This is a genomic window from Blattabacterium cuenoti (assembly GCF_014252435.1).
GTDB lineage: Bacteria > Bacteroidota > Bacteroidia > Flavobacteriales > Blattabacteriaceae > Blattabacterium > Blattabacterium cuenoti_X.
The window spans coordinates 403,700-519,042 of record NZ_CP059220.1; the positions used below are offsets into that span (position 1 = coordinate 403,700).

A 115,343-nucleotide genomic window follows, 5' to 3' on the forward strand; every position below is an offset into this window, starting at 1 on the left:
AAAAAAAAAAATAGTATTTTCGGACAATTTAAATCCAAATAAAGTAGCTTATATATCTTCTGTTTGTAAAAATCAAATTACTCCTTATTTTGGGATCGGAACTAATTTCACTAATGATGTAGGTCCTCCTTCTATGAACATAGTTATAAAAATGACTCAAGCTAATCCAGAAAAAAAATGGATATCAGTAGTTAAACTTTCTAATACAAATAATAAATCCACTGGAGAAAAAGGAACCATTCTTTTTGCAAAAAAACAACTACAATTATAGTTTATATTTCGTCATATTAAAAGACATTAATTATTTTTAATTATGAAAAATGATAAAAAACATTTAGCTAACGTTAAAAAAACTTTTTATATAAAAAATTTCGGATGTCAAATGAATACATCTGATAGTGAAATAGTAACATCAATATTATTAAATAATAATTTTGATTTATCTCCAAAAATAGAAAAAGCAAATATCATTTTATTAAATTCTTGTTCTATACGAGAAAAAGCAGAAATAACCTTAAAAAATAAAATTAAAGAATTAAAAAATTTTAGAAAAAAAAACAATATAATAGGTGTTATAGGATGTATTTCTAAAATAATGTTAAAAAATTTGATAAAAAACCATCAAATTGATTTTTTCTCTAATCCAACTTATTATAAAGAATTACCTCATATTATTCAATCCTCAATCAAAGGTTATAAAATTTATTCTTTTCCAAAAAAAAAAGAAACATATGAGGATGTTATTCCATTTAAAAAACCATTACCACATAAAAAAAAAGTAACGACTATTATGAGTATTACTAGAGGTTGTAATAATATGTGTACATTTTGTATAGTTCCTTTTACACGAGGAAGAGAAATTAGTCGAAATCCATTTTCTATTATTAATGAATGTAAAAATTTGTTTAAAAATGGATATAAAGAAATCACTTTGTTAGGACAAAATGTAGATTCATATTTATGGAATTCAAGTCATATTGATAAATCAAAATATATAAATTTTTCAAAACTTTTAAATATTTTAGCAACAGAAATTCCACATATGAGAATAAGATTTACAACATCTAATCCTCATGATATGTCTGATGATGTTTTAAAAACAATTTCTCAACATGAAAATATATGTAAACATATTCATTTACCAGTTCAATCAGGAAGTAATAAAATATTAAAATTAATGAACAGAAAATATTCTCGTGAAGAATATTTATCTTTAATAAAACGAATAAGAAATATTATTCCAGATTGTTCCATATCTCATGATATCATGACAGGTTTTTGTAATGAAGAAGAATATGATCATTTAGAAACGATTAACCTTATGAAAAAGGTAAAATATAATTATGGTTATATGTTTGCTTATTCTCCAAGACCCGGAACATACGCATATAAAACACTTGAAGATAATGTTCCATATTCTATTAAAAAAAAAAGATTATCCGAAATCATATCCCTCCAAAGAAAGCATTCATTTTTTAGAATGAAAGAATATATAGGAAAAATACAACAAGTATTAATAGAAGGTGAATCTAAAAAAAGCCCTAAATATTGGTATGGAAGAAATACACAAAATATTGTAGTTGTTTTTTTAAAAAACAAGTTTAAAATAGGAGACATTATTAATGTGAAAATTATAGATATTACATCATCTACTTTAATAGGAGAAGATTGTCTATAAAATACATATAAATATAATATCAAAATGAAATCTATTCAAAATATAAAACAAAAATTTGGAATAATTGGATATGATTATACTCTTCAAAGATCTTTAGAGAAAGCAATACAAGTAGCTCCTACCGATATATCGGTATTAGTTTTAGGTGAAAGTGGTGTTGGTAAAGAATTTATTCCAAAAATAATACATCAATTTTCTTGTAGAAAACATTATTCTTATATTGCTGTAAATTGTGGTGCTATACCAGAAGGTACTATTGATAGTGAACTTTTTGGTCATGAAAAAGGATCATTTACTGGAGCTACTAATATGCGAAAAGGATATTTTGAAGTAGCGAATAAAGGAACTATATTTTTGGATGAAGTGGGAGAATTACCATTAACAACACAAGTTCGTTTATTAAGAATATTAGAATCTGGTGATTTTATTAAAGTTGGATCTTCAAAAACTCAAAAAACTGATATACGAATCGTTGCAGCTACAAATTTAAATATTACAGAATCTATTCAAAAAGAAAAATTTAGAGAAGATTTATATTATCGTCTTAATACGGTACAAATTACTATTCCTCCTTTACGTTCTCGTAAAAATGATATTAAATTTTTATTTAAAAAATTTTCTAATGATTTTGCCGAAAAATATCATATGCCTCCAATTATTTTAAATAAACATTCTTTAAAATATTTAGAAAATTATTCTTGGCCTGGTAATATTAGACAATTAAAAAATTTAATTGAACAAATATCAGTAGTAGAAACTAAAAGAGAAATAACTATTGAAAAATTACAAGAATATATTCCAGATAATATTCCATCATTATCTGTTTCTAGAATTCATAATTGCAATCGATCCGATAAGGAGTACTTTTTTCACGATTTTTCTAAAGAAAGAGATTTTATTTATCAAATATTATTTGATATAAAAAAAAAATTCGATGATTTAAAAAATATTACTTATCGATTGATTAAAAATAATACCAATAATAAGTTTATTATCAAAAATCAAGAATTAATATATAAGGTATTTGGAAAACAAATAATTTATCCTTATAATGAAAAAAATAATTCTATTTTTCAAATAAGAAATTCAATAAAATCCTCTATAAAAAAAAAATTTGAATTCAAAGAAATAGAAATAAATTCATCCCAAAAAAATCATATTTCTTGTTTTTCTTTAGAAAAACAAGAAATTGATTTTATACAAAAAGCTTTAAAAAAAAATAATGGAAAAAGAAAAAAAACAGCTAAAGATTTAGGAATTTCAGAAAGAACATTATATAGAAAAATTAAACAATATGGATTATAAATTCTCATTGTTTATCAATCATAATTCCTACACAAAAAAATATATAAATGAAAAAAAAAATATAAATTTAATCCAATGTCAGAAACAACTTATATAACTATACTTGGATTTTTCATTGCAATAACATGTATTTTATTAATACTAATCATTTTAGTTCAAAATCCTAAAAAAGGAAGTATTAATCAATCTTTTATGGATAAAAATTTTAGATTTTTTGGAATTAAAAGAACAAATACATTTTTAGAAAATATTACATGGATTTTATCTATTATGATATTTTTTTTAACTTTAATTTTTAATTTTTTTTTAAAACTAACCAAATAAATCTGTCATTATGACATTTTACATTACCTCCAATAAATAAATTTTATATTTTTTTTATTTGGCATGTTTTTGGCTTAGAATCAATATTGTTATAAATTTTAAATTTATTGAAATATGGTAGAAGTAAAGATCAAACCTTTAGCAGATCGTGTACTTGTAAAACCTGATCCTGCTGAAACAAAAACATCTTCAGGAATAATTATTCCTGATACTGCCAAGGAAAAACCACAAAAAGGGACTGTAATAGCAGTAGGTAAAGGTAAAAAAAACGAACCTATGATCCTAAAGGAAGGAGATAAAGTCTTATATGGAAAATATTCTGGGACAGAATTGAAATGGGAAGGAGATGAGTATCTGATAATGAGAGAATCAGATGTAATTGCTATTGTATAACGGTAAATATCATTCTATTACTGTCATTTTTGTTGTTTATATTATGACTAAAAAATTTATTAAAATTAAAAAATTATGGCAAAAGATATTAAATTTGATATTGAAGCAAGAGATAAACTAAAAAAAGGAGTTGATGCATTAGCTAATGCAGTTAAAGTAACTTTAGGACCAAAAGGAAGAAATGTTGTTTTACAAAAGTCTTTTGGAGGACCTCAAGTTACTAAAGATGGAGTGACTGTTGCTAAAGAAATTGAACTAGAAGATTCCATAGAAAATTTAGGAGCTCAAATGGTAAAAGAAGTAGCTTCAAAAACGAATGATGTAGCAGGGGACGGAACTACTACAGCTACTGTTTTAGCTCAAGCAATTGTTAGAGAAGGATTAAAAAATGTAGCTGCTGGAGCAAATCCTATGGATTTAAAAAGAGGAATAGACAAAGCTTTAGAAGTGGTCATTTTTGATTTAAAAAAACAATCTAGAGAAGTAGGAGGAAATACAGATAAAATTAAACAAGTAGCCTCAATTTCAGCTAATAATGATGAAAAAACCGGTGCTTTAATAGCAGATGCCTTTGAAAGAGTAGGAAGAGAAGGAGTTATTACTGTAGAAGAAGCTAAAGGTACTGATACATCAGTAGATGTTGTAGAAGGAATGCAATTTGATAGAGGATATCAATCACCTTATTTTGTTACAAATACAGAAAAAATGATAACAGAATTTGATCAACCGCAAATTCTATTATCCGATAAAAAAATAGCAGCAATGAAAGATTTGTTGCCTATATTAGAACCCGTAGCTCAATCAGGTAAACCTTTACTTATTATATCTGAAGAAGTAGAAGGAGAAGCATTAGCAACATTAGTTGTTAATAAAATACGAGGAACTATTAAAGTAGCAGCAATTAAAGCTCCGGGATTTGGAGATAGAAGGAAATCTATGTTAGAAGATATTGCTATTTTAACTGGAGGAACCGTGATTTCTGAAGAAACAGGTAGTAAATTAGAAGACGTAAAATTAGATATGTTAGGAAAAGCGGAAAGAGTTATTATAGATAAAGATAATACTACCATTGTAAATGGAGGAGGAAGTAAAAAAGATATTAGAGCTAGAGTAGATCAAATAAAAGCACAAATTGAAACTACAACATCAGATTATGATAAAGAAAAATTACAAGAACGTCTTGCTAAATTAGCTGGAGGAGTAGCAGTGCTTTATGTAGGAGCAGCATCTGAAGTAGAAATGAAAGAAAAAAAAGATCGTGTAGATGATGCATTAAATGCAACAAGAGCAGCCGTAGAAGAAGGAATAGTAGCTGGAGGAGGAGTAGCATTAGTTCGTGCTATTAATTCATTAATGAACATAAATGGAGATAATTCGGATCAAGATACAGGAATACAAATAGTAAGGAGATCATTAGAAGAACCTTTAAGACAAATTGTTGCAAATGCTGGAGGAGAAGGATCTGTAGTTGTAGCAAAAGTAGCGGAAGGAAAAGGTGATTTTGGATATGATGCTAAAATTGGAGAATATAAAAATATGATAGTAGAAGGAATTATTGATCCTACAAAAGTAGCTAGAGTAGCATTAGAAAATGCGGCTTCAGTATCTGGAATGTTATTAACAACTGAATGTGTTGTTACTGAAATAAAAAAAGAAGATAATTCAATAGCACCACCAATGCCTGGAGCTGGAGCTGGTGGTATGGGTGGAGGAATGATGTAAATGTAAGCCAAAAAAAAAATAGTGTCTTTTATTTATTAAAAGACACTATTTTTTTTTTAAAACCAATTATTTTGTATTTTCAATGTTTTTTCGATCACGTCTCTTACACATCCTTTTCCTCCTTTTTTAGGAGAAATATATATAGATACATCTTTTACTTCTTGAACTGCATTGATTGGACAACATGGAAATGCAACAGACTTCATTATTTCAATATCAGGTATATCATCACCCATATAAAGTACTTTTTTCTTAGAAATATTTAAAATCTTACAATAATGATCTAAACATCTCTTTTTATTAAAAACTTTGTGATAAATATAACGTATATTTAATTCTCTTAAACGACGAAATACCATTAAATCATTTCCTCTTGTAATAACACATAAATTATATCCTTTTTTTCTTGTTAATTCTAATGCATATCCATCTTTAACAGACATACGACGAATTAAACTTCCATCTGGAAATAAATTTAAAGTACAATCGGTTAATACTCCATCAACATCAAATATAAAAGTATCAATATTACTCATTATATTCATGTAACTATCCATAAACGAAAATTCATTTTTTTAAAAAACATTATACATTTTTAACAAAAATTAACATTTTTCAATTTTGATGATTTTTTTTAATATCTTTCATCTCTTGATTATAAGATAAATGATTTTTAAAATCTTTTTGATGTCGTTCTGAAATCACTTCTACACCTTTTTCATTTATAATAAATCGAATCATATCATCAAGTATACTCTGAAATTTAGAAAAATCTTCTTTATATAAATAAATCTTATGTTTCTTATAAGAAATGTCTCCCGTTTCGGTAAACTGTTTCTTACTTTCAGTTATAGTCAAATAATAATCACCTGCTCTTGTTTCTCGCGCATCAAAAAAATAAGTACGACTTCCTGTTTTTAAAGTACGTGAACAAATTTCATTTCTTTCTTTAATTTTTTCTTTTTCGTCCATTTCAAAGTATATTATATAAATTTTAACATTAATAAGACAAATCTAAATAAAAAAAATGGTCTATACTATTTTCAATAAAATAAAAAATGTTTTAATTCATTTAATTTTGATATTTTTTTTACTTTGTTTTATAATAAATAATTAAAAATCATATATATAAAAGAATATTACGATCAACAATTATAAAATAATTTTATTATTAATATTTTTGAATTGGTGATTCAAAAATTCATTAAATTTTTATTTTATTGATAATATTAAATTTAATATAGATTTCACTCAAACAAGTATAAAAACAATTTTTCGAAAACAAATAAAATATAATTCATATTTAGATGAAAAAAAATCTCTATTTTATCAAAAAATAAAATATTATAATTTTATCAATATTTGTTATTTCAACTAATTGTCATTTCAAATTAAAAAATAATTTTTTCTATATTTTTAAGCAAAAACATAATAATGTCAATAAGACGACATTTTCGAATAAGAAGTTTACAATATTTATATTCTTTACATTTATCAAAAATGGATTCAAAACAAGTAGAAAAATTTCTACTTCAAAATATTGAAGAATTAAACAAATTATATATACTTCTACTTTGTATGATTTTAAAAATGAAAGAAAAAGCTGTAAAATTATATCAAAAAATTTCTAGTTTAAATAAAAATAGTCAAATAAATTATACGATAAAAAATCTTGCTTATAATTCTATTATAGAAATATTATCTAATAATAAATATTTATTACAAAATTCTTATTTTCAAAATATTTTATGGAAAAAAAATGATCAACATGTTTTTCTTCTTTTTAAAAAAATTATAAATTTCATTCCTATTCAACAAAGTATTGATCAAGAACAACATTGTGCTTCTTTCAAAGAAGAGAAAAAATTTTTAATGAATTACTATAAAATTTATTTCATTCAAAATAAAAAATTAATGAAATATATAGATGATGTATATATAAATGGAAAAGAAGATTTGTTAATAGCTCATAGGATGGTATATAAAACATTACATTTTATCAACGATACTACTCCATCTAATTTCAGACTATATAATATATATTTTAATGAAAATAAAAAATTTATTATCAATCTATATAGAAATACTATTTCTCATAAAAAAGAATTTAATAATTTGATCAATAAAGTATCTAATAATTGGGATATAAAAAGAATAGGAATGGTTGATTTAATTATATTACAAATGGCTATTTGTGAATTTTTATATTTTCCAAATATTCCACCAAAAGCTACTATAAACGAATATATAGAAATTTCAAAAATATTTTGTATGGACAAAAGTAAAATTTTTGTTAATGGAATATTAGATCGAATATTAAAAATTTTATATAAAGAAAATAAAATTTATTAAATCAATAAAAATATATTATAAACTCATGAATCTAAAAAATAATAATAATTTTTATTTATCTTATTTTTTTTAAACATGAAAATATATGATTTATCCATTATTACAAATAAATTCCATCTCGAATAATCTTTGGATGTTTGCAATTATTTTTATTATATTCTATTTTTTTATGATTCGACCTCAAGTTCGAAAACAAAAAAATGAAAAAATATTTCAGGATAATTTACAAAAAGGTCGTTATATTGTAACAAATTCAGGAATACATGGAAAAATACTAGATATAACAAACAATATTTGTATATTAGAAACTATATCAGGAAAAATAAAATTTGAAAAAAATGTTATATCTAAAGAATTAACACAAATTCGATATGGAAGTAATAATTTTTATTTGGAAAAAAAAGATAAAAAAAAACAAAAATGATAATAGGTATAACAGGAAATATGGGATCAGGAAAAAGTCTTTTTTCTTCATTTTTAAAAAAAAAAGGAATTCCCATTTATTCATCAGATGAAAGATGTAAAATATTAATGAATCAAATACAAATTATAAAAATTAATATTTTAAAAATTTTTGGAAATAATTCTTATCAAAACGAAAAAATCAACAAAAATTATTTATCCAATATCATATTTCAAAATGATAAAGCATATAAATTAATAAGCAATATTGTTCATCCATGGATAAAAATAGATTTTAGAAAATGGATGTTTTTACAAACAAAAAATTCTTATCTTGTAAAAGAATCTTCACTTTTATTTGAACGTGGAAATTATAAAGAATGTCATATCATAATTAACATATCTTCTTCTCTACAAAATAGTTTAGAAAGAGTTATGAATAGGGATTATTTAAATGAAATTCAAATTTTCAATCGATTAAAATATCAAATTCCTAATAAAATAAAAAATCAAAAATCTAATATTATTATTGATAATAACTCTTCAATTGATTCATTAAAACAACAATCATACAAAATACATAATAAAATAATACAAAAAATAAAAAAATATGGGTAAAGGCGATCAAAAAACTAGACGTGGAAAAATAATAAATAAATCTTATGGTAAAAAACGTCCTAGTCCTAGGACTATTAGAAAAAAGAAAAAAATGAAATGAAATTAATCATCTCTTCCATATTCATTAGTATCTAATGTATTTTTGAAAATAGAAATGAAATACATTAATTGAGATAAATAACCTATTGTAGATATAACATAAGTTAAAGAAGCCCATCTTAATCCACATTCTATTTTAGAAATATCATTGTATTTTACAATATGATTATTTTTTTTTACCCAATCTAATGCCCTCTTACTAGCATCAAATTCTACAGGTAAAGTAATTAAAGAGAAAAGAAACATTAAAAAAAAACCAAAAATACCTAATTGAAGAACAATTGTACTTCTTCCTCCAGAAATATAAAACAAAGTAATTCCTAACATAATCAATATATTAGTCCATTTAGAACTGAAATTTAAAATAGGAACCATGTTATTTCTCAATTTTAACAAATTATATCCATACTGGTGTTGTATAGCATGAGCACTTTCATGTGTTGCAATTGAAACAGATGTTATATTTGTTTGATAAAAAACTTCTTCACTTAAATGTATAGTTCTATTTATAGGATCATAATAATTATTGCAAGGATCACCTTTTGTCGTTATAATATTAAGGTTATAGATACCATGATCTTCTAACATTTTTTTAGCAATTTCCTCTCCATTTATATTTAATTTTAATTTTACTTTTGAATATTTTCTCAATTTTTTTTTCAATATCATATTTATAACAATACTGATTAAGAAAATTACACCTACAATTAAATAGTAATTCATAAAAAAACATATTTTCAGACAAAAATATTAATTTATCATTAAAAATAAAAATATATATAAATTAGACTGGGTATCAAATTTTTGAATATGAATATTCTCACAATAAAAAAGTTAAAAAGAATTGTTATTATTGGAGCAGGTTTTGCAGGATTGCAAGTAGCAAAAAAATTAAGAAGAGATAAATTTCAAGTAGTACTTATAGATAAAAATAATTACCATACTTTTCAACCTTTATTATATCAAGTAGCTACAGCTGGTTTAGAACCAGATTCTATTGCTCATTCTATTAGAAATATTGTAAAGAAAAAAAAAAATTTTTTTTTCAGACTAGCATCTGTACATTATATAAATACAAATAAAAAAGAAATTATTACAAATATTGGAAATTTATCTTACGATTATTTAATAGTGGCTACAGGTTCTGTTACAAATTATTTTGGAAATAAAAATATTGAATCACATGCTTTACCTATGAAATCTATTCCCGAAGCTTTGAACTTAAGAAGTTTAATTTTACAAAATTTTGAACAAGCCATTCTGACAAAGGATACACAAAAAAAAAAAAAATTAATGACTTTTGTTATCGTAGGAGGTGGACCTACTGGAGTAGAACTTGCTGGAGCTTTGGCTGAAATGAAAAATTATGTTTTACCACATGATTATCCAAATTTAGATATTCAAAACATGGAAATTCATTTATTACAAGCATCTACACGATTACTTGATGGTATGTCAGAACAATCGGCAAAACAAGCTTATAAAAATTTAGAAAATCTAGGTGTGATTATATGGTTAAATTGTTTAGTAAAAGATTATAATGGAGATGTTGTTTTTATAAAAGAGAATAAAAAAATACAAACAGAAAATGTTATATGGACTGCAGGAGTAAAGGGTGCAATTATTAAAGGGTTCTTAAAAGAAGATATAGAGGGAAATAGAATTTTAGTTAATCAATATCTTCAAACTATAAGATATAAACATATTTTTGCTATAGGAGATGTAGCCTTAATGAAAATAAATCGGTATTATCCTAATGGACATCCTATGACTGCTCAACCAGCAATACAACAAGGTAATTATTTAGCAAATAAATTTAATATTAATTGTTTTTTCGATAATAACCAAGCAATTAAACCATTTATTTATAAAAATTCAGGATCAATGGCTACTATTGGTCGAAATAAAGCTGTTTGTGATTTTTCATTCTTTAAATTAAAAGGATTTTTAGCTTGGATTATATGGATGTTTGTTCACTTAGTAAGTTTAGTTGGATTTCGAAATCGAGTCATAGCATTGATGAACTGGATTATTCAATATTTTCAATATAACAAGAGCGTTCGTTTAATTATACGTCCTTTTCATAAGAAAAAGAAAGTCATATAAAAATTAATTTAGAAAGGATACTTGTTATTTTTTTTTCTGTTTCTAAATATTCATCATAAGAATGACTATGAATTGTTATTCCACTTCCTGCATATAATATTATTTGTTTATTTTGAATTTTTGCACATCTTAAATTAAGATATAATTCAACGTTAGATTTATGTACAAATCCAATAATTCCTGTATAAAAATCTCTTTGATATCCTTCATTTTTTTTAATAAAATCTAAAGATTTTATTTTAGGATATCCACAAATAGAAGGAGTAGGATATAATCGATTTAATATTTCATAAAAATTATAATGTTCTTTTATAAAAGAAAAATGAATTGTAGTTTTTAAATGTTTTATAAAACCCAATTTAATTATTTTCATTTTTTCTAAAAAAAAAGTACCATAATAATATTTCTTTAATAAATGAACAATATATTTTACAACAATTTGATGTTCGATTATTTCTTTTTTTGTCCATACAGAATATGGATTCCACATAGTTCCAGCTAACGCATCTATTCTTAATTTTTTATGATTATATTTCATTAATAATTCTGGAGTAGATCCAATCCAAAATCCATGATACAAATCATACCAAATGCTAATAAAAGTATTGGGATAAGAATATATCAATCTTTGAAAAGATTCTTTTAAAAAGAATCTTTTCAAAGATATTTTTATCTGTCTAGACACAACTACTTTTTTAAAAAATCCTTTTTTAATATTTTGAATCGCTTTGTCAAGCAAATTTTTATATTTAATAGATTCATTTAAAAAAACATTTTGATGAATTATATTTTTAGAAAGAAAATTATATTGTTTTTTTTTAATTTCTATGAAAAAAATTTTTTTTGGTTTGATTTTAATAGTGTAATTCTGATAAAAATCCTGAATTAGAAAAAATTTTTTTTCTCCATAATTATTATCCTCATTATGAGAGTAAAAATATATTTTTTGCTCATATGGTCTTTTGAAAATAACAAATCGGTTTTTACTAAAATAATTTTCTAAAATTTTTTTATATAAAGAAAAAACACTTATTTTTATTGACATATTTTTTTTAATATATTAGTCATTTTACAAAAACTAATTAAACTTTTTGTTTCATTAAAAATATTGACTCGAATAAAATGAATAGTATTTCCCTTATGAAATATTTTTGCTTTAGCAATTAAAACACCTTTTGTTACATATTTTAAATGATTTACAGATAATTCAATATTAAAAATATTGTAATTATTTTTTCTATATTTTTTTAAATTTAAAAAGGATAATGAACTACCAACACTTTCCGCTAAAGTTATAGTCGCCCCTCCATGAAGAAAACCAAAAGGTTGAAGCATATTTTGATTTATTTGCATTTTTGCAACTAACAAATCTATTTTTGGAGATAAAAAAATAAATTTTATCTTCATTTTTTCTAAAAAAGAATTTTTAATCAAATTATTCAATTTGATTAAAATATTACGATTTGTATTTTCCATTGTTGATTAGAAAAATTCTAATAATTTATGTAGATATTTGTTGTTAAAATTACGTTATAATTTTATCTATTGAAATATTTTTTATAAATAATTTTTTTTTAGAAAAAAATGAATAAAATTGATAAAAAACAAAAAATTAATAACGATCTCATTCCTCTTATAGGAAAAAAAAAAGAAATTATAGGATTTGAAGAAAAAAATACGATTCATGAAAAAGGAATATTGCATAGTGCAGTTTCAGTATTCATTTTTAATATGAAAAATGATTTAATGATACAAAAAAGATCTTTTAATAAATATCATTCTTCTTTACTATGGACAAATACATGTTGTAGTCATCCTAAAAAACATGAATCTCTTTTAGATGCAGCTCATCGTTGTTTAATAAATGAAATGGGATTTGATTGTTTTTTAAAGAAAAAATTTTGTTTTATTTATAATGAACTATTAAATAATGGATTAATTGAAAATGAATTAGATCATGTATTTGTAGGATATTATGAAAAAAATCCAAATATTAATTATAAAGAAGTCAATAATTGGGATTGGATTTCCGTAAAAAAATTAATTCAAAATATTCAAGTTAATCCAAAATCATATACTATATGGTTAAAAATTATTATTAATAAATATATCAATAAGTTACTCAAAAAATAAAATATATGAAAGCGACTATAAATAAAGTAGGATATTTTAGTGCAGCACATAGACTTTTTAATAATTGTTGGAATGATAAAAAAAACGAAAAAATTTTTGGTAAATGTGCACATAAAAATTATCACGGACATAATTATAAATATATTGTAAGTATTACAGGTGAAATTAATACGGAAACAGGTTTTATTTATAGTTTACAAAAATTGAAAAATCTTCTTTCAAATGAGATAGATAAATATTTTGATCACAAAAATATTAATTTAGATTTAAAAGAATTTTTTTCTATTAATCCAACAATAGAAAATATTTCTGTTTTTATATGGAATCGAATTAGAAAAAAATTATCATATGAATTAGATTTGAAAATCATTTTATACGAAACAAAAAATAATTTTGTTGAATACGATGGCAAAGAATAATATAAAAAAAACAATTTTATACGAACATCATATCAAACTAGGAGCAAAAATGTGTATTTTTTCCGGATTTTATATGCCATTATTATATCAATCTTCTTTAAAAGAACATATGCATGTAAGAAATTATTCTGGAATTTTTGATGTAAGTCATATGGGAAAATTTATTGTAAAAGGAATGCATTCTAAATCTTTAATTCAATATTTAACAACAAATAATATATATATATTGAAAAATGGACAAGCTCAATATACTTGTTTAATTAATGATAAAGGGGGAATTATAGATGATTTAGTTATTTATCAAATTTCAGAATATAAATTTTTATTAATAGTCAATGCCATTAATATTGAAAAAAATAAAAAATGGATTAAAAAATATATAAAAAAATGGGGGTATGCTATAGAACTATTAGATATGTCTCAAGAATATTCTTTACTTTCAATACAAGGACCTTCTACTCTATCAAACATACAAAAATTTACAAATATATCTTTATTAAATATTCCTTTTTATCACTTTGTTATTGGAGATTTTTTAAATATAAAAAATGTGTTAATATCTCGTACAGGATATACTGGTTCAAAAGGTATAGAGATTTATGTATCTAATGAACATACAGAAAAAATATGGAATAGTATTTTAGAAATAAAAAATCATGAAATAATACCTTGTGGTATTTCCAGTAGAGATTCTCTTAGATTAGAAATGGGGTATAGATTATATGGAAAAGATATAAATGAAAATATTACTCCTATAGAATCTGGTTTGTCTTGGATTGTAAAATTTGATAAAAAATTTATATCGAAAAAAATATTAGAAAATCAAAAAAAAACAAAAAATCATAAAATATTTTTTCCTTTTTATGTGGAAAAAACAAGTTTTTGCATTCCTAGAAGTGGAACAATTTTAATAGATAAAAATGAAACCCAAGTTGGATATGTTACTTCTGGAACATTTTCTCCATTATTGAAAAAAGGAATAGGATTAGGATATTTATATAAAAAAAATATATTGACTCATCCTATTTATTTATCAATAAGAAATCATAAAGTTTTAGTTACAAAAACTAATATTCCTTTTATTAAGAATAAATAAAAAAATCATTAATAAAATTGAGTGATAAAATTAATTTATCAATTGAATCAAATAAATTAATAATAAAATATTATTTACAACATTTTAAAAAAAATTTTTCATTAGCTTTTCCCGTTATTTTCACTCAATTAGGTGTAATATCTATTGGCTTGTTTGATAATATAATGGTCGGATCTTTAGGAAAAAAATCATTAGCTTCTATTTCATTGTCTAATTCAATTTTTTTTATACTCATTATTTTTGGATTAGGAATATCAAATGCTATTTCTTCTTTAATATCATCTTTAGATCCTCAAAAGGAGTATCATAAAGGAATGATGATTTTTTTCCATGGATTAATATTAAATTTTATTTTTTCTTTATTAATGTATGGAATAATTCAAATTTTTTTTTATATTTTTCCATATTTAGGACAACCTATCGAAATTTTAATAGACACTATCTCTTTTTTAAAAATTACGGCCATATCTTTGATACCTTGGATGATTTTTGAAGTTTTTAGAAAATTTTCAGAAGGATTATCTATCATTTATCCAAGTCTTATTGTTACTTGGATATCATCTATCACTAATATTTTTTTTAATTACATATTTATTAATGGATATTTAGGATTTTCAAAATTAGGCCTAATCGGAATCGCTTATTCTACTTTAATATCCCGTATTATTATGCTATTAGGAATTATCCTACTTTTACATAAATGTAAAAAAATACACAAGTATTACAAATATTGTAAACATTTTTTTTTCAAAAAAAAATATATTCAAGATATTCTTCGAATAGGAATTCCATCTGGATTACATATGTTATTTGAAATGAGTGCCTTCTCTATATCTTCTTTTATATCTGGAAAATATGGTGTAAAAGTATTAGCAGCACATCAAATTATTATTAGTCTAGTATCTTCTACATTTTTATTAAATGCAGCTTTTTCTGTTACTTCTACAATTAGATTTGGAAATCAAATGGCCTTAAAAAGATATTGTGAATTAAAGAAAATTGGAAAATCTATTTTTATTATGGGGTTAATTTTCATGTCTATATGTAGTTTTCTATTTTTATTTTTTATAGATTATATTCCTTTTATATATATAAATAATGATAAAGAAGTAATTTCTCTTACAAAAAATATGATCATCGTTGCTAGTATTTTTCAAATACCTGATGGATTCCAAAGTATCATTCTCGGAGCATTAAGAGGAATGCAAGATGTAAAAATTCCTATGTATATTAGTTTTTTTTCTTATTGGATTGTAGCTTTACCTGTATCTTGGTATTTATCAATCAAAATAAAAGGATTAGGAGTTTGGATTGGATTAGGATTTGGAATTATAATATCAGCAATATTGTTATATATAAGATATAATTTATTAATTAATCATTTAATAAAAAATAAAAAATAATCATTTCTATTAATATGAAAAATTAAATATAATTTTATATTTAATTTTACGGTTAAATATCTATATATTATATTTGTATTAAACATTCTCCATTTTTAATAGATTATTCTCATCACTTTTTTTATGAAAAAATTTAAAGATTATCATTTTTTTAGCAAAAATATTCTCAAAGCTATAGAACATGTAGGATTTAAAAATCCCACACCTATTCAAGAAAAAGTGATCCCTTTTTTATTTCATTCTAAACAAGATCTAATAGCCTTAGCTCATACAGGAACTGGAAAAACGGCTGCTTTTGGTCTACCAATTATTCAAAATATTAATATAAAAATCGAATATCCGCAAGCTTTAATTTTATGTCCAACAAGAGAGCTTTCATTACAAATCACAAATGATTTACAAATTTTTTCAAAATTCATCAAGTTTATAAAAATTATTTCTCTATATGGAGGTACTAATATTATTAATCAATTAAAACATTTAAAAACTCGACATCATATTATAGTAGGAACTCCTGGAAGGATTTGGGATTTAATAAAAAGAAAAAAAATATTTCTTTCTCAAATTAGATATTTTGTACTTGATGAAGCAGATGAAATGATGAGTATGGGTTTTAAAGATATATTGGATTGTATTATCAAAAAATTACCAGATAAAAAACAAAATTTGTTATTTTCCGCAACAATGTCTAAATATATTCATTTAATAACAAATAATTATCTAAAAAATCCCAAAAAAATAATCACTACAACACATAATAATATTTCTTTCAATAAAACGAAACATATATATTATGTTGTTAATAATGTAAAAAAAAAATATTTAGTTTTAAAAAGAATTTTAGATGTAAATCCTAATATATATGGAATTATATTTTGCAGTACCAAAAAAGAAACCAAAAAAGTAGCAGAATTACTGATAAAAGATTCATATAATGCTGATTTTTTATCTGGAGATTTACCTCAAACACAAAGAGAAAACGTTTTGAATAAATTTAGAAATAAAAATTTGCAATGTTTAGTTGCAACAGATATAGCATCTCGTGGTTTAGATATCAATAACGTAACTCATGTCATACACTATGACTTACCTAAAATCAGTGAAATATATATCCATAGAAGTGGACGAACTGGCAGAGCTGGAAATGGTGGAACATCTATTTGTATTATCCATCATAATGAAAAAAAAGTTTTAAAAAAAATTGAAAAAAAAATCGGAACAAATTTCAATTATATTTTAATTCCTATAAAAAAAGAAATTGTACACAAACAAATTCTTTATTTTATCAAAAAAATAAAAAACATGATAATAGATGAGAAAAGTATGATAGATTTTATGCCTGAACTGCAAAAAAAATTATCTTTTCTTGATAAAAATGAATTAATAAAACGTTTTTCATGGATTGAATTTCATCGTTTAATTAACTTTTATAAAAATTCTAAAGATCTAAATCATAAGTTTACTTTTAATCAATCAAAACGAAAAAAAAAAAAAAATTTTTATCCTAAATACAAAACATAAATCCAATTAAAAATTCAATAACAAAGAATATAATTAATTCAATTATTATATAATGACAATATTAATATGAGTTGAATTTTTTTTCATCAACCAATTATTACTATTAAACTTAAAACATTTTACTATTATGGGAGGTAATATTTTTGGAAGCCTTTTTAGGGTAAGTACTTTTGGAGAAAGTCATGGATGCGCTATGGGTGGTGTAATCGATGGATGTCCATCAAAAATAACATTAGATATCAAAGAAATTCAATATGAATTAAATAGGAGAAAGCCAGGTCAGTCATCTATTGTAACTCAACGTAAAGAACCTGACCAAGTAATTTTTTTATCTGGAATTATAAACAATCAAACAACAGGTACTCCTATTGGTTTTATTATTTATAATAAGGATCATAATACTAAAGACTATAAACATATTAAAAATGTTTATCGTCCTTCTCATTCTGATTTTACTTATGAAAAAAAATATGGAATCAGAGATTATAGAGGAGGAGGTCGTTCATCAGCACGAGAAACAATATGTAGAGTAGTAGCTGGAGCTATAGCTAAACAATTCCTAAAAAAAGTTCAAATAACATCTTATGTTTCAAGTGTTGGTCCTATATCTACAAAAAAATCGTATCAAAAATTAGATTTATCTAGAGAATCCATAGAAAAAAGTACGATAAGATGTCCTGAATATAAAACTTCTGAAAAAATGATATCTTTTATTCATAAAATTAAAAAAGAAGGAGACACAATCGGTGGAATTATTACCTGTGTAATCAAAAATTTACCCATTGGTATAGGAGAACCAATTTTTAATAAATTACATGCCGAATTGGGGAAAGCAATGCTTTCAATCAACGCAGTAAAAGGATTTGAATATGGAAGTGGATTTGATGGAACCAAATTAAAAGGATCTCAACATAATGATTTATTTTATTCAAATGGAAAAACCAAAACAAATCATTCCGGTGGTATACAAGGGGGCATATCCAATGGAATGGATATTTATTTTAAAGTAGCTTTTAAACCAGTAGCAACAATAATGAAAGAACAAAAAACTATAGATGAAAATGGAAATTATGTTTTTATAGATGGAAAAGGTAGACATGATCCTTGTGTTTTACCTAGAGCTGTTCCTATAGTAGAAGCAATGACTGCTTTAGTTTTAATGGAATACCATATGTATGCAAAATTATCTAATTCTTCATCAATTTTCAATTGAAAAAAAAAATCATCTTATTTATATTAGGACCTACATGTGTTGGAAAAACCAATTTATCTATTTATTTAGCTAAAAAATTCAAAACAGAAATTTTATCTATTGATTCTAGACAATTCTATAAAGAATTGAAAATAGGGACATCGATGCCAGATGAAAAAGCATTAAATACAGTACCTCATCATTTTATAGGACATTTACATTTTTATCAAAATTATAATGCAAAATTATTTGAAACAGATTTTTTAAAAAAAACGTCTAAACTATTTCATAAATATTCTATCTTAATAGCAGTAGGAGGATCAAGTTTATATGAAAAATCTATAACAGAAGGACTATGTCATATCCCAGACATTGATCCAAAAATTCATAATGAATTAATTGTTCATTATAAAAAAAAAGGAATTCAATATTTACAAAAAGAATTTTTAAATATTAAAAATCAAAACGATGTAATGGATATACATAATCCTAGACGTTTAATACGATATATAGAAATATTTAAATCAACAGGAAAAACTCCTTTATTTTTTTGGAAAAAAAATAAAAAAAAAAGAAATTTTATAACTTTAAAAGTTGGTCTTTTTTTACCAAAAAATGAAATTTTTAATCGTATACACATTCGTGTAAATTCTATGATCAAAAAAGGACTCCTTCATGAAGCAAAAAAATTTTATCCTTATAAAAATTTGAATAGTTTACAAACAATAGGGTACAAAGAAATATATTCTTTTTTGGAAAAAAAAGAAAAAATTTGTATAAAAAACGTTATAAAAAACATAGAAATAAATACTAGAAAATATGTGAAAAAACAGATAACTTGGTATAAAAAATATCAAGATATCACATGGTTTGATCCAAAAAATCAAGTAGATATATTGAATTTTATATCAAGAAAATGGGCGATACTGGATTTGAACCAGTGACCTTCTGTTTGTAAAACAGATGCTCTGAACCATACTGAGCTAATCACCCTATAATTTTTACGGAAATGAATTATTTTCAAATGTAAGAAAAAAAATTGACTACAATTAATTCAATACTTCAGATACGACAAATGTACTTCCGCTTATAATAATTAAATCATTTTGATCTGACTTTTTTTTTGCATAAGAAAAAGCTTCTTTTACAGAATGAAAAAATTTGATATTTTTATGGTTTTGAAAACAATTTTTCACTATATTTTTTAAATCATTGATTGGATATTTTCTATCTATATTAGGTTGACAAAAATAATACAAGGATTGTTTAGGAAAATATTTTAATAAATTTTTCACTTTTTTTTCTTTGACAAATCCTAAAACTAAATGTAGTTTTTCATACAATTCTTTTTTTATCTGAGAATTAACCATATATATACCATTTTCATTATGTGCTATATCACAAATAATTTTTGGTTTTTCTTGCTGAATAATATGCCAACGTCCTTGAAAATTTGTGTTTTCTATTACATTTTTTAATCCTCTTTTTATCGACCTTTCGGATATAAATATATTTTTTCTCTTATTTAAAATTTCAATAGTTTTTAACACTGTACACTTATTAAAGTGTTGATAATCTGCTTGAAGTGGAGATATATATTTATAACTTTCTTTTTTTCTACCAGAAAAGTAAATTGGTGCATTCTTTTTTAATGCTTCTTTAAAAAAAAATAATCGTATATTTTTTGATGTTTTTCTTCCTATTACTATAGGTATTTGTTCTTTGATAATTCCTGCTTTTTCAAAAGCAATATTCAAAATACTTTTTCCAAAAACATTCGTATGATCTTTACTTATATTAGTAATTACAGATATCTCCGGATTAATTATATTGGTTGAATCTAATCGACCACCCATTCCTACTTCAATAATAGCTATATTTACTTTTTTTTCTTTAAAATATTGAAAAGCTAAAGCTGTATTCATTTCAAAAAATGAAATATTTTCCTTTTCTATAAAATATCTATTTTTCTGAATAAAGTCTACAATAAATTCTTTTTCAATTAATGATCCATTATAAGTAATTCTTTCCCTAAAATCTTTGATATGAGGAGATATAAATAACCCTATTTTATATTTTTCTTCTTGTAAAATAGAAGATAACATATGAACAGTAGAACCTTTTCCATTTGTCCCTCCAACATGAATACTCTTAAAAAAATTTTGTGGATTACCTAAATGAAAACAAAAATTATTGATTCTTTTTAATCCTGATTTATATGATTTTAATCCTTCCTTTTGATACAATGGAAGACGATTGAATATCCATTGAATAATTTCTGAATATGAATCTTTCAAATTTTTATTTTTTTTAAAAAAAAATATTTTATAAATTAAAAATTTTAACTTATATTATATTTGAACTTAAAATAAATTATAGAATAAAATCTAATTTACATTTTATTGAAAAGATTATAGAAGAAGATATAAAAAATGGACTTCCAATAGAAAAAATAAAATTTCGATTTCCTCCAGAACCAAATGGTTATTTACATATTGGACATGTAAAATCTATATATCTGAATTTTCAACTTGGAATAAAATATCAGGCTCCAGTTATTTTGCGATTTGATGACACAAATCCCATAGGAGAAAATGAACAATTTATAGAATCTATCAAACAAGATATTACATTTTTAGGATTTAAATGGAATAAAGTAAGCTATGCTTCAGATTATTTTCAAACACTTTATGAATGGGCTATAAAATTAATACAAAATAATCAAGCTTATGTAGATAACCAATCTAAAAAAAATATCAAAATTCAAAGAAAAAATTCTTATACAATTGGAATTAATAGTAAACATAGAAATAGATCGATTCTTGAAAATATAAATCTTTTTCAAAAGATGAAAAATGGATTTTTTCAAGAAGGATCTTGTGTTTTAAGAGCAAAAATAAATATGGAATCTCCTAATATGAACATGAGAGATCCTATCATGTATAGAATTTTATATAAAAAACATCATCGAACTGGAAATAAGTGGTGTATATATCCTACTTACGATTGGACTCATGGACAATGTGATTATATTGAAGAAATATCTCATTCTTTATGTTCATTAGAATTTGAAAATAAAAAACCATTATATAATTGGTTTTTAAATAAAATATTTGATAAAAAAAAAATCATACCTAAACAAATAGAATTTTCAAGATTACATGTTAGTCATTCAATAACTAGTAAAAGAAAAATTAATTTTTTAATACAAAAAAATATCATTCGTTCTTGGAGTGATCCACGAATATTAACAATATCTGGTCTACGTAATAAAGGATATACTTCATCATCATTGAAAAATTTTATTCAAAAAATTGGAATTACAAAAAGAAATAATAATATTGATATATCTTTTTTAGAATTTTGTATTAGAAATCATTTAAATAAAATAGCTCCTAGAGTGATGGTTGTTTTATCTCCATTAAAATTAATTATCGATAATTATATAGAAAATAAAACAGAATGGATAAATACTCAAAATAACCCAGAAGATCTATCTTTTGGAAAAAGAAAAATTCCTTTTTCTAGATATCTTTATATTGAAAAAAACGATTTTTCAGAAAAAAACAAAAAAAATTTTTTTCGATTACAAATCGGAAAAAAAATTAGATTAAAAAGTGCTTATATCATTCAAGCAAATTTTTTTACCAAAAAAAAAAATGGAGACATTGATGAAATTCATTGTACTTATGATCCAGAAAGTCAATATAACAAAAAAAACAGAACTCATCATAAAAATACAATGAAAACATTACATTGGGTTTCTATCAAGCATTCTATTCCAATAAAAATAAATTTATATCAAACTTTGTTTTTAAAAAAAAAACCAGAAGAAGATGAAGACTTTTATAATTATATCAATCCAAAATCAAAAAATGAAATTATAGGTCAAGCAGAACCATCTTTGAAACAATCTCAAATAGGAACTCATTTTCAATTTCAAAGAATTGGATATTTTTATATTGTAAAAAATAATCATAATAATGATATTACTGCAAACAAAATAGTATCTATTAAAAATCAATGGAAAAAAAAAATTTTATAAAATTTCTGTATCTACATCATCATATTCCTTTAAACCTGTACCTGCTGGTATTTTGTGTCCTACAATTACGTTTTCTTTTAATCCATATAAATAATCTGTTTTTCCACTTATAGCTGCTTCACTTAATACTTTCGTTGTTTCTTGAAATGAAGCCGCTGATATGAAAGATTTAGTTTGTAATGCAGATCTAGTTATTCCTTGTAATATAGGTCTACCCGTAGCTGGAATTGCATTCCTTACTTTCATCAATTGTTTCTTTTGGTATTTTAATACTGTATTCTCATTTCTAAAATCTCTATAACTAATCAGACTTCCTTTATCAAAAATTTTTGAATCTCCGGAACATTCAACTACTTTCATTTGAGAAATTTTATCATTTTCTTCTATAAAATCATCTTTATACTCAATACTTCCTTCTAAAAACTTAGAATCTCCTATATTTAAAACCTCAATTTTCCTCATCATTTGTAAAACAATTATTTCAAAATGTTTATCATTAATCTTTACACCTTGTAAACGATATACTTCTTGTATCTCTTCAATCAGATATTCTTGTACAGCTCGCGGACCTTTAATATTCAAAATATCATTAGGAGTCACTGCTCCATCTGAAATAGGCATTCCTGCTTTTATATAATCATTTTCTTGAACCAGAATCTGATTTGATAATTTGATTAAATATTTTTTCACTTCTCCATTTTTAGATTCTACAATAATCTCTCTATTTCCCCTTTTAATTTTACCATGACTCACTATTCCATCCATTTCTGAAACAACTGCTGGATTGGATGGATTTCTTGCTTCAAATAATTCAGATAATCTAGGTAATCCTCCTGTAATATCTCCAGATTTAGCTGATTTTCTAGGAACTTTGACTAAGATTTTTCCCTGTTTTATTTGTTCTCCATCTTTTACCATTAAATGGCCTCCTAATGGTAAATTATATATTTTTAATTCTTCATTTTTTTCATTCACAATTTTTAATGTCGGAATTAAACTTCTATTTCTTCCTTCTGTTACTACTTTTTCTTGAAATCCAGTTTGTTCATCTACTTCTAATTGAAATGTTACCCCCTGCTCTAAATGTTGATATAATACAGTTCCTGAATATTCTGAAATCATTACAGCATTATATAAATCCCATTTACAAATTAAATCTCCTTCTTTAAGAAAATCCCCATTTTGAACAAATAGAGAAGATCCATAAGGAATATTATTGGTCATTAAAATAGATGATTTCTTTGTATTAAATAATTTCATTTCTGATGTTCTAGATACCACTATTCCTAGTTCCTCATTTTTTTCATTCGTTTTTACCAATTTTAAATCTTCAAATTCTATATATCCATTATATTTCGCTATTATTTGTGAAGATTCAGTTATAGTACCAGCAGTTCCACCAACATGAAAAGTTCTTAATGTTAATTGAGTTCCAGGTTCTCCAATAGATTGTGCTGCAATAACTCCTACAGCTTCTCCTTTTTGAACTATTTTCCCTGTAGATAAATTTCTTCCATAACATTTTGCACAAATCCCCATTTTTGCTTCACATGTTAATGGAGATCTTACTTCTACTACTTCAATTCCATATTCTTCTATCATCCTAGCTATTTTTTCATCAATCATAGATCCAGAATGAATAATAACTATTGGATCATCATTATTTCTATTATAAACAACATCATTTAAAGATATTCTACCTAAAATTCTATCAAATAATGTTTCAACTATTTCTTCATTTTTTTTTAATGCATGCATTTCTAACCCACGTAAAGTATTACAATCTTCCATTTTTATTATAACATCTTGAGCTGCATCTACTAATCTTCTTGTAAGATAACCAGCATCTGCTGTTTTTAAAGCAGTATCAGCTAAACCTTTACGTGCTCCATGAGTAGAAATAAAATATTCTAAAATAGATAATCCTTCTTTAAAATTAGATAAAATAGGATTTTCAATAATTTCTCCTCCAGAAGATCCGGTTTTTTGAGGTTTTGCCATTAAACCTCTCATTCCAGAAAGTTGACGAATTTGTTCTTTAGAACCTCTCGCTCCAGAATCTAACATCATATACACAGGATTAAATCCTTTTTTATCTTCTCGCATATGTTTCATTACTTTTTCGGTAAGCATCGAATTAGTATTAGTCCATATATCAATTGTTTGATTATAACGTTCATTATTAGTAACCAATCCCATGTTATAATTCATTTTGACGTGGTCTACTTTTTTTATAGCATCATTTACCATATTTCCTTTATCATTAGGAACAAGAATGTCCCCTAAACCAAATGAAAGACCTCCTTTAAATGCATTATAGAAACCTAAATTCTTAATATCATCTAAAAATTTAGACGTAGTTGGTACATTTGTATAAAATAGTATCTTTCCTATTATTTCCCTTAATGATTTTTTAGTTAACGATTTATTAATATATCCAACATTTTTAGGTATTACTTGATTAAATAATACTCTTCCTACAGTTGTTTCTATAATCTTTTTCAAAAAATTATTATTATTATCACGAATCGTCACTTTTACTTTAATTAAAGCATGTAAATCCACAGCTTTTTGATTATATGCAATCTGCACTTCTTCTGAAGAATAAAATATATTTCCTTCTCCTTTTACTATTGAATTCGTATCAGATAATCGTATTTTCGTCATATAATAAAGACCTAAAACCATATCTTGTGATGGAACTGTAATTGGAATTCCATTTGCAGGATTTAAAATATTTTGAGAAGCTAACATTAATAACTGAGCTTCTAATATTGCTGCATTAGAAAGAGGAAGATGAACAGCCATTTGATCTCCATCAAAATCTGCATTAAAAGCTGAACAAACTAATGGATGTAATTGAATAGCTTTACCTTCAATTAATTTCGGTTGAAATGCTTGTATTCCTAACCTGTGTAAAGTAGGAGCTCTATTTAATAAAATAGGATGACCCCTTAAAACATTTTCTAAAATGTCCCATATCATAGATGTTCTTTTATCAATAATTCGTTTTGCAGATTTAACGGTTTTGACAATACCTCTTTCAATTAATTTTCTTATAATAAACGGTTTATATAATTCTGCCGCCATTTCTTTTGGTAAGCCACATTCATGTAATTTTAAATGAGGTCCAACCACAATGACTGATCTAGCTGAATAATCTACTCTTTTGCCAAGAAGATTCTGTCTAAAACGACCCTGTTTTCCTTTTAAAGAATCAGATAATGATTTTAAAGGACGATTTGCTTCTGATTTTACAGCAGATACTTTTCTAGAATTATCAAATAAAGAATCTACTGACTCTTGTAACATTCTTTTTTCATTTCGAAGAATCACTTCAGGAGCTTTAATTTCTATCAACCTTTTCAATCGATTATTTCTAATTAAAACACGACGATAAAGATCGGTCATGTCTGATGAAGCATATCTACCTCCATCTAAAGGAACTAAAGGACGTAATTCTGGTGGAATAACCGATAACACTCGTATTATCATCCATGATGGATTCCCTCCATTTTTTTTTCCTTCTCTAAATGATTCTACAACTTGTAAACGTTTTAATGCTTCTGTTCTTCTTTGTTTCGAAGTTTCATTGCAAACTTGATTTCTTAAATTAATATATAAAGAATCTAAATCAATACGATTTAACAAATCTTCTATACATTCAGCTCCCATTTTTGCTATAAACTTATCTGAATCAGAATCATCTAAATTTTGATTTCCTTTTGGAAGTTGATTTAAAATATGTAAATATTCCTCTTCTGTTAAAAATTCTCCTTTTCGAATTTTATTCTTTTTATCTAAAAAAGAAGCCACCCCACTTTGAACAACTACATATCGTTCATAATATATAATCATATCTAGTTTTTTCGATGGTAATCCTAATAAATACCCAATTTTATTAGGAGATGTACGAAAACACCAAATATGAACTACGGGAACAATAAGACTAATATGACCCATTCGTTCTCTTCTCACTCTTTTTTCAGTGACTTCCACTCCACATCTATCACATACTATTCCTTTATAACGAATTCTTTTGTATTTTCCACAAGCACATTCATAATCTTTTATAGGACCAAAAATACGTTCACAAAAAAGTCCGTCTCTTTCCGGTTTATGAGTTCGATAATTAATTGTCTCTGGTTTTAAAACTTCACCATAAGATTCTTTTAAAATTACTTCTGGTGAAGATAATCTAATAATAATTTTACTAAATTTTGTATTTCTTTTTTTATACATTTTTTATTATAAAGCTAATTTCATTCTTCTAAACTTATATTTAACCCTAATCCTTTCAATTCATAACGAAGAACGTTAAAAGATTCAGGATTATTAGGTTCTGGCATTTCTATTCCTTTTACTATCGATTCATATGTTTTAGCTCTTCCTACCACATCATCCGATTTTACTGTTAAAATCTCACGTAAAATGTTAGATGCACCAAAAGCTTCTAAAGCCCAAACTTCCATTTCGCCAAAACGTTGTCCTCCAAATTGAGCTTTTCCACCCAATGGTTGTTGAGTAATTAAAGAATAGGGACCTATTGAACGAGAATGCATTTTATCATCAACCATATGACCTAATTTCAACATATATATCACACCAACTGTTGCTCGTTGATCAAATCTTTCACCAGTTTCACCATCAAATAAATAAGTAGTTCCAAATTTTGGAATTCCAGATTTAGAAGTATATTCAGTTATTTGTTCAATAGTAGCTCCATCAAATATAGGTGTTGAAAATTTTACATTCAAATTTTGACCAGCCCAACCTAATACTGTTTCGTATATTTGTCCAATATTCATTCTAGAAGGAACTCCTAGTGGATTTAAAACAATATCTACAGTGCTCCCATCTTCTAAAAACGGCATATCTTCTTCTCGAAGAATACGAGCTACTACTCCTTTATTGCCATGTCGACCTGCCATTTTATCGCCAACTTTTAATTTCCTTTTTTTTGCAATATAGACTTTTGCCATTTTTACAATTCCAGATGGAAGTTCATCTCCAATTGTAATTGAAAATTTTTTATGTTTAAAATTACTTATTAAATCATTGACTGACATTTTATAATTATGTATTATTTCTGATGACAATTCGTCGTTTTCATCATTATTAGTCCAATTATCAATTCGAATTTTGATATAATCTGAAATATTCATCAATAATTTTTCATCAAAAATAGTACCTTCCGATACAACTTGATTTCCATTTTCATCTATTATTCCATTCACACATACTTTACCAGATAATACATGTACTAATTTTTTCAAAAGAGAATTTCGAATATTCAATAAGTTTTTTTTGTGTTCTTTTTCTAATTTTTCAATTTCAATCTTATCACGAATTCTAGTATTTTTATCTTTTATACTTTTACTAAATAATTTTGTATCAATGACAACACCAAATAAAGAAGGATCAGCTCTTAACGATGCATCTTTGACATTTCCTGCTTTTTCTCCAAAAATAGCTCTCAACAATTTTTCTTCTGGAGTTGGATCTGATTCTCCTTTTGGAGTTATTTTTCCAATCAAAATATCACCTGGTCTTACTTCAGCACCTACACGAATGATTCCATTTTCATCTAAATCTTTAGTTGCATCTTCACTAACATTTGGAATATCATTTGTTAATTCTTCCATTCCCAATTTTGTATCACGTACTTCTAAAGAATATTCGTCTATGTGAATAGATGTAAACCAATCTTCTCGCACTACTCTTTCTGAAATTAAAACCGCATCTTCAAAATTATATCCATTACAAGGAATAAATGCTGCTTTTAAATTCCTTCCTAAAGATAATTCTCCATTTTCTGTAGCATATCCTTCACATAACATTTGTCCTTTTTTAATACTCATTCCTTTTTTAACGATAGGTCTTAAATTAATACATGTATTTTGATTTGTTTTTCTAAATTTAATTAAATTATAAACTTTTATGTCAGATTCAAAACTAACTAAAGATTCCTGATCATTTCTATAATAACGAATTTTGATTTGATTTGCATCTACATATTCTATCAATCCTTCATATTCTGCATGAATTAAGATTCTAGAATCTATTGCTATTTGTTTCTCCATACCAGTACCTACTATAGGTGATTCTGGTTTTAATAAAGGAACAGCTTGACGCATCATATTTGATCCCATAAGAGCTCTATTTGCATCATCATGTTCTAAAAATGGAATGAGAGATGCAGATATAGATGAAATTTGATTTGGCGCAATATCAATATAATCTACTTGACTAGGTGTTACAACTGGAAAATCTCCATCTTCACGAGCTATAATTCGATTAGAATGAAAAGATCCATTGTTATTAATAGCATTTGATTGTACAATTACCTTCCCTTCTTCTTCTTCTGCACTTAAATATTTTATATCCATATTCATATATACTACTCCATTATGAACTGTTCTATAAGGAGTTTCAATAAAACCCATTTTATTTATTTTAGCAAAAACAGAAAGAGAAGATATTAATCCTATATTAGGACCTTCAGGCGTTTCTATTGGACATAATCTACCATAATGAGAATAATTAACATCTCTTACTTCAAAACCAGCTCTCTCTCTCGATAAACCACCAGGACCTAATGCAGACATCCTTCTTTTATGTGTAATTTCAGAAAGAGGATTAGTTTGATCCATAAATTGAGACAATTGGTTGGTACCAAAAAAAGTATTGATAACGGAAGAAAGAGTTTTCGCATTAATCAAATCTGAAGGAGTAAAAACTTCATTATCTCGAACATTCATTCGTTCTTTTATTGTTCTAGCCATTCTAGATAAACCAATACTAAACTGAGTATATAATTGTTCTCCTACTGTTCTGACTCTTCTATTGGATAAATGATCGATATCATCTACTTCTCTTTTAGAATTAAACAGAGCATTTAAATGTTCAATTATAGCAATAATATCTTGTTTTGTTAAAACTAAATGATTTGAATGGATTTTTAATCCCAAACGTTTATTTAAACGATACCTACCTACTGGTCCTAAACTATATCTTGCATCTGAGAAAAAAAGTTTATCTATAATACCTCTAGCAGTTTCTTCATCTGGTGGTTCCGTATTTCTTATTTGTTTATAAATATATTCCACTGCTTCTTTTTCAGAATTCGTAGGATCCTTTTGAAGAGTATTATATATAATAGAATAATCATTTTTTCTACCATATGCTTTATGTAATAAAATTGTTTTTATTTCATGATCATTGATAATATTTATATGCTCTTCTTTTAAAAGAATATCTCTATCAATAAGCACTTCATTTCTTTCTATAGAAACTACTTCTCCTGTATCTTCATCTACAAAATCTTCATGCCATATTTTTAAAACTCTTGCAGCTAATGTCCTTCCTAAAATTTTATCTTTTGAATCATCTTGTACTTTTACTTCTTCAGATAAATCAAATATATTCAATATATCCTTATCTCTTTCATATCCTATAGCACGAAGTAAAGTCGTCATTGGTAGTTTTTTCTTTCGATCAATGTAAGCATACATAATATTATTAATATCCGTAGCAAATTCTATCCATGAACCCTTAAATGGAATAATTCGAGCAGAATAAAGTTTAGTACCATTAGCATGATGAGATTGTCCGAAGAACACTCCAGGAGATCGATGTAATTGCGATACAATAACCCTTTCCGAACCATTGAAAATAAAAGAACCAGAAGGAGTCATATATGGACATGTTCCTAAATAAACATCTTGAATTACAGTTTCAAAATCTTCATGTTCAGGATCCGTACAATACAATTTTAATTTCGCTTTTAAAGGAACACTATAAGTTAATCCTCTTTCTATACATTCTTCTATTGAATATCTAGGTGAATCAATAGAATAACCTTTGAATTCCAAAACAAAAGAATTTCTTGCATCAGAAATTGGAAAATTTTCCATAAAGGCCTTAAAAAGACCTTCATTTTTTATATTATTTCGTTTTGTATCTAATTGAAAAAATTCTTTAAATGATTTAATTTGAATTTCTAAAAAATCCGGATATTTCTCCGGTTGTTTGGATGAAGAGAATGTAATCCTTTCTGTTATATTATCTGTCTTCACTAATTTTATATAATTAATGGATGATATAAAAAAATATATTTATGTTTATTTTAGTTCTACTTTAGCTCCTAATTCTTCAAATCTATTTTTCATATTATTTGCTTCTTTTTTATTTACAGATTCTTTAATAATACTAGGAACATTATCAGCTAAATCTTTAGATTCTTTTAGCCCTTTCCCCGTTATTTCTTTAATTAATTTTACTATTGATAATTTAGAACTTCCAACGGAAGTTAAAGTTATGTTAAAAACACTTTTTGTCACTTCTTTGGAAGATTCATTTAATTTATCAGAATGATTATCCAGTTTTTCTACATTTTTCGGGTTTATTCCATATTTTTCTTTTAAAATAATAATTAATTCACTCACTTCTTTTACTGTTAAACTCACTAATTGTTCCGCTAATTTTTCTATCATGTTATTTTTATTTTTTATTTTCTACTTTTTTTTCACTTTCATTATATGAAAAAAATTTTAAAATCTGATATATTTGATCTATTGATGATCGATGTAAATCTAAAATAAGTTCTCTTATTGAAAATTGAAGAATATATAAAACATCTATAATCAGATCTTCTTTAGATTTAATATTAATAAGAATATCTAAATTTTCATTTCCAAAATAAAAAGATTTTTGTACATAAGCGGATTTTAAATAAGGTTTTTGAATATGTTCCTTAATATGAAATTTTTTAATAATATTTGGTATTATATTTTCTACATTTTTATTTGAATATAATATCGTTGTATTTCCATTTAAAACAGGAAAAAAAGGATTGAGCTCTTGATCTTTACTATTTTCAATAGTTTTTTTCAAAAGAGTATTCTTCACTATTTTCATTCGAATTCCAAAATCATTAAAATTTTTCCTTAAAAAAGTTATTTGATTAGAATTTAAATAAGAAATGTCGATCAAATATATTACTTTATTATTAGATATTAAATTTGATAAATTCAATAGTTCCTTTCTCTTTTTTATTTTATTCATTTTTTTACAAAAATTTGATGGTCTACTGAAATAGAATTACTCATAGTAGTAGATAAAAAAATACTCTTTATATAATCTCCTTTAGAAGAAGGAGGCTTACTATGAATCAATTTTTTCATAAATTCTTTTACATTCTCCAATAAATGTTTACATGAAAAAGAAATTTTTCCTACTGATGAATGAATAATTCCATAACGATCTGACTTAAAAAAAATTCTTCCACATTTTATTTCTTTCACCAGTTTTTCTGGATTGACAGATACAGTCCCCATATTTAAACTTGGCATTAATCCTTTAGGTCCTAAAATTTTAGAAATAGATCGTATCTGATTCATTACATTAGGCATAGATATTACTACATCTATATTTGTCCATCCATTTTTTATTTTTTCAATATAATCTAGTCCTACATAATCAGCTCCATATTTTTTGACATCTTTTTCTTTTTCTTTTGTTACTAAAGCTAAAATACATTTTTTTTTCCCTGAACCATGAGGTAATATTAAAGATCCTTTTATTATTTGATTAGATAGACGAACATCTATCCCTAAACGAACAGAAATATCAACCGATTCATCAAATTTAACAAAACTCAATTCTTTCAGAAGATTTAAAGATTCTTCTAAAGGATATTTTTTTTTTGAAATTTTTTTTATAATATTTTTTCTATTTTTAGTTAATTTTTTTGTCATATACAAATACTTTTCTTTATGTATCTATTCTATTTCTATCCCCATAGACCTCGCAGTTCCAGATATCATAGAGATAGCAGATTCCATAGAATAACAATTTAAATCTTCCATCTTATCTATTGCAATCATTTTAATTTCATCTTTAGTTATCTTTCCAATTTTTGATCGATTAGATTCTTTCGATCCTTTTTCTTTTTTAATCTTACTTAATAATTGAATAGAAACTGGAGGTTTTTTAATTACAAACGAAAAAGATTTATCTTCATATATCGTGATAATAACAGGACAAATTAACCCAATCTTTTCCTTTGTAAAAAGATTATATTTTTTGCAAAAATCCATTATATTTACTCCAGAACTGCCTAATATAGGACCAATAGGTGGTGCAGGAGAAGCTTTTCCACCAATGATTTTCTGAATTTTAATTCTTTTTACTATTTTTTTATTATAATTCATAATTATTCTATATCTTTTCTATTTGTGTAAAACTTAACTCCAATGGAGTTTTTCTCCCAAAAATTAGAACCGATAATTCTAACTTTCTTTTTTCTTCATGAATTTTTTCAATTGTTCCATTGAATCCACTAAAAGGACCATCTATGACCTTAATGGTTTCTCCGACAATAAAAGGAATTTGTATATTGTTATATGAATCAGATAATTGATTCATTTTTCCTAGTATTTTATTCACCTCTTTTGTTCTCATAGGAACAGGATGAGATCGACTACCTTTTCCTTCTCCTAAAAAGGTAATCAAACCAGGAGTTTTTTTAATTTTATGAAAGACTTCCCCTTCTAAATTTGCTTCTATCATAACATATCCGGGATAATAAACTTTATCTTTATGTACTTTTTTTCCTTTTCTTATCTGTATAATTTTTTCAATAGGAACTAATACTTCTCCTATATACTTTTGAAAACCATTATCTCTGATTTCATTTTCAATATATATCTTTACTTTATTTTCTTTTCCACTAATAGTTTTTATGACATACCATTTTCTTTCAAAGTCACTCATATAAATGTTTTATAATTCTACAAAGAAAATAATTTTTTTATCAAAAAAATAAAAAATCGATCGACACTATATAAAAATATTGACATAAATATCGAAAATGAAAAAATAACGATTGTAGTCACTTGTAAAGTTTTCCATTTAGGCCAAGAAATACAATAAAAAAATTCATGATATACTTCTGAAAAAAATTTTTTTTTCTTCATGTATAATTCATCCATTTTTTTGTATATAATTAAAAAAAACACACGGATGGTAAGAATCGAACTTACGACCTTCGGTTTTGGAGACCGATGCTCTGCCTAACTGAGCTACATCCGTTAATCAAAAAATAAGTTTTAATGGATAATAGAAATAACCTGTCCAGCTCCTACTGTTTTTCCACCTTCACGAATTGCAAATCTTAATTTCTCACTTAATGCAATAGGTTGATGTAATTCAACTTCCATGGAAATATTATCTCCTGGCATTACCATTTCTAATCCTTTTGGTAGATGTATTTCTCCTGTTACATCTGTAGTTCTCAAATAAAATTGAGGTCTATATTTATTATGAAAAGGCGTATGTCTACCACCTTCTTCTTTAGTCAGAATATACACTTCCGATTTAAATTTTCTATAAGAATTCAGAGTACCTGGTTTTCCAATAACCATCCCTCGTCGAATATCTTTTTTTTCTATACCACGTAATAAAAGTCCTACATTATCTCCAGCTTGTCCCCTATCTAAAATTTTGCGAAACATTTCTACTCCCGTTATTGTAGATGATAATTTTTGTTCTCCCATACCTATAATATCTACAATGTCTCCTGTATGGATCACTCCACTTTCTATTCGGCCTGTTGCAACTGTTCCTCTTCCAGTTATAGTAAACACATCTTCTATAGGCATTAAAAATGGTTTATCCATATCTCTAATTGGATTCGGTATATAATCATCTAATACATTCATTAAATCCTTTATTTTTCCAATCCATTTTTCTTCTCCATTTAAAGCTCCTAAAGCAGAACCCTGTATAATTGGTATATTTTCTCCATCATATTCATATTTAGATAATAACTCCCGTATTTCCATTTCTACTAATTCTAATAATTCAGGATCATCTACCTGATCTACTTTATTCATAAATACCACTATTTTAGGTACTCCAACTTGACGTGCTAATAAAATATGTTCTCTAGTTTGTGGCATAGGGCCATCTGTAGCTGCAACAACTAAAATAGCTCCATCCATTTGTGCGGCTCCCGTAATCATATTTTTTATGTAATCTGCATGTCCGGGACAATCTACATGAGCATAATGTCTTTTGACTGTTTCGTATTCTACATGTGATGTATTTATAGTAATCCCTCTAGCTTTTTCTTCTGGAGCATTATCTATTGCATCAAAACTTTTTTCTACTGCTAATCCTTCTTTTGATAAAACTTTTGTTATAGCAGATGTTAATGTTGTTTTTCCATGATCCACATGGCCTGTAGTACCTATATTTAAATGTGGTTTATCTCTCTTAAATTTTTCTTTTGCCATGATAACAAATTATTAAATTTCTTGAATTTTAAACATAAAGCCAATGGCGGGATTTGAACCCGTGACCTCTTCCTTACCAAGGAAGTGCTCTTCCACTGAGCTACATTGGCCTTTGATAAATATAAATAGAGCGGAAGACGGGATTCGAACCCGCAACATTCAACTTGGAAGGCTGATACTCTACCAATTGAGTTACTTCCGCTATGTTTAGAAAATGGGGAGAGCAGGATTCGAACCTGCGAAGGCAAAGCCAACAGATTTACAGTCTGTCCTCGTTAACCTAACTTGAGTATCTCCCCTATAAAAAAAAATTAAGCCGGTAGAGGGATTCGAACCCACGACCCCGAGATTACAAATCACGTGCTCTGGCCAACTGAGCTACACCGGCTAATATCGATTCGTGATAATGAAAATCAGGATGATACAAATCTATAGAGATTTTTATAATTATCAAAAAAATTTAACATTCTTAATTTTCCGTCTAAATAACAACAAAAATATTATACCCAAAAATATAGATATATCAGATACATTAAACACTGGTTTAAAAAACTGAAATCGAACACCTCCAAAAACAGGGATCCATTTAGGTAAAAAACAATCTATCATCGGAAAATAAAACATATCTACTACACATCCTTCAAAAAAAGAAGCATATCCTTTTCTATACAAATCATAAAAAGAATTTATTTTAGAAATACCGGAGTAAGATAACCATTTTTGATCTTTTTTACTATAAATGGTTCCTATATTAAACAAAATACCATATAAAATACTATCTATACAATTACCTATAGATCCTGATAAAATTAAACTAGTAGGAATGATTAAATAATTTGTTAATCTTTTTTTTATATTATTGATATGAAAAAAAAACATAAAAATAATCAAACAACAACGAAAAATACTCAATACAATTTTTCCAACATAACCAGGAATAATATAAAATCCATAAGCCATACCTGGATTTTCTACGAAAAAAATCCAAAAAAATGAGGATATAGGAAATCCATATCCTAATTCAAAATGAGTCTTAACATAAATTTTAAATAACTGATCCAATAATAATATAGAAAAAATAATGATACAATTCTTGATCAAAAAAAATAATATTTAATCTTTTTCTACTTTTTTAAAATACATTGTTATGATTTATCAATATTTGATGATAGTAAGATACTCTTTCAAACGTTTATTAATGATTATAGTTCATTATATTTTAATTCGTTTTTATATATTAAATATATAAAATATCAAAATTTTATTTATATATTTTTCTTTTTATAAATATCTATATACATGACTTGATCATTTTCCAATTTGATTTTATCACCTTTTTTATTATTTTGAAAATCAATATCTAATGAAAGAGTTTCTTCACAAATAATATTTTTATATTTTCGTATAATTTGTTCTCTATTTTGTGGAAGAAAAAAATAAACATGTATTTTTTCAGTAATTTCATAATTATATTTTTTTCTTAATACTTGTATATACCTTATGATATCTCTTATAAATCCTTCTTCAAAAAGTTGATTTGTAATACGTAAATCTAACGCTACAGTTAAATTATCTTTATAAGAAATATCCCATCCTTTTACATATTTTGTGGTAATTTCTACATCTTCTAATAAAAGAAAAAACACTTCTTTTTTGATTGACAAAGAAATTTTTTTATTTTTTTCTATTTCTGTAATTTGATGTTGATCTAAATTTTGAATCAAATTAGCTATTTTTTTAGTATTTTTTCCAAATCTAGGTCCTAAAGACCGATAATTAGGTTTGATGATTTTTTCTAATTCTAAATTTTTATAAGAATTGGTAAATTTCACCTCTTTTATATTTGATTCTTGTATAATAATATTCTTTAAACAGGAAAGATCAATTGTTTTTTTATGTAAAAAAATAATTCCTCTTTGTAAGGGTTGTCTAGTTTTTATATTATTTTTCTTTCTGATAGAAGAGATCATTCCAACTATTTTTTGAATCAAATACATATTTTGTTCTAATGTTTGATGAATCATTTTATCATCATATTTTGGAAAATGAGTAAAATGAATACTTTTTAATGTTTTATCACTAAGATGATGAGTTAAATCTATATAAATTTTTTCTGAAAAAAATGGAGTAATTGGAGAAGCTAATTTAGCTATATTAAGTAAACATTGATATAATATGTCATATGCGAATATCTTACTTTTTGTATACTTTTTTTTCCAAAATCTTCTTCTACATAATCTTATATACCAATTACTTAATTTATTTAATACAAAATCAAAAATAATACGAGTTACTTTAGTTGGATCATATTCAGAATAATATTGATCCGATTTTTGAATCATGGTATTTAATTCAGAAATAATCCATCGATCTAATTCTACATAGAAATCATTATCATCAATATCTTTATTAATAATGTTTTTTTTATCCTTGTATACATATCCATCAATATTGGCATATATTGAAAAAAATGAATATAAATTAAACCAAGTGACAAAAAACTTATTAATTATAATATATAATTTATCAACGTCAAATTTTAAATTTTCCCATGGATTAGAATTATATATAATATACCAACGGATAGCATCGGCACTATAAGTTTCTATTAAATCAAAAGGATCAATAGTATTTCCTTTGCTTTTAGACATTTTATTTCCATTTTTATCTAAAATTAATCCAGTAGACAAAACATTTTTATATGAAATAGAATGAAAAACCATACTACTAATAGCATGTAGTGTAAAAAACCATCCTCTCGTTTGATCACTTCCTTCTGAAATAAAATCAGAAGGAAATAATAAATGATGATCTATTAATTTTTTATTTTCAAATGGATAATGAAATTGAGCATATGGCATAGCACCAGAATCAAACCAAACGTCTATTAAATCTGGATCTCTTTTCATTGGAAATCCTTTAGGTGATACTAATATAATTTCATCTAAAATATGTTTATGTAAATCTATTCTATGATAATTTTCATCACTCATATCATCCAATATAAAATTATTAAAACTATTATAAGACATTAGTCCATGTTGAATAGACTTTTGGATCTCTTTACATAATTCTTTTATAGATCCTATAATAATAATTTCATCTCCTTTTTTGGTTTTCCAAATAGGTAATGGAGTCCCCCAATACCTAGATCTTGATAAATTCCAATCTTTTATATTTTTAATCCAATATTCAAAACGTTTATTACCTACAGGATTAGAATGCCATTTTATATGTTGATTGAGAGTAATCATATTTTCTGCAATATTTGTAGTTTTAATAAACCAAGAATTTAAGGGATAGTAAAATATAGGTTTTGATGTCCTCCAACAATAAGGATAAAAATGATGATATTTTTCTGTTCTAAAGATTTTATTTTCTTTTTTCAAAAAACATATCATTTCTTCATCTACTGAAAATTTTTTTTTTTTATTAGGATTAAGTTCATTTTTAATATATTTTCCTCCGAATCCATAAGGAATAATATTTAAAAATCTTCCTTGAACATCCACTATAGGAACAGGATCTTTATGTTTTCCATCTAAAATAAGCATAGGAGGAATATTGTATTTTTTAGATATTAAAAAATCATCGTATCCAAACGTTGGAGATATATGAACAATTCCTGTACCTTCTTCTGTGTTAACAAATTCACCTTCTATCACTTGAAAAGCATTATGACAATTTTTATGATATGGAGAAAACCATGGTAATAATTGTTCATATCTACTATATAATAAATTTTTACCTTTTACTTTATCCATTATCATATAAGGAATTTTGTTTTTATTCGAACATGGAAATTGATTAAATTCTTCCAAATTTGAAACAAAATAATATTTTGTTGATAAAAATACTCTATGAATTGACTTTTCAGATAGAAATAAACATTCTTGTGAACATTTATACACATCATAAGTTTGAACTAAAACATAATCTATATCACATCCTATAGATAAAGCTGTATTAGAAGGTAAAGTCCAAGGACTAGTAGTCCATGATAAAAAAAATATGGGACATAAAATGCTTTTAAATTTATTTGGAAGTGATTTTTTTACTGATTTAAATTTGATATAAGGAGATATTTGACTTACTTTTTGATATGCACCTGGCATATTTAATTCATGATGACTTAAAGCTGTACCTGCAGATGGTGAATATGGTTGGACTGTATATCCTTGATAAATCAAACCACTATTGTATAACTTTTTGATTAACCACCAAACACTTTCTATATATTTTGTATTATGGGTTATAAAAGAATTTTCTATATCAATCCAATATCCCATTTTTTGTGTAAATGAAATCCATTGTTTCATTGAATCCGTAACAAATTTTTTACAAAATGTATTGTATTCTTCTATACTTATTTTTTTCCCAATATCTCTTTTATTTATACCTATTTTTTTTTCTACGTTGATTTCAACGGGAAGTCCATGAGCATCCCAACCAGCTCTTCTAAAAACATTCTTTCCTTTTAAAAAATGATATCTACAAAAAATATCTTTTATTGTTCTAGATAAAATATGATGAACTCCTGGATTTCCATTTAAAGATGGTGGTCCTTCATATAAAACATATGAAAATTTTTTTTTAATGGAATATTTTAAACTTTGTTTTAAAATTTGATGTTTTTTCCAATATTTTGTAATCTCTGATGAGATTTGACTGAGATTTAATTTTTTATATTCCTTGAATTTTTTCAACATAAGTAATCTGTTATTATTAAAAAAATTAATTTTAATATCTTATTTCACCATAATAATTTCATTATTTATTATGATAAATTCGAAAAAAAACAATCATTTTATAGAAAAAAAAGAAACTCCATTAATAAAACAATATAATAATATCAAAATTCAATATCCGGATACAATTCTATTATTTCAAGTTGGAGATTTTTATGAAACATTTGGAAAAGATGCTGTACTTTGTTCTAAAACATTAAATATTGTATTAACCAAAAGATCAAAAAATGGAGTATATTTAGCAGGATTTCCTTGTCATTCTATTAATAATTATCTACCAAAATTAATACGATCTGGATTTCGTGTTGCTATTTGTAATCAATTAGAAGAAGCAAAAAAAGGAAAAAATATTGTTAAAAGAGGAGTGGTAGAACTTATGACTCCAGGAACTACAATGAATGAACATGTTATCAAACATAAATTTAATAATTTTTTAGCATCTATTTTCATTGAAAATAATATATTTGGATTAAGCTTTGTAGATATTTCTACTGGAGAATTTTTTACAATAGAAGATAATCAAGAAATTGCTATACAATATATTAATAATTTTAATCCGAGTGAAATTCTCATTCAAAAAAAATATTATCAATTTTTTAATAATTTATTCCAAAAAAAATATCATATATTCTTAATGGAAGATTATCTGTATAATTATTCATTTGCATATGAAAAATTAGTATCACATTTTCAAACGAATTCTTTAAAAGGTTTTGGAATTCATGATTTGAAGTTAGGAATAATTGCATCTGGAATTATATTATTTTATTTGTATGATACTCTTCATTTCAAAATTAAACACATATCTAATATAAAACGAATCAAAAGAAAAAACTTTATGTATATAAATGATTATACATTTCGTAATTTAGAAATATTAAAATCATTTGATAATGAAGGAGTTTCTCTAATTCAAGTATTAGATCATACAATTACTCCTATGGGGTATAGATTATTGAAAAAATGGATTGTATTTCCCTTATTAAATATTTTTCGTATTAAAAAACGTTATCACATTATACAAGAATTATGTATTGATGACGAAATAAGAATTTTTATAATAAATAAACTCAAAAATATTCCCGATATAGAAAGAATTATTTCTAAAATAGCATTAGAAAATATTTCTCCTAAAGAAATGTTCACCTTACATCAATCTATAAATTATATTAAAGAAATACGAAATAAAATCATAATAACAAAAAATAAACATCTTATTGAAATTGGAAAAACTATTCAAGATTGTGATGAAATATCAAAAAAAATTATTACAACAATATATCAATATCCACCATATCAGATTGAAAAAGGAAAAGGTAATGTTATAATAGAAGGAGTTTCGAAAGAATTAGATGATATACGTCTATTTTATTTTTCTCAAAAAGAATATTTGAATCAATTATGTTCAAAAGAACAAAGAAATTCAGGAATATCTAATTTAAAAATTAAATTTCATAAAATTTATGGATACTTCTTTGAAATCAAGAATAAAGAAAAACAAAAAATACCCAAACATTGGATACAAAAACAAAAATTATCGAATTGTGAAAGATATCTTACCGAAGATTTAAAAAATTATGAATTACAAATATTAAATGCTGAACAAACAATTTTTTTATTAGAAAAAAAAATATTTTCAACATTAATTCGGAAATTATTAAATAGTATTAAAAAATTGCAAAATAATGCAACAATTCTTGCAGAATTAGATGTATACTGTTCTTTTTCTTCCATAGCTATAGAAAAAAATTATATAAAACCAGTCATTTGTGAATCATCGGATATTCGTATTTTAGGTGGTCGACATCCTGTTATTGAATGTCAATTTATATCAAAAAATTCTTATATACCTAATGATATTTATCTTAATAAAAAAAATCAACAAATATTAATGATTACGGGTCCTAATATGTCTGGAAAATCGGCTATTCTTCGTCAAACAGCTATTATTATATTAATGGCTCATATTGGAAGTTTTGTTCCAGCTCAATATGCAAAAATAGGATTAACAGATAAAATATTTAGTAGAGTAGGAGGTTATGATAACATTTCTTTGGGAGAATCAACCTTTATGGTGGAGATGAACGAAACAGCAAATATTCTTAATAATATAACTGAAAAAAGTTTCATTTTATTAGATGAAATAGGAAGAGGAACTAATACTTATGATGGAATATCCATAGCTCAATCCATTATCGAATTTTTACATGAAAACAAATTACGTCCTTTAACCTTATTTTCTACACATTATCATGAATTAAATAATATACCTATTTCTTTAAAAAGAGTAAAAAATTATCATATTTCTACAAAAAAAATAAAAAATAACATTATTTTCATGCGGAAACTGATTCCTGGTAGTTGTGATAACAGTTTGGGTATTTATGTAGCAAAAATGGCTGGGATTCCTATAAAGGTCATTTCTAGAGCAGAACATATTTTACAAATGTTGAAAAATAAAAGAATTTCTTTCGTGAAAAAAGAAAAAAAATCGATATCTTTTATGAAAAAAATACAAAATTTTTTTTCAAAAAAAAAATGAAATATTAAATTTGTTAGCATGTTTGTTTCTATATATTTTTTTATATTCGAATAATTTCTCGCATGCGAGAATAACTCAGTTGGTAGAGTACAACCTTGCCAAGGTTGAAGTCACGGGTTCGATCCCCGTTTCTCGCTCTTTTTTTATATCCGGGTGGTGGAACTGGTAGACACACAGGACTTAAAATCCTGTGATCATTAATCGATCGTACGGGTTCGAATCCCGTCCCGGGTATTATTTTTTTTATTTACTGAAATAATTAGGTGTTTCTTTGATGATATTGACACTATGTGGATGATTTTCTTTTAATCCTGAATTTGTAATTTTTACAAATTTTCCTTTATTTATTAATTCCATAATATTGGAAACACCACAATACCCCATTCCAGAGCGTAATCCACCACAAATTTGATAAATGACATCTTTTAATTTTCCTTTATAAGGAACTATAGCTTCTACTCCTTCTGGAACGGATTTTTCGGTCAATTGAAAATACCGATCTTTACTTCCTCTTTTCATCGCAATTAAAGAACCCATTCCTACATAATTTTTGAATTTTCTTCCCTGATAAATAAACTCTTCTCCAGGAGCTTCATCTGTACCTGCAAATAAACTTCCAATCATAACGGATTTAGCTCCAGATGCTATTGCTTTTACTATATCTCCTGAATACCTAATACCTCCATCAGAAACTATATTTACATTTTTAGTTCTTGCATATTCATATACATCATTAATAGCCGTAATTTGTGGCATTCCAACTCCAGATATTACTCTAGTTGTACAAATAGATCCTGAACCAATTCCCACTTTTAAAATTGTAGATCCAGCTTCTATTAAATCTTTAGCTCCTTCTTTTGTGACAACATTACCTGCTAACAATGTGATATTTGGAAAAGAATTTCGAATTGATTTTATAACATTTAATATTTTCATAGAATGTCCATGCGCAGAATCTATTGCAATAATATCCACACCTTCTTTCACTAAAGATTCGACTCTTAATAAAGTATCTTTATCGATTCCAACAGCAGCTCCCACACGAAGACGTCCTCTTGAATCTTTACAAGCATTTGGATATTCAATGATATTATCAATATCTTTAATCGTAATTAATCCTACTAATTGATTATATTCATTGACAATTGGAAGTTTTTCTATTTTACCTTTCAATAAAATATTTTTTGCTTCTTCCATAGTTACATTTTTTTTAGAAGTAATTAAATTGTCTTTTGTCATGACTTCTTCCACTAAAGAATCTAAATCAATTCGATATTTTATATCTCTTATCGTAATAATTCCTACTAATGATTTATCATTTTCTACTACAGGTAATCCAGAAATTTTATATTTTTTCATAAGATGATGAGCATATCGAAGTGTTGATTTTTGACAAAGAGTAATAGGATCATCTATCATTCCACTTTCATTTCTCTTTACTCTATAAACTTCTTCTGCCTGATTTTGAATATCCATATTTTTGTGGATAATACCTAACCCTCCTTCTCTAGCGAGAGAAATTGCTAAAGAAGATTCAGTGACGGTATCCATAGCTGCACTTAATAAAGGAATATTAAGAGTTATATCAATAGTTAAAGCAACTTGTAGTGATACTTCTGATGGTAAAATAGATGAATAATTAGGTACTAATAATACATCATCAAAAGTTAAAGCTTCCTTTATAATTTTATTATTTAAAGACATAATTTTTTTGTTACAATATAAAAATTTGTTTCATTAAATATTTTTTTAAAAAAATAATATATTTTGTAATATTCTTATTTTCAAATTAAAAAGAAAAATAAAAATTCATTTTATTTTTGATGAAAAAAATACAAATTATGATATATTTTTTCATTCCAAATTTTTATATAAATTTGTCCAAAATATATAGTAATTTAATAATTTAAATAATATCCAATCATGATCAAAAAATTACAAATTGTTTTTACTACGATTTTATTATCAGTATTTTTATTAACAACTAGCTGTAATAATAAAAATAAAAATGAAAACAATGGTTCTTCTACAACAGAAGAAGAAAAGTCAATAAATAATGATAGTCAAAGTGACCAAAATGATTCAACATCTACGGCTAATTCTCCTACAACATCTAATGATGAGACATCAAGAAGTAATGATGAAGGAAATACCACATCTTCTACTGAAAAAGAAAAAGATAAAGATAAAGTAGCTTCTGAAGAAAACGATAAAGAAAATAAGTGATTTTTAATCAAAAAAAAAGCAAAGATGGAATTGATATCTATCTCATTTTTGCTTTTTTTCCTTTTAAAAATCGAAAATAGTATATTTTCGATCTCCTGCATTTTCCTATTTTATTAACTGCTATTTTTGTAATATTTGGTTGATTTATATAAAAAATTCGTTCTACGCCAATACCAAGACTTATTTTACGTATTGTAAAAGTTTTGTTTATACCTTTCCCCTTTTTTTTTATAACTATTCCTTTGAAGGATTGAATCCTAGTTTTTTCTCCTTCTTTAATTTCGAATAAAACAGTAATTGTATCTCCAGAATTAAATACAGGAAAATTTTTATTTTCAATAAATTTATTTTCTACATATTTTATAATACTTTGCATTATTTTATAGTGTTTGTATTTTGTTTTTTAATATCATATAAAACGTTTCTCGATAAAAAATTAGCTCTTTTTCTTGAATAACTTTCTGTATAGATTCGAATCATATTCTCAGTATTTGATTTTCTTATATGTATCCATTCTTTATTTGATAAATATATTTTAATTCCATCATTGAAATCCATATTATATCCATTATATTTTTTTTTAATTTTTTGAATCAACTTACTATAATGATCCAATAATCGGACTTTTCTTTTTGACATAAAGTATTTAGAATATTTTTTCTTTAACACAGATAATGATAGAAAAGGTTCTTTCGATATATAAGTTAAAAATAAAGCGATACCTACTAATGCATCTCTTCCATAACGGAATGTTGGATAAATTATACCTCCATTTCCTTCTCCTCCAATAATTGCATGAACTTCTTTCATTCGTTTTACAACATGGACTTCTCCTACAGGAGAAAAATAAAATGGAACACCATTTGTTATAGAAAGATCTTTTAATGCATGAGAAGAAGAATATGTTGTAACAATAGGACCTTTTTCATGTTTTAATACATAATCAGTTATAGCTACTAAAGTATTTTCTTCTCCAAAAAAATCTCCATTTTCACAAATAAAAACAACACGATCTACGTCTGGATCAATAGATATACCCATATTTGATTTTGTTTTTGGAACTTTTTTACAAATATTCTTTAAATTATTTTGAACAGGTTCGGGATTATGAGAAAAATTACCATGAGGATTACAATACATTTTGATAGTATGAACTCCTAAATTTTCCAAAAGAAGAGGGACAGCTATTCCACCTGTAGAATTAATTCCATCTACTACAATTTTTAAATTCGATTTTCTAATTTTTTCTGTATCTACAATAGGTAATGAAATGACCTTTTCTATATGTTTTTGAATACAATTTGTTTTATATAATATTTTACCGAATTTTTTATAAGAAGAAAAATAAAAGTATTGTTTTTTAACAAAAAAACACAATTTTTGAAATTCTTTTTCCGATAAAAATTCTCCAAAAGAATTAAACATTTTTAATCCATTCCAATTTTTTGGATTATGACTAGCAGTTATCATAATTCCTCCATCAGCTTTTTCATTGATAATCGAAAAAGCCAATGTAGGAGTTGTAGATAAACCAATATCGATGACATCAATACCAAGACTTTGTAATGTAGATAATAATAATGTATGAAATAATTTAGAAGTGATTCTCCCGTCTCTTCCTGAAAGAATTAAAAATTTTTTTTTATGTTTATATTTTTTTCTCATCCAAGAAACATATGCTGAGGAAAATTTCATCGCATCTATAGGTGTAAAACTATCGCCTATTTTTCCGCCTAAAGTTCCTCTGATTCCAGATGAAGATTTTACGAGTACCAAAAATCATGAAATTTTTATCGAATACAAAAATACAAAATAAAATATTGAATTTGTATCCAGATCAATAATTTTTATTCAAAATATTATATGATGTAATCATTATAAATGATATCAAAAAATAAAAAATTCATACAAATGACACAAAAAATAAATTTGCTTCAATCAAAAAAATATTTTATATAAAAATATTATTGTATTTGAACTATTCATAATGAATTTCATATTGAAAAAATATGATATTTTTTAATATAATTTCTATATTTTATCATTTTTATTTTTTCATATATCAGTCGATATCATCATATTTATTTAGAAAATTTTTATTCAAATTTATTCGTTTTTTTTTTCATCATCATAATTAGGATCTAATTCATGTAATTTTTCTTGAGGATTATCATTTTCATGAGGAGGTATATAAAAACTTGGTTCTTTGTTGATAACATTTTCTTCATAATCTTTTTCCCAAACTGAAAGAACATGTTTTTTTTCTTTTATATTATCAAATCTTGATTGATGACTAATAAATTTTAATCGAAATTTATCTAATTTACCATTTCTATGTTTGGCTATAATGATTTCCGATTCTCCCATACAAGAACTATTTTCATCGTATGAATCCCATGTTTTAAATCCATAATATTCCGGTCTATAAATAAATAAAACTATATCTGCATCTTGTTCTATCGATCCAGATTCTCTTAAATCAGAAAGTAAAGGTCTTTTATTTCCTCCTCTGACTTCTACAGCTCTTGATAATTGTGATAAAGCTATAATTGGAATATCCAGTTCTTTAGCTATCGATTTTAAACTTCTAGATATGATAGATATTTCTTGTTCTCTATTTTGTAATTTAGAAAAATGAGGATTAGCATTCATCAATTGCATATAATCTATAAATATTAATTTTACTCCATATCTAGATACTAAACGACGACATTTTGCACGAAAATGAAATATAGATAAAGAAGGAGTATCATCAACAAATAAAGGTGATTTTTTTAATTGATTTGTTTTATGCATTAAGATATCCCAATCTTCTTTAGATAAAATAGCTTTTTGCAGATTTTCCAAAGGAATACGTGTATCTGATGAAATTAATTTTGTAATCAATTGAGTAGAAGACATTTCAATTGAAAATATCATAACAGGAATTTGTTGTTCAATTACAATATCGTTAACCATAGATAACATGAATGTAGTCTTACCCATTCCAGGTCTAGATGCTAATACAATTAAGTCAGAATTTTGCCACCCGGATGTTAGATCATCTAATTTATGAAAACCAGTAGAAATACCACTTATTCCATTTTTCTTTACACTTTTGATTTTATCGATGACATTTGTTATAATGTTTGGAATGGTTTCAATTTTTTTCTTCATCAAAAATTGTTGATTCAAGTCAAAAATTTTTGATTCCGCTAAATCTAACAGATCCAAAATATCTATATTTTCTTCATAACATTTATTGGATATTTCGGAAGAAATAGAAATCAATTTTCTTAAAAGAAATTTTTGAATAATAATATGACTATGATACTCTATATGTGCAGAAGAAATAACTTTTTGAGTTAATTCTATTAAATAAATCTCTCCACCTATCCATTTTAATTTATCTATTTTTTTCAGTTCGTTTGTTACAGTAAACAAATCTATTGGATTAGATTCTTGATATAATCTATATATAACGTTATAGATAATTTGATGTTTTTGATTATAAAATACTTCAGGAGAAAGCATTTCGATCACTTCATCTAATCCATTTTTATCGATCATGATAGCTCCTAATATAGCTTGTTCTATTTCTAATGATTGAGGCGGTAGTTTGATTTTGATATTATCATCTTCAATATTGTTTTTAAAATATGTGTTATAATTTTTTTTCATAAAAAAATGTTAATTTTCATCAAAAGAACCTATAGAAATATATTTATTTTTTCGATTTCGAATTAATAATTCAATATCAATCTTAGATAATTCTTTATAATTATGAATTATATATTCTTGAACAGACATAAAAGCTTCTTTTGGATGAAAATGTGCTCCACCTAAAGGTTCTTGAATAATATCATCTATCAGACCTAATTTATGTAGATCTTTTGCTGTTAGTTTTAATGATTCGGCTAATTTTTCTTTTTTTTTCCAATTATTCCACAATATTGTAGAACAACTTTCTGGTGAAATAACTGAATACCAAGAATTTTCCATCATTGAAATTTTATCTCCTATTCCAATACCTAATGCTCCACCACTAGCTCCTTCTCCAATAACTAATACGATAATAGGAACATTTAAATACATCATCCTATAAATATTCTGACCAATAGCTTCACCCTGACCTCTTTCCTCTGCTTCAATACCAGGATACGCTCCTGGAGTATCAACAAAAGTAACAATCGGCTTCCTAAATTTTTCAGCTAAATTCATCAGACGTAAAGCTTTTCTATAGCCTTCTGGATTTGGCATTCCAAATCTTCTGTATTTCCTATCTTGAATATTTCTTCCTTTTTGAGTTCCGATTAACATAAACGTCATCCCTCTTATCTTACCAAAACCACCTACTATTGCTTTATCGTCTCCAATCAAACGATCTCCATGTAATTCAATAAATGATTTTTTTTCCGTTATAGATTGGATATAATCTAAGGTATATGGACGATTTGGATGCCTAGATAATTGAACTCTCTGCCATGGAGTTAAATTACTATGCAATTTTTTAATAGTTTCTTTCAATTTCAATTGTAATTGAATGCATATATCTTTCATATTAACTCCACTATTTTTTTCTATAAGTAAACAATTAATATATTGATTATGAATATCTTGTATAGGTTTTTCGAATTCTAAATACTCCATAATATGAATAATAATCAAATAAATGAATTAATATATTCTTTATTAAGAATAGAAATATATTCAGTAGATATTCCTTTTGGACATTCCACTTCACAAGATTTTGTATTTGTACATGAACCAAATCCTTCTTTTTCCATTCTATTAACCATATTCAATACTCTTTTTTTTCTTTCAACTATACCTTGTGGTAAAAAAGAAAATTGGGATACTTTTGCAGATACAAATAGCATAGCAGATCTATTTTTACATACAGCGACACATGCTCCACATCCAATACATGAAGAAGCATCAAAAGCTTTTTCTGATTGATTTTTAGGTATCGGAATAATATTTCCATCTATTGTTTTTCCAAATGTATTTACAGATATAAAACCTCCAGAAATCATTATTCTATCAAAAGAAGATCGATCTACTATAAGATCTTTTATGATTGGAAAAGAAAATGCTCTCCATGGTTCTATATATATAGTAATTCCATTTCGAAAACTACGCATATGTAATTGACAAGTAGTAGTTAAATATTCAGGTCCATGTGCTCTTCCATTTATATATAATGAACACATTCCACAAATACCTTCTCTGCAATCATGATCAAACGATATAGGTGTATCTTTTTTATTGCATATAATTTGATTATTTAAAATATCTAACATCTCTAAAAAAGAACTATCAGGAGAAACATTTTGTATTTTGTAAGTTTTAAAAAAACCTTTTTCCTTATTGTTTTTTTGTCGCCAAATTTTTAATTTGAAATTAAGGAAATGATTCATAATTTGAAAATTTTATTCTACTTTTTTATTTATAAGATCGAATTTCTACGTCTACAAAATTAAAAATTAACTTTTCTTTATACATAATTTCCTGATATATTGGTTTCCCTTTTTGATAGTTCCACATAGAAACATACTGATATTTTTGATCGTTACGAAGTGCTTCTCCTTCTTTGGTTTGATATTCTTCTCGGAAGTGACTTCCACAAGATTCTTCTCTATTTAAAGCGTCCATAGCAATCAATTCACCTAATTCTAAAAAATCGGAAATACGCATAGATTTTTCTAATTCTGTATTCATTCCTTCTTCTATTCTACCAGGTACAAAAATACTTTTCCAAAATTCTTCACGTAGATTTTGTATTTCTTTTATAGATTTTAGTAATCCTACATAATTTCTACTCATACCAATATATTTCCACATAATTTCTCCAAGTTTTTTATGATAAAAATCCGATGGATAAACCTTTCCTGAATTTTTATTTTGAAGAATTTTATTAATTTTATATCTTACTTCTTGTTCTGATTTATCAAATTCTTTATGTTTGATAGATATTTTATTTTCCAATACGGATCCAACATATTTAGATAAGTAATCAGATATAGTATATGGTAATATAAAATAACCATCAGCTAATCCTTGCATTAAAGCAGAAGCTCCAAGTCTATTAGATCCATGGTCTGAAAAATTGGCTTCTCCTATAACAAAACATCCAGGAATAGATGACATTAAATTATAGTCTACCCATAAACCTCCCATAGTATAATGTACTGCAGGATAAATTTTCATAGGGGTTTCATATGGATTCATATTGGTTATTTTTTGATACATATGAAATAAATTTCCATATTTAGATTTTATAGTTTTTTTTCCCAAATCTTGTATAAAAGATGAATCTGGTTTGTTGATTCCAAGTTCATTTGACTTCTCTATTCCATAATTATTTATAGAATACTTAAAATCTAAAAATACTCCTTCATTTTTTTCATTATTTTCAATTCCAAAACCTTGATCACACCTTTCTTTTGATGCTCTAGAAGCAACATCTCTTGGAACCAGATTTCCAAATGAAGGATATCTTCTTTCTAAGAAAAAATCTCGATCTTTTTCACTTATATGTTCAGGATCTATTTTTCCACTTCGTATGTTCATTGCATCTTCTAATTTTTTAGGGACCCAAATTCGACCATCATTCCTTAATGACTCAGACATTAAGGTTAATTTAGACTGATAGGAACCTTTAATTGGAATACAAGTAGGATGTATTTGTGTAAAACAAGGATTAGAAAATAAACCGCCTTTCTTATGAACATTCCATATTGCACTAGCATTAGATCCCATTGCATTAGTAGATAAAAAAAATACATTTCCATAACCTCCTGATGCAATAACGACTGCATGAGCTACATGTCTTTCTATATCACCATTAATTAAGTTCCTTGTTATCACACCTCGAGCAACTCCATTTATAATAACTAAATCAAGCATTTCGTGACGAGTGTACATTTTTATTCTCCCTTTACCTATTTGTCTTGACATTGCAGAATAACAAGCTAATAATAATTGTTGACCTGTTTGTCCTTTTGCATAAAAAGTTCTAGAGACTTTGGTTCCACCAAATGATCTAGTTTCTAAATAACCAGCATAATCGCGAGCAAATGGAACACCTTGAGCTACACATTGATCAATAATACTAGAAGATATTTCTGATAAACGATAAACATTAGATTCTCTAGATCTATAATCTCCACCTTTTATTGTATCATAAAATAATTGATAAATAGAATCATTATCTCCCCTATAATTTTTAGATGCATTAATTCCTCCCTGAGCTGCTACAGAATGAGCTCTTCTAGGTGAATCTTGGTAACAAAAAGTTGTAACTTGATACCCTAACTCAGATAAAGAAGCTGAAGCAGAACCTCCAGCTAATCCAGAACCAATAACGATAATTTTAATATTGGATCTATTGTTAGGTGATATTAAATTCAAAGTAGATTTATGATTTTTCCATTTATCCACTAATGTTCCTTTTGGTATTTTTGAATTGATTTTCATTATTTTTTTTATTTTAAAATTTAAAAAAACTATTGATTATTAAAAAAAAACCAAATAGCAATAATGGAAAAACCAGAACAAATAGTCCAAAAATAGAAAAAGCTTAATTTTTGTATCCAGATTAATCTTTTTTTATTAGATAAACCTAAAGATTGAAAAGCAGATTGAAATCCATGATTTAAATGAAATCCTAAAATCACAAAAGAAAATACATATATAAATGTATAAAAAGGATTTTTAAATAAATTTATAACTAATTTATAATCCGATATATTATTTCGATTGGAAGAGTATTTCATAGGTATCATAAAATTTATTAAATGTAATATTAAAAAGCACAAAATTAAAATACCCGTGTATATCATTGTTCTACTACTCAATGTAGATGTTTTACAAGATGCATCAACGGCATAATCAACTTTTCCTTTTTTATGATTGTTTTGAATATGTAAATAAATACCTATTAACATATGGATAATAAATCCTAAAGCAAGAACATATTCCATGAATCGGATGAAAATATTTTTTCTCATGAAAACAACTGCATGATTAAAAGATTGTTCTCCAAAAAACAAAAATAAGTTAACAGTTAGATGCAATGATAAAAAAATCATGAGAAATATACCACTCATAGCCATAACTACTTTTTTCCCAATAGAATGTCGAAAAAAATTAAAATACCCCACCTGATAATATTCTTTAAGGATAAAGATAAAACATTTAACATATATTATAAAACGTTTTTTTGTTTTATTATCTTTTTTAAAGAATGTATAAGCAAGTCTATATCTTTTTTTTCATTAAAAAAACCCAAAGAAATTCTTATAGGCATCATTTTTTTTAACAATTCATGATTTGTAATTGATTGAATAACATGAGACGATTTTGTTCCTTGTATACAAGTACTTCCTTTCGAAATAGAAATTCCCATGATATCCAAACGAAAATATAAAAGATGATCCATTACTGGAAATAGTAAATTTATTATGGAAAATACACTTTTTTTAGTATCGAATGATAATCCATTAAATAGAATATTTGGAATATGTTCCTTTAATTTTGATATACAATATAGTTTCAATTTTTGCATTTTTTTTTTATAATTCAAGTAATGATCAATAGATAATTCTATTGCTTTTGCCATTCCTACTATTCCATATATATTTTCCGTTCCTGAACGAATTCCATGTTCTTGTGATCCACCAATTATAAAAGATTTGATATTTTTCAATAAATTTTTTCTTATAAAAATAAAACCAATACCTTTTGGTCCATAAATTTTATGTGCACTGACAGTTGCAAAATCAAATAATAACGATTTGACATTAATTGGTATATTACCTATAGCCTGAATAGCATCTGAATGAAAATATGCATTATATTTTTTGCATATTTCAATTACTTTTTTTATTTCGAGAATATTCCCAATTTCATTATTAACATACATTAAACTAACAAGAACTTTTTTTGAAGAAAATTTGTTTAGAATATTCTCCATGTGATTTAAATCATGAATTCCTTTTTTATCAAAAGAAATAAAACTAACAGATATTTTATCTTTATGATATAAATCTAATATTGTTTTTAAAACTGAAAAATGTTCTAATTTAGAAGTAATAATATGTTCAACTTTTAAATCTGAAATAGCAACTTGAATTGCAAGATTATTTCCCTCTGTTCCTCCAGAAGTGAAAATAATTTCGGAAGGATCTGCATGGATGATATTTGCTATACAAATTCTAGATTCTTCTATAATAGAACGAGATTTTCTTCCATAATGATGTTGTATGGAAGATGGATTTCCAAATGAATATCTTAAAACATTCACCATAGATTTTATAACTTCATCTTTGATGGGTGTAGTAGAAGCATTATCCAAATAAACTCGTTTCATTCATATTAATTATTAGTATACAAATATATAAATCATAAAATAAAATTGTATTTTTCTTATATAAACAGATTTCTTTTTCTATTTTAGATATTGATTTTTTATTATATTTTTTTCAAAAAAATATCATTTTAAAAATGTGATGAAAATGTTTATTTTATTTTTATTTAAATTGAGTAAACATGAAAATAAATGATGGATTTCCACTATTAATGGGGTTTTTTATCGGAATTATTATTTTTTATTTATTTGGAAAAAAATTCATATTAAGGAAATATATTCAATTATTAAAGAAAGCACATATTCAAGCAAAACATATTATAAATAAAACAGGAAAAGAATGTGATCTGTTTAAGAAAAAAAAAATAATTCAAATAAAAAAAAAACTTTCGGAATTAAAATCAAAACATGACAAGGAAATTGAAATAAAAGAACGAAGAATTATTAATATAGAAAAAAATATAAAAAAGAAAGAAGATAGACTATCTAAAGAAATAGAAATTTATTTTAAAAAAAATCATCGGTTGGAATCACAAATATATGTCTATGAAAAAAATAAAAAAAATATTCAAAAAAGACAAAAAGAATTAAAAAAAATGTACTTTAAACAAGTAGAATTACTTGAAAAAATATCGAGATATTCTTCAGAAGAAGCAAAAAAACAATTGATTGAAATTTTTCAAGAAGAAGCAAAAAAAAAAGCACAATCTTCTATACAAAATATTATAGAAGAAATACAACTTACTGCAAAAGAGAAAGCTCAAAAAATCATTATACAATCTATACAAAGAATAGGAACAGAAAAAGCAGTGGAAAATGCTGTATCTACTTTTAGTATAGAATCAGATGATATTAAAGGTAGGATTATAGGAAGAGAAGGTAGAAATATAAGAGCTTTAGAAAAAGCAACTGGAGTAGAAATTATTGTGGACGATACACCTGACACAGTTCTTTTATCTTGTTTTAATCCCATACGTAGAGAAATTGCAAGATTATCACTTCAAAAATTGGTGATAGATGGACGAATTCATCCAGCAAGAATTGAAGAAGTAGTAAAAAAAACGGAAGAACAAATTGAAGCAGAAATTATGAATATAGGAAAAAAAAATATCCTAGATTTAGGAATTCATGGAATGCATCCAGAATTAATAAAAAATATAGGAAAAATGAAATATCGTTTTTCTTATGGTCAAAATTTATTGGAACATTCTCGAGAGGTATCCCATTTATCTTCTATATTAGCATCAGAATTAGGATTAAATATAAAATATGCAAAACGTGCCGGTTTACTACATGATATAGGGAAAGTATCCGAAAATGAATCAGAAAATCCACATGCCATTTTAGGTATGCAAATAGCAGAAAAATATGGAGAAAATGTATATGTGTGTAACGCAATAGGGTCCCATCATGATGAAATAGAAATGAAGTCACTTATATCACCTATTATACAAATATCCGATTCGATAAGTGGAGCTCGTCCGGGTGTTCGGAAAAATTCTTTTGAATCTTATTTAAAAAGATTAAAAAATTTGGAAGATATTGCTCATAGTTTTGAAGGAGTCAATAAAGCATTTGCAATGCAAGCAGGTAGAGAACTTAGAGTAATTGTAGAAAGTGAAAAAATTAATGATCAAAAAACTTTAGAACTATCTTATGATATAACAGAAAGAATCAAAAATGAAATGACTTATCCAGGACAAATAAAAGTAACAGTAATTAGAGAAATTAGAGCTGTTCAAATTGCTAAATAAAGAATTATGAAAAATTATTCTATCACTTCTTTTATTGAAAAATATTTTTTACATTTTAATGCTTTAACATTATCAAACGCTGCTAAAGCGTATGATCTTCATATTAAAAAAAATGGAAAAATGATGATTACTATAGCAGGAGCTATGAGTACAGCTGAATTAGGAAAAATTTTTGCTGAAATGATTCGAAAAAATAAAGTACATATTATATCTTGTACTGGAGCAAATTTAGAAGAAGATATTTTAAATTTAATATCCCATTCCCATTATATCAATGTTCCAAATTATAGAGAACTTACTCCTAACGATGAGAAAACATTTTTGAAAACAGGATATAATAGAATTACAGATACTTGTATTCCAGAAAATTATGCTTTTAACAAGTTACAAAAACTAATATTTCCAATATGGAAAAGAGCTAAAACAAAAATTGCACGTTATTTTCCACATGAATATATTTATCAACTTTTATTAGAAGAAGGGTTAAAACCATATTACGATATTAATTCAAAAGATAGTTGGGTGTTAGCTGCTGCAAAAAAGAATATTCCATTAATAGTACCAGGATGGGAAGATAGTACTCTAGGAAATATATACGCATCATATTGTATAAAAAATATATTACCTACATCTATTGTAAAAAATGGAATAGAATATATGATCTATTTAGCAAAATGGTACCAACAAGAGTGTGTAAAACACAAAATAGGATTTTTTCAAATTGGGGGAGGTATATCCGGTGATTTTCCTATTTGTGTTGTACCTATGTTATCTCAAGATATGGGAATAGATTGGACACCATTTTGGTCTTATTTTTGTCAAATATCCGATTCCACCACTAGTTATGGATCTTATTCTGGAGCATCTCCTAATGAAAAAATCACTTGGGGTAAATTAGACGAACATACTCCTAAATTTATAATAGAATCGGATGCTACTATAGTTGCTCCATTAATCTTTGCATATGTATTAAATATGTAATTTTATCTATACAAAAAATTGAATTACTATGAATCATTTAAAATCATATGATTTAGTTGTTATAGGATCTGGTCCTGGTGGATATGTTTCAGCTATTCGTGCAAGTCAAAATGGACTTCGTACTGCATTGATAGAAAAATACAAAACATTAGGAGGCGCATGTTTAAATGTAGGATGTATTCCTTCTAAATCTTTATTAGATTCATCTAAATATTTTTTTTTAGCTCAAAAAGAATATCATCATCATGGTATATTTTTTGAAAAAATATTTTTTGATTTTCAAAAAATGATGAATCGAAAAAATCAAATCATTAAACAAATTAATAACGGGATAAAATATTTAATGAAAAAAAATCGTATTGATTTGTTTCAAGGAATAGCAACTTTTAAAACAAAAAATATTCTATCTATAAGTGATACAACATCTTTTCAAGAAAAAGAACAAATAACGTTCCATAATTGTATTATTTCTACTGGATCTAAACCATCAAAATTCCAAAATTTGAATTTTAATATTCATAATAAAATCATTTCATCTACAGATGCTCTTTATTTACATGAAATTCCTAAAAAATTAATAATAATTGGTGGAGGTGTTGTTGGTTTAGAAATAGGATCTATTTTTAGTAGATTAGGAAGTAAAATCATAATTATAGATTCTATGAATCAAATTATTTCAAATATGGATCAATCATTAAGTAATGTATTAAAAACTATTCTTGAAAAATCTTTTATAAAAATTTATAATTCTTTATCCATATTGGATATAATTTCAGAAAATCCAAAAGAAATATCGGTCATTTCTATAGATAAAAATGACAAAAAAAGGAAATTTACAGGAGACTATTGTCTAGTAGCAATAGGAAGGTCGCCATACACAAAAAACCTTGGATTAAAAAATATAGGAATTAAAACAAATTCTAAAGGATTTATAGTGGTTAATGATTTTCTACAATGTTCAATTAATAATATTTACGCAGTAGGAGATGTTATAGGAAAAAAAATGTTAGCACATAAAGCAGAAGAAGAAGGCATACACGCTGTAGAACATATATTAGGACAAAAACCTTGTAAAATAAATTATAATTTAATTCCTTCAGTTATTTATACTTATCCTGAAGTATCTAGTGTAGGTTTAACGGAAAATGAAGTAAAAAAACATAAAATAGAGCATAATATAGGAATATTTCCAATGAAATTATTAGGTAGATCTCATTCTAGTGGATGTACAGATGGTTTTTTAAAAATGATATCTCATAAAAAAACGGATCAAATACTAGGAGTGCATATAATAGGTGAACATGCAAGTGATATGATCATGGAAGCAACTGTAGCAATGGAATTTTTTTCTTCATCTGAAGATATATTTAGAATAAGTCATCCACATCCTACTTTTAGTGAAGCATTTAAAGAATCTGCTTTATTGAATTTTGAACAACAATCTATTCATATGTAAATCACCAATATATAATTGATTTTCCCATTTTTTTTAAGAAAATATTAGTTTTTAAAAAATGTTGAGATCCGAAAAAACCAAGATGAGCGGATAATGGAGATGGATGTGATGTTGTTAAAATATAATGATGATTGAATGAATTAATTAAAAAATATTTTTTCATAGCATATTTTCCCCATAATAGAAATACAATATGACTTTTTTTATTAGAAATCAATCTAATGATTTGATCTGTAAAAAATTCCCATCCTATATTTTTATGAGAGTGAGGATGACCTTTTCTTACTGTTAAAATAGAATTTAACAATAAAATTCCTTGTTTAGCCCAATGAACTAAAGAACCACTATAAGGAACATAATTTGGATTCAAACAATTTTTGATTTCTGTAAAAATGTTTTTTAAAGATGGAGGAAATACAACTCCATTTGGAACTGAAAAACATAAACCATCAGCTTGATTCTCATTATAGTATGGATCTTGTCCTAATAAAACTACTTTGAGTTTTTGAAAAGAACAATATTTTAATGACAATAAAATATTTTTTTTTTTTGGATAACATGTAAAATTTTGATATTCTATACTTAAAAAATTCATTAATTTTTGAAAATAATGTTTTTTATATTCTCTTTGTAAAAAAATATTCCAACTATATTCTCTTTTAAAAAAATTAGTCATAAATTTTTTTTTTATGCAAAAAAAAATATTTTTTTTTAAGATATTTCTTTGTTTCTTCATTTTTTTTATCTAGAATGCAGCAATTTACTGGACAAACCTCAATACATTGAGGTTTGTCAAAAAAACCAACACATTCCGTACATTTTTCTGAAACAATAAAATAAATATTTTGTTTAATAGGTTTTTGAAAAATAGTAAAATCTTTTCCATTTTTTTTTAAAGAAGTTCCATCAGACATTTTCCATGCTTTTCCACCTTCATAAATAGCTTGATTTGGACATTCTATCTCACAAGCGCCACAATTAATACATTCTTTTGTTATTTTGATAGACATATAATGAAAATTAATAAAATTATAATTTAATGAATTAGGGATTTTCGTGAAAACGTTTTTTCGTTTCTATAAATAGAATAAATTTTTCAATAAAAATTTTATAAAAATCGTCCTATTTTGACAAGTGGTTTTTGAAAAAAATTCATTAAGGAATATTTTCTGTTGATAGAATATATGAAAAAAAAAGTTAAATAGATAAAATTTTTTCTTAAAGAAAAAAAAATAAAAAACGTTTTGTTTATTATACTTGTCCGGATTTCACTAATAAAATTTTACGATTGGTTATTTGTGATTTGATCAAGATACAATCTAATAATTAATATGCTATATAAAACAATTTATTATGAACTTTTTTTCATAACATATTAATTTATATAAATTCTAATATAAAAAATTGAATAAAATTTACGAATATAATTTGTAATAACGAATTTGATTCGATAATAAAAACGAAAAATAATAATAGATATTGATATTTTGAATATTATTTCCAAATATATCCATTTCTATTAAAAAAGAATAATATTTCTATATCCGTTTTACAACAACACAAAAAAAATATTTTTCAATCTAAATAAAAATATATTTTATGAATAATGATTCATATTCTTATTCAATTTATCAATTGAATAATCATTCCATATTGAAAACACAATTTTGTAATCTTTAAATAACGGAAAAAAATATAATAATCCAATGTTCGTTTTTGATTACAATTGTTATAATAATTTAAAAAAAGGAAAAAATGTTCTTTCAAAAAATCATAAATGTATACACATTTTTTGAAAGAAAAAAAACCTTTTGATAAAAAAAAATATCCAAATTCAAAACATGATTTTGATAATATTGACACACTGAATTTTTTAAATGAATAATTATTTATATACAAAATTTATTTTATTATCATGTGATAGTATACAAATAGATATTGTTCTATTAATATTTATTTTTTTATACATTAATCCTTTTACTTTAGGAGATAGGATTCCATTACTTAAATAAATATTAAAAGTAGTAATACGACATTCGTCCCAAATATTTTTTTTAAGAAAACTTTTTATGATTTTATTTTCTTCATTTATGATAAAAGATTGTATTTTTTTTTGATATAAAAATTTTAATACTTTTTCTATCATGTTTTTTTTAAAAGATATTTGGATGTATTCTACATTTTCTTTGTCATTTTTTTTTTTTTCACTGAAAATAATAGTCCTCAATTTTTCATTGAAAAGGAAAAATCGATTCGTTATTGATAATTTTTGATCAAAAAAAATTTGAATAGAATGAACATTATTCCAGTTTATCAATTTCCGATTTAAATTTTTTTTTCCTATTAAGAAACTATTCTCTTCAATTTTCCATTTAGAAAATAATTCTATACAGTACTTATCACTAGTAAGTGTATTTTTTCCATATGGAAAAAATATAAAACCATCTATACTTTGAGACCATGTTAAAATAATATAAGGTCTTTTTTTTTCATAGAAAGTAAAAAAACGTTTATTTAAATGATAACATTCATATTTCAAAAAATTTTCAATAACTATTACTCCATATTTTTTCAATTCTTTTCCTAAATTATTAAATTTATAAAATGGATTTTTTATACCTATTATTACTTTTGAAAGTTTATTTTTTATGATTAAGTTTATACCATTATAAAAATTTTGATAAGAAAAATAGAATTCCAATGTGATATATAACGTAGATTTTTTTAACAAATCTTTATCTTTCATTCTATTAATAGCTTGTTCAATTGGAAGTTCATTTTTTTGGTTATCAAACCAAGATTCCGAAATAATTTTTCCATTTTTTTCTATGACACATCCTAACATTGGATGAGGATAAGTAGATCCTAATCCGTTTTTAGCTAATTGAATGGCCCTCATCATAAAAATTTTTTTTTTTTCCACTTATTATAAATTGTTATTATTCCATATTTTCCAAGATTCTTCTGCTTGAATGTATAACATCTCTAATCCATTTTTAATGGTAGCTCCATTTTTCTCTCCTTTCCTTAGAAATAAAGTTTTATTGGGATTATAAACTAAATCATAAAAATAATGTTGATCAGATATATATTGATATGGTAAAGGTGGAAAACTATTTATATTTGGATATGTACCCAATGGAGTGCAATTGATAATAATTCTATATTCCTTTAATAAATTTTTATTGATATCCTCATAAATTAACATTCCTTTTTGTTTTTTTCTCGATATATATTGATACTTGATTTTCCATTTTTTTAGGACATATGAAATGGATTTAGATACACCGCCAGTGCCTAAAATTAAAGCTTTCAATGTATTTTTAGAATACAAAATTTGATTTATATTTTTTATGAAAGATCCTTCAAATCCAATATAATCCGTATTATATCCTATTTTTTCATATTTATTTATTTTTATTACGTTGACAGATCCTATTTTTTTTGCTATAGAATTAATTTTTGTTAAATATGGAATAATACTTTTTTTATAAGGAATAGTTACATTACATCCTTTTATGTAAGGATTTTTAAAAATGGAATCAACTTGTTTGATATCTGGAATATCATAAATAACATAATAACAATTATTTATTGATTCTTTTTTAAATTTATTTAAAAAGAAATTCTTTGAAAAAGAATAATGTATTTTTTTTCCAATTAATCCAAAAATGGATTGATATTTATCTTGACCAAACATGTAAATTTAAATATCTATTTTATTTATTCTTCATTTTTGATCCTCATTTTTTCTCGATATATAGCTCTTAAAATTTCATTTCTTCTTTCTTCTGAAGGTTTAACAAACTGTTGTCTTTCTCTAAATTCTTTCAAAACTCGAGTTTTATCAAACTTTTTTTTACTTTTTTTTAAAGCTTTATCTATGGATTCCCCTTCTCTAACGTTTATAATTAAAATCATAAAAAAATATAAATAGTTTTTTATTAAAATAATAAATTATTTTTAATAGTGGACATTATCGGATTTGAACCGATGACCTTTACTCTGTCAAAGTAATGCTCTAAACCAACTAAGCTAAATGTCCTATAATTTTTTTTAACAAAATTAAATATTTTTTTATAATAGTGAATGTAATTAATCATTTAAAAAAAGATTCTATTTTTGATAAACCAATAAAATACTTAAAAGGATTAAGTACAAAAAAAGCTGATTTATTTAATTCAATACTTCATATATATACATATGAAGATTTTCTTTGCTTTTATCCTAAAAAATATATTTTTTTTATAAAAAAAAATATATCCGAAATTTCTATTAAAAACGATTTTTATATACAAGTAACAGGTATCATAACAGATATAAAGGAAATCAATGGTAAAACTAAAAAAATATTAATAGCACGTTTAGAAGATCGAACTGGATTTATTGAATTATTATGGTTTCGTAAAATTCACCTTTTTAAAAATTTTAAGAAAAATAGACCTTTAATTGTATTAGGAAAAATATTCTTTTTTCAAAAGAAAATTCAAATTATTCACCCAAAAGTATACGATATAAATTCTTTTAAAAGAAGATTGTTTTTATATCCTATTTATCATATACCTCAGTCCTTAAAAAAAAAAGGAATTAATAATTCTTTTATTATTAAATTATTAGATAATTTAATAAAAGAATTAGAATTATATAAAAATTATTTTTTCTTTCAAAAAATTTTGAAAAAAAAAATAATGTCTAAAAAAGAATCTTTAATTCAAATTCACTTTCCAAAATCTTCAAATTGTTTATTAAAAGCAAAATATTTATTAAAATTTGAAAAACTTCTATTATTGAAATTAAAATCCTTATCAAAAAGAACTTTTTTCAGGAGTAAACCATTTTATAAAATAGGAAAAAAATTTTTTATGTTTTATAAAAAATTTTTACCATTTAATTTAACTAATGATCAAAAAAAAGCTTTTAAAGAAATTTGGATCGATTTAAAAAAACCAATTCAAATGCATCGTCTATTACAAGGAGATGTAGGATCTGGAAAAACAATAGTAGCTATACTAACTATTTTAGTTGCATTAGAAAATGGATATCAATCATGTATTATGACTCCTACAGAAGTATTAGCTATTCAACATTATCAATATATAAAAAAAATATTTCAAAAAATCGGAATTAATCAAATAGAATTATTAACTGGAAATATATCTAATTCAATACGAAATAAGATTTATCATCAATTATTAACAGGAAAAATTTCTATTATAATAGGAACACATTCTCTTATACAAAAAAACATCAAATTTCAAAAACTAGGATTGGTAATAATAGATGAACAACAACGTTTTGGTGTCAAACAAATTAATACAATTTGTAATAGTTATAATAATCAAAACCAATATTATCCTCATGTTTTAATTATGACGGCAACTCCAATACCTAGAACTTTAGCCAGAACTATTTACTGTACTTTAAATATTTCTATTATCAAAGAAAAACCCATAAAAAAAAAACCTATTAAAACTATCCATTTACACAATGAAGAAAAAAATAAAGCTTTTGAAATCATAGAAAATGAAATTGTAAAAGGAAGACAAGTATATATTGTTTATCCAACGATCAGTCAATCTTTTCATAAAAAATATGAAAATTTAATGATAGGATATAATAAAATAAAAACAAAATTTCAAAATCTAAAAAATCAAATTGGAATATTACATGGAAGAATGAATACTGAAGAAAAAAAAATACAAATTCATCAATTTATTTGTGGAATAACAAAGATAATGACAACAACTACAATAATAGAAGTAGGATTAGATATACCCAATGCTACTGTTATAATGATAGAAAATGCAAATTTTTTTGGATTATCACAATTACATCAATTACGAGGAAGAGTTGGTAGAGGCCTTCATCAAAGTTATTGTTTATTAATTACTAATAACAAAATTAGTATAGATGGTATTGGTAGAATGAATAGATTATGTAAAATTAATAATGGATTCGAAATATCAAAAGAAGATTTAAAAATCAGGGGTATAGGTGATTTAACTGGTATAAAACAAAGTGGAAAAAAATATTTTCCTATGGTAAATTTTACAAATGATATAAAATTAATAAAAAAGGTGAATTCAATTGCTAAAATTTTTTTAATAAAAAATCCTCATTTTATGAAAAAAAATAGATCTTTTATTCAAAATGTTATGAAATATATAATAAATTAAGTTATGGATAACATTGATAAAAAACTAAGCGATATTCAAAAAAAAATAATAAAAACTATAAATGGTCCAATACTTGTTCTCGCAGGAGCTGGTGCTGGAAAAACTAGGGTCATTACACATAGAATAACATATATGATTCGTAAAATCAAAATTCATCCTTCAAACATATTAGCATTAACTTTTACAAATAAAGCAGCTAAAGAAATGAAATATCGTATTTCTCAAATGATAAACGAATCTGATTTAAACCAAATAACAATTGGAACTTTTCATTCTATTTTTTCTAGTATCCTAAGAAAAGAAATTCACTGGATGGGATATCAATCAAATTATGTTATTTATGATCAACGAGATTCAGAAAATCTTATAAAAAAAATATTAAAAGAAACAAATTTTGATAGAAAATTAAGACCAAAAGAAATAATGAATAGAATGTCTGAATATAAAAACAATTTATATTCTAGATCTTTAAATAAAAATTCAAATTGTTATGATAAAATATATTACTTATATATGAAACGATGTTTTCAAGCAAGAGCCTTAGATTTTGATGATATCCTATTATATACCAATTGTCTATTTTTTTATTATCCAAATGTTCTTCATAAATATCAAATACAATTTAAATATATCCTTATTGATGAATATCAAGATACAAATTCTTCGCAAAACAATATTATAAAAAAATTATCTTATATACATCGAAATATATTTGCAGTAGGAGATGATGCTCAAAGTATATATTCTTTTCGTGGTGCAAATATTTCAAATATATTAAATTTTCATATAGATTATAAAAATGCCCAAGTATTTCGTTTAGAACAAAATTATCGATCGACTAATCATATTGTACAAGCTTCTAATAATGTAATTTCTTTGAATAAACATCAAATTTTAAAAAAAATTTGGACAAATAATGAAAAAGGTGAAAAATTAGAAATACATAAATTTTCTTCAGAAGTAGAAGAATCAAAATTCATAGCATCTTCTATTATTTCTATAATAGAAAAAGATAAAAAAATACAATTTAAAAATTTTGCTATTCTTTATAGAACAAATTTTCAATCACAAATTATAGAATTTGCATTAAAAGAAAATAAAATTCCATATAAAATATATGGTAGTATTTCATTTGAAAATAGAAAAGAAATTCGAGATTTATTTTCCTATTTTCGGATTATAGTGAATGAAAAAGATGAAGAATCATTAGTTCGTATTCTAAAAAAAAAAATAGGATATCAAAAAACTATTAATTCTATATTAGAAGCTTCTATTAAAACAAATCAAACTGTATATTTTATATTAAAAAATATAAAACATTACGGATTATTAAGAAAAAAAAAAACAATAGAAAATGTTGTACAATTTATCTTGAAAATAGAAGAAATACGATCCAAATCATATGTTGAAAATGCTTATAAAATTGCAATAGAAATTGTTCATTTTTTTATTCAAGATAATGATTCTTATGAATACAAAGATTTTCAATACATTATTGAATACATCTATTCTTATGTTCAAGAACAAAAAAATTTATTTCAAAAAAATAATATTCAATTATCAGATTTTTTACATCATTTTTACTTGGAAAAATACAATGAAAATATTATTGATCAAAAAAAAAATAATAAGCAGGATTATGTTTCATTAATGACTATACATTTATCTAAGGGATTAGAGTTTTCTACTATTTTTGTAGCAGGATTAGAAGAGAAATTATTTCCTTCAAGATCAACTATGAATGATCCTATAAAAATAGAAGAAGAACGTCGTTTATTCTATGTTGCTTTAACAAGAGCAAAAAAAAAAGCAATATTATCTTATGCAGAAAATAGAACTTTATGGGGTAAAAAAAAAAAAATGAATAAAAGCCGTTTTATTCATGAACTGATTCATAAAAGTGCCATCAATATTATAGAGGAAAAACCTCAATTAAAAAAATATATGAAATTAAATTCTTCAATAAATAAATCGAATAACGACCAATTAATAAATCATGTATTCAATAATTTACAAATAAAAAAAGGAGTCAAAGTCTTTCATAAAAAATTTGGAATTGGTACTATTATCAATATTCATTGTAATGAACAAATTGTTTCAATTAATTTTTTAAAAGTAGGAATAAAAAAAATATTATTAAGTTTAAATAAACTTTATATTTACGAAGAAAAAATTAAAATTTCTTGAAATCAAATTGAATATTCAATAGAAAATTATCGGATTTCAAAGAAATTAAAAATTTAATTAATCTGTAATTAATAATTTTTCAATTTTACAATTGATAATTATTTTTTTTATTAATATTAATGAGAATAATATAAAAGTTATATAGTTTTATAATTTTAATTCAATTTCATTTTGAATAAAAAAGTAAAAAATATATGGTATGAACAAATATTATTTTTAGTATTCAAAAACAATAAAATTAATATGGAATATAATACTAATCGTTTGAAATTAATAATACCAGAGTATGGTAGAAATATTCATAAAATGATAGATTATGCAGTACGAATAAAAAATAGAGATAAAAGAAATCGTTATGCATTAGGAATTATCAAATTAATGACAGATTCTATTCATTTTAGATTAAAAAAAAATGTCCCTTACTTTCAACATAAATTATGGAATCAATTAATGATTATGTCCCAATATCAATTGGATATAGATACTCCCTTTCCAAAACCAACTCCAAAAAAAAAAAAATTTTTTTATAAAAAAGTGGTATATCCCACGTATTTAATCAACTTTCGTTATTATGGAAAAATAATAAGGAACATGATCCATGTAGCTATTCATTGTAAAAATGAAAAAAAAAAAGAAGGATTATTTTATGCGATAGCAAATACCATGAAAAAAAATTATATGAGATGGAATAAAAGTATAGTAGAAGATGAAGTGATATTTAAAGATTTAGAAAAATTGTCTGAAGGTAAAATATGTTTAAAAAATAACTTAATAAATCCATTATTATATAAATTTTCTATTTTTAGGAAAAAAAATATTAAAAAAAAAAAAAGGTGATAATAAATGGGATTTTTTAAAATAAAAGGAGGATATCCTTTAAAAGGTGAAATTATTCCTCAAGGTGCTAAAAATGAATCATTACAAGTATTATGTTCCGTATTATTAACTTCAGAAAAATTAAGAATTAAAAATATTCCAAAAATAGGAGATGTAAGATGTATAATTAAAATACTTCAAAATTTAGGAGTAACAGTAAAAAAAAATGGAAATAAAGATTTTACTTTTCAGGCAAAAAATATAAACATCGAATATATATATACAAAAAAATTCCAAAAACATGGAAAACTAATCAGAGGATCCATCATGATAGCCGGACCGATTCTTTCTAGATTTGGTAAGGTATGTATCCCTATACCAGGAGGAGATAGAATTGGAAGAAGACGTTTAGATACCCATTTAAATGGGTTTAAATTATTAGGAAGTAATGTTTCTTATCATCACATACATAAATGTTTTTACTTAAATACAAATAATAAACAATTAAATGGAAGTTACATCTTAATGGAAGAAGCTTCTATTACAGCTACAGCTAATATAATAATGGCTTCCACTTTAGCTAAAGGAAAAACAATTATTTATAATGCAGCATGTGAACCATACATTCAACAATTATGTAAACTACTAAATCAAATGGGAGCTAAAATAAAAGGAATAGGTTCTAATTTATTAACCATAATTGGAGTACCAGAATTAGGAGGTGGGACTCATCATATATTACCTGATATGATTGAAATAGGAAGTTGGATTGGTTTAGCCGCCGTTACTTCATCTGAAATACGAATTAAAAATGTAAGTTGGAAAAATTTAGGCATAATTCCTAATGTTTTTAGAAAAATGGGAATCAAACTAGAGAAAGAAAAAGATGATATTTATATTCCTACACAAAAGTCTTATCAAATAAAAAAGTTATTAAATAATTCAATATTAACAATATATGATTCTCCTTGGCCAGGACTAACTCCTGATTTATTAAGTATTTTAATTGTAGTAGCTACTCAGGCTAAAGGCAGTGTTTTAATTCATCAAAAAATGTTTGAAAGTCGACTATTTTTTGTTGATAAACTAATAGAAATGGGCGCACAAATCATATTGTGTGATCCACATAGAGCTACTATTATAGGTCTCAATCACCAATCTTATTTACGTGGATCAATATTAAATTCACCAGATATAAGAGCTGGAATATCTATTCTCATAGCAGCTCTTTCTGCTAAAGGATTCAGTATTATAAAAAATGTAGAACAAATAGATAGAGGTTATGAAAATATAGATCAAAGATTACGTGTATTAGGAGCTGATATTTTGAGGATAGAATAGAAAATATTTTATTATCATATTTATTGTTTTTTTTATATTTTATCGATGATAAATTGATTTTTTCGATTTTTAAAAAGAAATTATAACATATAAACATTTGTATATTCGATTTTTTTCTGAATCATATACTATGAAAAGATAAAAAATAATAATGAAAACATTATGGAAAAATTTGAATATATCACAAAAAAAGGACTGAAAAAACTTCAGAAAGAAATAGAAAGATTAGAAAGAGTAGAGAGACCAAAAATATCAATGCAAATATCAGAAGCAAGAGATCAAGGTGATTTATCAGAGAATGCAGAATATAATGCTATTAAAGAAGCTCAAGGTTTATTAGAAATGAATATAACTAAACTAAAAAAAAAATTAATTAATTCTCGGATAATAGATGGTGTAATCATAGATAAAACAAGAGTATCCATTTTATCTACAGTCAAGGTTAAAAATTTAACTTATGGAGGAGAACAAGTTTATACTTTAGTACCAGAAGGTGAAACCGATTTAAATATCGGAAAAATATCTATACATGCTCCCATATCAATTGGGTTAATTGGGAAACAAGTTGGCCAAATTGCTATTATTAGATTACCAAATAATGTAATACTTCATTATAAAATATTAGAAATTTTATTCAATGAAAAATAATATATTTCAACAAATCATTACAAATGAAATTCATTCTTATAAAATAGCAGAAAATGCTGATTTCATTGCTTTTTTAGACATTTATCCTATGAAAATAGGTCATACATTAGTTATTCCTAAAAAAAAAAATATTGGAAATATTTTTTATATTTCGGAAAAAGATTATCTTTCTATTATGATTTTTTCTAGAAAAATAGCTCTAGGTATAGAACACGAAATTCCATGTAATAGAGTAGGTTTATTTATTATGGGATTTGAAATTCCGAATCATGTTCATATACATTTGATTCCCATGGATCAAGAAAGTGATGGTGATTTTTCTAAAAAAAGAATTTCATTATCCAATCATCAGTTTCATTTAATATCAAAACGATTGAAAAAATATATTAATAAAATTTTGTAATTATTATTTATGATTTAAATGAAATAATACTTTCAAACCTTTCATCGTATGGTTTTTATCATTGATATGTATTTGTTCTGTCAAAGGGAAATATATATGAGAAAAACCACCAGTTGAAATAACAAAACAATTTGTTTTTAATTCATTATTAATTTTATTAATTAAACCTTCTACCATACTTAAAAACCCATAAACCATTCCACTTTGAATACATGTTTTTGTACATTTTCCCAATACCATAGGAGGTTTTTCTATGGTTATTTTTGATGAAAGCAACGAAGTATTTCTAATTAAAGAAGAAAGAGAACTGGATATTCCTGGTGCAATAATCACACCTTTAATCATTCCATATTTATTTACACATATTAAGCTTAATACAGTTCCAAAATCAACTATCAAAATATCTTTTTTACCATATAAAGTATATGCAGCTATAGCATTAGCATATAAATCTGTTCCTAATTGATGAGAGCAATGTTTTACAGGAGAAAAAGAATATTGATTTACTATAATTGGTTTAATTTGATATATTTTATATAGTGATTTATCTATGATTTTTGTTAAATTGGGAACTACGGAACCAATTACAATATTCCTTATTTTTTTCGAAAAAAATAGATTTTTTTCATATAATTTTTTTAAAATAATAATATATTTATCTAATGATAAATTTAAGTTACTTTGAATATACCAGGATTGATAACACTTAATGTCAAAATTTTTATTGTGAAAAACACCAAATCGAATACTAGAATTTCCGATATTTATAGTCAATAACATTGTATATTATAAATTGATAAAAATAAAAAATTATAATTTTTTATTCAATAATTTTATGTTAAATAGAGAAAAAAATTTTATAATAAAAAAAGAAGAAGATCCCGTCATCATATTTTTACATGGATTTATGGGTAGTTCCAAAATATGGAATGATGTTTTCCGTATTTTTTCTGATCAATATAAAATTTTGTCTATTGACCTACCCGGTCATGGAAAAAGTAAGCCTATTTCATCAAAAGAACAAGTGTATTCTATGGAATATATAGCAAATATGGTCAAACAAGTAATAGAAAAAGAAAATATAAAAAAAATAATTCTTATAGGTCATTCAATGGGTGGTTATATATCATTAGCTCTTGCAGAAAAAAATCCAAACATATTTTTAGGTTTATGCTTACTTCATTCTACTTCAAAACCAGATACATACGAAAAAAAAAAAAAAAGAAAACAATCCATTCAATTAGCAAAAAAAAATTATCCTTTTTTTATATCTAAAAGTGTCAATACATGGTTTAATCCTGATAAAATATTTTCTTTACAAAAAGAAATTTCTTTTACAAAAAAAATAGCTTTATCTACAGATCAAAATAGCGTAATTTCTTTTATAGAAGGAATGATAATACGAAAAAATAGAGATTTTTTATTGAAAACAACAAAATTTCCAAAATTATTGATATATGGAAAATATGATTTAATTATTGAAAAAGATTCAATAAATGAAGAAATAAAAATGGGTTATAAAACATATTTAAATGAGATTCCTTCAGGACATATGGGACATATAGAAAAACCTCAAATATTAGTAGAGAAATTGAAAATTTTTATTGATGCAATTTTATAAAAAAGATTTGAATTTATGAATTCTTTTAAAGAAAAATATAGAAAATATTTTTTAAAATATAGGAAGGGTTTCTCATCAAAAGAGATTATTCAAATGAGTTATAATATTTTTCTTATGACAAAGAATATTTTTTTTATTTGGAATTATATGTATTATCATATATTTTTACCTATGGATAAATACAATGAAGTTCATACATTTTTTATTATTAATTTTCTTCTTAAGAAAAAAAAATTTGTAACCGTTCCGATTTTAGATTTTCCCAATCATTCTATAAACAATTGCATGTTTCATAAAAAATGTATTTTAAAAAAAAATAAATATGGAATATTAGAGCCTATTTATAAAATTTTTTTACCTATTACATCTATAGATGTAATATTCATTCCGTTACTTATTTTTGACATGAGAGGTTATCGTATAGGGTATGGAAAAGGATATTATGATAAATTTATGTTTTTATGTAAAAAAAATGTTCTAAAAATCGGGTTAAATTTTTTTCATCCAATAAATAAAATTGAAGACATACATCAAAATGATTTATTGTTAAATATAGGAGTTACTCCTAATTCTATATTTTATTTCATCAAAAATAAAGTCATAATACAAAAATTTTAAAAATATCCCAAATAATGATGATGATCATCATCAAACTAAGAATCATAAATCCGATAATAGTACAACGTTCTATAAATTTTGTATTCAATCTTCTACCTGAAAATAATTCAATCAAAATAAATAATATATATCCACCATCTAATGATGGAATAGGAAATAAATTCAAAAAAGCAATCCAAATAGATAAATTAGCAGTGATATTCCAAAATATACTCCATTTCCATTCAGGAGGAAATACTCTTATCATGGAAAAAAAACTACCAATTTGGTTATATGCTTTATTTTCTATATGAAATACATGTTGAAAAAAATATATTTGATTTTTTATTACATTCCAAGATTTGATACATCCATAATAGATACTATCAATAATGGTAAAATTTTTTTTTTCAAAAGAAAAAATATCATTCATGTTTATAAAATTTTTTAGATAGATTCCTAAAAATTTTTTTGGACTAAAAAAAATTTTTTTTTGAATATAAGAACCTTTTCTATTAACCGAAATATATAATTCTTTATTTTGATTTTTTATCAAAATATCTTGTAATTGATCATAGAATAAAATAGGTTGTGAATTAACCGATATAATTTCGTCATTAACCATAAATCCACATTTTTCTGCTTCTGAATTTTTCATTACATGTTTTATAATAGGAGGAATTCTAGGTTTGATCATAAAAAAAGGTTTTTTGCTATCAAAAAGGATCCTTTTTTTATTACTATCTAAAAATAACTTTATCATATTTCCCATACGATCTATCGTAATAGTTTTTCCAATAATAATACATTTAGGTATTTCATGAAAATATTTGACGTGTTTCCCATCTACAGACAATATTTTATCACCATTTTTTAATCCTATTTTTTTTCCTACAGAATCCACTTCTATTCCATATTTAACATTTTTTGTTAATAAATTCATTTCTCCATACTGAAATAACATTATAGAAAATATTATAATAGATAAGATGGTATTAAATAAAATACCTCCAAAAATGATCAAAAATCTTTTAATAGCTGATTTAGAATAAAACTTATCGCTATTTTGATTATATTGTTTTTTATTTCTTGAAGAAGATTCCTCTAACATTCCAGATATTTTAACATAACCCCCTAAAGGAATCCATCCTATACCATATATAGTTTTTCCTATTTTTTTTTTAAAAATAGAAAACCATGGATCAAAAAATAAAAAAAATCTTTCGACTCTCACTTTAAATAATCGGGAAAAAAAGAAATGTCCAAATTCATGAGTTATAATAAGGATAGATATACTGATAATTAATTGTATAGTTTTTATAAAAATAGATATCATGCTATAAATTTATATAAAAAAAATAAATTTATTTTTCATTTTTTTTAATTATTAAATTTGTAAAATTTTGAATTTATCCGATCTTAAAAAAGGAGATAAAGGAATTATTAAAGGTTTTTATAATGATAATATAACTTTAAAATTATTAGAATTAGGAGTTTTACCTGGAATACAATTTGAAATTATTTTTGTTTCTATTTTTCATGATCCTTTATGTATAAGTTATGGACAGTCTTGTTTAGTTTTACGAAAAGATGAAGCAGAAAAAATTCTAGTAGAACCTATTGAAATACATAAGTAATGAAAACAAAAAATATCGTTAAATTAGCATTATTAGGAAATCCTAATGTAGGAAAAACTTCTATTTTTAATCAACTTACAGGTTTAAATCAAAAAATAGGAAATTATTTAGGAGTAACAGTTGAAAAAAAAATCGGGTTTTTTTTTCATAAAAATATTGAATATCAAATTATAGATTTACCTGGAATTTATAGTATATATCCTTCATCTGAAGATGAAGAAATTGTAAGTAGATTATTAGAAAATCTGAATGATTCAGATCACCCGGATAAAATTATATTGGTAGCTGATTCATCTAATTTAAAAAAAAGTATTCTTTTATTTAGACAGATACAAGATTTAGGATTTCCTATCTTATTAACTTTAAATATGATAGATGAAGCAGAAAAAAAAGGAATATCAATTAATGTAAAGAAACTAAAACAATGTCTTAAAACAGAAATTATTTTTCTGAATGGAAGAAAAGGATTGGGATTGAATAATCTGAAAAATAAATTAATAACAATTCAACCAAAACAAGAAAAGTTTTTTTCTAAATCGGGTTTATATTATTCTTTCGCTATAAATGATATAAAAACATTTTATAATGTAAGTACTTATAAAGCTTGGTTTTATTTAGCTTCTAATAATAATATATTTAAAAAAAAAATTTTTTTAGAAAAAATAAAAAAAAAATACAATATAACTTCTAAACGACTTCAAGTAAAGGAAATACTAGATAGATACGAAGAAATTAATAAAATATTTTCAAATACTATATCCGAATCTGTATCATATCGGAAAAAAAAATATTTAGAATTTTCAAAAAAAATAGATAATAATTTTATTGTTCATTATTTTTGGGGTTACTTATTTTTTTTCACTCTTTTATTTTTTATTTTTCAATGTGTATTTTTTTGTTCAGATTTTCCTGAAAAATTAATCAGTTCTATTTTTTTTTCAATAGAACAAAAATTAAAATTACTGATTAACCCAGGACCTTTAAAAAATTTTCTTTTTCAAGGTATATTTCCTGGAATCATAACCATTATAAATTTTATTCCTCAAATCTTTATTCTTTTGTTTTTTATTCTTCTTATGGAAGAAAGTGGATATATAAATCGAGTTATATTTTTAATGGATAAAATCATGAGACCTTTTGGTTTAAATGGAAAAAGTATCGTACCTCTCATTTCTGGTATGGCTTGTTCTATTCCGGCTATTATGTCTTCTAGACATATAGAAAGCTCTAGAGATCGGTTAATTACAATTTTATCTATACCATTTATGGCATGTTCAGCAAAATTACCTATTTATACTCTTATCATATCCTTGACCATTCCAAATAAAAAATGGGGAATTATTCATTTAAGAGGTGTCATATTAATGTCAATGTATTTTATAGCAATTTTTTCTGCTTTTAGTGTTGCTTTCATATTTCATCGACTTTTATTAAAAAAAAATTATAAAAGTTATCTCATTATGGAAATTCCATCTTACAAAATTCCTATATTTAAAAATATATTTATTAGTTTATGGATCCATATAAAATCTTTTTTATTCAGTACAGGAAAAATAATTTTACTGATTAATGTTATCATTTGGGTATTAGGATCTTTTGGTCCTGAAAAAACATCATATATACATAAAATCAAAAACAATTCAATTTTTAATATTGAAAAAAAAGAATTAGATCGTTCTTATTTAGGCATATTAGGAAAAAGAATAGAACCAGCTATTCATCCATTAGGATTTGATTGGAGAGTGGGTATCGGCTTACTTTCTTCTTTTATAACAAGAGAAGTTTTTGTTAGTACAATGAATTCTATACATGAAATAGAAAAAAAATCAAATAATTCGGATTATCAAATAGCAAAAAAAACAAATAACAATTTCAAAAAAATACATAAATTTAACTTGTGTACTGGAATTTCTCTATTATTTTTTTATACATTTTCTATGCAATGTATGACTACACTTTCAATAATTAAAAAAGAAACGAAATCATGGAAATGGCCCATTATTCAATTTACTTCTATGACCTTACTCGCTTATATTTTTTCCTTCTCCATTTACCAAATACTGAAAATCATATTTGGTGGGAATATATAATAATAGGTCTATTTTTTCTTTTTTCAATTTTTATTTTAATTAAAAACATTATACTAATTTTTTCTAATAGAAAAAATACTTGTACAAATAAGTGTCATTGTAAAAAACGATGAATCATGTTTTCTGTTCGATAGACCGATTTATTTCATCACAAAATACATCTGATAAAGATATACCTGCAATTTTGAATTGTTTTGGAACGATACTATCTTCCGAAAGCCCTGGTATAGTATTGATTTCTAAAAAATAAGGTTTTCCATTTACAATGATGTATTCAGATCTGGTAATTCCAGATAAATTGAAAATTCTATACACTTTTTTAGCTATATATTTAATTTTATTTTCAAGATGATATGCCAATTTTGAAGGTGTAATTTCTTTGGATTTTCCAGAATATTTGGATTCAAAATCAAAAAATTCATTTTGACTGATGATCTCTGTTATTGGTAAAACAAGAATTTCGTTTTTAAATTTAAGAACTCCTACTGAAACTTCTTTTCCTTTAAGAAAAGATTGAATAATAATTTCTTCATCTTCTTTAAATGCTTCATCCATTGCATTATTTAAATTTTTTTCTACAAATACTTTACTCACTCCTAAACTAGATCCTGATTTATTAGGTTTGACAAAACATGGAAATCCAATTTTATCTAAAATAATTTTTTTATTAATTTTTTGATTTTTGTTTAAAAAAACGGATTTAGCTGTATTAATTCCAAAGTGTCTTAAAATATTTAAACAATACTTTTTATTAAAAGTGATATTTGATTGATAAAAATTACATCCCGTATATGGAATGTTTAATAAATCAAAATATGCTTGTAACATTCCATCCTCTCCAGGAGTTCCATGAATGGCATTAAAAATGCAATCAAATTTTAAGGATTTATTTTCCATATTTACAGAAAAATCCTTTTTATTTATAGGATATTTTGTATTATTTTCATCTTTCATAAACCATTCATCCTTAAAAATATATACACAATATGAATGAAATTGTTTATTACATAAATTTTTATAAACTGTATTTCCACTTTTTAATGAAATAGAAGATTCTTTAGAATATCCTCCCATAATAACGGCTATATTTTTCATTAATAATTTTTAATTTTTATTGTATTAAATAACATGTTTTTTCTATGAATTATTCGAAATATATTTTTGTTTTTACCATCAATTTATTACTATCTATATTTTTTATTTATAAAATATCTCAATTTTCATTGAAATGGATTGATATTTATACTAAACATGGTACTTATGTAGTAGTTCCTAATTTACATCATTTTAATATATATCAAGCAATTTCATCATTAAAAAAATTAAAATTAAAATATGATATCGAGATATCAAAAAATTATAATCCAAATTATAAAAATAATCAAGTAGTATTCTCTTCTCCAAAAGAAGGTGATCATGTAAAAGAAGGACGAAAAATTTACTTAAAAATAAATTCAATTATATCAAAATATATTATTCTTCCTGATATTATAAATAAAAACAAAAATATAGCTATCAAATTACTTCATGCAAACAATATTTTGATTCAAAAAGTATATTACATTGCAAATTTTTCCAAAGATTTTGTAATCAAAGTATTTTATAAAGGAAAAAAAATAAATCCAGGATATATTCTGCATCCTGATCAAAACGAAATCATTTTATTTATCGGAAAGGGTTATGATCAAAATTATTTTAAAATTGTACCTAACGTGATTGGACTATCTTTAGATAAAGCTATGTTTATTTTAAAAAAAAAATCATTCAATATTATTCATTTTCATTATGACAATTTAAATATGAATGAAGAGGCGGATCAAAAAAAAAAATCAAAAGTATATAACCAAAAACCAATTTTTGGACAAATATACGACCAAAGAAATCCTATAGAAATTCGTTTAAAAGTAAATAATAATTTTATGAAAAAAGGTGAAAAAACATTAGATTCAACTACTTTAAATGTTTTAAAAGATAAACCCAATTGTTCATTAGATTATCAATTAGACGATACCAAAAATATGAATGAAGAATCAATATCTATAAATGAATCAAAGTCTACTTCATAATAAGTAGAAAAATCCATCATAAAATGTAATTTTTACAACTTCAATTACTAAAAAATACTTGATAATATATTTTTTGGAAACAACATATTAAAAAATCATATGGAAAAAGATATAAAAAAAATACAAATTATTGTAAATGAACACTTAGATAAACCAATGCGAATTGACAAATTTTTAAGTCTAAAAATTCAAAACATGACTAGAAATCAAATTCAAAAATATTCGAAAATACAAAATATTTTAGTGAACGATAATCCTGTAAAAAATAATTATAAAGTTAAATTTTTAGATTGTATAAAATTTCAATTTTATATTCATTCTTTAAAAAATACATATTTAGATTACAATAATATTTCAGAAGAAAAAATAAAGATAAAGATTGTTTATGAAGATAAATATGTTCTTGTAATTGATAAACCAGCTGGAATCGTAGTACATCCTGGAGTTGGAAATGAAAAAGGAACTTTAATTCAAGGTATTAAATATCATTGTCATTATGATTTAGGAAATATGTATAGAGGTGGAATAGTGCATCGATTAGATAAGAATACTTCTGGTCTTTTAGTTTTTGCTAAAAATAAATTTTCGCAAGAATATTTATTGCATCAATTTCAAAATAAAACAATTCAAAGAGAATATGTAGCATTAGTTTGGGGTATTTTGAAAAAAAAAAAAGGAGAGATTACTGGATTTATTGGAAGAAATTCTAAAAACAGAAAAAAAATGAGTCTATTTCGTGAAAAAAGTAACAATCATAAAAAATATTCAATAACAAAATATCAAATATTAGAAAGATTTAAATATTTAACATTCGTTTCTTGTCAACTAAAAACAGGGAGAACTCATCAAATAAGGGTACATTTTAAATATATAGGTCATCCAGTTTTTCAAGACCCTGTTTATGGAGGTGTAAAAACATATATGATTAAAAAATTGTCCAATAAATATGTATTATTATTCAATGATTGTATGAAAATACTAAAAAGACAAGCTTTACACGCTATATCACTTTCTTTTATTCATCCATTCAATGGAAAATGTCATTTTTTCAGTCCCATACCTAAAGATTTTCAAAAAATATTAGAAAAATGTAGAGGGACTGAACATGTTTTATAATAAAGTACCACTAAGAATCATGTATGATATAGAAAAATAAATAATTAAACCAACTACATCTACTAGTGTAGCTACAAAAGGAGCAGAAGAACTAGCAGGATCTCCTTTAAATTTTTTAATTATAAAAGGTAACATAGATCCGCTCAATGTACCCCATAAAACAATTCCAACTAAAGAAAAAAATATTGTCAATCCTATTAATAACCAATGAGATCCATAATTTACTAAATTAGTATGATGCCAAGTAATAATACGTATAAAACCAGTCATTCCTAAAATACTACCCAAACAAAATCCACAAATGATTTCTCTTTGCATAACTAACCACCAATCTTTAATTTTCACTTCTCCTAAAGCCATAGCTTGAATAATTAAACTAGAAGCTTGAGATCCACTATTTCCACCACTTGACACAACTAAAGGGATAAATATAGAAAGAACAATAGCTTTTTCTAGAACACTTGAGAATTGTTGCATTACTGTTGTCGTAAACATTTCTCCTACAAATAACAAAATCAACCATCCTGCTCTTTTTTTTATCAATTTAAATAAAGGAACATGAAGATAAGATTGATTGATTACTTCCATTCCTCCTATTTTTTGAAAATTTTCTCGATAATTCTCATTTAATACCCATAAAATGTCATCTATTGTCACTATTCCTAATAAATGATTTTGATCATCTACTACGGGTAAAGAAACTCTATTATTAATAGAAAATATTTTCGTTGCTTCTTCTTCTGTATCTGTTACTTTTAATGAAACTGGATTTTGGTTATCCATTATAACGGAAACTTTGATAGTTGGATCAACCAATAAAAATTCTTTTATTTTGATGTTATCAATTAATTTACCATCTTGATCAACGATGTAAATAATTTCTATAAAATTACTATCTTTAACTTCTTTTCGAATATGATCTAATACTTCTTGTACTTTCCAATCTTTTTCTACTGCAAGATAATAAGGTATCATTAAACGGCCTACGCTATTTTCAGGATATCCTAATGACATTAAAGTTTTTTTTTTTTCTTCTGTATTTAAATATTGAATTAGATATTTTAAAAAGTGATTGGGAAGATTTTCTAAAAAAGAAACACGATCATCTACTGATAAATTATTTAGAAAATCCATTTTTTCATTGGAAGACATGTTTTCTATAATTTTTGTTTTAATAGGATCATCTAAAACTTTAAATACAGAAATCGATTTACATAATGTCAATAAACTAAATATATTATAGGATTCATTTGGATGAAGATGGATTAATTTAACTAAATTTTCAATAGTTTGCTTGTTTAATAATTTTTTAGATAAAAAATTATTTTTATGATCATTAAAAAACATTTTCATTATTTTTTTTGATAATTAGTTTGACTAAAAATGATTTTCATTATATATTTTTCTAAAATTCTTTTCAAAGAAAATCAAAATTACATAATAAAATCATTGTAATTTTTATCATCAAATGTTAAAAACATATAAAAATGGTATACAATTTTTGTGAAATTGAAAAATACTGGAATATTTTTTGGAAAAAAAATGAAATTTTTCACGTTAAAGAATATAAAAAGAGAAAAAAAAAATACTATATATTAAATATGTTTCCCTATCCATCTGGAAGTGGATTACATGTAGGACATTGTATTAGTTATATTGCTACAGATATTTATGCAAGATACCTTCGTATGAAAGGATTTAATGTACTCAATCCTATTGGATTTGATTCTTTTGGATTACCCGCAGAACAATATGCAATTCAAACTGGACAACACCCAATAAAAACAACTTATCAAAATGAAAATATGTATACCTATCAAATAAATAAAATTGGAATATCTTTTGATTGGAGTCGAAAATTAAGTACAAGCGATCCATATTATTATCGATGGACTCAATGGATGTTTATCCAACTTTTTAATTCTTGGTATGATCAAAAAGATGACAAAGCTAAATCAATTCATTTATTAATAGATGAATTTAATAAGAATGGAAATAATAACATTCAAGCATATACTTCGTATCAATATAAATTTAACTATAAAAAATGGAAACAATTTAATTTCTCTGAAAAAGAGTTCATATTACAAAAATATAGGTTAGCTTATTTATGTAAAAATATCGTTAATTGGTGTCCTGGACTAGGTACTGTTTTAGCTAACGATGAAATAAAAAATGGAAAGAGTATCAGAGGAGGTTTTCTAGTTTATAAGAAAAAAATGGTTCAATGGCATATAAGAATTAGTGCATACGCAGATAGATTAATAAAAGGAATGGATTTAATTAATTGTTCCAAATCTTTAAAAAAACTTCAGTTAAATTGGATAGGTAAATCGATTGGTATTTTAATATTATTAGATATCGTTTATCCTATTCATTATAATAAAGATAATAAACTTCAAGTATTTTTTTTCAGTCCAGAAAAAATATTTGGAATATATTTTATTGTATTATCTACAGATCATCCATTAGCCAAACAAATTGGCCTTTCACATTATAAAAATGATATAGATCATTATATTAAAACAAATCGTTTTACAAATCACAATTTAAAACAAAATATTTCAGGTATTTTTACAGGTAATTATGTTTTTCATCCTATTACAAGAGAGAGAATTCCTATTTATATCAGTGATTTTTTCCCTGTTGATCATCAAACAAAATCAATGATAGGAATTCCTGGCCATGATATAAAAAGTGAAGAATTTTCAAAAAAATTTGATATAAAATTTAAAAAAGTGATTTCATGTCATGAAAAAAAAATAAATAAAAAATGTATCAATTCTAATTTTTTGAATGGATTAACTGTATATAAAGCAAAACAAAAAATAACAAAAATCTTAATAGAAGAACATAAAGGAAGCATTCAAACAAGTTATAAAATTCGTGATGCAATTTTTTCCCGACAAAGATATTGGGGAGAACCAATTCCTATTTTTTTTAAAAAAAAAATCCCTATTTCCATTCCTTTAAAAAAATTACCTATTATCCTTCCTAAAATAAATAACTTTCATCCAAAAGAAGGAAAACCTCCTTTGTCTAGATCAAAAACATGGGCATGGGATGAGAAAAATATGAAAATAGTTTCTAATAAACTGATTGATTACAAAAAGATATTTCCAATGGAAACAAATACAATGCCTTGTTGGGCTGGATCTAGCTGGTATTTTATCCGTTATATGGATACACATAACAAAAATAATTTTGTAGATAAAAAAAAAGAAGATTATTGGAAAAATGTAGATTTATATATAGGAGGATCGGAACATGGAACTGGACATTTAATATATGCAAGATTTTGGCATAAATTTTTAAAAGATAGAAAATGGATACAAACTGAAGAACCATTTAAAAAAATTATAAATCAAGGTATGATTTTAAATAAATCTGCTATGATATTAAAAGTTATTGGAAAAAACATTTTTGTTTCGTATGGATTAAAAAATAATAAAAGTATTTTTTTATATCAAGAAATATATGTAGACATTTTTTTAATAAAAAATAAAAATGAACTGAATATAAATCATTTTAAAAAAAATCATCCCAAATTTCATAATGCAATTTTTGTATTAGAAAATGGATATTTTTTTTGTAAAAGAAAATTAGAAAAAATGTCCAAATCAAAATATAATGTCATAACACCTGATTATATTTCAAAACAATATGGAGCAGATGTATTACGTTTGTATATGATGTTTTTAGGTCCTATTACTCAATCAAAACCTTGGAATGATGAAAAAATCAATGGAATAAAAAACTTTATAAATAAATTTTGGCGTTTATTTCATAAAAATGGCGTCTTTCAAATAAGTGAAGATTATCCATCTTTTCAAGAATTTCGAATTTTACATCAAACTATATATAACATAAATAAAAAAATCCAATTGTTTCATTTTAACACTTGTATTAGTTTATTTATGACTGCTGTAAATGATTTAATAACTATAAAATGTAACAAAAGAAAAATATTAGAACCCTTAACAAAATTATTTTCCTCCTTTTCTCCTTATATATCTGAAGAACTATGGAAAAAATTAGGAAAAAAAAAATCTATTGTATATTACTCTATTCCTATTCATAACAAAAAATTTCTTATAGAGAAAAACATAACATATCCAGTTATGTTTAATGGAAAATTAAAATTTTTAGAAAAATTTCATCGTAATCTAACAATAGAAAAAATAAAAAATAAAATTTTATCTCATTCTAAAACAAAACTATTTATGAAAAAAAAATATTTTAAAAAAATAATTATAATACCTAAAAAAATAATAAATATTTTATACTCTGAAAAATAAAAAATAAAATTTTAGCACATGTTTTGTTTTAAAAAAGAATGATTATAATTTTCATGAATTAAAAAATACAATCAAAAAATTTCATATTCTTGCATAATACAAAATAATTTTTTCACTATAAATTTATAAATATGTAAAAAACTTTCTTATGTTAAAGAAATTTCAAAATAAAACTATTATCAATGGTTTTTTTAGTTGTGTAGAAAAAAATTTCGACAAAGCTTCACAATTTATTTCTATTGAAAAAGGTCTTTTAGAACAAATTAAATCATGTAATGCGGTATACCGGATGCATTTTCCTGTAAAAATAGGGAAACAAATACAAGTAATTGAAGCTTATAGAGTACAACACTCTCATCATAAACTTCCATGTAAAGGTGGAATACGATTTAGTACTAAAGTAAACCAAGATGAAATAATGACTTTAGCTGCTTTAATGACTTATAAATGCGCTATTGTAGATGTTCCTTTTGGAGGAGCGAAAGGTGGAATTAAAATTGATCCTCAAACTATATCAGAAAAAAATATAGAAAAAATAACTCGTCGTTATACTTCGGAATTAATTAAAAAAAACTTTATCGGTCCTGGAATTGATGTTCCAGCTCCAGATTATGGAACTGGTGAAAAGGAAATGAGTTGGATTTTTGATACTTTTTTATCTATTAGTCCTGGTGATGTAGATGCATTAGCCTGTGTAACAGGTAAACCCATTTCTCAAGGAGGTGTTCGCGGTAGAAAAGAAGCTACAGGATTGGGTGTTTTTTATGGTGTCAGAGAGTTATGTAAAATAAAAGAAGAAATGTTATCCGTTGGTTTGACTGTAGGTTTAGTTGGAAAAAAAGTTATTATTCAAGGATTAGGAAATGTAGGATATCATGCAGCTCATTTTTTTCATGAAGAAGGGGCCATCATTGTAGCTCTAGCAGAAAGAGAAGGAGCAATTTATAATGAAAAAGGATTAAATGTTTCTGAAGTCATTCTTCACTTAAAGAATACAGGATCTATCTTAAATTTTCCAAAAGCAAAAAATATAAAAAAAACAGAACAAGCTTTAGAATTAAAATGTGATATATTAATTCCTGCAGCATTGGAAAACGTAATACATAAAAATAATGCAAATCGAATTCAAGCAAAAATAATTGGAGAAGCAGCTAATGGACCAATTACACCAGAAGCGGATGATATTTTAGAAAAAAAAGGAATCATTATTATTCCAGACATATATTTAAATGCAGGTGGAGTTACTGTCTCCTATTTTGAATGGCTTAAAAATTTAAGTCATGTTCGTTATGGTAGAATGGAAAAAAGGTTTAGTGAAAATATGAATGCAGAATTATTACATGTAATAGAAACTATTTCCAAAAAAAAAATATCGAATGAAGAAAAAAAAATTATTTTAAGAGGGGCTAGAGAAATCGATTTAATTAGAAGTGGATTGGAAGATACAATGATTATTGGATTTCATAAAATTCGCGAATTGCAAAAATTATCCAAAATAAAAAATATGCGTACGGCTGCATTTGTATATGCTATTCAAAAAATAGTAGATTCATATGAAAAACTAGGAATTTTTCCATAAAATTTTTATTACATATCTAATACAATATATATTTTTGAATAAATATCCTTTTCATGAAGTATAAAAGATCATTATTAAAATTAAGCGGAGAAGCTCTTATGGGAAAAAATGAATTTGGACTTGATTCTCATCGTCTTCAACAATATGCTCAAGAAATTAAAACAGTAATAGATATGGGAGGAGAAGTAGCTATTGTGATAGGAGGAGGGAATATATTCAGAGGTTTTTCTAAAATCAAAAAAAGAACAATTAATCGTGTTGAAGGTGATTACATAGGAATGTTGGCTACTGTTATGAATGGAATTGCTTTTCAAGCTTATTTAAAAAATGTAGGTGTAAGCACATCTATACAAACTGCTATTAGAATGGATCAAATAGCAGAACCTTTTGGAATACATAGTGCTATCAAAAATCTTGAAAAGGGAAAAGTAGTCATATTTGTAGCAGGATTAGGAAATCCATATTTTACAACAGATACGGCTGCTGTATTACGCGCTCTAGAAATAAAAGCAGATGTCTTACTGAAAGGAACTAAAGTGGATGGAATCTATACTAGAGATCCAGAAAAAGACAAATATGCTAAAAAATTTAAGAACATATCATTTGATATGGTTTATCAAATGGGAATAAAAGTAATGGATCAAACTGCTTTTATTTTAGGAAATGAAAATAATTTACCAATTATTATTTTTGATATTAATAGAAAAGAAAATTTTAAAAAATTAATATCAGGAGAAGAAATTGGAACTCTAGTAACCAAAAATCATTGAAAATATGGAAACATTAAACGAAATCCTCTTTTCTTGTAAAAAAGAAATGAACAATTCTTTTGAAAAATTTAAAGAAGAGATAAATCGCATTCGTTTAGGTGGAAAATCTATTTCAGATTATATAGGAAAAATAAAAGTAAAATGTTATGGAACATATGTTCCATTGTGGGAAATATCGAATATTACTGTTGTAGACAATATGAATATCCACATTCATCCTTGGGATCGATCTAATATACTAGATATAGAAAAATTTATGATAGAAGCAAATCTGGGATTTATGATAACTAATAAAGGTGAATATATACATATTCATATTCCTATTCTAACAGAAGAAACAAGAAAAAATATTTTGAAAAAAATAAAAATTCAAACAGAAGAGGAAAAAATATCTATAAGAATCATAAGAAAGAAGAATAACAGATTTATCAAAAAATTAAATTTTTCCGATGATGAAAAGAAAAAGGGAGAAATACAAATACAAAAAACCACAAATGAATTTATTCGAAAAATAGATGATTTTTTTCTTCATAAAAAAGAAAATATACTAAAAATATAATCAATATTTCATCATTGATGAAAAAATATTCGGTTAAAAAGATATTAGATAAAGGATTTCTTTATTTACATCACAAAGTTTTAGTTGAAGGATGGATTCGATCCTTTCGCCATTCTATTTTTATTTCTTTAAATGATGGTTCTACAGTTAGTAATTTACAAATTATTTTACCAAAAAAATTAGATAAAAATTTGTTGAAACAAATTACAATTGGATCTTCTATTCAAGTAATAGGATTAATACAAAAAAGTAAAGGAAAAAAACAGTATATAGAATTAAAATCATTGAATATATTTATATATAAATCGGTCAATACAAAAATTATTCAAAAATCTATTTTACAACCAAAACAACATAATCTAGAAAAATTAAGGGAACAATCACATTTACGTTTTCAGACAAATATATTTAGTTGTGTAATGAGAATCCGACACCATATAGCTTTTTCTATACATAAATATTTTCACGAACATAATTTTTTTTATTTAAATACTCCAATTATAACGACTTCAAATTGTGAAGGAAATGGAGAAATGTTTCAAATAACTACAATTAATTCAAAAAAAGATTTGGAATGTCATGAACATGATTTTTTTAGATGTAAAACTTATTTAAGCGTATCGGGACAGCTAGAAGCAGAAGCTGCTTCTTTAGGTTTAGGAAGAGTGTATACTTTTGGACCTGTGTTTCGAGCGGAAAATTCAAATACTTCTAGGCATTTATCCGAATTTTGGATGGTGGAACCAGAAATAGCTTTTTATCATTTAGAAGAAAATATTCATTTAGCTGAAAATTTATTAAAATTTGTGATTCAATATGTTATTAATAATTGTGCTGAAGATTTATATTTTTTAGATGAAAATTTAAAAAAATGGAATCAAAAAAAAGATAAAAATGGTCTTCTTTTAAAAAAATTACAATCTATTTTAAAACATCCATTCCAACGAATTAGTTATACAGATGCTATACAAATATTGAACCAAGAAAGAAAGAAAAAAAATATAAATTTTTTTCATAAAATTTTATGGGGTGATGATTTACAATCGGAACACGAACAATATTTAGTCAATGAATATTATAATCAAATACCTGTTATTGTATTCGATTATCCTTCTTGTATTAAAGCATTTTATATGAGACTAAACAACGATGGAAAAACAGTAAAAGCTATGGATATTTTATTTCCAGAAATAGGAGAGATAATTGGAGGATCTCAGAGAGAAGAACGTTATGATTTTTTGTTAAAACAAATGAAGAAAAAAAATATTGATCAATCTAAACTTTGGTGGTATTTAGACACACGAAGATTTGGGAGCATTCCCCATAGTGGATTTGGTTTAGGTTTTGATCGATTAGTTCAATTTATCACAGGAATGAACAACATACGTGATGTCATTCCATTTCCAAGAACTCCAAATCATGCAGAATTTTAATGAAAAAAATTATTAAAAATGTTCAAACAACAACTATTACAAAAAGGAAAACAGAAACTATCTCCAAAACAAATAAAATTAATGAAATTAGTACAATTGTCTACATTAGACTTTGAAAAAACAATTCAACAAGAGTTAGAAGAAAATCCTGCTTTAGATTTAGAAGAATCTTCTTATGAAGAATGTACAGATATATTAGAAAATGATATATTAAACATCGACAATCCATCAATAAATAGTACAAGAAAAAATGAATATATAAATAACAATCAAATAGAAAATTTTACAGGAAATAAAAATAATAATAAAAAAAATTTATCTACTGATTATGTTTACAATGCTATTACTTATAAAACATCTTTTCAAGATTATTTAAAAAATCAATTGCATACTTTTCGTTTTTTAAATCAGGACGATTTATTAATCGCTGATTTTATATTAGGAAATATAGATGGTAATGGATATATAAGAAGAAAAATAAAATCTATTGCAGATGATATATTTTTAATACTTGGAATATCAGTAACAAAAGAAAAATTAGAACAATTAATCGAAAAGTATATCCACAAATTAGAACCAATAGGGGTTGGTTCTAGAGACTTAAAAGAATGTTTATTAATTCAATTATCAAAAAAAAAAATAAATCAAGAAATATGTCTAGCAAAAAAAATAATTCAAAATTATTTTGAACTTTTTATCAGAAAACATTATCGAAAACTCATTCAAAAGTTAAAAATAAAAAAAAATAAACTTCGAAAAGCTATTTTTCAAATAAAGAAATTAAATCCAAAACCTGGTAAAATTTTTTCTGATGGGTTCAAAAATTCGGATCAATTTATTCCAGATTTCACTATACATATAGTAGATGAAAAATTAGAATTATCTTTACATTATAAAAATAATCCTGAATTAAAAATATCACCTATATATTTCAATATGTTAAAATATTATAAATCCTCGAAAAAAATTCAGGAAAAACAAAATACTATTTCTTTCATAAAAAAAAAAATCGATTCCGCAAGATGGATTGTTGATGCAATTAAACAACGAACAAATACATTAATATTAACAATGAAAGCAATTATGGAATATCAGAAAGAATATTTTTTAACTGGAGATTTATCTCAAATTAAACCTATGATTTTAAAAAACATTTCTCACAAAATAGGAATAGGAATATCTACAGTTTCACGAGTCGCTAATAGTAAATATGTTAGTACACCATATGGAACTTTTTTGATCAAAAGTTTTTTTTCGGAAAAAATGAAAAATAAAGAAGGAGAAGAAATTTCCTCTATTGAAATAAAAAAAATTTTATGGGAATCTATTTCTAATGAAAATAAAAAAACGCCTTTTACTGATGAAAAATTATCAGAATTATTGAAAAAAAAAGGTTATTTAATAGCTCGGAGAACAATAGCTAAGTACAGAGATCAAATGAAAATTCCTGTCGCAAGAATGCGAAAAATTTTATAAACATTTTTTAATCACTACAGTTTTACAATTGGAAAATTCTCCAACAAATGAAGTGGACAATTCTCTTCCATATCCAGACTTTTTAACGCCTCCAAAGGGAAATGATGGATCCGATTTCACCATATCATTAATAAAAACCATACCAGAATCTATATTTTTAGATATATTTTCAGCTTTCTCTATGTCCATAGTCCAAATAGATGTACCCAATCCATAAGGAGTATTATTCACAATATGTGGTATTTCTTTTTCTTTAGAATAACTGATGATAATTCCAATAGGCCCAAAAATCTCTTCTTTTCTCACTACATTATTCATTTTATTCACTTTTAATAAAGATGGAGAAAAAAAGTTTTGATCTCTTTTTATTTTTAAACATATTTTTCCTCCATGAAAAATTACATTTATATATTGTCTATATAATTTATCTGATAAATCCTTTCTAGATATATATCCTATTTTTGTAGATTTGTCAAATAAATCACCCCGATGAAATGTTTTCATTTCTTGAATTACTAAGTCAATGAAATCATCTACAATTAATTCATCAACAACAAATCTTTTTGCAGAAATGCATGTTTGACCAGTGTTATTTAATCTTGATTCAGTTGCTATTTTTGCTATTTTTTTTATATTCTTTACATCTTTCATCACTACAAAAGCATCATTTCCACCTAATTCTAAGACAGATTTTTTGATATTTTTTCCTGATAAAGATCCTATGAATGATCCAGTATTTTGACTACCTGTGAAAGATACTCCTTGTATTATATTACTAGATATAATATATTCTATTTCATTATTTTTTACCAAAAAAATCTGAAATACTCCTTTTGGTATACCAGATTCTATGAATATTCTTTCTAAGAAAACAGAACATCCACTGGTATTAAGAGAAGGTTTAATAATAATGACATTTCCTAATAACAAATTGGGAATAGAAAATCTAATAATTTGCCAAATAGGATAATTCCATGGCATAATACCTATTATAGTTCCTATTGGATCATATTTAATGTAACATTTTTCATATTCATCTTTTTTATTGATTTCTTTACGAAATATTTTATATTTTACATTATAATAATATTTACATAAATCGATGCTTTTATTCATTTCAAAAATAGATTGAATAATAGGTTTTCCCATTTCTTGAGTAATGATAGATGCAATATCATATATATTTTTCTTTAAACAAGAATAAAATCTTTTTAAAAATTCTTTTCTCCTTCGAATGGAAAAATATTTCCATTCTTGATAAGAATCTTTTGATATAGATAATTTTTTATCTATTTCTTTTTTCGATAAAAAATTATATTCTTGTAAAATTTTATTATCTACAGGATTAATAGTTCGAATCATTTCATTTATTTTTAATTATATTATGTTTGATTAATCTAAGATATTTTTTATCAAAATAAAAAGCATATAATTTGATCCTTTTTATGAATAGAATGATTCCATTTGCTCTAATAGGAGATAAAAAATTTTGAAATCCTATTTTTGATATAAAGTGATAGTTAGAAGAAATAATTTCATAAGGAGGAAGGCCCGAATAAATATAAATCATAATAGACACTAATCCTTTAGGTAATAAAGCATCACTATCTGCCTTAAAAAAAATTCGTCCTTTATCAAAAGTTGAATCAATCCAAACCTTTGACTGACAACCATAAATTAATTTATTATTTGATCTAATATTTGGTTTTTTTTTTAATTTTTTTCCTAATTCGATTAAATATTCATATTTTTCTTCCCAATTTTGAAAAATTCTGAATTTTTTGACTATTATTTTTTCTCTTTCTTTTAAGGATTTTATTATCATTTTTATAAATATATAGAAATCATTAATCTTTTGAATTCTTTTTACAAAAACATTCAGATCTTGCTATTTTTGCTGCTTTTGTCATATTTTTCAGTGAAACTTCTACTTCATTCCAATTTCTAGTTTTTAAACCACAATCCGGATTAACCCATATATTTTTTTTAGGGAATAACATACAAGCTTTTTTTATTAAATACAATATTTCTTCTTTAGATGGAATTCTTGGTGAATGAATATCATACATTCCTGGTCCTATTTCATTAGGATAAGAAAAATTGGAAAAGGATTTTAATAATTTCATTTTCGATCTAGATGATTCTATTGTTATGACATCTGCATCTAAATTTACAATATGTTCAATTATATCATTAAATTCACTATAACACATATGTGTATGAATTTGAGTCTCATCTTTTACTCCACTTGAAGAAATACGAAAAGCATTAATGGCCCAATTAAAATAAAAATTCCAATTTTTTTTTCTTAATGGTTGTCCTTCTCTTAGTGCGGGTTCATCTATTTGAATAATCTGTATACCAGATTTTTCTAAAGATAAAACTTCTTCTCTGATAGCCCAAGCTATTTGATAAGCAGTTTCATATATAGGTTGATCATCTCTTACAAAAGACCATTGTAGTATAGTTACAGGACCGGTCAACATACCTTTTACTAATTTATTTGTATGAGATTGAGCATAACAAATCCAATCAGTCGTCATATCGAAAACTCGAATAACATCACCATAAATAATTGGAGGTTTGACACATCTACTTCCATAACTTTGAACCCATCCATTTTTAGTAGAAATAATACCTTTTAATTGATCTGAAAAATATTCTACCATATCAGTTCTTTCAAATTCTCCATGTACTAAAACATCTAAATCTATTTCTTCTTGTTTTTTAATAACATCAACAATGTATTTTTTAATTTGTTCATCGTATTCTTTTTGATTTAATTCTTTTTTTCGAAATCGATTTCGCAATTTTCTAATTTCTTTCGTTTGAGGAAAAGATCCTATGGTTGTAGTTGGAAATAATGGAAGTCGAAACTTTTTTTTTTGTTTATTTTGTCTATATAAAAAATTATTTTTTCTATTTATATATTCTTTTTTAAGATTATATGTTTTCTTCTGAATGTTTTTAAAAAGATGATTGGATTTTTCTTGAATTTTATTCAGATCTAATGAGTTTTTTGGGAGAATACGGCCATCTCCTTTAATAATTTTTTCTAAATCATTTAATTCATCAATTTTTTGTTTTGCAAAGGCCATTTTCTTTTTTATATTCGAATGAATTAACGTTTCATCATCGATATCTATTGGAACATGTAAAAGAGAACAACTAGGAGCTATCATTATACGATGGAATCCTATTGATTGAATTGCTTTTTCAATATATTTGATTGAATTAGAATAATTATTTTTCCATATATTTCTTCCATCAATCACTCCCATTGATAAGATAATTTTGGTTTTCTTTATAAAAGATAATATTGTGTTTAATTGATTTGAATTCTCTATTAAATCGATATGTAATGCTTTAATACAACGATTTTCTATAATAGAAAAAATATTATCAGAAATTCCTTCAAAATAAGTAGTTAATAAAATATTAACACTAGAACATTTCAAAGAAAATTCTTTATAAGCATATTGAAGTATATCTATTTCTTTTTTCGATAAATCTAAAGATAAAATAGGTTCATCTAATTGAATCCATTCAATTCCTATATATGATAATTTATTAAGTATATCTATATAAATGGGTATAATATTATCGATTAAATCCATTTTTTGGAATAATTCATTTTTTTCTTTTCCTAAAAAAAGATAAGTAACTGGACCAATCAATACAGGTTTTATTTTTTTTGTAGAATGTAAAAAATTCTTTAATTCCTGTACTTCTTCAAATATTTTGTTTGAGAAAATTGAGAATTTTTGTTGTTGTTCAAATTCTGGGACTATATAATGATAATTTGTATTAAACCATTTAGTCATTTCCATTGCTTGAATATCCCATGTTTTTTTCTGAAAACCTCTTGCCATAGAAAAATATAAATCGACTTCGTTTTTCATAGGAATAGATAAAAAATATTCAGGTATTACACCTAATAAAAAAGACATGTCTAAAACATGATCATAGAAACTAAAATCGTTACATGGTATTAAATCTAAACCAGATGATTCTTGAATTTTCCAATTATATTTTTTGATTTTTTTTCCTACTCTTAATAAAGAATCTAAATTAATTTTTTTTGACCAATAATCCTCACAAGCTTTTTTTAACTCTCTTTTATTTCCTATACGAGGAAATCCTAAATTATGTTTCAACATAAAAGAATTTTTTAATTTCAAAATAAAATTTTATATATCTGATATATGATATAAATATTCCAATACTTTTTTTTCCATACAAGAAAATATTTTATTCCTTCTTTTCATCACTATTTTAGAAGTTTCAAAAACTTTTTTCATAGATATTTTTTCCATATTTTGTCTTCCTCCCAAAGAAAAAGAAGGAATAAATCTAGGAGGAAATCCATATCCAAAAATATTTGAACTTACACCGACTATTGTAGCTGTATTAAACTGAGTATTAATAGATGATTTAGAATGATCCCCCATGATCATTCCAAAAAATCGAACATTTATAGGATAAAATAATTTTTTTTGATAATTCCATATCGTAACATATTGATAATCATTCCTTAAATTGGATACATTAGTACTTGCACCTAAATTACACCATTCTCCCAAAACAGAATTTCCCAAAAAACCATCATGAGCTTTATTAGAATAAGAAAATATGATCGATTTTCTAATTTCTCCTCCAATTTTACAAAAAGAACCAATAGTTGTTCCACCATATATCCTAGATCCAACATTTAATATCGTATTATTTCCAATAAAAATTGGTCCTTTCATAACACTTCCTTCCATAATTTTTACTCCTTTTTCTATATATATTGGACCACTTTTTGCATCAAATACAACATTATTAGTTTCGATATTTTCTTCTAAAAAAAGATTATTTTTTTGAATGATATAATTTGTTCCTATACATGAATAAGAAGTTTTATTTTTTGTTTTTAACAAAAAATCACTTTTTAAAATAAATTCATTTTGCATAAAAAGATTCCACAAATGTTGTATTTGTATAACTTGTTTGACACTATATGTTTTCTTAAATTCTTTTTTAATATTATCATTGAATGAATAAAAAGAAATATTTTTGTTATATTCTTCATAAGAATAATATTTTTTTTTTTCAACTACAATTTGATTTTTGAATAAAATAGCTTGATTATTTTCTAATAAAGAAATCATATAAATTAATTCTTCGTTAGGTATGAAAGAAGAATTGATTAAATATATATCTCTAAATTCATTTTTTTTTTTATCCAAAAAAAAATCATTCTTTTTCATAAGAAAAGATCGTGTAAAAATAGATTTAATTTTTTCCTTAAGAAATATTTCCCATCTTTCTTTCATGGTAAACATCCCCATCCGTATTTCGGAAATAGACCTAGTAAGAGTTATAGGAAATAAATGATTCCATTCTTTTCCATCATATAATATAAAATTCATAGATAAATATCAATCAATTTGAAATAAAACTAAAGTTTTTTATATTTTGCATATTTTTTCTTAAATTTTTCTGCTGGACCTGTTTTAACAAATATTTTTTTTTCTCCTGTAAAAAATGGATGTGAATAACTAGATATTTCCATTTTATATAATGGATAAATAATTCCTTTTATTTGAATAGAATCCTTAGTATTCACAGTCGATTTACAAATGAAAATCTGATCATTATTTATATCTTTAAAAACAACTAATCTATAATTGGTTGGATGTATTTTTTTTTTCATAAAATTATTTTTTTTTTGGGAAACGATATACCATTCCATTAATATTCATACCAGCTCCTAATGAAACCATTAAAATAACATCACCTGGGTTGATCTTATGGTACGGCATTTTTTCATGAAGAATTAAATCTAATAAAGTAGGAATTGTTGCTACTGAAGAATTCCCGAATTTTTGAATAGTCATTGGCATAATATTTTTGTAAATAAATTTATTTTTAGATGAATAATTATATAATTTCAATAATCTTTTTAATATTGCATAATCCATTTTTGCATTAGCTTGATGAATAAGTATTTTTTTGACATCTTTTAAATGTAAATTTGTATTATCAAGAATATTTTTTAACATATTAGGAACCTCTGTTAAAGCATATTCATAAATGCGTCTTCCATTCATTTTAATATTGATTAAAGATTTTCTATAATTTGGATTTAAAGATGGACCGTTATTTAAATAATATAATTCATCATTATTATGACATTGACTATCATAATGAATAATTCCATATTTTTCATTCTTGAAATATTTTTCCTCAATAGCTGATAAAACAACTGCTCCTGCTCCATCTGAAAAAATCATAGAATTTTTATCATACGGATCAACAACCTTCGATAAGGTTTCAGAACTAGTGATTAATATATTTTTTGCATATTTAGATTGTAAAAGTTGATTAGCTAAAATCATCCCTTCAATCCATCCAGAACATCCAAAAATCATATCATATGGCCTACATTTTTTATTTTTTATATGAAGTTTATTTTTTATTCTTGCAGATATAGAAGGCATAAAATCAGATTGAAAAGTAATAGGATTGATATCTCCATAATTGTGAGCCGATATAATGTAATCTATTTTTTCTTTATAAATGTTCGAATCAATTAAAGCTTTTTCTGCCGCAATCGTCGCTATATCTGAATTCAATAAATTTTTATCAAGATATCTTCTTTCTAATATTTCTGTAATATTTTCAAATTTCTTAATGATATCTATATTTGATTTGTTTATTTTAACACCTTGATTATCATAAAATATATGATTCAAAAAATCACTATTTTTTATAATTTTTCTAGGTAAATAATGACCTGTACCTGTGATAATAGATCGAATCATTATGAAATAAATAAAATGGTTTAATAAAAAATAAAATATAAAAAGAAAAAATTATAATTTTTTCTTTTTATATTTTATTATGTAATTTTATAATAACATGAAAAAAGTATATTTTTCATTAAAATCAAAAGAAAAAAAAATTAACAAGACTTTCAATCATATTTCTAAAAAATATGATATTATCAATAAAATTTTATCATTGGGATTAGATTTTTTTTGGAGAAAAAAATCTATTTTTTTACTAAGTCAAATAAAAAATAGAAAAATACAAAAAATATTAGATATAGCAACTGGAACAGGTACATTTGCTATCTTACTAGCTAATCAATTTAATAAAGCAAAAATTATAGGATTAGATCCATCTATACAAATGATAAAAATTGCAAAAAATAAAATAGAAAATAATTATTTAAAAAAAAAAATAAAATTTATTAAAGGATATTCACAAAATCTTCCATTTGAAGATAATACATTTGATTTAGCAACTGTTTCCTTTGGATTAAGAAATTTTCAGTACATTCATATTTCTATAAAAGAAATATTTAGAATATTAAAACCTTTTGGATATTTAGAAATATTAGAATTTTCATATCCATCAAATTCATTGATAAAAAAGGTTTATAATTTTTATTCGAATGTTGTTATTTCTAATTTAGGAGGTTTTTTATCAAACAATTATTTTGCATATAATTATTTAAAAGAATCTATTAAAAATTTTTCTTTTAATGGAAATAAAATGAAAAAGTTATTAAATTATCATAATTTTGATGTTTTTTGTATAAAAAAACTAACTTTTGAAGTTGTATCTATTTATTTATCAAGAAAAAATACATAATACAATTTTTCAAAAAAAGAAACTCATTATTGAAATGATAAAATATCTATCCGAATATCTAACATACTCTTTTCTCAAAAAAAGAATAAAAGATATAGAGTTATTTATGAGATATCCAGTTAATACACAAAATCGATTAATGAATCAACTAGTTTTTTATGCTAAAAATACTGAATTTGGGAAAAAATATGGATTTTGCGATATCAAAAAATATCATCAATTTTCCGAAAGAATTCCTATAAGCAAATATTCTGATTTAAAATTTTTAATCAAAAAAGTACGAAAAGGAGAAAAAGATATATTGTGGCCAGGAAAAGTAAAATGGTTTGCCAAATCTTCTGGAACTACAAATGAAAAAAGTAAATATATTCCAATTACAAGTCATTCAATCAAAAATTGCCATTATAAAGCCGGAAAAGATGTTTTATCGATTTATATACATAATAATCCTCAAACAAAAATATTTTTAGGAAAAGCAGTTCGTTTGGGAGGAAGTTTTCAATCATATAAAAATTACAATACATTTTATGGAGATTTATCTTCTATTTTAATCAAAAATATGCCTTTTTGGGCAGAAAATATTTGTGTTCCTTCCAAAAAAATATCATTAATAAATGAATGGGAAATCAAATTGAAAAGTCTTGTAACGAATACAAGATTTCAAGACGTAAGAATTTTATTTGGAGTTTGTTCATGGTTACTCATTTTTTTACAAAAATTAATCAAAAAATTTGAAAAAATAAAAATAGATGAAATATGGCCAAATATAGAAGTAATATTTCATGGAGGAATGAATATAAAACCTTATATACAACAATACAAAAATTTATTTAATAAATCGATTCATTATTACGATATATACAGTGCATCGGAAGGTTTTTTTGCTATTCAAGACCAAAAAAAAGTACAAGATCTTTTACTTTTATTAGATCATGGAATTTTTTATGAATTTATTCCAGTAGAAGAATTAAACAAGGATGATCCAAAAATATTATCCATTGGAAATGTAGAATTAAATAAAAATTATGCAATGGTTATATCTACTAATTCGGGATTGTGGAGATATATTGTTGGAGATACTATAAAATTTACCAATAAACATCCATATCGGATTTCTATATCCGGAAGAACATCCCTATATATTAATTCTTTTGGAGAGGAAATTATCATTGAAAATACAGATCAAGCACTTTGTAAAGCTTGTAAAAAGACCAATTCAATTGTGAATGAATACACAGCAGGTCCAGTTTATATGAACCATGGAAAATCTGGAGCTCATGAATGGATCATTGAATTTAAAAAACGTCCTAAAAATTTGTCTGATTTCAGATATATTTTGGACAAAGAATTAAAATATATTAATTCCGATTATGAAGATAAACGGTATAAAAATATTATTTTACGTCCACCTATCATATGGGTAGCTAGAAATGGAGTGTTTTACGATTGGTTAAAAAAAAATAAAAAACTTGGAGGTCAAAATAAAATACCTCGTCTATACAATAGTAGAAAATATATTGATTCTATATTAGAAATGGATAAAGAAAAAATACAACATTACGAAAAATATTTATAAATTTATGATAAAATGAATTCTGTTCAAAAAGAAAAAATATATAGTACTTATGGAAAGAATGTTAAAGATACGGGATCTTCAAAGGTGCAAATTGCCTTATTTACTTTTCGCATAAAAAATTTAAGTACCCATTTGAAAAAGAATAAAAAAGATTTTAATACAGAAAGAGCATTAGTCAAATTAGTAGGAAAAAGAAAAAAATTACTGAAATATATAGAGAGAAAAGATATCGACAGTTATCGATATATTATAAAAGAAATGGGGTTAAGAAAATAAAATTGAAAATATATTTTAAAAAGGATTTTTATCATTAATAATATCTTTCTTTACCAAAGAAGAAGAAAATATGTCGGATATAATAAAAGAAACTATTCACCTGAAAGACGGTAGAAATATAATTTTAGAAACAGGATTATTGGCTAAACAAGCAGATGGATCAGCCTTAGTTCGTGTCAATGATACAATACTATTAGCAACGGTAGTATTTTCAACTAATCAGGAAATGAAAAATGAAATGAATTTTCTTCCCTTAACAGTAGATTATAGAGAAAAATATTATGCTGGAGGAAAAATTCCTGGTGGTTTTATAAAAAGAGAAGGAAGACCATCCAATGAAGAAATTTTGACCATGAGATTAGTGGATCGTGTTTTAAGACCAATGTTTCCTTATTCTTTTCGAAAGGAAATACAAGTTATGATTTCCTTGTTATCATATGATGGAACAATTTTACCTGATGGATTAGCCGGTTTAGCTGCATCCACAGCACTATATTTATCAGGAATTCCATTTAATGGACCAATATCGGAAATTCGTATTATTCGTTCAAAAGGAGAATTTGTTATTAATCCAAGTTTAGATCAATTGAAAGATTCTGATATTGATTTAATAGTTGGAGGATCGAAAAAATCTATTATCATGATAGAAGGAGAAATGAAGGAGATCAAAGAAAAAGATTTTGTAAACATTATTATCCAGGCTCATCAAGAAATTATACCACAAATTGAAGCTCAAAAAAATTTAAAAGAACGGTTATTAAATAAAAAAGAGTTTCATTCATTTTATACTTATTCCGTAGAACGGAATAAAAAAAATTTTGAATGTTTAAAAGAAAATAATACTATCAAAAAAAATGTTTATTCTTTTGTATACAAAAAAATGAAAGAATTATATAGTCAATTTTTAGATAAAAAAAATAGACTGATTCAAGAAAGAATTATCATTAACAATTTTAAAAAAGCATTTCTTACGGAAGAAGAAAACGAGAAATATCATGATATTATTGAAAAATTATATGAAGAAATCAAGAAAAAAATAATAAGATATTTTATTTTAGAAAAAGAAATTCGGTTAGATGGAAGAAATAATAAAGAAATACGACCAATATTTGCTTCAGTTGACTACTTACCTGGTGTACATGGATCTGCTCTATTTTCTAGAGGAGAGACACAATCATTAACTACAGTAACACTTGGTTCTTCTTTAGATGCAAATAAAATTAATAATGTCATTATGGAAGATCAAGAAAAGTTTTATCTTCATTATAATTTTCCACCATTTTCAACAGGAGAAATTCGTTTAATTAGGGGAGTTTCTAGACGTGAAATTGGTCATGGAAATTTAGCACAACGTGCTTTGAAAAACGTTATACCTGATAATCCATATACCATACGCGTTGTATCGGATATATTAGAATCTAATGGATCCTCTTCTATGGCAACAGTTTGTGCTGCTAGTCTTGCACTAATGGATGCTGGAATTCATATAAAAAATCCAGTATCAGGAATTTCTATGGGGTTGTTTATAGATGAAAAAAAACAAATTATTATTTCTGATTTATTAGGAGAAGAAGATCATTTTGGAGATTTAGATTTTAAAATAACGGGTACTAAAAATGGGATAACAGCATGTCAGATGGATATAAAAAATTCAAAAGGATTAACATATGATATGTTAACAAATATATTAGCACAGGCTTTAGAAGGAAGAATGTTTATTTTGAACAAAATGTTAAAAATATATCCAAATTATAGAAAACAAATAAAGCCTAATGCTCCAAAAATATATCGGTTTAATATTTCAAAAAATTTGATAGGATCTGTTATTGGTCCAGGAGGAAAAATAATACAAGAAATGCAATTAAAGACAAATACAAATATTATAATTGAAGATTTAGGTAATATTGGTAAAATTGAAATTATAGGGAAAAATTTTCAAGATATAGAAAAAGCTGTTGATCGAATTAAACAAATTACGTTTGTTCCTGAATTAGGAAAAGTGTATAAGGCTAAAGTAAAATCTTTAAGAAATTTTGGAGCTTTTGTTGAAATATCTAAAGGAGTCGAAGGTTTATTACATATTTCAGAAGTAGGATGGAAAAGATTAAATAAAATAGAAGAAGAACTTCATATAGGAGATATTATTGATGTAAAATTTATGGGAATGGATGAAAAAAAGAAAAAAATGAAACTTTCTAGAAAAGTATTGATACCTCGTCCATCGAGAAGAAAGAATAATAAATAAAAAAATATGAGACAACTTAAGATAACAAAACAAGTAACAAATCGAGAATCTGAATCGTTAGATAAATATCTTCATGAAATAGGGAAAATTCCGTTATTAACTCCAGAAGAAGAAGTGGAATATGCTCGAAAAGCTAGAAAAGGAGATACATCAGCTATTAATAAATTAGTAAATGCAAACTTACGTTTTGTGGTATCTGTAGCTAAACAATATCAAAATCAAGGCCTTAGTTTGTGTGATTTAATTAATGAAGGAAATTTAGGTTTAATAAAAGGAATATTAAGATTTGATGAAACAAGAGGGTTCAAATGTATATCTTATGTTGTTTGGTGGATACGACAAGCAATATTACAAGCAATAGCCGAACAATCTCGTTCTATTCGACAACCTACTAATAAATTAGCTTTATTGAATAAAATTTTAAAAACTTTAGCTCAATTAGAACAAGAATTTCAAAGAACTCCTTCTATTAAAGAAATAGCAGAATATTTAAATATGAATGAAAAAGATGTAGAAGATTCGATTAAAAATTCAGGAAGACATATTTCTATGGATGCCCCTCTTGTTGAAGGAGAAGATTCAAACTTATATGATTTAGTCAAGTCAGATGAATCTCCACGTCCAGATGAAAAATTAGAAAAAGAATCTTTACGAAAAGATATAGAAAGAATTCTAGAAACTTTAAGTGAAAGAGAAAGACGTGTAATCGTACTTCATTTCGGATTAAATGGGTCTCCTCCAATGACTTTGGAGGAAGTAGGAAATTCTTGTGATTTAACAAGAGAACGTGTTAGACAAATAGAAAGTATAGCATTAAAAAGATTAAAACATTCTTCTAGAAGTAAAATATTAAAACCTTATTTAGGATAAAATGATAAGACCTCGAAGGGATTCGAACCCATAACCTTCTGATCCGTAGTCAGATGCTCTATCCATTTAAGCTACGAGGCCTTTCAAATAAGGCAAATATAATTATTTTCAGTATAATTAAGAACGAATAATTTTTAAAAAATTTTCTAATTCAAGAGAATAAGAACCAATAAGACCACCATCAACATCTAATTGAGAAAATATTTTACCAGCATTTTCTGTATTGATACTACCACCATATAATATAAAAATATTATTTGAAACACATTTTCCATATTTTTTCATTAACAAATTTCTAATAAATTGGTGTATTTCCTGACATTCTTCAGTTGTTGCTGTTTTATTCGTACCAATAGCCCATATAGGTTCGTATGCAATATGGATTAAATCTATTTCATTTGAAGAACAGTGAAAAATAGTATTGTATAGTTCTTTTTTAATGATAGAAAAATGTTGATTTTTATTTCTTTCTTCTCCAGTTTCTCCTAGGCAAAAAATAACATTTATTTTATGTTTTGTTGCTATTTTTATTTTTTTTAGTAGAATTTCTTTTGATTCCAAAAAATATTTTCTTCGTTCACTATGTCCTATTAGGACGTAGTTTATTCCTATAGATTTTAACATATAAGCAGATACTTCTCCAGTATAAGCACCTTTTTCTTCGAACGAAATGTTTTGTGCAGCTATTTGTAAATTCGTACCTCGTACTATTTGACTGGCAATATGTAAAAAAGGAAAAGATGGAGCTATAATTATCTTTTTTTTATGATTAATTTTTTCTTCAAAAATTTTTTTCATAAAATTTCTAATAAAAGAAGTAGTTTCATAAAATCCATGATTCATCTTCCAATTTGCAATCACAATTTTTTTTTTTATTCGCATTTTTTTTAAAGATTGAATTTTTTAATAAATAAACAATGTTGATTAACATATCAAAAAGAATGGTTTTAAGTTGTTTATTTTTTTCATGTTTTAAATAAGATATGTTATATAAAACATTATTAATAGAATAAAATTTCTTTTTTTTCTCAATGAGAATTAAAGAATTTTTTATACTCTTTATATTTCGATCATACATAGTAATAATTTTACTATGTGATATGTTATCACATGATTTTATATTCGATTTTATTAAAATAATTATAATATAATTTATAATATCTATACATGTATCCGTTATTCCTTCTTCTTTAATTAACTGATATTGATTTACTTGAATATTTCTTACACGAATAGATTTAATTAATATTTGATCTATGATAGAGGTTGTCTTTAAAAAAATCCAAGATACATTATAATCTTCTAATTTCTTCAAGAATAATTTTCTACACTTGTTAAAAATTAAATTCACAATAATAAAATTCATATATATTACATATATTAAATATTAAGAGATAATAAAAAAAATAATTTGCTAACAATCAATTGTAGAGGATCTTTATTAAATTTCAAAACTCCTAAAATTATGGGAATCGTTAATTTAACTCCTGATTCATTTTATAATGGAGGAAGATTAAAGTATGAATATCATTTACTAAAACATATAGAAATTCTATTAAAGGAAGGAGCTGATTTTATAGATATTGGTGGTGTATCTACAAGACCTGGTTCTCATTTTATTGAAAAAAAAGAAGAAATTCAAAGAATTCAAAAACCTATTCAAATTATTATCAAAAATTTTCCAAATATTAAAATTTCTATAGATACTTTTCGAAGTGAAGTCGCTAAAATTGCAATTCAAGAAGGAGCTGTCATGGTAAATGATATATCTGGAGGAAATTTCGACAAAAAAATGTATTCTTTTTTAGGGAGATACCATATTCCATATGTATTAAATCATATAAAAGGGACGCCTAAAAATATGCAAAAAAAACCATATTATCATGATGATATTATTATAGAAATAAATAGATATTTTTTTTACAAAATATCTATTTTAAAAAAATATGGAGTTTGTGATATAATATTAGATCCTGGATTTGGATTTGGAAAAACATTAAAACATAATATTCAATTATTAAAATATTTATCCTTATTAGGATTTCAAGAACACTTAATATTAGTAGGAATATCTAGAAAATCGATGATTCAAAATATATTGAATATTTCTCAAAAAGAATCCTTAAATGGATCTTCTATTATGCATACTATAGCTCTTTTAAACAGAGCAAAAATTTTAAGAGTCCATGACGTAAAAGAAGCTAGAGAATGCGTAAAAATCATAGATTATTATCATCATATTTAACTGAAAAAAAGTGCAAAAATTTTTTTTTGTTATAAAATGATTGTTATTTTTCTTTTGTTAAAAATATCTTTCATTGAAATTTTGGATATTACTTTAGTAGTTTTTGTTTTTTATCAAATATATCGCATTGTACATAATACTGCTGCTTTAAATATATTTTATGGAATTATCGCAACATTTATATTTTGGAAAATAATAGAAACATATAAAATGCGATACCTTAGTATAGTAATCAGTACTTTTTTTAAAGGAGGATTTTTAGCATTGATCATATTATTTCAACCAGAAATAAGAAAATTTCTCCTTATAGTAGGAAGTAAAATTTTTTTCAAAAAATTTGTTTTTCCCATATTTAGAATATCTTCTATATCTATAGAAACAGAAACAATCGATTCTATATCGAAAGCATGTGCTATTTTTTCAGGAGATAAAACAGGAGTATTAATTGTTATTCAAATTAATCAAGATTTGAAATATTTTATTCAAAATGGAGATGAAATGGATATAAAAGTAAATGTCCCTATAATGGAAAGTATATTTTACAAAAATAGTCCATTACATGATGGTGCTATAGTTATAGTAGAAAACAAAATAGTAAAAACAAGAGCAATTCTTCCCGTATCTTATAATAAAGATATTCCATCCAGATTAGGACTTCGTCATAGAGCTGCTATTGGTTTAACAGAAAAAACAGATGCAATTTGTATTGTTATTTCTGAAGAAACAGGTTATATATCATATATTAAAAATAAAAAAAGAACTATAATTGCTAATATTAATCATTTAAAAAAGATATTAGAAGAAAATTTATGATATAAATAAATTAATTGTGTATTCAAAAAAATCATATTTTATTATTTATATAACGTATGCATATGAAAGATATAATTAAAAATATATATAAAATATATAGTACTATTTCTACTGGAATAGAAATAAATAGCAAAAAAATTATAAAAAATTCTATTTTCATAGCTTTAAAAGGAACAAATTTTGATGGAAATGATTTTGCATTAGAAGCAATTGAAAATGGAGCAATGTTATCCATTGTAGATAATAAAAAATATTTGTACTCCAAAAATAAAAAAATATTATTCGTAAGTAGTACATTAGATTTTTTACAAAAATTAGCTATTTATCATAGAAAAAAAAATCATCATATACCTATTATAGCCATTACGGGAAGTAATGGAAAAACTACGACGAGAGAATTGATTAAAATAATTCTTTATAAAAAATATAAAAATATTCATTCAACTAAACAAAATTATAATAATCACATAGGCGTCCCATTAACTATTTTATCCATGCCTAAAAATACAAAAATGTCAATTGTAGAGATTGGATCTAATCATGAAGGTGAAATAGATAAAATGTGTTCTATCATTGATCCAGATTACGGTTATATTACAAATTTTGGTAAATCCCATTTAAAAGGATTTAAAAGTTTTAAAGGAATTATTCGTGGAAAATTAGAATTATATAAATTTTTAGAAAAAAAAAAAAAATTAGTATTCATAAACGGAGATGATCCTATTCAATTATTTCATAGTGAAAAAATGAAAAGATTTATTTTTTCGATAAAAAAAAAAATATTAAATCAAATATCCAATTTATATATATTTCTAAAAAAAATGATATTCGAACTATGTTATCTATCCAAAATATTAAAATCACATCTTCTCTTATAGGAAATTACAATATATATAACCTAGCTTCATCTATTACTATCGGAATTTATTTTCAAGTTTCGATTTACCATATTCAAAAAGCAATACAAAAATATATTCCAAATAATTATCGTTCTCAATTAATAGAAATAAATAATAAAAAAATCATTTTAGATTGTTATAACGCTAATCCAACAAGTATGATGAAAGCTCTTACCTTTTTTAACAATCATATTTTTGGAAATAAAATTGTTATATTAGGAGATATGTTAGAATTAGGAGTCTTTTCAAACAAAGAACATGAAAAAATTTTACTTTTCATCAAAAATAGTAATATAAATTTTGGATTTTTCATCGGAGAAATTTTTTTTTATACAAATATTTATTATACAAAAATGAAAAAATTTTTGAATAAAGAATCATTTTTGAATTGGATAAAAAAATATCCTATTAAAAATTCTGATTTTATTCTTATTAAAGGATCTAGGAAAATTGCATTAGAAAATATTATTCATTTAATATAAACATAATTCTTTGTAGATTTATTATTGAAAGATTAAATTTGTATCCATGGTTTTATAATGTTTTTCTTATGAAAAAAATCACCATAAAAACATATATAAAATGGTTTGAAAACATGTTATTTTGGAGAAAATTTGAAGATAAATGTCGTTCTTTGTATTTAAAACAAAAAATCAGAGGATTTCTTCATTTATACAATGGACAAGAAGCCATTCCTGCAGGATTAACACATGCTATGGATTTATCTAAAGATCATATGATCACTGCTTATCGATGTCATATTTTACCCATTTCTATGGGTGTAGATCCTAAAAAAATTATGGCAGAATTATTAGGTAAAAAAAGTGGAACTTCTCTTGGTCTAGGTGGATCTATGCATATTTTTAGTAAAAAGCATCGTTTTTATGGTGGTCATGGTATTGTAGGCGGACAAATACCTTTAGGAGCTGGAATCGCTTTTGCTGATAAATATTTTAATAGAAAATCCGTTACTATAACTATAATGGGAGATGGAGCAGTAAGACAAGGTTCATTACATGAAACTCTCAATATGGCGATGTTATGGAAACTACCTGTCATATTTATTTGTGAAAATAATAAATATGCCATGGGTACATCTGTAACAAGAAGTTCATCTATGGATGATCTTCATCATATAGGAACATCATATGGAATGCCTTCTATTTCAGTAGATGGAATGGATCCTAAAAAAATAGCTATTGCAGCCTACAATGCAATAGAAAGAGCTCGATATGGAAAAGGTGCTACATTTTTAGATATCAAAACTTATCGATATAGAGGTCATTCAATGTCTGATGCAGAATCATATCGTAGTAAAGATGAAGTAGCTTTATTTAAAAAACAAGATCCAATTTTCAAATTAAAACATCTTATTCTAGATAATAAATGGGAAAGCGAAAATAAACTAAATATTATAGAAACTATAGTAAAAAAAAAGGTAGATTCTTGTGTTCAATTTGCAGAACAATCTGATCCTCCTACACTACAAGAAATGTATGACTCCGTCTATCATGAAACGGATTACCCATTTGTAGATAATATTTTACATACATTATAATTAAATTTTAACATATTAACAAAATGGCAGAAATCATATCTATGCCCCAATTAAGCGATACAATGAGAGAGGGTATTATAATTAAATGGAATAAAAAAGTAGGAGATATCGTATCAGAAGGTGATATTTTAGCTGAAATAGAAACAGATAAAGCTATTCAAGATTTTGAAATAGATGTGAATGGTGTACTTCTTTTTATCGGAGTGAAAGAAGGAGAAAAAACGAAAGTAAATGATATATTAGCAATTATAGGAGAAAAAAATGAAAACATCGATCATATGATATCCGAATTGATAAAAAAAAAGGATAAAAAAAAGAATATAAAACATTTTGAAAAAAATCAAGAATCCGATCATTTTTCTTATAAAAAAAGAAAATTTATATCACCTTTAGCTAAAAAAATAGCAAAAAAAAGTGGAATTCCTATAGAAAACATAAAAAAAGGTAGTGGACCTATGGGTAGGATCATAAAAAAGGATATTGAAGTTTACAAAAAAGAAAAACTGGAAAAGAGAATCGTTCCTTCTTCTATAAGAAGAAAAATAGCAAAACATTTAACTAGTTCAAAATTTTCTGCTCCACATTATTATTTGTTTAGTGAAATAAATGTTGATAAATTAATTAGTTTAAGAAAAAATTTAAATGATCAACTTTCTAAAAAAGAAAAAATATCATTTAATGATATTATTATAAAAGCAGTAGCTCTTTCTTTAAAAAAAGATAAAGAAATCAATGTATCTTGGAAAGAAGATGAAGTAATAATGCATAATTCAATTAATATTGGATTTGCAGTTTCCGTTCAAGATGGATTAATTGTTCCAGTTATTAAAAATGTGGATCAAAAATCAATATCACAAATATCAAAAGAAACAAAAGACAAAATTGATCGATCAAAATATGGAAAAATAAAGTTAGAAGAAATAGAAAATAGTACATTTACTATTTCTAATTTAGGAATGTATGGAATAGACTTTTTTACTTCTATTATTAATATACCTAATTCATCGATATTATCAATCGGATCTATAACGGAACGTCCAATTATCACCAATGCTCAAATTTGTATAGGAAATATAATGAAAATTACTTTATCTTGTGATCATAGAATCATAGATGGTGCCTTAGCTAGTTCTTTTATTCATTCTATTAAAAATTTTTTAGAAAATCCATTTACTATTTTACTTTAATATTATTTTATTTTTTCACTTTTTTAATCCATGAAATCAATATAGAAAAAATAAAAAAGAAAAATATTAATAAAGAAAATAAAATTTCTTGAATAATCTTACTTTTTGTAATTTTTTCAAAAATGAATAAATGAGTTTCAAAAGAGGTAAAAACAAGTTTTATTCCAAGAACCATGATTATGAATAAAACAGAATGATTTAATTCTGGATATTGATCAATCAATTTAGTAATAAATTTAGCCATTAATCTCATCGAGAATATTCCAATAAATGAACCTAATAATATTAGAATAATATTATTGGATAAGGCCACAGATGCAAATATATTGTCAATAGAAAAAGCTAAATCGACTAGTTCTAATAAAATAATAATTTGTAAAAAAGAATATTTTTTTTGAAATTTGTTTGTTTTAATTCCATTAAAAAATAAGTTTTTTATTCCAATAAATATTAAATACAAACCACCCAAAGTTTTTAACCACCATATCTTAATTAATGAAGAAGTAAATAATAGACATACACATCTAAAAAAATAAGCTCCAATCATTCCATATCTCATAGCTTTGTTTCTGTCTTGTTCTTTTAAATTTTTTACCATAGTAGCTAACATAGCTGCATTATCTATAGATAAAAGACTTTCTATGAGGATTAAATTTCCAATAATAGACAGAGACAATAATGGATGTTCAATAATTTCTTTTAAATTTTTTACCAAAAACATCATTTTTAAAAACTTTGTAAAGTCATTAAATTTTTATAAAATCCATTTTTTGATATTAAAAAATGATGTTTACCTTGTTCCACTATTTTTCCTTTTTCTAATACAATGATATGATCGGCTTTTTTCATAAGTGATCTGTATAATTTATGTACTATTATTAAAGATGTCCTATTTTCTATAATTCGATGTAAAGCATTTTGAATTTCTATTTCAGATTCTATATCTAAAGAAGAAATTACTTCGTCTAAAATAATAATTGAAGGATTTTTTAATATTGCTCTTGCAATGCTAATTTTTTTCTTTTGTCCTGATGATAAATTATGACCATTATAATCGATAATAGTATGATAGCCTTTTGGTAATCTTTTTATAAAAGAATGAGCATTTGCAATTTTAGCTGATTGAATTATATCATGAATGGATATATTCTTTTCTATTCCTAAAGTAATATTATTTAAAATTGTATCATTAAATAATATAGGTTCTTGAGTCACTATCCCTAATAATTTTCTATAATCTCTAATTTGTAAATATTTAATATTATTTCCATCTATTGTTATTTTACCTGATGTTGCATCATAAAAATTAGCTAATAAATTAGCAACCGTGGATTTCCCACTTCCAGATTTACCAACTAAAACTACAGTTTTTCCTTTTTTTAAAGAAAAATTTATGTTATTGATTAATAAAGTCTTATTATAAAAAAATGAAACATTACAAAATGATATTTCATGATTTAATTGATTAATGGATATAGATCGATTTTCATTATTCAATATACATTGAGAATCCAATATTTCTACTACACGTTCTGCAGCAGCTTTTCCTTTTTGCATATTTGATATCGAATTTACTAAACTTTTAGCAGGATTAATAATTTGAAAAAATAAACCTACAAAAGGAAAAAGTATTTCGGGCGTCATATTTTTTTTTTCTATATAAAGTTTTCCTCCATACCAAATAATTAATATCATGATAATAGAGCCTAAAAATTCACTCACAGGAGCGGCTAATTCTTTTTTCCTATTTACACGACAAGAAAGAATTTTTTGATATTCAGATATTTTTTCAAATCTTTTTTGTATGTGATTTTTTGCATCAAAAATATTTATAATTCTTATAGAATTTAGAGTTTCTTCTACAAGAGAAAGAATTTTACCTAATTGATTTTGTGCACCTTTTGCATCATCTTTTAAACTATTTATTATAATAGATACAAATATTCCTATCATAGGAAGTAATATGATAACAAATAGTGTTAGTTGGCTATTCATAAATAGCAAAGTAAATAAATGAAAAAATACCATAATAGGAGAACTAATTAAGTTTGCTAAAGAATGAACAATGGATCTCTCGATTTCACTCACATCATTAGATAATCGAGACATTAAATCTCCATTTTTTTTATCAGAAAAATATAAAAGAGATAAAGACAATATTTTTTTGTGAAAATCATTTCGAATATTTTGAACTATTGATGTTTTTATACCTATCAAAAAATATTCCGCTAAATATCGAAAAAAATTGCGTATAAAAAAAAGAAAAATAATAAAAAAACAAAATATAGTCAAAGTATGAGTTCTTCCATATTTATATAAATACAAATCAATATAATATTGAAAATATATTTTGATAAAATCAAAAGAACCATTCATGAAAAACGAAATTTTATTTTTTTCTTTAGGTGCTTCAAGCAAAATGTTTAATACTGGGGATATAGATATTATAGATATAACTGAAAATAAAGAATGTATTAAATTACATATAATGTTAATTATATAATAATATTTGTAAGATTTAGAATAATCTAAAATTTTTCCAAGTGCACTCAATTCATTTAATTTCCTTAACGATTATTAACAAAGGTAGTTAGAAAATAATAAATTTTATTATTATAGAAATAAAAACGAAAAATTGATGAAAATTATTATAAAAATGGATACTATATATATTAACAAATAAAAATCATAATTTTTTACATATTATAAACATGATAAATTGTTTGATATAAAAATTATGAATCAATAGATATTTATTTTTGTGAACCAAAATATTTATATTTTATTAATAATTCGATATGTTTTTTTTAAAAAATGTTACATGATTTATTGTTTAACACTTATTTCAAAATTGTTATCTGTGATGATTTATTGTAGATTATTTCAAATTTTTTTATAAAAAATATAAAACATGATAAAAATAAATTTTTTATTCATTAGTATTGAAGAAAGTTTTTTTATTCTTTTTATAGCTATACTCATTTTTGGACCAAAAAATATACCACATATAGCTCGAGGGTTAGGAGAAGGAATTCGATATATAAAAGAAGCTCGAAATAAAATTAAAAATGATATTTTTGATCATACAAAAAATGTGATACAAGAAAAAAATAAAAAAATGAAAAAATAAAAAAAAATACCTTTTTGCTCTATAAAGAGAAATAAGTGATTATCATTTATTGTCATATATTTTTATTTTTGATTTTTTGATCAAAACTTCACCTAATTTTTCTAAAAAATTATTTTTCATATCATTGTTCAATTTATTGATTTCGGAATCAATACAGTTTTTTATTTTTTGGGAATTATTTTCTTTCATAAAAAAACGTTTTCTAGGAATCACAAAATATACTCCATTTTCACCTAAAATAGGATTGGATAATTGGTTTAATGTTGTAGAAAAAGAAGATCCAATTACTTTAGGTTCTTCAAATTTTCCAATTATGAAATCATGAAAATTAATTTTGTAAGATTTCTTTTTTTTTGTAGAAAAAAAAGAACATATTTGTTCTATGTTTTTGGTCCGAAATTTTTTTTGAAAAAATTCATTTATTTTTTTATTTTTATAAAAAGAATAAGCATCATTGATGATTGTTGTATATGGAGGTTTATTATTTTGAATATCAGATAAATAAACTATAATATAATCATTTTTTGATAAATTAAATATTTGTATATCTCCTTTTTTTCTTTCTTTTTCAAAAGACCAATGAATAATATTTTTATCTATACCAGATTGAATTCCATCAATATTCCATTGATTATTTTTGATTTCTTTTAAAAAAATAGTTTCATATTTTTCTTTTCTTGCATTATTGATCAATGTATTTAAATTAGAATTTTGATTGTTTTTAATAAACATGTTGACTTTTCCATGAATCAAATTATTTGTTTTTTGAGAAGGACGAAAAGTTTGTATTATGATTGCAAATTGATAAGCATCTTCAATTCCTTTTTGATCGTCTATTCTAACAATATGATATCCAAATTTTGTTTCAATTATCCCTATTTCACCTTTTTTATTTTTTGTAGAAAAAATATTAAAATATCTGATAGGATATTGACTTTCATAATTCACCCATCCTAAGCTTCCTTTATGTTTTTTCACGTTCATCTTATCATCTGATTGATTTATCACAAATGAATCAAATTTTGTAGGATTTTTTTTAATTATATGAAACATATTTTTTACGATTTTTTCAGCATTTTTTTTAGATCTTTTATTATGAGAATAGAAAGCATCTTTATGCGAAATTAATATATGACTAAATAAAACAGAATGAAATATTTTTTTTTTCCCAGTTATTTTTGTTATCATATAAACATGATCATCTTTTATGGGTCCAAACATACTTCCAATTTTTTTATTACTTTTTTTCAAAAAATTTTGTAATATAGGATGAAGATCGTTTTGACAATAAAAATTGGAATCAAAGGATAGACCCAATTGATGGAATAACAAAGAAAAATTAGAATTGGTATGTTTCAATTTATAAAATAATTTTTTTATTTTTTGATCCATTCTTTTTTTATCCTCTAAAGAAGGTTCAGAACGCAATATAATAAAACTTAATTTTCTCGAATTTTCTTTTTTATAAAGAAATTGATTTTTTGTAACATAATTTTTAATATCATCATTGTTAAAATGGAAATCACATTTTTCTTCTATTTTTGTATATGGAAGACAAACATAATCTATCAAAGAAAAATAATTTTTATTTTTACAATTTAATTTTGCATATATTGGAGATGTATTGATTCCATACATTAACATTTGCAAATATTTCTTAGCGATAATTCTTTTTTTTATATTATCTTTTTCATCACACCAAATTTTTTTTTCTTGTTCTATTTGCGCATTTTTATTGTTATATACATTATCCATACTTTTCAAGTATAAACGTAATTTTTTCATATTTACTTTTCCATTTTCATTCCGAAAATCGGATATTTTACTATATATCGATTGTTTTTCTACAATTTCCCAAAAATCTTTATCTGTATTTTCTATACCTACTTTTTTTGCTTGTTGATTCAATGCTTTTTCATGAATCAAAATTCTCCAAGCATCATTCATTAATAAATAATCCGGATCTTCTTTTCTAAATTGTTTCAAAAATCGATATCGATCAATATATTCATTTTTCATAATCTTATCTCCATTAATTGATCCAATTACATTAGGATCTTTATTAAAAAATTTTAATAAAAAATGAGGATTAAATATGAAAAAAAATAAATAAAAAATAATAAGTAAAAAAATAAACCAGGTGTTTTTTCTTATTTTTTCTAAAAAATTCATTTTTTAAATTTTTCTTCTAAAAAAACTTCTTTTATTTTATTCTTCGATATTTTTCTTATTTCGATAAAAAATGTTCCATCAGTTCAAATTGGATATACACATTTTGGTATATTAGCAATATGATCAACTATAAGTAATCCTAAAGTTTCACATTTTTCAGATTTTGGAAAATTAAAGTTGTATTTATTATTGAGTTAACCTATTTTTATACGTGAAAAAAAAATGCATTATTACTTATTGTTATATTTAATAGATACATATCATCATGTTCATATTTTTTATATCTCCAAGAAATTCTTCTAATATATTTTATACAGTGATTTAACCTGAAGTGAATCCTTATTCATTTCATACTATTACTATACTTTTTTTTTGAATTAAAATATGCATAATTTTTATGATATAAGTAGTAAAATGAACTAATTCTACTGGTATAACGATAGATTTAATTTTTTTAATTTATAAATAATGAATATAATATGATCTATATTTTTATTGTAAATCATAATTTTTGATTATCCACTTTCTGTAAACATATTTTGTATGTAATATATAGATGATGAAACGATATCACATGATATCATATCTTTCATAGAAACCATATACTCATATACTTTTTTTTGAGAAAATTCGAAAGCTTTATGAAACATATCCATGTTATATTCTACCAATCCTTTTTTTGGAATATGATTTTTCATTTTTTCTGATAAAAAACATACTAAATCTTCCTTATCAAAAAACTGTTTTTGATTTCTTTTTTTATATCCTAAAACTTTTAAAAAATATTTGAAATAAATAAAATAAAGTTTGTAATTGGAGATAAAATTACATATAAAATATGTACAGGAATAATAAAAAATATTAATAATCATTCATTTGAATATATTCGACCTATTACTTTAGAAATAAAGTATTCAACTATTAAAATAATAATATCTAAATAAATTGTTTCTAAAAAAAAATCGATATAGAATGATTAAATGGACCATTTGGATAAAATGAAAAAAACAATTTATCCATAAAAAATACTATATATCATCAAATATATACTATTACCAATTAATATTGTTTTTATAAATTTGTTTGGATTTTTCATATATCTATATATAATTTTAGAGTAAAAAGAATCTTTGTTTTTCTCTATTTTTATTTGAAATAAATTAGAGGAAACGAAATCCACTTCCATTCCAAAAAAAAAAGTAAAAATAAATCAAGTAATAATGGATATACTATCATAAATTATTATATATGATATATGTATTTCTTAATTATTATATAACATAGAAATGACTCCATTTATACTATTCAATTTTATCCTATTTAAATTATCAGAAAATTCAATTCCTTTTGTTGCATTGAAAAATAATCCATTTTTATTATAAACTGTTGTTTTTTTTTTATTAAAAAAATATTTTTTTTTTCTATCCCAAAAAATTTCTTCAGTTTTCAAAAATATTCCTTTAGAATTGAAAAATATAACATTACCTTTCATATGATAAAATATTTTTTGATGAGATTTCATCCAATCGGCTTTAATATAAGTAAACTGATCTTTTTTCCCTTCATAAATAAATAAAATCAATCCTCTCGGTAAGATCATTTGATCAGATAAATATTCCTTCATTATTGGTGAATAAATGACATATTTTAAAATTCCATTTTCTTTGTATAAAATTTTAGTTTGAAATGAAATTCTTATAGGTTGATTGTAATCATCCTTTTTTGAATTTTTTTTTTCTTCACAAGAAAGAA

Annotated in this window: 103 protein-coding genes and 10 tRNA genes (2 of these 113 running past the window's edge); 57 read left to right on the forward strand and 56 right to left on the reverse strand. The window is 24.3% G+C overall.

The window, feature by feature from the left end:
• From pncB to groL, 6 genes are all read left to right on the forward strand, one after another.
• Positions 1-271 carry the 3' portion of a nicotinate phosphoribosyltransferase gene (gene pncB, locus H0H35_RS01940; RefSeq protein ID WP_185882789.1) on the forward strand. The gene continues 902 nt to the left of window position 1, outside the view, so only the last 271 of its 1,173 coding nucleotides appear in the window; its start codon lies off the left edge, out of view; the stop codon is at positions 269-271.
• Between the two features lie 42 nt (positions 272-313).
• On the forward strand, positions 314-1,678 hold the full coding sequence (gene miaB / locus H0H35_RS01945; protein ID WP_185882790.1) for a tRNA (N6-isopentenyl adenosine(37)-C2)-methylthiotransferase MiaB: 1,365 nt from the start codon (positions 314-316) through the stop codon (positions 1,676-1,678).
• Between the two features lie 24 nt (positions 1,679-1,702).
• Entirely contained in the window at positions 1,703-2,983 is a 1,281-nt protein-coding gene (locus H0H35_RS01950; RefSeq protein ID WP_185882791.1) for a sigma 54-interacting transcriptional regulator, read from the forward strand.
• 75 nt (positions 2,984-3,058) lie between these two features.
• On the forward strand, positions 3,059-3,307 hold the full coding sequence (gene secG / locus H0H35_RS01955; RefSeq protein WP_185882792.1) for a preprotein translocase subunit SecG: 249 nt from the start codon (positions 3,059-3,061) through the stop codon (positions 3,305-3,307).
• Between the two features lie 114 nt (positions 3,308-3,421).
• Entirely contained in the window at positions 3,422-3,700 is a 279-nt protein-coding gene (locus H0H35_RS01960; protein ID WP_185882793.1) for a co-chaperone GroES, read from the forward strand.
• A gap of 75 nt (positions 3,701-3,775) precedes the next feature.
• Positions 3,776-5,422: a chaperonin GroEL gene (groL, locus tag H0H35_RS01965; RefSeq protein ID WP_185882794.1), complete on the forward strand. Its 1,647-nt coding sequence runs from the start codon at positions 3,776-3,778 to the stop codon at positions 5,420-5,422.
• Between the two features lie 56 nt (positions 5,423-5,478).
• Here the strand turns inward: groL and H0H35_RS01970 are convergent, their stop codons facing one another.
• Together H0H35_RS01970 and H0H35_RS01975 are read right to left on the reverse strand one after the other, a co-directional pair.
• Complete coding sequence (locus tag H0H35_RS01970) at positions 5,479-5,958, reverse strand: KdsC family phosphatase (protein WP_238892304.1); 480 nt, start codon at positions 5,956-5,958, stop codon at positions 5,479-5,481.
• A 79-nt stretch (positions 5,959-6,037) separates the two neighbouring features.
• On the reverse strand, positions 6,038-6,394 hold the full coding sequence (locus tag H0H35_RS01975) for a DUF3276 family protein (protein ID WP_185882796.1): 357 nt from the start codon (positions 6,392-6,394) through the stop codon (positions 6,038-6,040).
• A 462-nt stretch (positions 6,395-6,856) separates the two neighbouring features.
• Here H0H35_RS01975 and nusB point away from each other — a divergent pair, with 462 nt between their 5' ends.
• From nusB to H0H35_RS01995, 4 genes are all read left to right on the forward strand, one after another.
• A complete protein-coding gene (gene nusB, locus H0H35_RS01980) occupies positions 6,857-7,774 on the forward strand; it encodes a transcription antitermination factor NusB (RefSeq protein ID WP_185882797.1) in 918 nt (305 codons plus the stop codon).
• A gap of 133 nt (positions 7,775-7,907) precedes the next feature.
• Positions 7,908-8,198 (forward strand): preprotein translocase subunit YajC, encoded by a 291-nt coding sequence (gene yajC, locus H0H35_RS01985; RefSeq protein WP_394798829.1) that lies wholly within the window; start codon positions 7,908-7,910, stop codon positions 8,196-8,198.
• A complete protein-coding gene (gene coaE / locus H0H35_RS01990; RefSeq protein ID WP_185882798.1) occupies positions 8,195-8,794 on the forward strand; it encodes a dephospho-CoA kinase in 600 nt (199 codons plus the stop codon). The genes yajC and coaE overlap by 4 nt, the downstream gene beginning before the upstream one ends.
• Positions 8,787-8,894, forward strand: a complete 108-nt coding sequence (locus tag H0H35_RS01995) for a 30S ribosomal protein THX (RefSeq protein WP_185882799.1) — start codon at positions 8,787-8,789, stop codon at positions 8,892-8,894. Before coaE ends, H0H35_RS01995 begins: the two co-directional genes overlap by 8 nt.
• Before the next feature lie 2 nt (positions 8,895-8,896).
• Here H0H35_RS01995 and H0H35_RS02000 read toward each other — a convergent pair whose 3' ends face one another.
• Positions 8,897-9,616, reverse strand: coding sequence for a zinc metallopeptidase (locus H0H35_RS02000; protein WP_185882800.1), 720 nt, complete (start codon positions 9,614-9,616; stop codon positions 8,897-8,899).
• Between the two features lie 87 nt (positions 9,617-9,703).
• On the opposite strand from H0H35_RS02000, the gene H0H35_RS02005 reads away from it, so the two are divergent.
• On the forward strand, positions 9,704-10,999 hold the full coding sequence (locus H0H35_RS02005; protein ID WP_185882801.1) for an NAD(P)/FAD-dependent oxidoreductase: 1,296 nt from the start codon (positions 9,704-9,706) through the stop codon (positions 10,997-10,999).
• Here H0H35_RS02005 and H0H35_RS02010 read toward each other — a convergent pair.
• Together H0H35_RS02010 and H0H35_RS02015 are read right to left on the reverse strand one after the other, a co-directional pair.
• Positions 10,992-12,044, reverse strand: a complete 1,053-nt coding sequence (locus H0H35_RS02010; RefSeq protein WP_185882802.1) for a chorismate-binding protein — start codon at positions 12,042-12,044, stop codon at positions 10,992-10,994. The two genes, H0H35_RS02005 and H0H35_RS02010, sit on opposite strands and share 8 nt — an antisense overlap.
• Positions 12,035-12,406: a PaaI family thioesterase gene (locus tag H0H35_RS02015; protein ID WP_238892306.1), complete on the reverse strand. Its 372-nt coding sequence runs from the start codon at positions 12,404-12,406 to the stop codon at positions 12,035-12,037. Before H0H35_RS02015 ends, H0H35_RS02010 begins: the two co-directional genes overlap by 10 nt.
• 177 nt (positions 12,407-12,583) lie before the next feature.
• Between H0H35_RS02015 and idi the strand changes: the two genes are divergently transcribed.
• The 7 genes from idi to miaA all read left to right on the forward strand — a co-directional run bounded on the left by idi (position 12,584) and on the right by miaA (position 19,707).
• Positions 12,584-13,132: an isopentenyl-diphosphate Delta-isomerase gene (gene idi, locus H0H35_RS02020; RefSeq protein ID WP_185882804.1), complete on the forward strand. Its 549-nt coding sequence runs from the start codon at positions 12,584-12,586 to the stop codon at positions 13,130-13,132.
• Between the two features lie 5 nt (positions 13,133-13,137).
• A complete protein-coding gene (locus H0H35_RS02025) occupies positions 13,138-13,551 on the forward strand; it encodes a 6-pyruvoyl trahydropterin synthase family protein (RefSeq protein WP_185882805.1) in 414 nt (137 codons plus the stop codon).
• Positions 13,538-14,647: a glycine cleavage system aminomethyltransferase GcvT gene (gene gcvT / locus H0H35_RS02030; protein ID WP_185882806.1), complete on the forward strand. Its 1,110-nt coding sequence runs from the start codon at positions 13,538-13,540 to the stop codon at positions 14,645-14,647. The genes H0H35_RS02025 and gcvT overlap by 14 nt, the downstream gene beginning before the upstream one ends.
• Positions 14,648-14,664: 17 nt before the next feature.
• Positions 14,665-16,050: an MATE family efflux transporter gene (locus H0H35_RS02035; protein ID WP_317167190.1), complete on the forward strand. Its 1,386-nt coding sequence runs from the start codon at positions 14,665-14,667 to the stop codon at positions 16,048-16,050.
• Between the two features lie 123 nt (positions 16,051-16,173).
• Positions 16,174-17,571 (forward strand): DEAD/DEAH box helicase, encoded by a 1,398-nt coding sequence (locus tag H0H35_RS02040; protein WP_185882807.1) that lies wholly within the window; start codon positions 16,174-16,176, stop codon positions 17,569-17,571.
• A gap of 127 nt (positions 17,572-17,698) precedes the next feature.
• Entirely contained in the window at positions 17,699-18,784 is a 1,086-nt protein-coding gene (gene aroC / locus H0H35_RS02045) for a chorismate synthase (RefSeq protein WP_185882808.1), read from the forward strand.
• The gene (miaA, locus tag H0H35_RS02050; protein WP_238892307.1) at positions 18,781-19,707 is read left to right on the forward strand and encodes a tRNA (adenosine(37)-N6)-dimethylallyltransferase MiaA; all 927 of its coding nucleotides are present in this window, start codon (positions 18,781-18,783) and stop codon (positions 19,705-19,707) included. The genes aroC and miaA overlap by 4 nt, the downstream gene beginning before the upstream one ends.
• Here miaA and H0H35_RS02055 read toward each other — a convergent pair.
• Both H0H35_RS02055 and H0H35_RS02060 read right to left on the reverse strand, forming a co-directional pair.
• Positions 19,681-19,756: transfer RNA gene (locus H0H35_RS02055), tRNA-Val, on the reverse strand. The genes miaA and H0H35_RS02055 overlap by 27 nt on opposite strands.
• A 56-nt stretch (positions 19,757-19,812) precedes the next feature.
• Entirely contained in the window at positions 19,813-21,060 is a 1,248-nt protein-coding gene (locus H0H35_RS02060) for a bifunctional folylpolyglutamate synthase/dihydrofolate synthase (RefSeq protein WP_185882809.1), read from the reverse strand.
• A gap of 71 nt (positions 21,061-21,131) precedes the next feature.
• Here H0H35_RS02060 and glnS point away from each other — a divergent pair, with 71 nt between their 5' ends.
• Positions 21,132-22,808 (forward strand): glutamine--tRNA ligase, encoded by a 1,677-nt coding sequence (glnS, locus tag H0H35_RS02065; protein WP_394798831.1) that lies wholly within the window; start codon positions 21,132-21,134, stop codon positions 22,806-22,808.
• Here glnS and rpoC read toward each other — a convergent pair.
• The 16 genes from rpoC to ileS form a co-directional block, all read right to left on the reverse strand.
• Entirely contained in the window at positions 22,803-27,050 is a 4,248-nt protein-coding gene (gene rpoC, locus H0H35_RS02070; RefSeq protein WP_185882810.1) for a DNA-directed RNA polymerase subunit beta', read from the reverse strand. The genes glnS and rpoC overlap by 6 nt on opposite strands.
• Before the next feature lie 20 nt (positions 27,051-27,070).
• Complete coding sequence (rpoB, locus tag H0H35_RS02075) at positions 27,071-30,886, reverse strand: DNA-directed RNA polymerase subunit beta (protein ID WP_185882811.1); 3,816 nt, start codon at positions 30,884-30,886, stop codon at positions 27,071-27,073.
• 45 nt (positions 30,887-30,931) lie between these two features.
• The gene (gene rplL, locus H0H35_RS02080; RefSeq protein WP_185882812.1) at positions 30,932-31,303 is read right to left on the reverse strand and encodes a 50S ribosomal protein L7/L12; all 372 of its coding nucleotides are present in this window, start codon (positions 31,301-31,303) and stop codon (positions 30,932-30,934) included.
• A gap of 7 nt (positions 31,304-31,310) precedes the next feature.
• Complete coding sequence (gene rplJ / locus H0H35_RS02085; protein WP_185882813.1) at positions 31,311-31,874, reverse strand: 50S ribosomal protein L10; 564 nt, start codon at positions 31,872-31,874, stop codon at positions 31,311-31,313.
• Positions 31,871-32,566, reverse strand: coding sequence for a 50S ribosomal protein L1 (rplA, locus tag H0H35_RS02090; RefSeq protein WP_185882814.1), 696 nt, complete (start codon positions 32,564-32,566; stop codon positions 31,871-31,873). Before rplA ends, rplJ begins: the two co-directional genes overlap by 4 nt.
• A 24-nt stretch (positions 32,567-32,590) precedes the next feature.
• Positions 32,591-33,022, reverse strand: coding sequence for a 50S ribosomal protein L11 (rplK, locus tag H0H35_RS02095; RefSeq protein WP_185882815.1), 432 nt, complete (start codon positions 33,020-33,022; stop codon positions 32,591-32,593).
• Between the two features lie 7 nt (positions 33,023-33,029).
• Positions 33,030-33,584 (reverse strand): transcription termination/antitermination protein NusG, encoded by a 555-nt coding sequence (gene nusG / locus H0H35_RS02100; RefSeq protein ID WP_185882816.1) that lies wholly within the window; start codon positions 33,582-33,584, stop codon positions 33,030-33,032.
• Between the two features lie 17 nt (positions 33,585-33,601).
• Positions 33,602-33,802 carry a preprotein translocase subunit SecE gene (gene secE, locus H0H35_RS02105; protein WP_317167191.1) on the reverse strand — a complete coding sequence of 67 codons (201 nt, stop codon included), beginning with the start codon at positions 33,800-33,802 and terminating at the stop codon, positions 33,602-33,604.
• Positions 33,803-33,828: 26 nt separating this feature from the next.
• Positions 33,829-33,902: transfer RNA gene (locus H0H35_RS02110), tRNA-Trp, on the reverse strand.
• A gap of 17 nt (positions 33,903-33,919) precedes the next feature.
• Positions 33,920-35,107 carry an elongation factor Tu gene (tuf, locus tag H0H35_RS02115; protein ID WP_185882818.1) on the reverse strand — a complete coding sequence of 396 codons (1,188 nt, stop codon included), beginning with the start codon at positions 35,105-35,107 and terminating at the stop codon, positions 33,920-33,922.
• 38 nt (positions 35,108-35,145) lie between these two features.
• A tRNA-Thr gene (locus tag H0H35_RS02120) sits at positions 35,146-35,217 on the reverse strand.
• Positions 35,218-35,236: 19 nt separating this feature from the next.
• Positions 35,237-35,309: transfer RNA gene (locus tag H0H35_RS02125), tRNA-Gly, on the reverse strand.
• A gap of 13 nt (positions 35,310-35,322) precedes the next feature.
• Positions 35,323-35,406, reverse strand: a tRNA-Tyr gene (locus tag H0H35_RS02130).
• Positions 35,407-35,421: 15 nt separating this feature from the next.
• A tRNA-Thr gene (locus tag H0H35_RS02135) sits at positions 35,422-35,495 on the reverse strand.
• Positions 35,496-35,557: 62 nt separating this feature from the next.
• Positions 35,558-36,208, reverse strand: a complete 651-nt coding sequence (locus tag H0H35_RS02140) for a lipoprotein signal peptidase (protein ID WP_185882819.1) — start codon at positions 36,206-36,208, stop codon at positions 35,558-35,560.
• A gap of 164 nt (positions 36,209-36,372) precedes the next feature.
• Entirely contained in the window at positions 36,373-39,816 is a 3,444-nt protein-coding gene (gene ileS, locus H0H35_RS02145; protein ID WP_185882820.1) for an isoleucine--tRNA ligase, read from the reverse strand.
• A gap of 70 nt (positions 39,817-39,886) precedes the next feature.
• Here ileS and mutS point away from each other — a divergent pair, with 70 nt between their 5' ends.
• The 3 genes from mutS to H0H35_RS02160 all read left to right on the forward strand — a co-directional run bounded on the left by mutS (position 39,887) and on the right by H0H35_RS02160 (position 42,631).
• Complete coding sequence (gene mutS, locus H0H35_RS02150; protein WP_185882821.1) at positions 39,887-42,397, forward strand: DNA mismatch repair protein MutS; 2,511 nt, start codon at positions 39,887-39,889, stop codon at positions 42,395-42,397.
• Between the two features lie 64 nt (positions 42,398-42,461).
• Positions 42,462-42,534, forward strand: a tRNA-Gly gene (locus H0H35_RS02155).
• 10 nt (positions 42,535-42,544) lie between these two features.
• Positions 42,545-42,631, forward strand: a tRNA-Leu gene (locus H0H35_RS02160).
• A gap of 9 nt (positions 42,632-42,640) precedes the next feature.
• Here the strand turns inward: H0H35_RS02160 and guaB are convergent.
• Positions 42,641-44,101 (reverse strand): IMP dehydrogenase, encoded by a 1,461-nt coding sequence (guaB, locus tag H0H35_RS02165; protein WP_185882822.1) that lies wholly within the window; start codon positions 44,099-44,101, stop codon positions 42,641-42,643.
• Positions 44,102-44,320: 219 nt separating this feature from the next.
• Here guaB and H0H35_RS02170 point away from each other — a divergent pair, with 219 nt between their 5' ends.
• Positions 44,321-44,623 (forward strand): hypothetical protein, encoded by a 303-nt coding sequence (locus H0H35_RS02170; RefSeq protein ID WP_185882823.1) that lies wholly within the window; start codon positions 44,321-44,323, stop codon positions 44,621-44,623.
• A 37-nt stretch (positions 44,624-44,660) separates the two neighbouring features.
• Here H0H35_RS02170 and rplS read toward each other — a convergent pair whose 3' ends face one another.
• From rplS to H0H35_RS02210, 8 genes are all read right to left on the reverse strand, one after another.
• Positions 44,661-44,999 (reverse strand): 50S ribosomal protein L19, encoded by a 339-nt coding sequence (gene rplS / locus H0H35_RS02175; RefSeq protein ID WP_185882824.1) that lies wholly within the window; start codon positions 44,997-44,999, stop codon positions 44,661-44,663.
• On the reverse strand, positions 44,999-46,399 hold the full coding sequence (glmM, locus tag H0H35_RS02180) for a phosphoglucosamine mutase (protein ID WP_185882825.1): 1,401 nt from the start codon (positions 46,397-46,399) through the stop codon (positions 44,999-45,001). The genes rplS and glmM overlap by 1 nt, the downstream gene beginning before the upstream one ends.
• Before the next feature lie 330 nt (positions 46,400-46,729).
• On the reverse strand, positions 46,730-48,283 hold the full coding sequence (gene dnaB / locus H0H35_RS02185) for a replicative DNA helicase (RefSeq protein WP_185882826.1): 1,554 nt from the start codon (positions 48,281-48,283) through the stop codon (positions 46,730-46,732).
• Positions 48,284-48,292: 9 nt separating this feature from the next.
• Positions 48,293-49,252 (reverse strand): acetyl-CoA carboxylase carboxyltransferase subunit alpha, encoded by a 960-nt coding sequence (locus H0H35_RS02190; protein ID WP_185882827.1) that lies wholly within the window; start codon positions 49,250-49,252, stop codon positions 48,293-48,295.
• Between the two features lie 14 nt (positions 49,253-49,266).
• Entirely contained in the window at positions 49,267-50,022 is a 756-nt protein-coding gene (locus H0H35_RS02195; RefSeq protein ID WP_185882828.1) for a succinate dehydrogenase/fumarate reductase iron-sulfur subunit, read from the reverse strand.
• A 25-nt stretch (positions 50,023-50,047) separates the two neighbouring features.
• Complete coding sequence (locus tag H0H35_RS02200) at positions 50,048-52,084, reverse strand: fumarate reductase/succinate dehydrogenase flavoprotein subunit (RefSeq protein ID WP_185883194.1); 2,037 nt, start codon at positions 52,082-52,084, stop codon at positions 50,048-50,050.
• 26 nt (positions 52,085-52,110) lie between these two features.
• Positions 52,111-52,767, reverse strand: a complete 657-nt coding sequence (locus tag H0H35_RS02205; RefSeq protein WP_185882829.1) for a succinate dehydrogenase cytochrome b subunit — start codon at positions 52,765-52,767, stop codon at positions 52,111-52,113.
• A gap of 44 nt (positions 52,768-52,811) precedes the next feature.
• The gene (locus H0H35_RS02210; protein ID WP_185882830.1) at positions 52,812-53,975 is read right to left on the reverse strand and encodes a cysteine desulfurase family protein; all 1,164 of its coding nucleotides are present in this window, start codon (positions 53,973-53,975) and stop codon (positions 52,812-52,814) included.
• A 179-nt stretch (positions 53,976-54,154) separates the two neighbouring features.
• Between H0H35_RS02210 and rny the strand changes: the two genes are divergently transcribed.
• Genes rny through lpdA form a run of 3 tightly spaced genes read left to right on the forward strand, consistent with a single transcriptional unit; the run spans position 54,155 to position 58,163 of the window.
• Positions 54,155-55,726, forward strand: coding sequence for a ribonuclease Y (rny, locus tag H0H35_RS02215; protein ID WP_185882831.1), 1,572 nt, complete (start codon positions 54,155-54,157; stop codon positions 55,724-55,726).
• 6 nt (positions 55,727-55,732) lie between these two features.
• Complete coding sequence (locus H0H35_RS02220) at positions 55,733-56,707, forward strand: deoxyhypusine synthase family protein (RefSeq protein WP_185882832.1); 975 nt, start codon at positions 55,733-55,735, stop codon at positions 56,705-56,707.
• 28 nt (positions 56,708-56,735) lie between these two features.
• Positions 56,736-58,163, forward strand: coding sequence for a dihydrolipoyl dehydrogenase (gene lpdA, locus H0H35_RS02225; protein WP_185882833.1), 1,428 nt, complete (start codon positions 56,736-56,738; stop codon positions 58,161-58,163).
• 1 nt (position 58,164) lies between these two features.
• Here lpdA and ung read toward each other — a convergent pair whose 3' ends face one another.
• From ung to H0H35_RS02255, 6 genes are all read right to left on the reverse strand, one after another.
• Positions 58,165-58,839, reverse strand: coding sequence for a uracil-DNA glycosylase (gene ung / locus H0H35_RS02230; protein WP_185882834.1), 675 nt, complete (start codon positions 58,837-58,839; stop codon positions 58,165-58,167).
• Positions 58,832-59,173: a 4Fe-4S dicluster domain-containing protein gene (locus tag H0H35_RS02235; RefSeq protein WP_185882835.1), complete on the reverse strand. Its 342-nt coding sequence runs from the start codon at positions 59,171-59,173 to the stop codon at positions 58,832-58,834. Before H0H35_RS02235 ends, ung begins: the two co-directional genes overlap by 8 nt.
• 875 nt (positions 59,174-60,048) lie before the next feature.
• Positions 60,049-61,086 (reverse strand): dihydrofolate reductase family protein, encoded by a 1,038-nt coding sequence (locus H0H35_RS02240; RefSeq protein ID WP_185882836.1) that lies wholly within the window; start codon positions 61,084-61,086, stop codon positions 60,049-60,051.
• A gap of 3 nt (positions 61,087-61,089) precedes the next feature.
• Positions 61,090-61,863 carry a shikimate dehydrogenase family protein gene (locus tag H0H35_RS02245; RefSeq protein ID WP_185882837.1) on the reverse strand — a complete coding sequence of 258 codons (774 nt, stop codon included), beginning with the start codon at positions 61,861-61,863 and terminating at the stop codon, positions 61,090-61,092.
• Positions 61,864-61,886: 23 nt separating this feature from the next.
• On the reverse strand, positions 61,887-62,084 hold the full coding sequence (gene rpsU / locus H0H35_RS02250) for a 30S ribosomal protein S21 (protein WP_185882838.1): 198 nt from the start codon (positions 62,082-62,084) through the stop codon (positions 61,887-61,889).
• Between the two features lie 49 nt (positions 62,085-62,133).
• Positions 62,134-62,208 (reverse strand) — tRNA-Val (locus H0H35_RS02255).
• Positions 62,209-62,248: 40 nt separating this feature from the next.
• On the opposite strand from H0H35_RS02255, the gene H0H35_RS02260 reads away from it, so the two are divergent.
• From H0H35_RS02260 to H0H35_RS02285, 6 genes are all read left to right on the forward strand, one after another.
• On the forward strand, positions 62,249-64,339 hold the full coding sequence (locus H0H35_RS02260) for an ATP-dependent DNA helicase RecG (RefSeq protein WP_238892309.1): 2,091 nt from the start codon (positions 62,249-62,251) through the stop codon (positions 64,337-64,339).
• A 3-nt stretch (positions 64,340-64,342) separates the two neighbouring features.
• The gene (locus tag H0H35_RS02265; protein ID WP_185882839.1) at positions 64,343-66,526 is read left to right on the forward strand and encodes an ATP-dependent helicase; all 2,184 of its coding nucleotides are present in this window, start codon (positions 64,343-64,345) and stop codon (positions 66,524-66,526) included.
• 243 nt (positions 66,527-66,769) lie between these two features.
• Positions 66,770-67,363 carry a DUF4290 domain-containing protein gene (locus tag H0H35_RS02270; protein ID WP_185882840.1) on the forward strand — a complete coding sequence of 198 codons (594 nt, stop codon included), beginning with the start codon at positions 66,770-66,772 and terminating at the stop codon, positions 67,361-67,363.
• 6 nt (positions 67,364-67,369) lie between these two features.
• Complete coding sequence (gene murA, locus H0H35_RS02275; protein WP_185882841.1) at positions 67,370-68,683, forward strand: UDP-N-acetylglucosamine 1-carboxyvinyltransferase; 1,314 nt, start codon at positions 67,370-67,372, stop codon at positions 68,681-68,683.
• 162 nt (positions 68,684-68,845) lie between these two features.
• Complete coding sequence (gene greA, locus H0H35_RS02280; RefSeq protein ID WP_185882842.1) at positions 68,846-69,331, forward strand: transcription elongation factor GreA; 486 nt, start codon at positions 68,846-68,848, stop codon at positions 69,329-69,331.
• Entirely contained in the window at positions 69,321-69,734 is a 414-nt protein-coding gene (locus H0H35_RS02285; protein ID WP_185882843.1) for an HIT family protein, read from the forward strand. The genes greA and H0H35_RS02285 overlap by 11 nt, the downstream gene beginning before the upstream one ends.
• A 3-nt stretch (positions 69,735-69,737) precedes the next feature.
• Here H0H35_RS02285 and H0H35_RS02290 read toward each other — a convergent pair whose 3' ends face one another.
• Positions 69,738-70,514: a type III pantothenate kinase gene (locus H0H35_RS02290; protein WP_185882844.1), complete on the reverse strand. Its 777-nt coding sequence runs from the start codon at positions 70,512-70,514 to the stop codon at positions 69,738-69,740.
• Between the two features lie 55 nt (positions 70,515-70,569).
• Here H0H35_RS02290 and H0H35_RS02295 point away from each other — a divergent pair, with 55 nt between their 5' ends.
• Entirely contained in the window at positions 70,570-71,355 is a 786-nt protein-coding gene (locus H0H35_RS02295; protein WP_185882845.1) for an alpha/beta fold hydrolase, read from the forward strand.
• A gap of 15 nt (positions 71,356-71,370) precedes the next feature.
• Positions 71,371-71,973 (forward strand): 5-formyltetrahydrofolate cyclo-ligase, encoded by a 603-nt coding sequence (locus tag H0H35_RS02300; RefSeq protein WP_185882846.1) that lies wholly within the window; start codon positions 71,371-71,373, stop codon positions 71,971-71,973.
• On the opposite strand, the gene rseP is transcribed toward H0H35_RS02300, so the two are convergent.
• Positions 71,954-73,288 (reverse strand): RIP metalloprotease RseP, encoded by a 1,335-nt coding sequence (gene rseP / locus H0H35_RS02305; protein ID WP_185882847.1) that lies wholly within the window; start codon positions 73,286-73,288, stop codon positions 71,954-71,956. The two genes, H0H35_RS02300 and rseP, sit on opposite strands and share 20 nt — an antisense overlap.
• Before the next feature lie 67 nt (positions 73,289-73,355).
• On the opposite strand from rseP, the gene H0H35_RS02310 reads away from it, so the two are divergent.
• A complete protein-coding gene (locus H0H35_RS02310) occupies positions 73,356-73,589 on the forward strand; it encodes a FeoA family protein (RefSeq protein WP_185882848.1) in 234 nt (77 codons plus the stop codon).
• On the forward strand, positions 73,589-75,679 hold the full coding sequence (gene feoB, locus H0H35_RS02315; protein WP_185882849.1) for a ferrous iron transport protein B: 2,091 nt from the start codon (positions 73,589-73,591) through the stop codon (positions 75,677-75,679). Before H0H35_RS02310 ends, feoB begins: the two co-directional genes overlap by 1 nt.
• A gap of 114 nt (positions 75,680-75,793) precedes the next feature.
• On the opposite strand, the gene H0H35_RS02320 is transcribed toward feoB, so the two are convergent.
• The gene (locus H0H35_RS02320) at positions 75,794-76,774 is read right to left on the reverse strand and encodes a D-alanine--D-alanine ligase (RefSeq protein WP_185882850.1); all 981 of its coding nucleotides are present in this window, start codon (positions 76,772-76,774) and stop codon (positions 75,794-75,796) included.
• A gap of 44 nt (positions 76,775-76,818) precedes the next feature.
• Between H0H35_RS02320 and H0H35_RS02325 the strand changes: the two genes are divergently transcribed.
• Both H0H35_RS02325 and H0H35_RS02330 read left to right on the forward strand, forming a co-directional pair.
• The gene (locus tag H0H35_RS02325; protein ID WP_185882851.1) at positions 76,819-77,745 is read left to right on the forward strand and encodes a PASTA domain-containing protein; all 927 of its coding nucleotides are present in this window, start codon (positions 76,819-76,821) and stop codon (positions 77,743-77,745) included.
• A 99-nt stretch (positions 77,746-77,844) separates the two neighbouring features.
• Positions 77,845-78,861, forward strand: coding sequence for an RluA family pseudouridine synthase (locus H0H35_RS02330; RefSeq protein WP_185882852.1), 1,017 nt, complete (start codon positions 77,845-77,847; stop codon positions 78,859-78,861).
• Here the strand turns inward: H0H35_RS02330 and mgtE are convergent.
• Positions 78,856-80,208 (reverse strand): magnesium transporter, encoded by a 1,353-nt coding sequence (gene mgtE, locus H0H35_RS02335; protein WP_185882853.1) that lies wholly within the window; start codon positions 80,206-80,208, stop codon positions 78,856-78,858. The genes H0H35_RS02330 and mgtE overlap by 6 nt on opposite strands.
• A 140-nt stretch (positions 80,209-80,348) precedes the next feature.
• Here mgtE and leuS point away from each other — a divergent pair, with 140 nt between their 5' ends.
• From leuS to rpoN, 6 genes are all read left to right on the forward strand, one after another.
• Positions 80,349-83,159, forward strand: coding sequence for a leucine--tRNA ligase (gene leuS / locus H0H35_RS02340; RefSeq protein WP_185882854.1), 2,811 nt, complete (start codon positions 80,349-80,351; stop codon positions 83,157-83,159).
• A 148-nt stretch (positions 83,160-83,307) separates the two neighbouring features.
• Entirely contained in the window at positions 83,308-84,738 is a 1,431-nt protein-coding gene (locus H0H35_RS02345) for a Glu/Leu/Phe/Val family dehydrogenase (RefSeq protein ID WP_185882855.1), read from the forward strand.
• A gap of 53 nt (positions 84,739-84,791) precedes the next feature.
• On the forward strand, positions 84,792-85,508 hold the full coding sequence (gene pyrH, locus H0H35_RS02350; RefSeq protein WP_185882856.1) for a UMP kinase: 717 nt from the start codon (positions 84,792-84,794) through the stop codon (positions 85,506-85,508).
• Between the two features lie 4 nt (positions 85,509-85,512).
• Positions 85,513-86,067, forward strand: a complete 555-nt coding sequence (locus tag H0H35_RS02355) for a ribosome-recycling factor (RefSeq protein ID WP_185882857.1) — start codon at positions 85,513-85,515, stop codon at positions 86,065-86,067.
• Between the two features lie 14 nt (positions 86,068-86,081).
• Positions 86,082-87,500, forward strand: coding sequence for an asparagine--tRNA ligase (gene asnS / locus H0H35_RS02360; RefSeq protein ID WP_185882858.1), 1,419 nt, complete (start codon positions 86,082-86,084; stop codon positions 87,498-87,500).
• A gap of 18 nt (positions 87,501-87,518) precedes the next feature.
• Positions 87,519-88,976 (forward strand): RNA polymerase factor sigma-54, encoded by a 1,458-nt coding sequence (gene rpoN, locus H0H35_RS02365; RefSeq protein ID WP_185882859.1) that lies wholly within the window; start codon positions 87,519-87,521, stop codon positions 88,974-88,976.
• On the opposite strand, the gene H0H35_RS02370 is transcribed toward rpoN, so the two are convergent.
• From H0H35_RS02370 to H0H35_RS02395, 6 genes are read right to left on the reverse strand one after another with little or no spacing between them, the layout of a single operon-like run.
• Positions 88,971-90,338, reverse strand: coding sequence for an aldehyde dehydrogenase family protein (locus H0H35_RS02370; RefSeq protein ID WP_185882860.1), 1,368 nt, complete (start codon positions 90,336-90,338; stop codon positions 88,971-88,973). The genes rpoN and H0H35_RS02370 overlap by 6 nt on opposite strands.
• 1 nt (position 90,339) lies before the next feature.
• Entirely contained in the window at positions 90,340-90,801 is a 462-nt protein-coding gene (locus H0H35_RS02375; protein ID WP_185882861.1) for a SufE family protein, read from the reverse strand.
• Between the two features lie 22 nt (positions 90,802-90,823).
• Positions 90,824-93,136: a 5-methyltetrahydropteroyltriglutamate--homocysteine S-methyltransferase gene (metE, locus tag H0H35_RS02380; protein ID WP_185882862.1), complete on the reverse strand. Its 2,313-nt coding sequence runs from the start codon at positions 93,134-93,136 to the stop codon at positions 90,824-90,826.
• A 30-nt stretch (positions 93,137-93,166) separates the two neighbouring features.
• On the reverse strand, positions 93,167-94,390 hold the full coding sequence (locus tag H0H35_RS02385) for a putative sugar nucleotidyl transferase (RefSeq protein ID WP_185882863.1): 1,224 nt from the start codon (positions 94,388-94,390) through the stop codon (positions 93,167-93,169).
• Between the two features lie 29 nt (positions 94,391-94,419).
• On the reverse strand, positions 94,420-94,674 hold the full coding sequence (locus tag H0H35_RS02390; RefSeq protein WP_185882864.1) for a type B 50S ribosomal protein L31: 255 nt from the start codon (positions 94,672-94,674) through the stop codon (positions 94,420-94,422).
• 4 nt (positions 94,675-94,678) lie between these two features.
• Positions 94,679-95,785, reverse strand: coding sequence for a 3-oxoacyl-ACP synthase III family protein (locus H0H35_RS02395; RefSeq protein WP_185882865.1), 1,107 nt, complete (start codon positions 95,783-95,785; stop codon positions 94,679-94,681).
• A gap of 97 nt (positions 95,786-95,882) precedes the next feature.
• Between H0H35_RS02395 and ubiE the strand changes: the two genes are divergently transcribed.
• The 5 genes from ubiE (at position 95,883) to H0H35_RS02420 (ending at position 101,587) form a co-directional block, all read left to right on the forward strand.
• Positions 95,883-96,620, forward strand: a complete 738-nt coding sequence (gene ubiE / locus H0H35_RS02400) for a bifunctional demethylmenaquinone methyltransferase/2-methoxy-6-polyprenyl-1,4-benzoquinol methylase UbiE (RefSeq protein ID WP_185882866.1) — start codon at positions 95,883-95,885, stop codon at positions 96,618-96,620.
• A gap of 34 nt (positions 96,621-96,654) precedes the next feature.
• Positions 96,655-98,196, forward strand: a complete 1,542-nt coding sequence (locus tag H0H35_RS02405) for a GH3 auxin-responsive promoter family protein (protein WP_185883196.1) — start codon at positions 96,655-96,657, stop codon at positions 98,194-98,196.
• Between the two features lie 12 nt (positions 98,197-98,208).
• Positions 98,209-98,472: a 30S ribosomal protein S15 gene (gene rpsO / locus H0H35_RS02410; protein ID WP_185882867.1), complete on the forward strand. Its 264-nt coding sequence runs from the start codon at positions 98,209-98,211 to the stop codon at positions 98,470-98,472.
• 70 nt (positions 98,473-98,542) lie between these two features.
• Positions 98,543-100,717 (forward strand): polyribonucleotide nucleotidyltransferase, encoded by a 2,175-nt coding sequence (locus H0H35_RS02415; protein WP_185882868.1) that lies wholly within the window; start codon positions 98,543-98,545, stop codon positions 100,715-100,717.
• Between the two features lie 6 nt (positions 100,718-100,723).
• Positions 100,724-101,587, forward strand: coding sequence for a sigma-70 family RNA polymerase sigma factor (locus H0H35_RS02420; RefSeq protein WP_185882869.1), 864 nt, complete (start codon positions 100,724-100,726; stop codon positions 101,585-101,587).
• A 7-nt stretch (positions 101,588-101,594) separates the two neighbouring features.
• Here the strand turns inward: H0H35_RS02420 and H0H35_RS02425 are convergent.
• From H0H35_RS02425 to H0H35_RS02435, 3 genes are all read right to left on the reverse strand, one after another.
• Positions 101,595-101,668: transfer RNA gene (locus H0H35_RS02425), tRNA-Arg, on the reverse strand.
• Between the two features lie 36 nt (positions 101,669-101,704).
• A complete protein-coding gene (tpiA, locus tag H0H35_RS02430) occupies positions 101,705-102,469 on the reverse strand; it encodes a triose-phosphate isomerase (RefSeq protein WP_317167192.1) in 765 nt (254 codons plus the stop codon).
• Positions 102,411-102,953 carry a nucleotide modification associated domain-containing protein gene (locus H0H35_RS02435; protein WP_185882870.1) on the reverse strand — a complete coding sequence of 181 codons (543 nt, stop codon included), beginning with the start codon at positions 102,951-102,953 and terminating at the stop codon, positions 102,411-102,413. The genes tpiA and H0H35_RS02435 overlap by 59 nt, the downstream gene beginning before the upstream one ends.
• Before the next feature lie 99 nt (positions 102,954-103,052).
• Here H0H35_RS02435 and folP point away from each other — a divergent pair, with 99 nt between their 5' ends.
• The 6 genes from folP (at position 103,053) to H0H35_RS02460 (ending at position 108,289) form a co-directional block, all read left to right on the forward strand.
• Positions 103,053-103,832 carry a dihydropteroate synthase gene (folP, locus tag H0H35_RS02440; RefSeq protein WP_185882871.1) on the forward strand — a complete coding sequence of 260 codons (780 nt, stop codon included), beginning with the start codon at positions 103,053-103,055 and terminating at the stop codon, positions 103,830-103,832.
• A 36-nt stretch (positions 103,833-103,868) separates the two neighbouring features.
• Positions 103,869-104,645 (forward strand): diadenylate cyclase, encoded by a 777-nt coding sequence (locus tag H0H35_RS02445; protein ID WP_185882872.1) that lies wholly within the window; start codon positions 103,869-103,871, stop codon positions 104,643-104,645.
• A 62-nt stretch (positions 104,646-104,707) separates the two neighbouring features.
• Positions 104,708-105,523 carry a UDP-N-acetylmuramoyl-tripeptide--D-alanyl-D-alanine ligase gene (locus H0H35_RS02865; RefSeq protein WP_238892311.1) on the forward strand — a complete coding sequence of 272 codons (816 nt, stop codon included), beginning with the start codon at positions 104,708-104,710 and terminating at the stop codon, positions 105,521-105,523.
• Positions 105,481-106,026: a glutamate ligase domain-containing protein gene (locus tag H0H35_RS02870; protein ID WP_238892313.1), complete on the forward strand. Its 546-nt coding sequence runs from the start codon at positions 105,481-105,483 to the stop codon at positions 106,024-106,026. Before H0H35_RS02865 ends, H0H35_RS02870 begins: the two co-directional genes overlap by 43 nt.
• 68 nt (positions 106,027-106,094) lie before the next feature.
• Positions 106,095-107,102, forward strand: coding sequence for a pyruvate dehydrogenase (acetyl-transferring) E1 component subunit alpha (gene pdhA / locus H0H35_RS02455; protein WP_185882873.1), 1,008 nt, complete (start codon positions 106,095-106,097; stop codon positions 107,100-107,102).
• 23 nt (positions 107,103-107,125) lie between these two features.
• Positions 107,126-108,289 carry a dihydrolipoamide acetyltransferase family protein gene (locus H0H35_RS02460; protein WP_185882874.1) on the forward strand — a complete coding sequence of 388 codons (1,164 nt, stop codon included), beginning with the start codon at positions 107,126-107,128 and terminating at the stop codon, positions 108,287-108,289.
• Positions 108,290-108,296: 7 nt separating this feature from the next.
• On the opposite strand, the gene H0H35_RS02465 is transcribed toward H0H35_RS02460, so the two are convergent.
• Positions 108,297-109,010: a TerC family protein gene (locus tag H0H35_RS02465; RefSeq protein ID WP_185883198.1), complete on the reverse strand. Its 714-nt coding sequence runs from the start codon at positions 109,008-109,010 to the stop codon at positions 108,297-108,299.
• Positions 109,011-109,015: 5 nt separating this feature from the next.
• Entirely contained in the window at positions 109,016-110,665 is a 1,650-nt protein-coding gene (locus H0H35_RS02470) for an ABC transporter ATP-binding protein (protein WP_238892315.1), read from the reverse strand.
• Here H0H35_RS02470 and H0H35_RS02900 point away from each other — a divergent pair.
• Both H0H35_RS02900 and H0H35_RS02475 read left to right on the forward strand, forming a co-directional pair.
• Positions 110,664-110,792, forward strand: a complete 129-nt coding sequence (locus H0H35_RS02900; protein WP_262889568.1) for a hypothetical protein — start codon at positions 110,664-110,666, stop codon at positions 110,790-110,792. The two genes, H0H35_RS02470 and H0H35_RS02900, sit on opposite strands and share 2 nt — an antisense overlap.
• 408 nt (positions 110,793-111,200) lie before the next feature.
• Positions 111,201-111,419, forward strand: coding sequence for a Sec-independent protein translocase subunit TatA/TatB (locus tag H0H35_RS02475; protein ID WP_185882876.1), 219 nt, complete (start codon positions 111,201-111,203; stop codon positions 111,417-111,419).
• Positions 111,420-111,461: 42 nt separating this feature from the next.
• On the opposite strand, the gene H0H35_RS02480 is transcribed toward H0H35_RS02475, so the two are convergent.
• The 3 genes from H0H35_RS02480 to lptC form a co-directional block, all read right to left on the reverse strand.
• Entirely contained in the window at positions 111,462-113,591 is a 2,130-nt protein-coding gene (locus H0H35_RS02480) for a SurA N-terminal domain-containing protein (protein WP_185882877.1), read from the reverse strand.
• Positions 113,592-114,106: 515 nt separating this feature from the next.
• Positions 114,107-114,289 carry a hypothetical protein gene (locus H0H35_RS02875; protein ID WP_238892316.1) on the reverse strand — a complete coding sequence of 61 codons (183 nt, stop codon included), beginning with the start codon at positions 114,287-114,289 and terminating at the stop codon, positions 114,107-114,109.
• A gap of 566 nt (positions 114,290-114,855) precedes the next feature.
• A protein-coding gene (gene lptC, locus H0H35_RS02490) for an LPS export ABC transporter periplasmic protein LptC (protein WP_317167204.1) crosses the window boundary here: on the reverse strand, positions 114,856-115,343 show its 3' portion. 64 nt of this gene lie beyond the right edge of the window; 488 of the gene's 552 nt are visible here — the last part of the coding sequence; its start codon lies off the right edge, out of view; its stop codon occupies positions 114,856-114,858.

Coding starts and splice junctions, on each gene's coding strand:
- H0H35_RS02385 (WP_185882863.1), bottom strand. CDS start 94,390: ATGAATTTTATATTATATGATGGAAAAGAATGGAATCATTTATTTCCT.
- H0H35_RS02370 (WP_185882860.1), bottom strand. CDS start 90,338: ATGATTCGAACTATTAATCCTGTAGATAATAAAATTTTACAAGAATAT.
- pdhA (WP_185882873.1), top strand. CDS start 106,095: ATGAAAAAAATCACCATAAAAACATATATAAAATGGTTTGAAAACATG.
- H0H35_RS02195 (WP_185882828.1), bottom strand. CDS start 50,022: ATGAATCATTTCCTTAATTTCAAATTAAAAATTTGGCGACAAAAAAAC.
- H0H35_RS02040 (WP_185882807.1), top strand. CDS start 16,174: ATGAAAAAATTTAAAGATTATCATTTTTTTAGCAAAAATATTCTCAAA.
- H0H35_RS01950 (WP_185882791.1), top strand. CDS start 1,703: ATGAAATCTATTCAAAATATAAAACAAAAATTTGGAATAATTGGATAT.
- H0H35_RS02290 (WP_185882844.1), bottom strand. CDS start 70,514: ATGTTATTGACTATAAATATCGGAAATTCTAGTATTCGATTTGGTGTT.
- yajC (WP_394798829.1), top strand. CDS start 7,908: ATGTTTGCAATTATTTTTATTATATTCTATTTTTTTATGATTCGACCT.
- H0H35_RS02325 (WP_185882851.1), top strand. CDS start 76,819: ATGAATTATTCGAAATATATTTTTGTTTTTACCATCAATTTATTACTA.
- aroC (WP_185882808.1), top strand. CDS start 17,699: ATGGGAGGTAATATTTTTGGAAGCCTTTTTAGGGTAAGTACTTTTGGA.
- mgtE (WP_185882853.1), bottom strand. CDS start 80,208: ATGTTTTTTAATGATCATAAAAATAATTTTTTATCTAAAAAATTATTA.
- rplK (WP_185882815.1), bottom strand. CDS start 33,022: ATGAATTATAATAAAAAAATAGTAAAAAGAATTAAAATTCAGAAAATC.
- tuf (WP_185882818.1), bottom strand. CDS start 35,107: ATGGCAAAAGAAAAATTTAAGAGAGATAAACCACATTTAAATATAGGT.
- H0H35_RS02005 (WP_185882801.1), top strand. CDS start 9,704: ATGAATATTCTCACAATAAAAAAGTTAAAAAGAATTGTTATTATTGGA.
- lpdA (WP_185882833.1), top strand. CDS start 56,736: ATGAATCATTTAAAATCATATGATTTAGTTGTTATAGGATCTGGTCCT.
- H0H35_RS02875 (WP_238892316.1), bottom strand. CDS start 114,289: ATGAAAAATCATATTCCAAAAAAAGGATTGGTAGAATATAACATGGAT.
- pyrH (WP_185882856.1), top strand. CDS start 84,792: ATGAAGTATAAAAGATCATTATTAAAATTAAGCGGAGAAGCTCTTATG.
- murA (WP_185882841.1), top strand. CDS start 67,370: ATGGGATTTTTTAAAATAAAAGGAGGATATCCTTTAAAAGGTGAAATT.
- H0H35_RS02010 (WP_185882802.1), bottom strand. CDS start 12,044: ATGTCAATAAAAATAAGTGTTTTTTCTTTATATAAAAAAATTTTAGAA.
- H0H35_RS02190 (WP_185882827.1), bottom strand. CDS start 49,252: ATGGAGTATTTAGAATTCGAAAAACCTATACAAGATATTCATAATCAA.
- H0H35_RS01960 (WP_185882793.1), top strand. CDS start 3,422: ATGGTAGAAGTAAAGATCAAACCTTTAGCAGATCGTGTACTTGTAAAA.
- H0H35_RS02170 (WP_185882823.1), top strand. CDS start 44,321: ATGATCAAAAAATTACAAATTGTTTTTACTACGATTTTATTATCAGTA.
- H0H35_RS02445 (WP_185882872.1), top strand. CDS start 103,869: ATGATTGTTATTTTTCTTTTGTTAAAAATATCTTTCATTGAAATTTTG.
- metE (WP_185882862.1), bottom strand. CDS start 93,136: ATGTTGAAACATAATTTAGGATTTCCTCGTATAGGAAATAAAAGAGAG.
- feoB (WP_185882849.1), top strand. CDS start 73,589: ATGAAAACAAAAAATATCGTTAAATTAGCATTATTAGGAAATCCTAAT.
- guaB (WP_185882822.1), bottom strand. CDS start 44,101: ATGTCTTTAAATAATAAAATTATAAAGGAAGCTTTAACTTTTGATGAT.
- greA (WP_185882842.1), top strand. CDS start 68,846: ATGGAAAAATTTGAATATATCACAAAAAAAGGACTGAAAAAACTTCAG.
- H0H35_RS02390 (WP_185882864.1), bottom strand. CDS start 94,674: ATGAAAAAAAAAATACATCCAACCAATTATAGATTAGTTGTTTTTAAA.
- rplS (WP_185882824.1), bottom strand. CDS start 44,999: ATGCAAAGTATTATAAAATATGTAGAAAATAAATTTATTGAAAATAAA.
- nusG (WP_185882816.1), bottom strand. CDS start 33,584: ATGAGTGACTTTGAAAGAAAATGGTATGTCATAAAAACTATTAGTGGA.
- tpiA (WP_317167192.1), bottom strand. CDS start 102,469: ATGCGAATAAAAAAAAAAATTGTGATTGCAAATTGGAAGATGAATCAT.
- folP (WP_185882871.1), top strand. CDS start 103,053: ATGGGAATCGTTAATTTAACTCCTGATTCATTTTATAATGGAGGAAGA.
- H0H35_RS02900 (WP_262889568.1), top strand. CDS start 110,664: ATGAAAAACGAAATTTTATTTTTTTCTTTAGGTGCTTCAAGCAAAATG.
- H0H35_RS02405 (WP_185883196.1), top strand. CDS start 96,655: ATGATAAAATATCTATCCGAATATCTAACATACTCTTTTCTCAAAAAA.
- H0H35_RS01975 (WP_185882796.1), bottom strand. CDS start 6,394: ATGGACGAAAAAGAAAAAATTAAAGAAAGAAATGAAATTTGTTCACGT.
- idi (WP_185882804.1), top strand. CDS start 12,584: ATGAATAAAATTGATAAAAAACAAAAAATTAATAACGATCTCATTCCT.
- leuS (WP_185882854.1), top strand. CDS start 80,349: ATGGTATACAATTTTTGTGAAATTGAAAAATACTGGAATATTTTTTGG.
- H0H35_RS02460 (WP_185882874.1), top strand. CDS start 107,126: ATGGCAGAAATCATATCTATGCCCCAATTAAGCGATACAATGAGAGAG.
- H0H35_RS02470 (WP_238892315.1), bottom strand. CDS start 110,665: ATGAATGGTTCTTTTGATTTTATCAAAATATATTTTCAATATTATATT.
- H0H35_RS02435 (WP_185882870.1), bottom strand. CDS start 102,953: ATGAATTTTATTATTGTGAATTTAATTTTTAACAAGTGTAGAAAATTA.
- rseP (WP_185882847.1), bottom strand. CDS start 73,288: ATGATATCTATTTTTATAAAAACTATACAATTAATTATCAGTATATCT.
- dnaB (WP_185882826.1), bottom strand. CDS start 48,283: ATGAAAAAAAATTATAACACATATTTTAAAAACAATATTGAAGATGAT.
- secE (WP_317167191.1), bottom strand. CDS start 33,802: ATGGATGAATTATACATGAAGAAAAAAAAATTTTTTTCAGAAGTATAT.
- gcvT (WP_185882806.1), top strand. CDS start 13,538: ATGGCAAAGAATAATATAAAAAAAACAATTTTATACGAACATCATATC.
- rpoC (WP_185882810.1), bottom strand. CDS start 27,050: ATGTATAAAAAAAGAAATACAAAATTTAGTAAAATTATTATTAGATTA.
- H0H35_RS02475 (WP_185882876.1), top strand. CDS start 111,201: ATGATAAAAATAAATTTTTTATTCATTAGTATTGAAGAAAGTTTTTTT.
- groL (WP_185882794.1), top strand. CDS start 3,776: ATGGCAAAAGATATTAAATTTGATATTGAAGCAAGAGATAAACTAAAA.
- H0H35_RS02395 (WP_185882865.1), bottom strand. CDS start 95,785: ATGATTCGATCTATTATCACAGGTACAGGTCATTATTTACCTAGAAAA.
- ung (WP_185882834.1), bottom strand. CDS start 58,839: ATGACTAATTTTTTTAAAAGAGAATATAGTTGGAATATTTTTTTACAA.
- H0H35_RS01970 (WP_238892304.1), bottom strand. CDS start 5,958: ATGAGTAATATTGATACTTTTATATTTGATGTTGATGGAGTATTAACC.
- H0H35_RS01995 (WP_185882799.1), top strand. CDS start 8,787: ATGGGTAAAGGCGATCAAAAAACTAGACGTGGAAAAATAATAAATAAA.
- rplA (WP_185882814.1), bottom strand. CDS start 32,566: ATGACAAAAAAATTAACTAAAAATAGAAAAAATATTATAAAAAAAATT.
- H0H35_RS02415 (WP_185882868.1), top strand. CDS start 98,543: ATGTCGGATATAATAAAAGAAACTATTCACCTGAAAGACGGTAGAAAT.
- H0H35_RS02265 (WP_185882839.1), top strand. CDS start 64,343: ATGGATAACATTGATAAAAAACTAAGCGATATTCAAAAAAAAATAATA.
- H0H35_RS02295 (WP_185882845.1), top strand. CDS start 70,570: ATGTTAAATAGAGAAAAAAATTTTATAATAAAAAAAGAAGAAGATCCC.
- rplJ (WP_185882813.1), bottom strand. CDS start 31,874: ATGAATAAAATAAAAAAGAGAAAGGAACTATTGAATTTATCAAATTTA.
- rny (WP_185882831.1), top strand. CDS start 54,155: ATGAAAATAAATGATGGATTTCCACTATTAATGGGGTTTTTTATCGGA.
- H0H35_RS02015 (WP_238892306.1), bottom strand. CDS start 12,406: ATGAAGATAAAATTTATTTTTTTATCTCCAAAAATAGATTTGTTAGTT.
- H0H35_RS02270 (WP_185882840.1), top strand. CDS start 66,770: ATGGAATATAATACTAATCGTTTGAAATTAATAATACCAGAGTATGGT.
- H0H35_RS02285 (WP_185882843.1), top strand. CDS start 69,321: ATGAAAAATAATATATTTCAACAAATCATTACAAATGAAATTCATTCT.
- H0H35_RS02320 (WP_185882850.1), bottom strand. CDS start 76,774: ATGAAAAATATAGCCGTTATTATGGGAGGATATTCTAAAGAATCTTCT.
- H0H35_RS02355 (WP_185882857.1), top strand. CDS start 85,513: ATGGAAACATTAAACGAAATCCTCTTTTCTTGTAAAAAAGAAATGAAC.
- H0H35_RS02025 (WP_185882805.1), top strand. CDS start 13,138: ATGAAAGCGACTATAAATAAAGTAGGATATTTTAGTGCAGCACATAGA.
- H0H35_RS02000 (WP_185882800.1), bottom strand. CDS start 9,616: ATGAATTACTATTTAATTGTAGGTGTAATTTTCTTAATCAGTATTGTT.
- H0H35_RS02420 (WP_185882869.1), top strand. CDS start 100,724: ATGAGACAACTTAAGATAACAAAACAAGTAACAAATCGAGAATCTGAA.
- H0H35_RS02480 (WP_185882877.1), bottom strand. CDS start 113,591: ATGAATTTTTTAGAAAAAATAAGAAAAAACACCTGGTTTATTTTTTTA.
- rpoN (WP_185882859.1), top strand. CDS start 87,519: ATGTTCAAACAACAACTATTACAAAAAGGAAAACAGAAACTATCTCCA.
- nusB (WP_185882797.1), top strand. CDS start 6,857: ATGTCAATAAGACGACATTTTCGAATAAGAAGTTTACAATATTTATAT.
- H0H35_RS02220 (WP_185882832.1), top strand. CDS start 55,733: ATGAAAAATTATTCTATCACTTCTTTTATTGAAAAATATTTTTTACAT.
- H0H35_RS02235 (WP_185882835.1), bottom strand. CDS start 59,173: ATGTCTATCAAAATAACAAAAGAATGTATTAATTGTGGCGCTTGTGAG.
- H0H35_RS02865 (WP_238892311.1), top strand. CDS start 104,708: ATGAAAGATATAATTAAAAATATATATAAAATATATAGTACTATTTCT.
- rpsU (WP_185882838.1), bottom strand. CDS start 62,084: ATGATTTTAATTATAAACGTTAGAGAAGGGGAATCCATAGATAAAGCT.
- H0H35_RS02375 (WP_185882861.1), bottom strand. CDS start 90,801: ATGATAATAAAATCCTTAAAAGAAAGAGAAAAAATAATAGTCAAAAAA.
- ubiE (WP_185882866.1), top strand. CDS start 95,883: ATGAAAAAAGTATATTTTTCATTAAAATCAAAAGAAAAAAAAATTAAC.
- ileS (WP_185882820.1), bottom strand. CDS start 39,816: ATGTTGAAAAAATTCAAGGAATATAAAAAATTAAATCTCAGTCAAATC.
- secG (WP_185882792.1), top strand. CDS start 3,059: ATGTCAGAAACAACTTATATAACTATACTTGGATTTTTCATTGCAATA.
- H0H35_RS02245 (WP_185882837.1), bottom strand. CDS start 61,863: ATGTTTGGTCAAGATAAATATCAATCCATTTTTGGATTAATTGGAAAA.
- H0H35_RS02465 (WP_185883198.1), bottom strand. CDS start 109,010: ATGTTTTTGGTAAAAAATTTAAAAGAAATTATTGAACATCCATTATTG.
- coaE (WP_185882798.1), top strand. CDS start 8,195: ATGATAATAGGTATAACAGGAAATATGGGATCAGGAAAAAGTCTTTTT.
- mutS (WP_185882821.1), top strand. CDS start 39,887: ATGATAAATTCGAAAAAAAACAATCATTTTATAGAAAAAAAAGAAACT.
- H0H35_RS02300 (WP_185882846.1), top strand. CDS start 71,371: ATGAATTCTTTTAAAGAAAAATATAGAAAATATTTTTTAAAATATAGG.
- H0H35_RS02345 (WP_185882855.1), top strand. CDS start 83,308: ATGTTAAAGAAATTTCAAAATAAAACTATTATCAATGGTTTTTTTAGT.
- miaB (WP_185882790.1), top strand. CDS start 314: ATGAAAAATGATAAAAAACATTTAGCTAACGTTAAAAAAACTTTTTAT.
- H0H35_RS02330 (WP_185882852.1), top strand. CDS start 77,845: ATGGAAAAAGATATAAAAAAAATACAAATTATTGTAAATGAACACTTA.
- rpsO (WP_185882867.1), top strand. CDS start 98,209: ATGAATTCTGTTCAAAAAGAAAAAATATATAGTACTTATGGAAAGAAT.
- H0H35_RS02210 (WP_185882830.1), bottom strand. CDS start 53,975: ATGAAACGAGTTTATTTGGATAATGCTTCTACTACACCCATCAAAGAT.
- rplL (WP_185882812.1), bottom strand. CDS start 31,303: ATGATAGAAAAATTAGCGGAACAATTAGTGAGTTTAACAGTAAAAGAA.
- H0H35_RS02870 (WP_238892313.1), top strand. CDS start 105,481: ATGTTATCTATCCAAAATATTAAAATCACATCTTCTCTTATAGGAAAT.